The sequence below is a fragment of the Nonomuraea spiralis genome (assembly GCF_014648435.1).
In the GTDB taxonomy this organism is placed as follows: Bacteria; Actinomycetota; Actinomycetes; order Streptosporangiales; family Streptosporangiaceae; genus Nonomuraea; species Nonomuraea spiralis.
In genome coordinates this window covers 1-96,241 of sequence record NZ_BMRC01000033.1, presented here as the reverse complement: position 1 = coordinate 96,241, position 96,241 = coordinate 1, and the positions used below count along the sequence as shown (strand labels likewise).

The window sequence follows — 96,241 nt, the reverse complement described above, 5'->3', positions numbered from 1 at the left end:
AGAGTGCGATCAGAAGGGCGTCTAGGTCAGTCTTCACACACCGACCATGGACGCCCTTCGTCACGCTCGCAGCCGATCACCGAATTTCACATCAGCGATCTAGCGCGGATCCGCCGCCGAGCCTAGTGCGGGTCCACCGCCGACCAGGGCAGGGTCAGCTCGCCGAGCCGCCACCTGGCCGGGCCGCCGAGCGGCGGGTGCGCGGCCACCGGCCAGCGCGCGGCCAGCAGCCGTACGGACGCCAGCCAGCGCTGCCGCATCCCGTGCACCCCAAAGGGGGCGCTGACCGCCCACGCGTGGTCGAAGTCGCGCAGGAACGCATGGATGCGCTCACCCGGCACGTTCCGGTGGATGAGGGTCTTCGGCAGGCGGTCGGCCAGGTCGGAAGGCCGCTCGAAGTCGCCGAAACGGGCGGAGAACGTGAGCGTGCGCGGGCCGCCGGGGGACAGGCCCACCCAGACCGCCCGCCGTCCGGTCTCGGAGGAGGTGCCCTCGACCAGCACGCCTCCCGGGGCCAGCTTGCCGCACAACACGTCCCAGTAGTGCCAGGCATCCTCCTCGCCGTACTGGCGCAGCACGTTGAAGGCGCGGACCAGCGTCGGCGGGCGCGGGACGGGCAGCTCGAAGCCGCCGAGTACGAAGCTCAGCCCCTCCCGCTCGTACGGCTTGGCCAGCGCCACCCTGGCCGGGTCGATCTCGATGCCCACGACCTCGACGCCGGGCGCGACCGCGCGCAGCCGTTCGAACAGCTCCAGCGTGGTCGTGTGCGAGGCGCCGTAGCCGAGGTCGACGACGAGGGGACGGACGGCTGCGCGCAACGCCGGGCCGTGCACGGCGGCCGTCCAGCGGTCGACCCGGCGCAGCCGGTTGTGCCAGGTCGTGCCGCGCGTGATCGCGCCGACCGGTTTGGCCATCCGGCTCAGCCTCCGCTGACGCGGTGCACCTTGTGCTGGGCGGCCTGGGCGCGCGGCCTGATCACCAGGCGGTCGATGTTCACGTGGGACGGGCGCGTCACGCTCCAGGCGATCGCGTCGGCCACGTCCTCGGAGGTCAGCGGGTCGGGCACGCCTTCGTACACGCGGGCGGCGGCCGACTCGTCCCCGCGGAAGCGGGTGACCGCGAAGCCCTCGCTGCGGACCATGCCCGGCGCGATCTCGACGATCCGGACCGGCTGCCCGACCAGCTCCAGGCGGAGCGTCTCGGCCATCGAGGACTGGGCGTGCTTGGCCGCGCAGTAGCCGGCGCCGCCCTCGTACGAGACGAAGGCCGCGGTCGAGGTCAGCATGACCAGGACGCCGTCGCCGGACTCCACGAGTTTGGGGATCAGCGCCTGGGACATGCGTAGGGAGCCGAGCACGTTGGTGTCGTACATCTGCTGCCAGTCGTCCAGAAGGCCGTCCGCGACCGATTCCACGCCGAGCGCGCCACCGGCGTTGTTGACCAGCACGTCACAACGGTCGAGCGTGCTCACCAGCGCGTCAACCGACTCCTGAGAGGTCACGTCGAGCGTCACCGGCCTGATCGAGGGCACCTGCTCGGCCAGCTCGTCCAGCCGGTCGCGGCGCCGGGCGCCCGCCACCACCGCGTAACCTTCGGCGGCGAGCCGCCGCGCGGTCGCCTCACCGATCCCGCCGCTCGCCCCGGTCACCACTGCCGTTCTCTGCATGGCCCTCATCCTGCCAGGGCCCCGCACTGTGACCTGCGACCGGGAATGTCGAAAAAATCTGGATCGTTGTACTCCGCTTGGAGGTGGTGTCGAGTGAGGCGACGACGGGTCAGCCGGGTCGCGACCATCAGCATGCACACATCGCCACTGGACCAGCCCGGTACGGGCGACGCCGGTGGCATGAACGTGTACATCGTCGAGTCCGCCAGGAGACTGGCCCAACTCGGCGTGGAGGTGGAGATCTTCACCAGGGCCACCGCCCGCGACCAGCCGCCCGTGGCCGAACTCGCCCCCGGCGTCCTGGTGCGTCACCTGACGGCCGGGCCGTACGAGGAGATGGACCGCGCCGACCTGCCGGGGCAGATGTGCGCCTTCCTGTCCGAGGTGCTGCGCACCGAGGCCATGTACGACGCCGGCCGCTACGACGTCATCCACTCCCACTACTGGCTGTCCGGGCAGGTCGGCTGGCTGGCCAAGGAACGCTGGGGTGTGCCGCTCGTGCACACCATGCACACCATGGCCAAGGTCAAGAACCTGCTGCTGGCCCAGGACGACAAGCCGGAGCCCCAGGCCCGCGTGGTGGGCGAGGAGCAGGTCGTGGAGATCGCCGACCGCCTCGTGGCCAACACCGCCGACGAGGCCCGCGAGCTCATCGACCTGTACGGCGCCGCCGAGCAGCGCGTCGCGGTCGTGAACCCCGGCGTCAACCTCACCGTCTTCCAGCCCAGCTCACAGGGCGCCGCCCGGCATCGGCTGGGCCTGCCGCAGGACGCGCACGTCCTGCTGTTCGTGGGCCGCATCCAGCCGCTCAAGGCCCCCGACGTGCTGCTGCGCGCCGCCTCCCGCATGCTGATCGACGATCCGTCGCTGCGCGGCCGGCTGGTCGTGGCCTGCGTCGGCGGTCCGTCGGGCAACGGGCTCGCCCGGCCGTCCATCCTCACGGAACTGGCCGCCGAACTGGGCATCTCCGACGTCGTCCGGCTCGTGCCGCCGGCTCCGCAGGAGGAACTGGCAGACTGGTACCGGGCGGCGGACGTGACCGTCGTGCCCTCGTACAGCGAATCGTTCGGTCTCGTCGCCCTGGAGTCCCAGGCGTGTGGCACACCCGTCGCCGCCGCGGCGGTCGGCGGGTTGCGCACCGCCGTCCGCGACGGCGTCTCCGGCGTGCTGGTGGACGGCCACGATCCCGCCGACTGGGCCCGCGTCCTGCGCCGCTTCGTCACCGCTCCCGGCTGGCGCGACGGGTTGTCGCGGGGCGCCCGCACCCACGCGGCCGCCTTCGGCTGGCAGGCCACCGCCGGGCATCTCATGGAGGTGTACGCAGGCGCGGTCGCGAACCTGCACAAGGTGCCCGTCGCGCTCAACTTCTGACCGGTACGTCACGCACTCCTAAGCTGGGTCCCATGCGTGATGTCGTCGAAGCCGCGCTCAAGGCCGCGGACGTCTCCTACGACGAGCCGCGGCCCGGGGCGTTCCTCGTCAAACTGCCCGGACAGCACAAGCTCGCCACCATGACCTGGCTGATCGTCGGCGAGCGGGTGCTGCACGTCGAGGCGTTCTTCTGCCGGCAGCCGGACGAGAACCACGAGGAGTTCTACCGCTGGATCCTCGGCAAGAACGGCGGCATGTACGGCGTGCACTTCTCCCTCGACCCGGTGGGCGACGTCTACCTGGTCGGCCGGGTGCCGCTGGCCGCCGTCACGGAGGAGGAGGTCGACCGCCTGCTCGGCTGCGTGCTGACGTACGCGGACGACTGGTTCGACCGGGCGCTGGAGCTGGGCTTCGCCTCCTCCATCAGGCGGGAGTGGGAGTGGCGCGCCAAACGCGGCGAATCCCTGGCAAACCTCCAGGCTTTCGCTCGTTTCGCCGACCCAGGGCAGTGACCTCCAGGCGCCCGGCACGGCGGCCATAGGATTGGCCGCATGGCGACTTTGGTGCTGCTACGGCATGGTGAGAGCGACTGGAACGCGAAGGGCCTGTTCACCGGTTGGGTGGACGTCAGCCTGTCGGCCAAGGGCGAGGACGAGGCGCGCCGCGGCGGCCGGCTCCTCCAGGAGGCCGGGGTGCGCCCCGACGTCCTGCACACCAGCCTCATGACCCGGGCGATCCAGACGGCCCAGCTCGCCCTGGGCGAGGCCGACCTGCTCTGGCTCCCGGTCCGGCGGAGCTGGCGGCTCAACGAACGCCACTACGGCGCCCTCCAGGGCAAGAACAAGGCCCAGACGCGCGAGGAGTTCGGCGACGAGCAGTTCATGCTCTGGCGCCGCTCGTACGACGTGCCGCCGCCGCCCATCGCGGACGACGACGAATACTCCCAGGTCGGCGACCCCCGCTACGCCCTGCTCCCGCCGGAGCTCATGCCGCGCACGGAGTGCCTGAAGGACGTCGTCGAGCGCATGCTGCCCTACTGGTACGACGAGATCGTCCCCGACCTGGCCGCGGGCCGCACGGTCCTGGTGACCGCCCACGGCAACTCCCTGAGGGCCCTGGTCAAGCACCTCGACGGCATCGGCGACGAGGACATCGCCGGCCTGAACATCCCGACGGGCATCCCGCTGGTGTACGACCTGGACGCCGACTTCAGGCCGCGGGTGCGGGGCGGCCGCTATCTCGACCCGGAAGCCGCCAAGGCCGCCATCGAGGCAGTCGCCAACCAGGGCCGCTGAAGCCGTAGGGGCTTCGCCCGCCGGTGCGGGGGGACTCCCGGTCCCCTCGCCTCCCTTTTCGCCGGGCAGCGTTTACCGATACCGGACACCGCAATATGTGGGCCGTTCTGGGCTGTGATGCCTATGCTGCATGGAATGTGAGCACATCTGCCGGGACTGAGCGCTCCTGCCCCTTCCTTTCGCCGGCAAAGCTGGAACTCCAGGTGAACTGCACCGCCCTGCCTTCATGGGAGCCCCACGTCCCGCGCGGGCTCCTGCGCGTGGTCGAGGCGTCCTGCTGCGAGGAGTACGTCCTGTGCTTCGAAGCGGCGCAGTTCTTCGTACGGCGCGTCACCGGGCAAGGGGCCTACGAGGAGACCGCCAGGGGGCCGTACGCCCGTGCCGCCGCTGTCTGGGGCGAATTAGCGGGGCGGCACGTGTGCCGGAACCAGACGGGCGATCTCGGGACGTAACCGGCCGGGACACGCCGTCATTCGGACGTCGGGCGCAGGATCATGGTGACGAACCCGAAGACGTCCCGGTAGACGCGCAGCCACTCGACGCGATGGGTGTGGGCCGTCGTGAGCGCAGTGCAATGGTCTGGATCGTCGGGGTTGTCCAGAGCCCACGAGGCCAGTGACCCCGTCCAGGCCCATTCGTAGTCGTCGAGCTCCTGGCGGGTGCTGATGTGCCCGTACACCGGCGTCCAGCCGTCGGCGGTGACGCGGTCCATCATGGCCGGCAGGTCGGTCAGCTCGCCGAGCATCTCCACCGCCTCGGGTGACGGCTTCTGGGCCCAGAAACCGTCGCCGACCAGGACACGCCCGCCGGGAGCCAGGTGCTCGCGCGCGGCCGCGAGCGTGGGCAGCAGGCCGCCGAACGCGTGCGTCGCCCCGACACTCATCACCAGGTCGAACGCGTGCGGCGAGGTGAACTCCGCGGCGTCCTCGCCGTGGAGGACGAGGCGGTCGCCGACGCCGCGCGCCGCCGCGCTCTCGCGAGCCCGCGCCAGCGCGCCCTCGGCGACGTCCACCCCTTCGGCCCGCAGTTTCGGGTACGCGCCCAGCGCCCGCAGCAGCCATTCCCCGCCGCCGCAGCCGAGGTCGAGCACGCGCGAGTCACCTTGGGGGAGCCCGCGTTCCAGAAGGCGGCGCACCGATTCGTCGTCGAGCGGGGCCGCGATCGGATGATCCGCATGGGCGAGCCTGGAGATCTGTTCACGATTCACCGGCGGAGCCTGCCACAGGCGGAGACCGGACCGCATCCGCTTTTGGCCAGGAGACGGGACGCTGTGCAGGCGTCTGTAGGGCATTGCTGGGGTTCGTCCAGCCGAATTGCCTCGCCTGCCGGGCATTCTGGGGCACCAGGAACGTCCGGAGGAGGTAGTGGCGCGGGCCGTCCCGGGATGGGAGAGCCCGCGTCCGAGAGGCGGAGTGTGTGCCGGTGTCCGTACGGGACCGTCAGCTGGGGCGGGTGCCCGTCACCAGGTAGACGACGTCCCCCGCGACCCGTACCGCGTGGTCGGCGTACCGCTCGTAGTAGCGCCCGATCAGGGTGATGTCGATCGCCGGCTCCACGCCGTGCTGCCAGTCCTTGGCCAGGATGTTGCGGAACAGCCGCCGGTGCAGCCGGTCCATGGCGTCGTCGTCCTGCTCCAGCTCAAGCGCCGACTCCACGTCCCTGGAGGCCACGCAGCTGCCGGCCTTGGTGACCAGGTTCTCGGCGATCTGCCCCATTTCGACGATGGTCGAGCGCGTCTCCGGGGGAATCGCCGAGTCGGGGTGCCGCAGCCGGGCCACCTTGGCCACGTGGACGGCGAGGTCGCCCATGCGTTCAAGGTCGGTGCCCATGCGCAGCGCCGTGATGACCATTCGCAGGTCCACCGCGACCGGCTGCTGCCTGGCCATCAGCTCGAAGATCGACGACTCGATGTCGGCGAACGTGGCGTTCACTTCCTGGTCGCGCGAGATGACGCTCTCGGCGAGCTGGAGGTCGGCGTCGAGGAGGGCCGTGGTGGCACGGGAGATGGCCGAGCGGACAAGCCTCGTCATCTCGACGAGCTTGCCGGTCAGGAGATCAAGTTCTTCATGGTACGCGTCGCGCATGTCGTCACCGTACGTGCCGCTTGATGAACGAACCTCTACTGCGAGATGAACTTTCCAGGAAAGGGCCGTTCATCCGCAGGTGAGAGGTCTGTCCCTTGGACTTCGCCACCTAACATCGAAGGCATGAGTGAGATGGCCATGAGCTTCGCGGCCCTGGCCGGGTTCGTCGTGGGAGCCCTGGCGGTCCTGTTCTACAGGAATCAGATCGAGGCTCCGAAGAGGACCGATCCAGCCGACGGCGTCGAGACCGGAGCGGCGCTGCCCCAGGGCGTGGCCTCCGTGCTCGCCGTGCTCCCCTCGTCCGCCGTCGTGCTCGACGCGCACGACCGCGTGCTGCGCGCCAGCTCGGCCGCACGCGCGTTCGGGCTGGTCAAGGGCGACAGGCTGATGGCCGCTGAGCTGCTCGCACTGGCAAGACAGGTACGCCGCGACGGCGAGATCCGCGAGAGCGAGATCGACGTCGCCGGTCACAAGTTCGGCCAGGAGACGACGAACTTCGCCGTCCGCGTGGCCCCCCTCGGCTCCTACGGCCAGGTGCTGGTGCTGGCCGAGGACCAGACAGAACGACGCCGGGTCGAGGCCGTACGCCGCGACTTCGTCGCCAACGTCAGCCACGAGCTGAAGACCCCGGTGGGCGCGCTGAGCCTGCTCGCCGAGACCATCCAGGACGCCGCCGACGACCCCGACGCGGTCACCCGCTTCGCCGGGCGCATGCAGCACGAGGCGGCCCGGCTCACCTACCTCGTCCAGGACTTGATCACGCTGAGCAGGATCCAGGGCGCCGAGCCCATACCCACCCCGGGCCAGGTGGCCATCGACGAGGCCGTCCACGACGCCATCGACCACTGCAACACCAAGGCGGTGGCCAAGGACATCACGCTGGTCACCGGCGGCACCGAGGGGCTGCGCATCTGGGGCGACGACGAGCTGCTCGTCACCGCCCTGCGCAACCTCATCGACAACGCCGTCGCCTACAGCCCCGAGCACACGCGGGTCGTGGTCAGCGTCAGACCGGCCGGCGACTCCGTCGAGATCAGCGTCAGCGACCAGGGCATCGGCATCCCCGAGGAGTCTCTGGAGCGCATCTTCGAACGCTTCTTCCGCGTCGACGCGGCCAGGTCACGGGCGACCGGAGGCACCGGGCTCGGCCTGGCCATCGTCAAGCACGTCGCCGCGGCCCACGCGGGCGAGGTGTCCGTCTGGAGCAAGGAAGGCTCCGGCTCCACCTTCACCCTCCGTCTGCCCGCCTTCGGCGGGACGGCGGTGGCAGTACCACCCTCGATTCCCCTGGAGGCCGCAAAATGACCAGAGTTCTAGTGGTTGAGGATGAGGAGTCCTTCTCCGACGCCTTGTCCTACATGCTGCGCAAGGAGGGCTTCGAGGTGTCGGTCGCGGCGACCGGGCCCGAGGCGCTCGACACGTTCGACCGCAACGGCGCCGACCTCGTACTGCTCGACCTGATGCTGCCCGGTCTGCCGGGCACCGAGGTGTGCCGCTCGCTGCGGCAGCGCTCGAAGGTGCCGGTCATCATGCTGACCGCCAAGGACAGCGAGATCGACAAGGTCGTGGGCCTGGAGCTGGGCGCCGACGACTACGTGACCAAGCCGTTCTCCTCGCGGGAGCTGGTGGCGCGCATCCGCGCGGTGCTGCGCCGTCAGGGCGACGTGGTGGAGGAGCTGGAGACGGCGATCCTGGCCGTCGGCCCGGTGCGCATGGACGTCGACCGGCACGTCGTCGCGGTGCGCGGCGAGCAGGTGCAGCTGCCGCTGAAGGAGTTCGAGCTCCTGGAGGTGCTGCTGCGCAACGCCGGCCGGGTGCTGACCCGCGGCCAGCTCATCGACCGCGTCTGGGGCGCCGACTACGTGGGCGACACCAAGACCCTCGACGTGCACGTCAAGCGGCTGCGCGCGAAGATCGAGGCCGACCCGTCCAACCCGCGCTGCATCCTCACCGTACGGGGCCTGGGCTACAAGTTCGACGCCGCCGAGGAGTGACCAACCCTTGTTCTGGTACGTGGGTTCGTACCAGAACAAGGGTTTTTCATGTCGTCAGTGGGTCTCTTCGGTGGCCTCGGACGTGGCGGTCGCCGAGGGTGTGGGAGCCGGGGTGGCGTTAGGGGCCGGGGGGTAGTCCTTGAACTCACGGCTGCGCGTGACCACAGGCACGTTCAGGGACACTGTCCCGGCGTTGGCGAACTGGAGGTCCAGCCGGATGCTCTCGCCGCCTCTGAGGCTTGTGGAGATGCTCTCAAGCATCAGCTGCGGCTGCGGCTTGCCGGTGTTCACGAGCTGGTTCGGGGGAAGCTGGATCGGCGCGGTCACCTTCACGGACGCGACCGAGCCCGCGGAGACGGCCTGGAGGGTGTCCGGCGCGCCCGCGGTGTTGAGGATGTTGAGGTAGATCGGGGCCGAGCCACGCCAGGCGAGCTGGGCGCCGGAGTCGGGTCCGAGGATGAACGCCTGCGGGATGTGAATGCCGCGCGTGCCATAAGCACCCTGGTCGATGAGCGCGACCGCCTCGTTCGGTGCGTACGGCTTGTTGGTGTTGGCGTCGATTCCCGCCCCGCAGCCCGCCAGCACGGGGGCTGCCAAGAACGCGGCGGCTACGACAATCCAGCGACGGCTGGTCACGTGCGGGTTCTCCTTGGTCTTGCGCGGGTATGGCGCATGGGTGTTGGGCAGCGCCTACCATATCCACCTGAATCCATGGTCATATCCGCACCCCCGCAGGTCATTCGCTATGTCCGGAAATGCGATTCATACTGTCCACAGCTTGTCAAGCCCCAATATGCGGCTTTGACCTGCAGTTATGAGGATTTCACTGTTCCGGGAGGCTGTGGATGCGTGGTACCCTGGAGTACAGCGGAAGGGGTACTTGTCACATGACTTTCCAGGTCGGCGACACTGTCGTCTACCCCCACCATGGGGCTGCTCGGATCGAAGCAATCACGACGCGATCCATCAAGGGTGAGGAAAAGACCTACCTGGTGCTCAAGGTCGACAAGGGCGACCTTACCGTCCAGGTGCCAGCAGAAAACGCGGAACTCGTCGGGGTGCGCGACGTCGTCGGCCAGGAAGGCCTTGAGCGGGTTTTCGATGTTCTTCGGATGCCGCACACGGAAGAGCCGACCAACTGGTCGCGCCGTTACAAGGCCAATCTGGAGAAGCTCGCGTCCGGCGATGTGAACAAGGTTGCGGAGGTGGTCCGCGACCTGTGGCGTCGCGACCGCGAGCGCGGCCTGTCGGCGGGTGAGAAGCGCATGCTCGCCAAGGCTCGTCAGATCCTCGTGAGCGAGCTCGCCCTCGCCGAGAAGACCAATGAGGACAAGGCTGAGGCCCTGCTCGACGAGGTTCTCAACTCCTGAACACGAATCTTCCACGGGTGGGCGTCGGAGTCGACGTCCACCCGTTCGCTTCGGCTGGTTCAGGGCGTGAGCTCAGCCTCGCCGGCCTGCGCTGGCCTGACGAGACGGGGCTCGACGGCCATTCCGACGGCGACGTCGCCGCCCACGCGGCCTGCGACGCGTTGTTGTCCGCGGCCGGCCTGGGCGATCTGGGCGGGCTGTTCGGTACGTCCGACCCGCGTTGGGCGGGTGCTTCCGGGGCCACACTGCTGGAGGAGACCGCCCGCCAGGTGCGCGCGGCGGGCTTCGAGATCGGCAACGTGGCCGTCCAGGTGATCGGTAACCGTCCCAAGATGGCTCCTCGGCGCGCCGAGGCCGAACTGGCGCTCAGCGGCGCCGTGGGGGCGCCTGTGAGCGTCTCCGCCACCACCACGGACGGGCTCGGGCTCACCGGGCGCGGCGAGGGGATCGCCGCCGTCGCCACGGCCGTCGTGGTCAACCTTTCCTAGGCATTACGCGTCATATGTATGGGATGCGTGAGGGTGTCCCGGCGGGTCGTCGCCGAACCCGCCAGCTGTGGGGGGCGGCGGTTCGTCACTGGCGCGGTACGGATCGCCGCCTTCAGGGGGTAGTTTCCCGAGGTGTCGGGTATGTCCCCTCCTGAGACATGTGAACGTCTTCGGGGGGAGCTACACATGATCGGCGCGATTGTGTCTGCAGTGGTCATCGGCGCCATCGTCGGTGCGCTGGCCCGGCTGATAGTGCCTGGCAGGCAGAACATGTCCATCGGCCTGACCCTCATCGTCGGCATCGTGGCCGCGTTGATCGGAACGCTGATCGCGCAGGCGTTCGGATGGGCCGACACCAAGGGCATCGACTGGCTGGAACACATACTTCAGCTCGTGCTGGCCGTGGTCGGCGTGCTCCTTGTGACGAAGTGGGGCGCGGGACGCGGCGGACGCGGTGGAGACGCCCGGCGAACCACGACCTGACCTGGTCATTCGAAACACCGGCGCATAATCGTCGGCGATCGGGTAGCGAAGCTCCCCGTGAGAGTGAACGGCTCACCCTCACGGGGAGGTTTCGTGTCATGACCATTCAGTCCATCCTTGGCGCCATTGTGATTGGCGCCGTCATCGGCGCAATCGGTCGCCTGCTGCTTCCCGGCAGGCAGGCCATCGGGTGGATCCTCACCATCGTCGTCGGCATCGTTGCCGCTCTGCTGGGCACGGTCATCGCGCAGGTGCTCGGCGTCGAGACGACCCCCGGTATCGACTGGATCGAGCTGGTGATGCAGGTCGTCCTGGCCGTCGTAGGTGTCGGCCTGGTCGCCGGCCTGCGCCGCGGTTCCAGGGTCTAGACGGGATTACACGAAACGGCCCGTCCGGGATGTCCCGGACGGGCCTCTCGTGTGCTCATCGCGTGTGGTGGTGGCTCATTCCTCGGGCTCCGGCGGGCGCGGAGTGCTGCGCAGACGGCCGGACGGGGCCGGAGCCTCCTCGTGGATCACCGGGTGGGGCACGGTGTCCTCAGAGACACGTTCGTGCGCCCGAGGCTCGTCAGCCTTGTAAGGCTCGTCGTCGGCCGCTTCGGGGCCGTGGGCGGGGTCGGGACGGGCGACGCGTACGTCCTCGACGACCGGGACGGGCTGGGTGTCGACGTCGCGTGTGTCGATGCGGGGGTGCACCAGGACGTCGGTCGGCTTGACCCGGTCACCCCATCGGACCGGCCGCCTCAGCGGCACGGGTTCGGGTTCCGGTTCCGGTTCGGGGGCCGGTTCGGGCTCGGGTTCCGGCTCCGGCTGGGGTTCGGGCTCAGGCTCGGGTTCTGGCTCGGGTTCGGCGGCGGGGGCTAACGCGCGTGTCGGGGCCGCGTCGGGCTCCTGTCGTACGGCCCACTCGGACACCCCGGTCGAGACCGGCGGCGTCTCCGGGGCGGCCGTGGGCCCGACCAGCGGCGTGGGCTCCAGTACGGGCGTGGGCGCCTCCGTCACGAGCGGAGGCGGCGTGCCGGCCGCCCGGCCCGGGTGGAAGGGCACGATGTCGTCGTCCTCCTCCTCCCGCGCCGCACCCCGGTGAGCCTGTACGTGCTTGATCAGCAGCAGCCAGAGCCACAGGGCCACGGCCAGCATGACCCAGGGCGCCAGAGCCACGCCCACGGCCACCTGGCGCGCGTCGAAGGTGAACCGCAGCGCCGTCGCCACGTTCGCCGCCGCGGCGGCCACGATGAGCAGGACCAGCACGGTCGCCGCCTGCGCCCGCACCAGGCGCCGGGCGGGGCGCAGCAGCAGCACGCCGAGCAGCGCGACCACGAGCAGCGCGTCGAACGCGGCCGGGTAGAGGAAGGCGAGATCCTGGCGGGCCTCGCCGGTGATGGCCAGCGCACGCAGATCGTCGAAGGACAGCGCGCAGGCGGCTCCGGTCAGAGCGGCCACCGCGAGCCCCGCCAGGGCGATGCCCAGGCGACGGAGCGTAGAGGGGGGAGTCACGTCCATGGCGCCTTCGAGCCTACAGAAGAATGGCAATCAAGACCGATCAAGGGAGACACATGCCCGAGCTGCCGGAAGAAGCACGCAGACTCCTGGACGCCCCGAACTATGCGACGGTGACCAGTATCAACCCCGACGGCAGCCCGCAGTCGACCGTCGTGTGGGTGCGCACGGACGGCGACGAGGTGCTGTTCTCGACCGTCAGGGGCCGCGTGAAGCCGCGCAACTTCGACCGCGACCCGCGTACGAGTCTGCTGGTCATCGACCCGGACAACCCCTACCGCTATGTCGAGGTACGCGGCCGGGTGGAGGTCGAGGAGGACCCGGAGGGCGAGCTGATCGAGGAACTGTCCCAGAAGTACCGGGGCCAGCCGTGGCAGGACAAGCCGGGCACCGAGCGCCTGATCATCCGAATTCGTCCGGACAAGGTCACGGTACGAGGCTGAGTAATCGGCCTACGAGGGCCTCCGAGGCGTTAGCCTTGCCTTCGTGAGCCTGCACATCTACGACACCAGCACGCGCGCCATCCGTGAATTCGTTCCGGTCGAAGCCGGCCGGGCGTCGATTTACCTGTGTGGGGCGACCGTGCAGGCTCCTCCGCACATCGGGCACATCCGCTCGGGCGTGAACTTCGACGTGCTCAGGCGCTGGCTCGCGCGTTCCGGATACGACGTGACGTTCTGCCGCAACGTCACCGACATCGACGACAAGATCATCCGGGTGTCGGCCGAGGAGGCCGTGTCCTGGTTCGTGATCGCCGAGCGCAACCAGCGGGCCTTTACCTGGGCGTACGACACGCTCGGCTGCCTGCCGCCCACCGTCGAGCCGAGGGCGACCGGCCACGTGCCCGAGATGATCACGCTCATGGAGCGGCTGATCGAGCGCGGCCATGCCTACGCCTCGGGCGGCGACGTCTACTTCAGCGTCCAGTCCTACGCCGACCACTACGGCAAGCTCTCCAACCAGAAGCTGGAGAACATGCGGGCCGCGGCCGACACCGACGACGAGACGTGCAAGCGCGACCCGCGCGACTTCGCGCTGTGGAAGGGCGCCAAGCCGGGCGAGCCCACCTGGCCCACGCCGTGGGGGCTCGGCCGTCCCGGCTGGCACCTGGAGTGCTCGGCGATGGCCACGAAGTACCTCGGGCCGACGTTCGACATCCACGGCGGCGGCATCGACCTGATCTTCCCGCACCACGAGAACGAGATCGCCCAGTCGCAGGCGGCCGGCGACGGCTTCGCGCGCTACTGGATGCACAACGGCATGCTCAAGATCGGCGCCGAGAAGATGAGCAAGTCGCTCGGCAACTCGCTGCTGATCCCCGACATGGTGCAGAAGGTCCGGCCGGTGGAGCTGCGCTACTACCTGGCCGCGCCGCACTACCGTTCCTCGATCGACTACTCCGAGGAGGCGCTGCTGGAGGCGGCGGCGGCCTACCAGCGCATCGAGGGCTTCGTCACCCGCGCCGCCGAGGTGATCCACGACGTCGACGCCGACGCGCCCCTTCCGCAGGCGTTCGCCGACGCGCTCGACGACGACCTCGGCACCCCGCAGGCGCTCGCCGTCGTGCACGAGGTGGTGCGCGAGGGCAACGTGGCGCTGGCGCGGGGCGACAAGGAGGCCATCGCGCGCCTCCTGGCCGAGACCCAGAACATGCTCGACGTGCTCGGCCTCGACCCCCGTTCGCCGCAGTGGCGTGGAGCCGGCTCCGACCTGTCGCCGGTGGTCGACGCGCTGGTGGCGGTGGCTCTGGAGCAGCGCAAGGCCGCGCGGGCCCGTAAGGACTACGCGGCGGCCGACGCGATCCGCGACCAGCTCACGGAGGCGGGCATCACGGTCGAGGACACGCCCCACGGGGCACGCTGGGAGCTGTCCCGCTGATCATCGCCGCCGGTTCCGACGGCGGGCCGCTTCCGCGCCCGCCGTCGTTCCGGTCCGGCTGGCGGCGCAGGGCCCTGACAGCGTCGTCGCCCGCCTCGATCACGATCGTGTGGTAGCCGTCGATGCGCGAGACGATGCCCTCGCGCGGGCCCCGCAACCATTCCGCGCTGCCGTAGAACGCGTCCTCCTGCTCGTCGCGGGCCTCCCTGGAGGGGAAGGCCCGGATGAGGTACGCCTCCTCGTGGCCGTCCTCGTCCACGAGGGAGGCGCCGTGGGCCACCACGTCGATGCCGGCCTTGGCCAGCAGCGGAAGAGACTCCTCACGCATGATCCGGACGAAGTCCTCGCGGGTGCCCGGCTTGAGGCGGTAGGTGCGGATTTCCAGGATCACGTGACTGCTCCTTCGGCGTGCGCGTGGCAGGAGGACGGCTGGCACGCTACCCGCGATCGCTGACATCCACTGTCAGTGGGACGGCCCCGGTTTCCCTCAGGCGTGGGGCCTGTGGGCCAGGAAGAAGGCCTGAGGGCCTGAGCGGGGCCTCTCGCTCTCGTCGGGCTCGCGGATGAGCTGGGCGTCCAGGACGAGTCCGGCCTTGCTCAGGAGGTCGGCGACGTGCTCGGGGGGCGTCCAGTAGACGTCGAGCGAGAGCTCGTGGCCGTAACCCTGGCTGAGGTGGCGGCGTTCGTCGCCGACCTTGAACGCGATCAGCAGATGGCCGCCCGGGGCGAGCACCCGGTGGATCTCGGCGAACACCGTCGGCAACAGCTCCGGCGGGGTGTGCACGGTCGAGTACCAGGCGACGGCGCCGGACAGCGAGCCGTCCGCCAGGTCGAGAGCGGTCATCGAACCCTCCTCGAACCGCAGGTCCGGGTGGGTCTCGCGGGCCACCTCGACCATCTTCGGGGACAGGTCGACGCCGAAGACGTTCACCCCGAGGGAACGCAGATGGGCGGTGATGCGCCCCGGACCGCAGCCGAGATCGGCCACCTCTCCGGCGTCCGGCCCCTGCACGTGCTCGGCGAAGGCCGCCAGCATGGCGCGGTCGAACGGCTTGGTGTCCAGTTCGTGCCTGAGCAGTTCGGCGTAGTCGGCGGCGACGGTGTCGTAGGCCGTCCGGGTGGCGTGGAGGTAGGCGGACTCAGTCATGGCCCAGGACGATAGCTCCCCTCGCCGGTGGCCAAGGGAGATTTCCGGCCTTTGCCGCGGGACGCGCGTCGCGGTGAGCCGTTCCCGCGGGATCGGGTGGGTCGGCGGGCCGATACCCTTGATGGCATGGCAGCAGGCGGTAGGGCATCGGGCAGGCCCGCGAAGAAGAAGGGCCCGGCCAAGGGCACCGGGGGCCAGAAGCGCCGGTCGCTCGAGGGCAGGGGCGCGACGCCGCCTGCCGAGATGCGCCACTGGTACAAGGACAAGGCCAGGACCGAGCGCATCGCCAGGGAGGATCGCGGCGGCACGCGCCGTCCGGCCGCGGGCGCGGCCAGGCAGAAGCGTTCCGAGGACGCCCCCGAATACATCGGCGGCCGTAACCCGGTGCTGGAGGCGTTGCAGGCCGGCGTGCCCGCCAACGCCCTCTATGTCGCCCAGCGCGTCGAGAACGACGACCGCGTACGCGACTCCATCAAGATCGCGGCCGAGCGCGGCATCGCGCTGCTCGAAGTCACCCGCGAGAAGCTCGACCGGATGACCGAGGGCGTCGTCCACCAGGGCATCGCGCTCCAGATCCCGGCCTATGACTACGCTCACCCGTCCGAGCTGGTGGAGCTGGCCCAGGACGCGGCCGAGGTGCCGCTGATCGTGGCGCTCGACTCGGTCACCGACCCGCGCAACCTGGGCGCCATCGCCCGTTCCGCCACGGCCTTCGGCGCCCACGGCCTGCTCATCCCGTCCCGCCGTTCGGCCGGGGTGACCGGCGGTGCGTGGAAGACCTCGGCCGGCACCCTCGCCACACTCCGCGTCGCCCGCGCCTCCAACCTGACGGCCGCCCTCCGTGAATACCGCGAAGCCGGACTTTTCATCGTCGGCCTGGACGGCGCCGGAAAGATCGACATCGGTGACGCCGACCTCCTCGCCGAGCCGCTCGTGATCGTGGTCGGCTCCGAGGGGAAGGGACTCGGGCGGCTGGTGCGGGAACAGTGCGACCTGGTCGTCCGCATCCCGATGCAGGCGGCGGCGGAGTCGCTCAACGCGGGAGTGGCGGCTGGTGTGGCGTTGTACGAGGTCGCTCGTCACAGGCGGCTCTAGCGTCTACACTGGTAGGCCGTGCCGACGTAGCTCAATCGGCAGAGCATCTGTCTTGTAAACAGAAGGTCAGGGGTTCGATTCCCCTCGTCGGCTCTGCAACAGGAAGCCCCTGAACAGGCGTTATGCCGTCAGGGGCTTCCTTGTTTGTCAGGACAATGTCGCGATCTTGCTAACACTCTTGCTAACAGGAGATCTCATGGCTCTGGAAGAGCACCCGGGGACATGGACCTACGACCCTGAGGCCGGAGCCGCGTACGTCTACCTGCGAGGTCCTATCGCTCAGGGTGGGGTTGCGAGGACGGTCACGATGGATGAAGCGATGGTCAACTTGGATCTCGATTCCGATGGGCGTGTGATCGGCATCGAGATCCTTGCTGAATGGCCCGAACCATAGAAAGAGGGCCCTCCCGAAGATGGAGAGCCATCTCTGTACGTGACATCAGGCCGTGCTTCTGAGTGCTTCGGCGAAGACGTCTGCGGCGGTCGCCGCTTGCTCGGTGATGACGTGCGCGTAAACCCGGAGCGTGATGGCGGGATCAGCGTGGCCAAGGCGGGCCGCCACGACGTGGACGGGGACGCCGGCCAGGAGCAGGGTCGTGGCGTGGATGTGGCGGAGATCGTGCAGACGGGCGTGCGGGAGTTGGGCTTTCGGGTTCTGTACGTTGTGGGTCTTGATGAGCTTGGGCATCAAGGAGCTGGGTGTGTCAGGGAACAGCGGATCTCCCCAGCCGGTGGTGAAGACGTATGCGCCGCCGCCCTTCCAGGATTCGCCGAGGCGGAGGCGTTCCTCGTCCTGGCGGGCGCGGTGGGCCTTGAGGACCTTGACTGTGCCGAGGTCGAGGGACACCACGCGGGAACGTCCGCTCTTGGTGGTGCCTTCGACCCGCTGGCGGTCGATCACTGCCGCCGTGCCGGTGATGTGGATCTGCGGCTTGTCCAGGTCGACGTCTGTCCAACGGAGGTTGAGCAGCTCCCCGCGTCGCGCGCCGGTGTAGGCGGCCAGGTGGAAGAAGGCGTACAGGCGATGCTCTTGTGTGGTGCCGAGGAAGGCGCGGAGCTGGGCAGGGGTCCAGATCATGCCCGGTTCCGTGGCCTGGACGCGCGGGAGCTTGGCGCGTTCGGCGGGGTTGTTGGGAAGTAGTTCGTCCACGAGTACGGCGTCCGTGAGGGCCTTACGGAGCACCGTGTGGACGTGCTTGACGGTGTTCGCCGCCAGTGGGCCGCCCTTCTTGCCCCCGCTCGTCAGCAGGTCCCGGTAGAACTTGGTGATCGCTGAGGGGCGTAGTGCTTGCAAGCGGACCGTGCCGATTCGAGGTGTGATGTAGAGGCGGATCATGTCGCGGTAGCCCTTGAGGGTGTGCGGCTTGATCTCGACGGCGTGCCCTTCGATCCATTCGGCGAGGTATGCGGCGACCGTGATCGCGTTCCGATCGATGTACTCGCCGCGCCGTGCCCTCACCCTGGCTTCGTCGCGAGCGGCCTTGGCGTCGTCCTCAGTGGCGAAGCCGCTCACCCAGCGCGGCTTGCTCTCGCCGGTCTCAGGGTCCTTGACGCGGATGACGTACGACCAGGTGTTGCCGCGCTTCATGACGCCGTCGCGCAGTCTGGGTGCCTTCCTTTTGCGCGGCTGCTCGTCCGGCGTGCCGATGAGGGTCTTGGTCATACGGCGACCTCCTTCCTGGTCAGGCGGGTGATGTAGTCGGTAAGGGCAGATAGGGACTGTCTAGATAACGGCTCTGGCCCACTTTCGGTGGTGACGGAAAGTGGTTAGCCGAGCAGGATGCGATGGCGAAGGAGCGCGAAGCTGGCTCGCCCGTACATCTGCCTCTTGATCATTTTCGTTTTGGTGTTGACGCCTTCGGTGCCGCCGTTGTGGAACGGGAGGGTGAGGGCGGCGTTGACGGCGGCCCGGTCGTAGTCCAGCCCGCGGGTGAAGGCGTGCAGGTGAGGCAGGTCGACCTGCCGCGCTTGTCCGATCCAGGCGGTCAGTCGCTGGTCGTTGCCCTGCTTGGGATCGAGGAGAGCGGCGAAGTCCCGGACGAATGTCGCGAGCATGGTCATCTCGTGGCAGGCGTTGATGGTGGCATCCAGTCGCTCGGCGTGGTGGCCGATGAGCTTGCTCGGTTCGGTGAGAAGAAGGCCGGCCAGACGCTTGGGTGAGATCGCGGGCCGGTCGCATTCGACGCGGCCTTGGTTGATGTAGCGGTAGAGCAGGTTCTGGCTGCCGATATAGCCGAGTTTCTTGATCTCGGCGAGGAGTTGCTGGACCGGGACGGCGGGATCGTCGGCCCGGCGTTCACGCAGATGGTCGCGGAACGGGTCGACGAGCGTGGGCCGGTATTTCGGCACGCGTACCAGCCGTTCGGGTTGGCTGACCCGGGCGTAGCGCTTGACGGTGTTGAGCGCCAGGCCGAGACGGCGGGCGCATTCCAGCAGACCGACACCCTGATTGAGCAGGGCATGAACCTGCTGCCAGCGCTCGCGTGTGGTGGCGGACCGTACCCCTTCTTTCGGCGGCGGGCCGGTCTTGCCCCAGCAGATCGAGTGCGCGGCGACCTCCTTGACCACGGCTTCGGCCAGGTTGTGCCAGATATGCCAGCGATCACCGATCTGCACTGCGTTCGGCAGGGCGCGACGGATCGCCTCGGCATAGGCGCCGCTGCTGTCCCGGCACACCATCCGCACCCCGGGGTGGGCACGCAGCCACGCCTGCAAGGTGTCGGCCTGACGATCGGCGAGCACATCGATCCGTTCCCGCGTCATCGCGTCGATGATCACGGTGGCGTAGCGGTGTCGTTTACGGAGCGCGAAGTCGTCCACCCCGATCACCTCCGGCGCCGGACGAGCCGGCAGGGGCAGGCGCAGCAACGAACGGACGGCGCTCTGCCGCGACATCCTGACTCCCAGCATGGCCAGCAGGCGCGATCCCGCCCGCCCGGCCAGTTCCCGCACCACTGCCCCCACCTGCGTGGTCAAGGCGATCGTGCGGCGCTGATACGGCTCGGCCAGCCCGGGCAGCGGCTCTCGGAACGTCTGCCGCTCACACCCGACCGTCGGGCACCTCAGCCGCCGCAACCGCAGCCGCACCAGCACTCGCTGCCCGCCAACCGGAAGGTCAGCCAGCTGACGATCCACATAGCCGTGCACCCGCCCGGCCGCCCCACAGCCGGGACACGCCACCGGCGCGTCCCTGGAGGCAACATGCACCACGATCGCCCTTGCTCTGAGTTGAACACTGCCGATGGCCAGGCCGGCCAGTTGAGGGAACACCAGCCTCGCAAGATCTTCTACGTCACACCTGCGTCACGCTGACACAGCACTCCGAGACAGCCATGGACCGACACGAACCCTCACACTCCGTCACCACCGAAAGTGGACCAGAGCCGTTGTTTTTACAGTCCCGCGCTGCGGCTCTTCGGCCGGTCGCGGCCCGCGACCACCCACGCGCTCGTGATCACCAGGCGGCAGGCCGCGAGACAAGAAGGCTCCTTGCCGGGGTCGTCGCAGTGACGGCCGTGACGATCGCTCACTTCGGCACTGGTCGTAGTCGGTTGGGGCGATCGGCTGCCGCGGCCCTCCTTCGTCGGGCCTTGCCACCGGATAACGCAGGGTAGATCGGAGTTGTCGTTTTGCGCGTTTTGGCCGGGGCGTGGCGGGTTAGAGTCGTTCATGGCGAGGGGTGCTATGGGCACACTGCCAGGGGTCGTCGTTTCTCCTGGGGAGAGGCTGGACGGGTATGAGCGGGGATCTGGTGAGCGTGGCCCAGGAACTGTCGCCGTATGTCACGGCGGCGGTCGGCGCCTACGGCGGCGCGGTGCTGGCCAAAGCCAATGAACAGGCCGCCGACGCCACAGTCGGGTGGGGACGCACAATTCTGCAGCGCATCTTCGGCGTGACCGCCGCTGAGGAGGAGGTGCCCGAGGCGGTGGCGGAGTTGGCCGCCGACCCGGACAACACCGATCTGCAGGCGGTGTTGCGGGTGCAGATCGGCAGACTCCTGACGGCCGATCCGGAGCTGGCCGCACAGGTGCGGACCCTGCTGGAGCAGGCTGAGGCCGCCACCGGCCGCACCGGCACCACCACGGTCACCGCCTCGGGACAGGGAGCGGTAGCGGCCGGGCGGGACATCACTGGCCCGGTCACCACGGGTGATCACTCTCCCATCACCCAGGCCTGATATGCCCGACACCCCACCACAACCGGAACCGGAAACTGCGGTTTCCGCTGCAGGGCAGCGGGCAGTGGCGGCCGGGCGGGACATCACAGCACCGGTCAGCACCGGAGACCACTCGCCGATCTACGCGCCCCGTCTGGAGCCGGGCAGTCTGCTGGCCGCCCGGCAGGTGCAAGTTCAGCCGCAGGAGCCGGTGCGCCGTCTGGAGGCGCCGCGGGCCTGGCAGTTCGTCGGTCGTGACCAGGAACTGGAGCGGCTGCGGGCTCTGCTGACCGGCGAGGGTGCTCCGGTGGTGGTGCGCCAGGTGCTGTACGGCATGGGCGGGGTGGGCAAGTCCGAGCTGGTCCGCCAGTACGCCCACACCTACCGGGACCGGTACCCGGTGGCGTGGTGGATCACGGCTGATTCCCCGCAGAACCTGCAGCAGGGCTTGGCCGCCCTGGCGGCGGCGATCCACCCCCCAGTCGGATTGGTGGGTGACGTCGAGCAGGCGGCCGTCTGGGCGTTGGATTGGCTGCAGGCCCATCCTGGCTGGCTGGTGGTGCTGGACAACGTCGAAGATCCCGACGACGTGCGGGTGTGCCTGGATCGGTTGTCGGCCGGGCATCTGGTGGTCACCACCCGGCGGGACGTCTACTGGCCGGGGCTGGCCCCCCTGGCCCTGCCGGTGCTGGATAGTGCACCCGCGCTGGATCTGATGCGCGCGATCATCGGGCAGTCCCAGCCGCTCGGCGCCGGCCAGATGGCCGACCTGGAGGCCATCGCGGCCGAGCTGGGGTATCTGCCGCTGGCTCTGGAGCAGGCGTCGGCCTACATGCGTCAGCAACGCTGCAGCCCCGCCCGCTACCTACGGCAGTTGCGTGAGGAACCCGCGCGGACGCACGCGCGGTTCCCGCAGGGCGGTGACGCCGAGCGAATCATGGCCAGGCTGTGGCACCACCATTTGAGAGCATTGCAAGATCACGACCGCCGCCACGGCCTGGCCAGTGAACACCTGCTGCGGGTGCTGACCTGCTACGCCCCCGACGACGTCCCACGCCTCCTGCTCGGCGAACTCTCGCCCGACGATTACGAGGCTGAGGGCCAGGAGAGTGATGAGGAGGGGTGGGACGAGGCGTTGGGGGTGCTGGCCTCCTACAGCATGATCACTCGGTCCGGGGTGGACGACACCGAGACGATCAGCATGCACCGGCTGTTCCAATCCGTGATCCGTCATGGCCTGGACTACGACGACCCCCGTCAGCACGCCGCCCGCCACACCGCCCTCACCTGGATACGGCAGGCGCTACCGCCCGATCCGGACTCCAACGTCAGCGGCTGGCCTGTCTGGCGCGATCTGATGCCCCACATCGGCGCATTGACCTCCTGCCACCTGCATGGGACCGAGCCCCCAGAACTCGGCAGCATCCTCAACCAGGCCACCGTTTTTACCGCGACGCAGGGCCAGCATCAGCGAGCCTATGACCTCGCCAACCGGGCGCTGGCTATCACTGAGGCCGCCTACGGCCCCGACCACCCCACCGTCGCCACCTTGCTGGGCAACCTCGCCAACAGCTTCCGCGCTTTGGGGCGTCCGGGCGAGGCGGTGCCGTTGGAACAGCGAGCGCTGGCTATCACTGAGGCCGCCTACGGCCCTGACCACCCCACCATCGCCACCTTGCTTGGCAACCTCGCCAGCGGCCTCCACGCTTTGGGGCGTCCGGGCGAGGCGGTGCCGTTGGAACAGCGAGCGCTGGCTATCACTGAGGCCGCCTACGGTCCCGATCACCCCGACCTCGCCATCCGGCTGGGCAACCTCGCCAACAGCCTCCACGCTTTGGGACGCCCGGGCGAGGCAGTGCCACTGTTTGAACGAGCAGTGGCTATCACTGAGGCCGCCTACGGTCCCGATCACCCCGACCTCGCCATCGGGCTGGGCAACCTCGCCAACGGCCTCCACGTTTTGGGGCTTCCGGGCGAGGCGGTGCCGTTGGAACAGCGAGCGCTGGCTATCACTGAGGCCGCCTACGGCCCTGACCACCCCAGCGTCGCCATCCGGCTGGGCAACCTCGCCAGCAGCTTCCACGCTTTGGGGCGTCTGAGCGAGGCGGTGCCGTTAAAACAACGAGCGCTGGCCATCACTGAGGCCGCCTACGGCCCTGACCACCCCAGCGTCGCCATCCGGCTGGGCAACCTCGCCAACAGCCTCCACGCTTTGGGGCGTCTGAGCGAGGCGGTGCCGTTGGAACAGCGAGCGCTGGCTATCACTGAGGCCGCCTACGGCCCTGACCACCCCGACCTCGCCATCCGGCTGGGCAACCTCGCCAGCAGCTTCTATGCTTTGGGGCGCCGGAGCGAGGCAGTGCCCTTGTTTGAACGAGCGCTGGCCATCGCTGAGGCGGCCTACGGCCCCGACCACCCCAGCGTCGCCATCGGGCTGGGCAACCTCGCCAACGGCCTCGGTGCTTTGGGGCGCCGGAGCGAGGCAGTGCCACTGTTTGAACGAGCGCTGGCCATCACTGAAGCCGCCTACGGCCCCGACCACCCCGACATCGCCGCGTTGCGAAGTGATCTGTCCTACGTATTGAAGATCTGAGCATGCCAGGTAGCAGGTCAAAACGACAGCATCATTAGATGCGCGATCGCTATCCTAAGGCGGGTGCTTCATGCCGCCACGCGGCTTCCGGTCGACCTCGCCTGCTCGGGCCTGGTGACCCTGCGGTCCGGGTCCACTGGGCAGCGGGATCGCGACTGATCCCCGTTGGGACGCATGATGACTGCCGATCTCCTCGCTAACGCCGCTGCTAGCAACAGCCCTGGACGACCGTGGACGGGGATGGGGTCCCGGAGGCGACGACGTCCCTCCTGAACAGGCGCCCCTGTCGTCCGTGGACGGTTGTGGACGAGGCGATTACTCCTTGTAATGAAGTGTTCGGCTGAGGCCGTGACGATTGCTGACTCCGGCATTCCCCGTATGGGCCGGGGCGATCGGCTGCCGCGGACCGACTCCGTCGGTCCTTGCCATCGGGCACCGGTGGGATCCGTGACGGCAACGCTGACGGCAACGTCGGCCACCAAGCCCACACGAAAGGCACCCCGGACGGTCGGCTGGCTCCTGGTAGCAGAGGGGGAACAGGGTGATAGCCACACCTGAAAAGCGGAAGGTCGGCATTGGCCTATCTTCGCCGGAACCCAGCCCACCGGGGGTTCCGCTGCTGCCGTCGAACGGTTTGAACCCAACAGGCAAGTGCCGCTTTTCATCGCCCTTGTCGTGTGCGAATCTCCGGTCACGGGCGAGAGGCGAGATCATGGGCGATGGCCGGTGGCGGGAACGTCGGGTAGTAGTCGCTGTGCTGGTCTCGGCGGTCATGGGGACAGCATCAGTGGTCCTCGTGGCCTTTAAGGTGGCAAATCCGTGGCTGCTTGGCACGGCGGCTGCGGTGGGCGCCGTCGCGGTGGCGGTATCTGGTGTCTGGCAGGACCGCCACAAGCGGATTGCGACTCGCCGCGACGAGGCCGAGTTCATGCTTCAAGATGGTTGTCTGGTGCTGCCCAGTGGCCGGCTGCCTAGGGTGTCGCAGATCGATGAGCCAATCAAGCTCGGTGTTCATCCGGCGATCGTGCTCGGTGATAGTGCCGCTCAGAACGCGCAGGCACCTGCGTACGTGCCCCGTGATGTCGACGTCGAGCTATGCCAGCGGCTCGCCTCGGGTGGGTTCGTCCTGCTGGTTGGGGACTCCGCCGCAGGCAAGTCCCGAACCGCTTTCGAGGCCATGCGGGCGTCTCTTCCTGATCACCTCTTGATCGCACCGCATGACCGGACTGCACTGCCGGCCGCCATCGAACGCACGCTACGAGTCAAACAAGCCGTGCTATGGCTATCGGACCTTGAACACTATCTCGGTACCGGCGGGTTGACTCGTGAGCACATCGCACGGATCAGCGGCGGAAGCGGCCATCACCGTGTCATCCTCGCGACCCTACGCAGTGCTGAACAGGTCCGGCTGACAAGCGCGTCCTCCGATGGTGAGGATGCCACTCGGCTGATCGGGCGGGAGATACGAGAGGCTTTGGAGCAGGCCGACGAGTTCCGGCTTGCCCGCATGTTCACCCTGACAGAGTTGGCGCGTGGACTTGCCCGATGCTCAGACCCGCGGATCTCATCGGCATTGGAGCACGCTGAAGAGTTCGGTGTCGCGGAGTACCTTGCGTCTGGACCGGAGCTGAAGCGGGACTACGACAACGCTTGGGACGTGGGCGTCAACCCGAGAGGTGCTGCCCTGGTCGCTGCGGCCATCGACTGCCGCCGTGCGGGATATACCAGTCCTCTACCTCGGAAATTACTCGAAGAGCTGCACGGCATCTATCTCGATGCCAGAGGCGGCCATCGACTCCGTCCTGAACTCGACGCCGACGCGTGGGAATGGGCCACCCGTCCCCGACGGGCCACAACAGCCTTGCTCTCGCCTTCACCCGATACCGACGGTGCTGTGACGGTCTTCGACTATCTCGTCGACGCCGTGCAGCAGGGCGAGGGGCCTCTGGCGCAAGTCTCCGAACCTGTTGTTCGAACCGCTCTCAACCGCGCCCAACTCGTGGTCGACGTTGAAGGGATTGCCTCGACTGCCAGCCGCCAAGGTCGTTACCTGCTTGCCGAAGCGGCATGGCGGAAAGCTCTTACGTGGCGCACTGCGATGCTCGGTGCGGAACATCCGGATACCTTGACGAGCCGTGACAGCCTGGCACTTGTCCTTTGGGGGTTGGGGCGGTTGAAGGAGGCTGAGGCCGAACACCGGACGGTGCTGGAGGCGCGCCGCCGGCTCCTGGGTGACCAGCACCCCGACACTTTGGCCAGCCGTGACAGCCTGGCACTTGTCCTTTGGGGGTTGGGGCGATTGGAGGAGGCCGAGGCCGTGAACCGGACGGTGCTGGAGGCGCGCCGCCAGTTCCTGGGTAACCAGCACCTCGACACGTTGATCAGTCGGAACAACCTGACACTTGTACTGCGGGGGCTGGGCAGGTTGGAGGAGGCTGAGGCCGAGAACCGGACCGTGCTGGAGGCCCGTCGCCAGCTTCTTGGTGACCAGCACCCCGACACGTTGATCAGTTGGAACAACCTGGCCCGTGTGTTGGCCGATCTCGGGCGGTTGGAGGAGGCCGAGGCTGAACAGCGCACGGTGCTGGAGGCGCGCCGCCGGCTCCTGGGTGACCAGCACCCGGATACGTTGATCAGTCGGAACAATCTGGGCCGTGTGCTGGCCGATCTCGGGCGGTTGGAGGAGGCCGAGGCCGAACACCGTGCCGTGCTGGAGGCACGCCGCCGCGTACTGGATGAGGACAATCCGCGCACGTTGACCAGCCGGAACAACCTGGCTCGCGTGTTGGCCGATCTCGGGCGGTTGGAGGAGGCCGAGGCCGAACACCGTGCCGTGCTGGAGGCACGCCGTCGCGTACTGGGCGATCAACACCCCGACGTCCAGCACAGTCGGACCAATCTGGGCTGTGTGCTGGCCGATCTCGGGCGGTTGGAGGAGGCCGAGGCTGAACACCGGGCGGCGCTGGAGGCACGCCGCCGACTCTTGGGCGACCAGCACCCGGATACGTTGGTCAGCCGAAACAACTTGGCCTGTGTGCTGATGGATCTAGGGAGGCTTGAGGCAGGCGAAGCGCCAGAGTGACAGCGGGGCTGACAACAACGTCCCGCACAGGGACACGCTTCGGCTGCCGTCCACGTGTGCCTGATGGCCTCGCTCGGCTGGGCAGGCGCTGGCCGAATGAAAACGGACAGTCCCATTTATCTATTTAGGTTCGGAAGTCGATCGTCTGGAATTCGAGCCTAGCTAGTCGGCGGAGTGGTGTTTAAGGAGATTTGTGCCATATATGCATTTGGCAATGTGGCCAGAGTGGCGCAGTGGGAGTCGTTTTTGCATCGATCCTAACGAGATAAGGCGTTGATCTTCCAAATGGCCTAGCCTGCCTTGTCCCTACTAGATGCGCAGGTGGATGCCATGAGCGAGCAGGCCGCACAGGCGATCGTCGGTAACGAGCAGAGCGAGGTCTCCAGGGAAGCCGTAAGCTCCCCAGCGAGGAAGCCGGTGGGGGCGCGAGCAGTTCCGAAGTGGGAGGCAGAAGCGCGGGACCGCGTTCGAGCAGCGATACGGCGCTACTCCAAGCCGCTAACCGATCTTATAGCGCGTGATGCCAACGAGGGGGACACGCGTCTGCTTATCACCGACTTCCTGTGCGCAGGACTCGGCTACGACAAATATGACGATCTCACTACGGAGTACCAGGTCAAGGGTGAATTCGCTGACTACGGTATCCGCATCGACAAGCAGCTGATCGCCTTCATAGAGGTGAAACGTTGCAGCCAGAAGCTCAACGTCAAGCACCTCCGGCAGGTGCAGATGTACGCCGTGAACGAGGGCGTTGAATGGATGGTCCTGTCCAACGGGCAAGTGTGGCAGGCGTACCACATGACCGCCGGCCTCCCCGTGGTGATCGACCTAGCTCTCGAAGTGGACCTGCTCAGTGACGCCAGCTTGAGCGTCAAGACGGACGCACTCTTTTACTTGACCAAGGAGGCGTTCAAGCGCCGCTTGATCGATGATCTGTGGAGGGCTCGCGCGGCAACGTCCCCGAAGTCCCTGGCTCAGGTGCTTCTCTCCGACGTGGTGACAGACGCCGTACGCAAGGAACTGCGACGTCAGACGAACCATAATGCCGATGTCGGCGAGATCCATCGCATCCTGCGCAGTGAGGTACTTCGGCCGGAGACCTTGCTTTGACGCGTGATCTGATGGCGCGGCGCGGAGGTTGATGATCGTGCTAACGCGGATGCTAACAACCGCTCTGGACAACCCCGGATACTTCTGGACTGGGAACGCTCCAGGAAGGGCTCTGAGCAGGTGTCCGTGACGGCGGCGGACGCCTGTGGACATTCTCGAAGTCCCTTGTAAACAGAAGGTCAGGGGTTCGATTCCCCTTGTCGGCTCCGTAACCATGACCGTCGAAGTCGAACACGACCCGGCCGCACCCGGCCAAGGCAGCGGAGCCATCTGGACGGGAACCAGCACCACCGCCGTCCCCTCCGGTAACTACACCGGCGTCGCCATCCCCTCGGGCAAGCTAACCAACGGCTGGAAAGTCCGCTGGCGCGCCCGCGCCACCGCAGCTGGCGTCAACGGCGCCTGGACCACCTGGCACGCCCTGACCATCGCCGTCTCCAGCGTCGCTCCGGCCGCCGTGCGAACCGGAGTGGCCCTGACCTCGGACCCGAACACCAGCGGCCCGTTCGACTACCAGCGCATGAGCCCCGCGGACTGCAACGCGGAGCGGCGCAAGTCACCGCGCCCCTGGCATGGATTCGGATGGACTGTCCTGCGGCCCTACACCGGTTGCTACAGCCGGATCGCCGGATGGGGCGACTGGGAAGTCGACCAGCTCACCGGGATCCCGACGTCAGAGTGCCCGAAGTCCGAAGGCGTCAGGATGACGGTCAACGTCATCATGTACACCAACCTCGGCACCAAGAAGGGCGAGCCGGTCGTCCACGGGGAGAATGACCGCGAACTGCAGGCCTGGGACATCAGCATCTGGATCGACATCACTGAGCTCATCGTCATGGACTCCAACTGCAACCAGACGAACATGCTCGACGGGCGCAACATCACAGTCAGAGTGGAGGCCGTGGGCTCCGACAACGCCGACTGCAACCAGATCAAGGGCCCTGCAGGCGGGAAGCGGGTCGCTCCCATCGGGGACTTCAAGCGAAGCGGCAACGGCCGGACCGCCTGGATCTTCCGATCCGAGGGCACCAGGTGGGGCAACTGCACCCTGCGACCCAAGCTCTACCCCGGCGTGAGCGTCGACTTCCTCGATCCGGAGCCGTTCAAGCTCTGGCACCACCTCGGAACCGAGCAGATCCCCACCCGCCCGAAGGGCGACTTCCCGTTCGTCGCCCGCTGCGACAGCATCCGCCTCTCCTATCCGGTGCCCAAGGCCAATGGGCAGCCCGGAAACGACTGGATCGGCTACTCCGGCGGGTGTCGAATTCTGGGTGCGGACCGCGTCTACACCATGTACGCGGACGACCCGTTCCGTAGTGAGGTAGCAAGGCACATCAGGGACGCCTTCCAAAACCCGCAGGCGACCGATCCAAAGCTGGACCGGAACGGCAATCCGATCACCAAGAGCTTCCCCGGCAACTATGACGTGATACCCAGACCGCCCCTGACCAGACGGGCGAGAAACGGGCGCGCACCCGACGGCCCTCTCCTCAACTCGAAGAACCGCACGCAGATGACCTGGTACTGCCCGAACCTCCCCGGGGCTGGCCCGGGCAAGCAGTGCGACGAGTGTCCGTTCGCCTCCACCAACCAGGCGATCGGTGTCGAAGGCCAGCTCATCAACAACGTCTGGACGCCCACCTTCAACGCCTCACTTCGTCAGGTGAGCACCGACCACAACCAAGCCGCAGGACGCGACCTGGCGGCTTTCTACGCCCGCTACCGCGTCTTCACCTCTGGCCAGCTCGAAGGCGGCGCGGGCAACTGGCCGTCCAATGCCTTCTGGGTCAGAATCCGCAACGGCGCACCACCGTCATAACGTCATAGCCGGGAGAGGGCCTCGCCCTCTCCCGGCTCCTCCACCATCAGAAGGTGAGCATGCAGTCGCCGACGCACCTGCACGATCTCCTAATCTCAACCATCTTCACCGAGGGACTCGATGACGAGATGGACCTCTGGACGCTGGGATTCAGCGCCCTCTGGGTCAAAGGAATGGATCGCGACGCCGTCGCCGAGGCATTCTCCCTGGACCTCGTCACCAGCACGCCGAGCCACCTGAACGAATTGCTCGACAACAGTGAGGAAGGCGGGCCCACCTGGGTGGGCGAGGCCGGAGAGTGGACCTGCATCATTCCGGGGCCGACCGACGACGACTTCCTGCTGCCGTTGACCGCGGGCGGGCGGGAGGCGCTCTGCTTCAGCATGGATATGGGCGGCCATGACCATTTCAAGTATCTGAAGGACGGGGAGGTGGTTGTCGCCTTCCAGCCCACCTGGCCCGACCCCGTGCACGGGAGCGATCCGCACGCGCTCGACCACCTCATGGAAGGGCTGCGCTTCCAGACCAGCGGCGGCGACGTCATCGAGGATCGCGTGGACGAGGGCGAGAGCATCAGCTCCGTCCTGACGCTGATCGGCCGGATCACGGGGACGGACATCGCCGCTGACTGGCTTGAGGCGACGCACTCGCTCGTCTACCCTCGCTAGTGCGTTGACCACGATGGTTCAGTCTGGGCAGCGGCTTCCTTCGGAACTGGACCTTGCGGAGCAGTACGGCATAGCCAGAATGACCGTTCGCCGTGCGATGAAGGAGCTACGCGAGCGCGGCCTGATCCGGAGCGTTCATGGCAAGGGCACCTACGTTCAGCAGCCCGCCCCTCCTGAAGACGCCGACGGGTGACGGTTGCTGTACAGCAACCCGTACAGCAACGCCGACTTACCTGATCACATGAAGACGGACTGACCCTGCTGCTCGGATACCCCTGAGCGTGATCCACCAGGCGCTTGCCCTGCCCTTGTAAACAGAAGGTCAGGGGTTCGATTCCCCTCGTCGGCTCTGCAAGCGAAAGGCCCCTGAGCAGGCATTACGCCGTCAGGGGCCTTCTGCTTTCCGACCTTCAACCGGTGTCTTCGGTGCCTTTGGGAGCCACCGGGGTCTGTTCGCCCAGGAGAGCGCTGGAGATGGCTTCCGTGGTCGCGCGCCGGTCGTCCTCCAGCAGGTGGCCGTAGACGTCCTTAGGCACGCCGCTGCACGTCGTGTCCGAAGTTCTCGGCCACGCCAGCATCTCGATCACATGGGCCAACATGCCCTGCCACAGGGTCCCCATTTTGGGCCACGGTGAGCTTGTAACCTGTCGTCGGCCAGCGTCGCGATCACGCTCCCGGCCGCAGGAGTGCGCATGAGTGCCGTGAACGAAACTCCAATAGCGATCGGGGATTTCTGCACAATAGGTACACATCAGCCCGGCGGAATCGCCACCAGCGAAAGTTAAGATCGCGCGGTGGACACAACCAGCGATCTTCCTGATGCGTCTCGCCAGCGTGCTCCCACGAACGTCGGCGGCGGGGACTGGGCGACGTTCGCCGTATTGCTGGGGCTCGGAACGATTTATGCGACGAGTGTTCCCGGGTGGCATTTCATGTGGCTCATGCTCGTCGGTGTCGGTTGGCTGTTGTTTGGCGTCACCTGGTTGATCGTGCTCGGTGTCGCCCTTGTCAGGCGGGCAAGGCTAGTCGCATTGCGTCGTAACTGGATGTTCTGGGCCGTGCCGCCCCTGGTCGTGGCGTTGGTCGGCTCTCTGGTCTACGTCGGTGCGCCGTTCAGGATGCGTTTCGAGTTGTCACGCAGCAGCCTCGACCACTTCGCGAAGACGGTGTCGGAGGGGACGCCGCCGGGGAAGCGAAATTGGATCGGCCTGTATCCCGTCGAGTACCTTGAAGGATCCCGCCGGGCCTTCGGCTTCATGATCGAGGACACGGGTTTCTTCGGAAGTTACGGCTTCGCCTGGAGTCCGAATGGCGAGCCGGACATCGACGCGCCAGGCTACTACCGCCACTTCGACGGCCAGTGGTACCTCTGGATCGACGATTGACAGACGATTCGTCCGTCTCGGGCACCCAGGTGCTCGCCAAGGCATGGCCGGGTCGGCGAGGTGGTTTCTTGGCCTTGCTGGGAGCCACCTTGGGAGCCATCCGAATGGACGATCATAAACTGGACTGACAGATCTGAACGGCCAGGCCCTTGGCGACCAGCAGAACGGACGATTCTGAAGATCGTTTGGGGGCCTTGTAATCAGGAGGTCAGGGGTTCGTTCTCATCGTCGGCTCTGCAGCTCAAAGGCCCTTCGGGATGATCTCGGAGGGGCTTTCTGATCTCTGTGCGGCAGGGTTGTGCAGCAACGTGATCTTTCGACGACGGGAGTCCCGGTGGCAGCGACTCGGATGCTCACGTTCGCCATGTGGCGTGACGGCCGTTGCTTGGGTCTCCAAGGGTTGCTCATGTCTCTTGGGCCCCTGATCGAGACCTACGAGTGGCGACTGACGATCGACTGGATGATTCCCGAGATCGAGATACCCGGAGACGTGTGGCTGGCGACGGACCAGGTTCTCCAGCTGTTCGAGTCTGAGCCACAGCTTGTGGATGGAGAGGCGGAGGGGCGCAGGGCCGGCTCATTGACAGCTGATGTTCGCCTTCGAGCCTTCGACAGCGGTTCGTGGGATGTCCAGACGGCGAGGCCGGACGTTGCGGGGAGGATCGGTGAGATCTACCCGGATGCGGTTGAACTCGACAACTGGTGAAGCCCGCCTCCGCCGCGCCGCCCCGGTGAAGGCGTACAGGCGATGCTCTTGTAGGAGCGCGCGGACTTGAGTCGGGGGCCAGGTCATGCCTGGCAGCAGCATGTTGTGCCAGTGACCGGCGACCGCTTGACCAGGTGGACGATCGCAGGGCCTTATGACTGGCTTCCCCCTGCAAGTGGTGGGATCAGAGTCCGAGGGGGTGTGTGGAGAGCCAGTCGGTGTGCGCGGTCTTCAGGGCGTCTCGTTCTTGTGGGCTGGCCAGGATGACGTCGGCGCCGCCGTCGTAGGGGTGGTAGAGGCGTCGCAGGTCGATGTCCATGATGATGACGCCGGCACACTCGTCGTCGGCGACCGCCAGCAGCAGGGGATCCACGCTTCCTGGCTTCCAGCGTCGCTCGCTGACGTGTAGGTGCATGGTCCCGCCGGGATCGTCGTCGTCGTCCTCGCGGAGCCTGGTCCATGGGCGTGAGCCAGGGTTGAGGGCGTGCGGATCGGTGGGGGAGAACACCTCGACGCCTTCATCGGGGACGAAGCTCATGGTCACGATGTGGACGAGGTGGTCGGCGAACAGCTCCGTGAGCACGGTGTTGTGGCGGCCGAGCAGGATCTGGTACTCGGCGGCGGTGTCGGCGTACCGCTTGGATTCCGGCAGGCTGTGAAAGCGCACCCAGCGGTCCCGATCGCAGTGAAGCTGGTGAGCGATCGGGGGGCTGTCCGGCCAGCGCGACCACCACAATGCCGACAGCTCGGGTAAGTCAGGGTTCGGGAGCTCTCGGAAAGGCACTCGCCCAGGGTAGAGGCTGACAACCTCACGGCACGATCTTGTTGTCGCCGGTGCCGACAGCTGTTCTGGACGGTCATGGATGGCTGTCACCGCCGGTCCCCTCTCGGGATTCGGAAGAGGCCTTTTGGACCTCTGTGTGGCGGTGAGGTCTCGGGTGTCCCTGGGGCTGGCGCCTAACGCGGTGGCGGAGGTGGACGACTTGTGCGTTGAAGGTGCGGGACTCGGCCAGTTCGAGATTCACCCGGCGTTCGTGATGGGGGAAGAACGGCATGCCGCCGCCGACCAGTACCGGGTAGATCCTGGTCACGTACTCGTCGATCAGATCTGATGCGGCTGCCTCGACGGCGAGGGGCGCGCCGCCGATCGCGATGTTGCCGTTCGCCGGCTCGGCACGCAGCCGCTTGATCTCCTCCGCCAGGCCGCCGGAGGCCAGGCGGGCGTTGCCCTGCACCGCCGACAGGGCGGTGGAGAAGACCACCTTGGGGAGGCGCGTCCAGAGTGCGGCCCACTCGAGCCTCGCGTCGTTGAGCGATGGATCCTGGTCGGCGGTCTCCCAGTACAACATCGTCTCGTACAGGCGTCGTCCCAGCAGGTAGACGCCGACCTTCCGGATCTCGTCGATGTGGGAGCGGAAGACCTCCTCGTCGGGCTCCGTCCAGTTGAAGTCGCCGTCCGGGCCGGCGATGTGGCCGTCGAGTGAGATGTTCATCGAATAGGTCACGCTGCGCATCGGGAGTCATCCTTGGTGGCGGGTTCGACAGTACGACTGCCGGACGCCGCAGAAATCATCGTGGCTCACAGACGATGGTTCGCCTGGCGTGCGTTCGATGCTCGGCTGCGTGGCTCGGGCGAGGGACGCCGACTACTGAATCCAGTTCGCTGATCAGGGCGGCCTCCAGCATGCGTCCCAAGTAAGGCCGTTTGGGTGCCCAGAATTCTGGGCCTGAACGCGAAGGGAGTCGCTTCGTGATTCGAGGGGCTGTTCTGTCACTTGTGGGTGACGACTCCGACAGGTGTCTCGTTAGAGTGTTAGCCCTGAGTCGCTCTCCCCGTTGTGAGGACATGCATGGCGGACGAACCCGCTAGACCCCGACGGCTGACTGTCTACGCCGAGGCCGCTGCTGTCCTGGCCCTCGTCGTCGCGATTGTCGGCGTGGTGGTCGCCGTCCTCGCCCTTCAGCACGACAAGGATGTCGCCTCCGGGAATTCGACGGCGACTCCCGCGGTGACGGTCACTCAGTATGTTCGGAATACGCCCGGCCAGGACCCGGACGAGGCCGGCTCGTCCTCATCGGGTTTCTGGGGTGTGACCGGGATCGTGGTGCTGACCATATTGAGTGGTCTCGTCGCCGGAGTGTTCGTTTTCATGTCCTGGGAAAATCTCGTCTCGGACGTCGGATCCTTCCTTGCCACGGCGGTGGTCGTAGGAGGTCACGCCTTCGTACTCTCCCTCCTCGGCCTTACGGTGGTCTGGGCGGTGATCGTGGCCGTGGTGTTCGGGGCGATCGGATTCTTGGCCAACGTGTTCGCCGCCTAGCGAGAGCCTCGGGGCGACATGCCGATGCCGTACGCGGACTCCTACGCGGCGCGGCCGTGGGGTCAGGCGCCTGCGGCGGGTGGGCGGTCGAGGGTTACGCCGAAGTGTTCGCGGTACGCCTGCAGCAGTTCGTTCTCGTTCAGGATGCGTTCGGCGCGTTCGCCCTGGCGGGTGACGATCAGTTTGCGCCCGCTGATCGTCGTACGCCCCTCCGCCGTACGGATCGAGCACACCGGCGACCGGGTGAAGTGGGAGTCCGGCGAGGTGGACTGCCACCAGCAGGTCGGTACGAAGTCGGCCAGCTCGTACGGCCTCGCGGTCAGCCGGTACCCGGGCTCCCCGTTGTACAGCACGTCGAGGTCGCCCTGGTCACCGGGAGCGGGGACGATCCGGAACACGCCCACCGGGTCCTTCTGCTCGCCGCGCTCCCTGAGCCGCAGCGGTTCGTCGGCGAAGTCGCCGAAGCCGACGTCCACCAGCCACGGCTCGTCGAGGTCGACGCGGAGCGCGAGGTGGTCGAACAGCGGCCCTGGCCGGCCGCCCCCGAACACGCGGGCCGCCAGCAGCGTCACCCGGTAGCCGAGGGCGGTCAGCAGCGCGGCGAACAGGCCGTTCTGCTCGTAACAGAAGCCGCCGCGGCGGCGGGTGACCAGCTTGTCGAACAGCGCGTCCGGTTCGAGGGAGATCGGCTCGCCGAGGTGGATGCTCAGGTTCTCGAACGGCACCGCCTTCAGGTGCGCGAGCTGCAGGTTTCGGAGACCGTGGACATCCGGCGGCACCGGCCGGGACGCTCCGAATCTGTCCAAGTAGCGCACGACTTGCGACTCGTCCATGACGTACAGGAAACCATGTCTCGCCTGCGCGCGCCCGGCAGATGGCGCGGGCTCAGCCCCGTACGGCGCACAGCAGCCGGTTGTTCCCCCGCTGCCACAACGTGCCGATCTCGCCGAATCCGGCCTTGGTCAGCGCGCCGACGTGGTGCTCGACCAGGTGGGACTCGGAACCGTTGTGGGACGCGCCGGCCGTGGTGCGCTCCTCGTTGAGGTCGGCGAAGGCGGGGTCGGCGGCGATGGCCTCCCACCAGGCGCGCCAGTCCTCGGGGCGGCGGTCGGCGAAGACCCGGTCGGTCTCGCGCTGGTGCACCGCGTGCTCCAGCCGGGCCAGGGCGGGGGAGGAGGAGTCCATGTGGTCGCCGTTGAGCAGCACCCCGCCGGGGCGCAGCACGCCGGCAAGCTCCGCGTACGTCTCCTGAAGCTCCTCCGGTGAGATCCAGTGCAGCGCGGTCGTGCTGACGGCGGCGTCGGCGGGACGGTCGAGGCCGAGCGCCCGCGTCCACCCGCCGGTGCGCAGGTCGGCGGAGACGAATCGCAGCCCGGGGTAGGCCGCGCGCCCGAGCGCCAGCAGCAGCGGGTCGGCGTCGACGGCGATCACCGTGGCGCCGGGAAGGCGTTCGAGCAGCCGGGCGGACAGCGACCCGGGCCCGCACCCCAGGTCGATGACCACGGGATCGGGACGCCCCAGGGCCTCGACAGCGTCGATCAGCGCGGTGAAACGGGCCTCCCGGTCGGGGAGGTAACCCTCCTGCTGGCGGTCCCAACGATCGATCCATTCCAGCGCGATTTCGTGAGTGAGCACCACGATCTCCCTGTAACTGTCATCTATGATTTGGGCAGTCACAACATAGAGCGCGAAGGTGTAACTGGTCAAGTGGATTACAACAGTCACACGGATTTGATCGTCCGGGTCGCGGTGGCGCTGGTCAACGCGCTCACGCCGGGCGAGCGGCGGGGACGCGAGTTCCCCGTTCCGGCCGACCTCGTCGCGGCCGCCTCGGAGGCGCTGGACAGCGTCTACCCCAACCATCGCGACCTCGCCGAGCAGGAAGCCGCCGAGCTGGCCGAGGTGGCGGCCCGGCTGCGCGAGGTGTTCCGCGGGGTGGCCGACGGCGACGCCGACGCCGCCGCGCTGGCGACCAACGCGCTGCTGGAGGAGAGCAGGGCCAGGCCGATGCTCGAACGCCACGACGGCGAGCCGTGGCACCTGCACTTCCACGGCCCCGGCGGCTCGCTGGCGGCCGACTGGGCGGCGAGCTGCTCGACCGGGCTCGCGATCGTGCTCGGCAGCGAGTTCGCCGACCGCCTCGGCGTCTGCACTGCCCCTCACTGCGACCGCGTCTACGTGGACGTCTCCCGCAACGGCACCCGCCGGTTCTGCTCCACGGCCTGCCAGAACCGCGTCAAGACCGCGGCCTTCCGCGCCAGGACGCGAACGGAGTGAGTCAGGTCAGCACCCGGATCGGCGTGCCGTCGAGGTAGGCGTCGATGTCCTGCACGGCGTCCCGGAAGTACGTCTCGTAGTTGCCGCCGGTGACGTACCCGAGATGAGGGGTGGCCAGCACGTTGGGCAGCCTGCGCAGCTCGTGCCCGGCGGGCAGGGGCTCGGTCTCGAACACGTCGAGCCCGGCTCCGGCGATCAGCCCCTCGCGCAGCGCCGCCGCCAGGGCGTCCTGGTCGACGATGGCCGCCCGCGAGGTGTTGACCAGGTAGGCGCTGGGCCGCATCAACGACAACTCGCGCCGGCCGACCAGCCCGCGGGTACGCTCGCCCAGCACCAGGTGGACGGAGACGACGTCGGACTCGGCGAACAACTCCTCCTTGGTGGCCAGCCGCACGCCCAGCTCGTCGGTACGGGCCCGGGTGAGGTGCCGGCTCCAGGCGATCACGTTCATGCCGAACGCCTGCCCGATGCGGGCCATCTGCGACCCGATCTTGCCGAGGCCGAGCAGCCCGAGCGTGCTGCCGTGCAGGTCCATGCCGACCGTGCTCTGCCACGGGCCGTCGGAGCGCATCGCCGCGGCCTCGGGCAGCAGGTGGCGGGCCAGGCCGAGGATGAGCGCCCAGGTCAGCTCGGCCGGCGGGGTCGAGGCGCTGCCCGTGCCGCACACCGTGACGCCGCGGGCGCGGGCGGCGTCGAGGTCGACGGAGGCGTTGCGCATGCCCGTGGTGATCAGCAGGCGCAGCCGGGGCAGCCGCTCGAACACCTCCGCCGTGAACGGCGTGCGCTCCCGCATGACAACCACGATCTCGAAGTCGGCGAGGGCCGCCACCAGCTCGTCGTGGCCGGTGAAGTGGGCGCGGAAGCTCGTGGCACGGACCCGCGACCAGTCGGCCAGCCCGAGGGCCACACCCTGGTAGTCGTCGAGGACGGCGCAGCGCAGCATGATCCGAGATCCTACGCCGCGGTCCCCCTGCTCCAGCTCCCCGGCGGGGCCGGGGAGCTGGAGCCCGTTCATTCGGCGGCGGGCTGTCGCGCCGCTTCGCGTGGAGCGGCCAGCCGTTCTGCCTCGTGGTGCAGCGCCAGGACCAGGATCAGCTCCAGGTCGAGCTCCTCCAGGTCCGGCGCCGCCAGACCGTCAAGGACGCGCATGGTGGGCCTCCCTGAACAAGTGACGTCTCAGATGTCACAGAGGTTCACATCCATCTGAAACGTTCTCAGGGCCGGCCCCGCGGACCGGGATGGCCAAACGCCATTCCGGCCCGGAAGTACGGAATTATCCCAGACAAATCATCAGGCAACTCCCGGCAATCCGGAATTGCGGTTCAACTCCATCTCCATCTGCATCGCCAGAATCTCCTGCCGCTCCTCGTTGATCCTTCGGCAAAGCGTGACATATGCGGTCAGAACCTTCGAGTACGAGGCTCGGGCCTCCTCCAGTTGGCCGCGCAGCCGTTCGATGCGGTCGGGGTCGGCGATCTCCGCGGACTCCGCCTCGACCAGCAGCGAACGTGCCTCGTCGACGATCTCCTCCGCCCGCATCCGCGTACGTCGCAGCATCGCCGAGCACTGGAAGAGCTCCGCCAGACGTACTGAGGAACGAGTGAACTCGGACTTGCTCATGGCCGTGCCGCCCGCCCAGTGCCAGCGAAGATTCGATCCCATTCCCGCCACCTTCCCGGTCAAGGTTGCCTAACTGTAGACGTCTGTACCTCGCCGGAGGATCACGTCAAGGCCCGGCGGAGTAGGTCCCTGCTCCCGGCGGAGAGTTTTCTTCCTCTGGCGGGTCGAAGATTTTCCACTGAAACTCATTCGGTCCCTGCTGAATGTGCTGATTGCAGCCGTGTGCGCGGCCTATCCGAGGAATGCAACGAATCGCCTGGGTCGAGAATTGGATGCCGACGAAGACCGCCGATCGGCCCCCACGGCGGCGCGCGTTCGTCACATACTGAAACCGGATGGCGGCGCAACGTGACTCTGAGGTGACGACAGTGGTGGCGATGTCGGTGGCGGGGAACAGCGGCGAGACGGTCGACGTCAGCGTCGTCATCCCGGTGCACAACTGCCGTCCCTATCTGGACAGGTGCCTCACCTCGGCGCTCGTGCAGCGGGTGAAGAAGGAGATCATCGTCGTGGACGACGGCTCCACCGACGGCGGCTCCGAACTCCTCGACCTGTACGCCGCCTACCACCCGTCCACCGTCAGGGTGATCCACATCGCCGGCTCCGGCGGCGCCGGCCGCCCGCGCAACGTCGGCCTCGACCACGCCACCGGCCGGTACGTCTTCTTCTGCGACGCCGACGACCACCTCGGCCCAGAGGCGCTGGCCCGCATGGTCGCCATGGCCGACAGGAACGGCTCCGACATCGTGCTGGGCAAGATCGTCGGCCACGGCCGCCGGGCCCCCGCCTCGATGTTCCAGCACAACGCCGAACGTCTGACCCTCGCCGACAGCAACGTCTACAACAGCCTGAGCTGCTTCAAGCTGTTCCGGCGGGACATGGTCGAGCGGCACGGCATCCGTTTCGCCGAGGACATGCTCGTCGGCGAGGACATCATGTTCACCGCGCACGCCTACTGCCACGCCGGCGTGATCTCCGTGGTCGCCGACTACGACTGCTACCACCTGGTCTCCAGACCCGACGGCAGCAGCATCATGCAGCAGGATGGCAGCAGGGACCCGGTCGCCTGGCTGTCCATGATCCGGCGGCCCATCCGCCTCATGGCCCGGCACGTCGAGCCCGGCCCGCTGCGCGACCACCTGCTGCGCCGGCACTTCAGGCTCGACGCCTTCACCCAGCTCGGCACGGTGCTCCTGGAGAGCGACGAGGTGCGCCGCAAGGAGATCGCGCAGGAGGTCGCGGACCTGTGCGACGAGTGGCTGACCCCCGGCGTGCTGGCCCGGCTCAACACCATCGACAAGCAGCGGGTGGCCTCGCTCGGCGACGTCGAACGCCTGGTCCGGCTGGCCCGTATCGAGGGCGCCACCGTACGGCGGCGGCTGACCGCGCTGCGCTGGGACGGCGACCACCTGGTCGTGACCGGCACGGCCGGGCTGGAGGGCATCAGGCGGGACGACGGCGTGGCCCTGGTGCTGCGCGCCCGCAACGACCCGCGCAGCGAGCTGATCCTGCCTGCCGAGCGGCACGGCGCGGAGTTCACCGCGCGCGTGGACGCCGCCTCGCTCGCCTCCGGGGTGTGGGACCTGCGGGTCGCGGTCGAGCTGGAGGGCGTCATCCGCCACGGCAGGCTGGGCGCCGACCGCGAGAACGGCGTCACCAGGCCGCTGCCCCGCCTGATCGGCGGCGTCGTGACGTTGCCGTACTTCACCAGGGACAACGGCAACCTGAGCATCGACGTCGGCGGGCACCTCGTCGCCGTGCCGGGCACGGTCCGGCTGATCAGGACCCGGTGGTCGCTCGGCTACCGGTTCCTCGTGGACGGCGAGGTCAGCGTGGTCGGGACGGTTCCCGAGTGCGAGGCGGTCCGGCGGATCGTCTGGCGCGAGCGGGAGACGGGCCGCGAGCGCGCCGAGCGTGTGTCGCCGCTGCCCGGGGGCGGGTTCGCCGCCAGGCTGCCGCTGGGCCGGTTCCCGCCGGGCACCTGGGACGCCTATCTGGAGCTCGACCTGGGCGGGCCGCCGGTGCGGTTGAGGATCGAGACCGACCCGGAGACGGTCGCCGGGCCGCTCAAGTGGATGGGCGCGGCGCTGCTGCGCAGTGTGCGGCCGTACGCGACCTCGGGCAAGGGGCGGCTGAGCACGGTCGTGCAGCGGCTGACGCCGCGGTCGATCGTTAAGAGGATTCTGGCGTAATTGCCATCTATGTGCAGGTGCAAGACGATGCCTTAAAGTGAGGAGGGTTTGTCCGTCCTTCTGGAGGCGCTTGCCGTGCACGTACCCGATGGCTTCTTCAACGCAGCTACATCCGTCTCCGCCGGGGCGGTGGCGGCCGCCGGCGTCGCGGTCTGCCTGAGGGGCGCCCGGCGCGAGCTGGACGACCGGACCGCGCCCATGGCGGGGCTCGTGGCGGCCTTCATCTTCGCGGTCCAGATGCTGAACTTCCCCGTCGCGGCGGGGACCAGCGGCCACCTGCTGGGCGGCGCGCTGGCGGCGATACTCGTCGGCCCCTACACAGGGGTGCTCTGCATGGCCGTGGTGCTCCTGGTGCAGGCGGTGTTCTTCGCCGACGGCGGACTGACCGCGCTGGGCGTCAACATCACGATCATGGGCATCGTCACCGTGCTGGTCGGCTGGGGGGTCTTCCGGCTGGTCAGCGCGCTGGTCAAGGGCAAGGGCGGGGTGACGCTCGGGGCGTTCCTGGGGGCGCTGATCTCGGTGCCGGCCTCGGCGCTGGTGTTCTCGCTGTTGTTCTGGGTCGGCGGCACCGCGCCGATCGAGGTCTCGGCGGTGGCCGCGGCCATGGGCGGCGTGCACGTGCTGATCGGCATCGGCGAGGCGCTGATCACCGCCACCACCGTCGCCGCAGTCCTGGCCGTACGTCCCGACCTGGTGTACGGCGCCCGCGGGCTGGCCAAGCCGCTGGTGCTCAAGGGAGCCGGGGGCGACACCACGACCGTGGGCGAGGAGGCGCCGGTCGCCAGGCCGCGCGCGCTCAAGCCGTTCCTGCTGGGCGGGGTCGGGCTGACGCTGGTGCTGGCCGGGATCGTGTCCTTCTTCGCCGCCTCCGACCCCGACGGGCTGGAGGCCGTGGCCGAGAACAAGGGCTTCAGCGGCCAGGCGGCCGACCACGCGTTCGGGTCGTGGGCGCTGGCCGACTACGGTGATGTGGGCGGAATCCCGGTCGGCGTGGCCGGGATCGTCGGCGTCGGGCTCGTGCTGCTCATCGCCGGGGGCGTGGCGTTCGCCGCGCGGAGCCGTACGAGCGTGCAGGTCTGATCAGTGAAGGACGGTGAGTGAAGGTGGGCGCGGGGCATCGGCACGATCTCTACCTGCCGGGCGACTCTCCGGTCCACCGGCTGCCGCCGCAGTGCAAGCTGCTCGCCGTCTTCGCCTTCGCCGTCGTCGTGGTGGCCACGCCGCGGGAGCGTTTCTGGGCGTTCGCGGTCTACGCGGTGCTGCTCGGGGGCGTCGCGGTGGCCGCGCGGGTGCCGTTCGGGCACGTGCTTCGGCGGATGGTGATCGAGTTGCCGTTCGTGTTGTTCGCGTTCCTGATCCCGGTGATCGGGATGGGGGAGCGCACGACGGTGCTGGGGGTCTCGCTGAGCGTTCAGGGCCTTTGGGCGGCCTGGAACATCCTGGTCAAGGCCACGCTCGGCGTGATCGCCTCGATCCTGCTCGCGGCCACCACAGAGCCGCGGGTCATCCTCGCCGGGGCGCAGCGGCTGCGGCTGCCCAGCCTGCTGGTGCAGATCGCCATGTTCATGCTCAGGTACATGGACGTGATCGTGGGGGAGATGCGGCGGATGCGGGTGGCGCGGGAGTCGCGCGGGTTCGAGGCGCGCAACTTCCGGCAGATCCCGGTGATCGCACGTTCGGCCGGGGCGCTGTTCATCCGTTCGTACGAGCGGGGTGAGCGGGTGCATCTGGCGATGTTGAGCCGCGGATACTCCGGACGGATGCCGATGATTCAAGATATTTCGGCATCTGTCGGGCAGTGGGGGGCCGCGCTCGCCCTGCCCGTCGTGGCACTCGCGGTATTGGGACTCTCATGGTGAACTCTCTGGAGGTCAGCGAGCTGGCCTACGCCTACCCCGACGGCACGCAGGCCTTGTTCGGCGTGAACCTGTCGATCGGCCGCGGCGAGCGGGTGGCCCTGCTCGGCCCCAACGGCGCCGGCAAGACCACCCTCGTCATGCACCTCAACGGCATCCTGACCGCCGGGCACGGCAGCGTGGCCGTGGGCGGCGTCCCGGTGCGCAAGGACACCCTCAAAGAGGTCCGGCAGCGTGTCGGCCTGGTCTTCCAGGACCCCGACGACCAGCTCTTCATGCCCACGGTCAGGGACGACGTGGCCTTCGGCCCGGCCAACGCGGGGCTCGGGGGCGAGGAGCTGGACCGCGTGGTCCGGACCGCGCTCGACCGGGTCGGCATGCTGGAGGCCGCCGACCGGCCGCCGCACCACCTGTCGTTCGGGCAGCGGCGCAGGGTGGCGGTGGCCACGGTGCTGGCGATGGAGCCGGAGATCCTGGTGCTCGACGAGCCCTCCTCCAACCTCGACCCGGCCGCCCGCAGGGAGCTGGCCGAGATCCTGCGTTCGCTGGACGTGACGGTGCTCATGGTCACCCACGACCTGCCGTACGCGCTGGAGTTGTGCGAGCGTTCGCTGATCCTTTCGGGAGGCGTGATCGCCGCCGACGGCCCCACACGAGACCTGCTGACCGACACGGACCTGCTGGCCAGACACCGCCTGGAACTCCCGTACGGCTTCGCCGTCCCCACCGGGTGATGCGATTAGTCCGGTCTGGTCCACATGCATCCGGCTCTTCGTAGTTTGTGCATGCCCGCTATCCGGGGATGTCGAAGTACAGTGGCTCATCGAGGAGGGGCCAAATGAAGCTGCGGCTTGCGCGACACGCCCTGGGTGACGCCGTGGTGGTGGCCGTTGAGGGGGAGCTCGATCTGTTCACCGCACCGTTCCTCCGCGACGAGGTACGCGACGCCATCAAACAGGACAGCGCCAGGCTCGTGCTCGACCTGCAGCAGCTGTCGTTCATGGACTCCAGCGGTCTTTCAGTGCTGATCGAGGCCTGGCGGCTGGCCACCGGAGAGGGCGGTGGGGTGTCCCTGGCCGCGCCCCAGGCGCCCGTGGCGCGCATCCTGCGGACCACGGGGCTCGACCGGCGGATCAAGGTGTACTCCGACGTCGACAGCGCTGTGGGGGAGATTTAACCCGCCCCGAGTAGAACTTCATTCGGTTGGCGCGTTAGGGTCCGGGATATGGACGTCAACGGATCTGCAGCAATCATCTCCGGCGGTGCCAGCGGCCTCGGTGAGGCCACGGCCCGTGAGCTCGCCCGAGCGGGCGCCACCGTGGTCATCGCCGACCTCAACGAGGAGCGCGGCAAGGCCGTCGCCGACGAGCTCGGCGGCGTGTTCGTCAAGACGGACGTGTCGGACGACGATCAGGTGCAGGCGGCCGTCGACGCGGCCGTGGCCACGGGCAAGCCGCTGCGCGTCGTGGTCAACAGCGCGGGCATCGGCTGGGCCGAACGTACGGTCAACCGGGAGGGCAAGCCGCACAACCCGGCCACGTACCGCAAGGTGATCGAGGTCAACCTGATCGGCACGTTCAACCTCATGCGCATCGCCGCCGCCGCCATCGCCGCGACCGAGCCGGTCGACGCCGACGGCCAGCGCGGCGTCGTGATCAACACCGCCTCCGTGGCCGCCCTGGAGGGCCAGACCGGCCAGCTCGCCTACTCGGCCTCCAAGGGCGGCATCGTGGGCATGACGGTGCCCGCGGCCCGCGACCTGGCCGCGATCGGCGTACGCGTGAACACGATCTGCCCGGGCATCATCGACACCCCCATCTACGGCTTCTCCGGCAACGCCGAGGAGTTCAAGGCCAAGCTCGTGGCCCCGGTGGTCTTCCCCAAGCGCATGGGCCGGGCCGACGAGTTCGCCCACCTGGTCCACTCGCTCGTCCAGAACGACTACATGAACGCCGAGGTCGTGCGCTTCGACGGCGGCATCCGCTTCCAGCCCAAGTGAGGTCTCGTGTCTGACGAAGTGCTCGTCGAGGAGTCCGGAAACGTCGCGATCATCACGATCAACCGGCCGAAGGCGCGCAACGCGATCAACGGGGCGGTGGCCCGGGGGATCGCGGAGGCGCTGGACACCTTCGACGCCCGCGCCGAGATCTCGGCGTACGTGCTGACCGGCGCCGGGGGCACGTTCTGCGCGGGCATGGACCTCAAGGGGTTCCTGTCCGGCGACTTTCCCGTGGTCGAGGGGCGCGGTTTCGGCGGCATCGCCGAGGCGCCGCCCAAGAAGCCGCTGGTGGCCGCCGTCGAGGGGTACGCGCTGGCGGGCGGCTTCGAGCTGGCCCTGTCCTGTGACGTCATCGTGGCCTCGTCGGAGTCCACGTTCGGGCTGCCCGAGCCCAAGCGCGGGCTGGTGGCGGGCGCGGGCGGGATCATGCGGCTGCCGCGGCGGATCCCGTACCACGTGGCCATGGAGATCGCCCTGACCGGCGACCACTACCCGGCCGCCCGCCTGTACGAGCTGGGCCTGGTCAACCGGATCACCGAGCCGGGGGCGGCCTTGGAGGGCGCGCTGGAGCTGGCTCGCAAGATCGCCGCCAACGCCCCCCTGGCGCTCGCCGCGACCAAGAAAGTGATCATCGAGTCGCAGGACTGGCCCCTGGAGGAGATGTTCAAGCGGCAGGGCGCGATCATCAACCCGGTGTTCGGCTCCAAGGACGCGATGGAGGGCGCGGCGGCCTTCGCCGAGAAGCGCGCCCCCCAGTGGAAGGGCGAGTAGCGCCCTCCCACGCTCCGGCCCCTTCCGGACGTCCGGGAGGGGCCCCGTCAACGCGCGTGCGCGACCTTTCCTGCGTACGGTAAAAAGAGGAGACGACCACCAGGAGAGCGCATGAGCGACCAATCCGGTTCCAGGTTCGAGTCGGCCAAGCGCGGCGCCGGCACCTTCCTGTCGAGCGCGATCAAGGCGATCGTCATCCTGGGATCCATGCTCGCCCTGATGTGGGTGCTGGAAGGCGTCGACTACGTGATGGACGGCGCGCTCGACTCGTACGGCATCGCGGGCTGGGACCCCGACGGCCTGGTGGGCATCTTCTTCGCGCCGTTCCTGCACGGCGGCTTCGGCCACCTCATGGCCAACTCGCTGCCGCTGCTGGTGCTCGGTTTCCTGGCGGCGGTGCGCGACATCCGCAAGTTCCTCTGGGCCACCCTGCTGATCGTCGTGATCGGCGGCGTCGGCACGTGGGTGTCCAGTCCCGGCGTGATCACGATCGGCGCGAGCGGCCTGGTCTTCGGCTACTTCGGCTTCGTACTGGCCCGGGGGCTGTTCGACCGCCGCCTGGTGGACATCCTGATCGGCATCGGCGTCGGCGTGGCCTACTACTCGATCCTGTGGGGCCTGCTGCCCAACCAGCAGGGCATCTCCTGGCAGGGCCACCTGTTCGGGCTCCTGGGCGGCGTGGTGGCCGCGTGGGTGCTGCGGCGCAGGAAAGAGCTGCCCGTACGGTTCTGAGCCCTACAGGTGCGGCTTGGTGTGCTCGGCCGGCGAGCCGGAGAGCATGCGGTCGATGAGCGCCAGGCCGATCGCCGAGGCCACGAACGCCAGATGGATGATCGTCTGCCACATGATCTTGTCGTTGGGCACGTCACGGGCCCGGATGAACGTCTGCAGCAGGTGCACCGACGAGATGCCCACGATGGCCGTGGCCAGCTTGACCTTCAGCACGTTCGCGTTGACGTGCGAGAGCCACTCCGGCTCGTCCGGATGGCCGTTGAGGTTGATGCGCGAGACGAACGTCTCGTAGCCGCCGATGATCACCATGATCAGCAGGTTGGAGATCATCACGACGTCGATCAGCGCCAGGACCGTGAGCATGACCACGACCTCGGCCGACGTCCCGCTGCTCGCCGACGGGTTGAGGACGGCGCTGTCGATCAGGTGCCACAACTCGGTCATGAACTGCCAGACGTACACCGCCTGGGCCACGATGAGGCCCAGATAGAGCGGGACCTGCAGCCAGCGGCTGGCGAACATGAGGTAGCCGAGGCTCCGGGGCAGCGTCCGCCCCTGGCCGATCTGGGGCTGTTCAGGCAAGAATGTTTCCTACTGTTCGAGCCGAAGGACTGGTGAGTTGGCGAACCTGGGATCCCTGGAACGCGCGATCATGAACGTGTTGTGGGATGCCGGCAGGGCCATGCGCGTCAGGGAGCTTCTGGAAAGGCTCAACGAGGAGCGCGACCTCGCCTACACGACCGTGCAGACCGTCGCCGAGCGGCTGGTCAAGAAGGGCCTGCTCGTGCGTACGCCCTCGCGCAACGCCTTCCGCTACGCCGCCGCCCGCTCCCGGGCGGAACATGTCACCCACCTCATGCTGGAGGCGCTCGCCGTCAGCACCGACAGGCTGCCGGTGCTGACGAGGTTCGCGCAGAGCGTCGAGGAGGAGGACGCGCTGGCCCTCCTGGACGAGCTGACGCGCCGGACGGGCCGGCGCGGAGGGCGCTAGAGGCGCTCGACCACGTGGTCGACGCAGATGGTCAGCGCCTCGACGTCGGACGGCTCGATGGCCGGGAACATCGCGACGCGGAGCTGGTTGCGGCCCAGCTTGCGGTAGGGCTCGGTGTCGACGATGCCGTTGGCGCGCAGCACCTTGGCCACCTCGGCGGCGTCGACGTCGTCGTTGAAGTCGATCGTGCCGACCACCTGCGAACGGAACTGCGGGGCGGCGAACGGCGTGGCGTAGGAGGACTTCTCGGCCCAGGTGTACAGGCGCTGGCTGGACTCGGCCGTGCGGGCGGTGGTCCAGGCCAGGCCGCCGTTGCCGTTCATCCAGTCGAGCTGGTCGGCCAGCAGGAACAGCGTGGCCACGGCCGGCGTGTTGTAGGTCTGGTCCTTGCCGGAGTTGTCGACCGCGATCGGCAGGCTGAAGAACTCGGGCACGTACCGGCCGGAGGCGGCGATCTCCTCGACCCTGGCCAGGGCGCGCGGCGACATGATCGCGATCCACAGGCCGCCGTCGGAGGCGAAGCTCTTCTGCGGGGCGAAGTAGTAGACGTCGGTCTCGGCGATGTCGACCGGCAGGCCGCCCGCGCCGGAGGTGGCGTCGACCAGCACCAGCGCGTCGTCGCCGCCCACGCGGGAGATCGGCATGGCGACGCCGGTCGAGGTCTCGTTGTGGGTGAGCGCGTAGACGTCTACGCCGTCCTCGGCGACCGCGACGGGGTGGGTGCCGACGTCGGACTTGATCACGCTCGGGTCGCCCAGCCAGGGCGCCTTCTTGGCGACGGCGGCGAACTTCGAGGAGAACTCGCCGAACGACAGGTGCTGGGACTTCTCCCTGATCAGCCCGAAGGCGGCGATGTCCCAGAACGCGGTGGTGCCGCCGTTGCCCAGCACGACCTGGTAGCCCTCGGGCAGCGAGAACAGGTCGGCGAGCCCGGAACGCACGCGGCCGACGAGGTTCTTGACCGGCTTCTGGCGGTGGGAGGTGCCCATGAGGCTCGCTCCGGAGGCGGCCAGCGCGGCCAGTTGCTCGGTGCGCACCTTCGAGGGCCCGCAGCCGAAGCGGCCGTCGGCGGGCTTGATGTCAGCGGGAATCACGATGTCAGCCACGTGCCCAGCGTACTGAGGCCGTCCGGGTGACGTCGCGCGGGTCCGCCGAATGAGACGCAGAACGGCCCGCCCGTGGACGGGCGGGCCGTGCGTAACACGGTCAAAACGTGTCAGATGGTGCCGACGACCTCGGAGGCGCCGGGGACGTCGCTGAGTGGGCGCGACGTCGGGCCGATGTAGTTGGCGCTCGGCCGCACCAGCCTTCCCGTGAGCTTCTGCTCCAGGATGTGCGCGGCCCATCCGGCCGTACGGGCGCAGGTGAACATCGAGGTGAACATGTGCGAGGGCACCTCGGCGAAGTCCAGCACCACGGCCGCCCAGTACTCGACGTTCGTGGCGAGCACCCGGTCGGGCTTGCGGGCGTGCAGTTCCTCAAGGGCGGCCTGCTCCAGCGCCGCCGCGACCTCGTAGCGAGGCGCGTCGAGCTCCTTGGCGGTACGGCGCAGCACCCGGGCACGCGGGTCCTCCGCGCGGTAGACGCGGTGACCGAAGCCCATGAGCCTGTTGCCCTTGTCGAGCTCGCTCTGCACGTACTTCTTCGCGTCGCCGAGCTGCTCCACGCCTTCGATCATGTGGAGCACCCGGGCGGGGGCGCCGCCGTGCAGCGGACCCGACATCGCGCCGACGGCGCCGGAGAGCGCCGCGGCCACGTCGGCGCCGGTGGAGGCGATGACGCGGGCGGTGAACGTGGACGCGTTCATGCCGTGCTCGGCGGCGGAGGTCCAGTAAGCGTCGATGGCCTTGACATGCTTGGGGTCAGGCTCACCGCGCCAGCGGACCATGAAGCGTTCGACGATGGTCTTCGCCTCGTCGACCCGGCTCTGCGGCACCATCGGCAGGCCGAGGCCGCGCGCGGACTGCGCGACGAAGGAGAGGGCCATCACGGAGGCACGCGCGAGCTGGTCGCGAGCCTCCTCGTCACTGATGTCGAGCAGGGGCTTGAAGCCATAGGCCGGAGCCAGCATGGCCAGCGCGCTCTGCACGTCTACACGGATGTCACCGGAGTGGACAGGGATGGGGTACGGCTCCGCCGGGGGCAGGCCCGGCTGGAACTTGTTGTCGACCAGCAGGCCCCAAACGTGCCCGAACGGGACACGGCCGACCAGCTCTTCGATGTCGACGCCCCGGTATCGAAGGGCGCCCCCTTCTTTGTCCGGTTCCGCGATCTCGGTCTCGAAAGCCACGACGCCTTCGAGGCCGGGTTTGAAGTCGGACATGCTCGGCCGCCTCCCTTTCTTGCCATGTAACGGCAATGCCTTGATGTCGAGATACCGGCGGGTCAATTTAACCCCCTCCCAGCTCATGGTCGGTCTCGGGACCCGCCGAAACGCCAAACCCGCTGGTAGGGAGCCTTCTGTGGGATCTGCCACATGAGCGCGCAAGAATACCTTCTCGTGGATGCCACCCCGCGCCCGCCCCTGCTGGCGGGGCTACGCCGAACGTACGAGGGCGAGCCGTTGCTCGAAACCGACCTCGCGTCCGACCCCATCGCGCAGTTCACCGTCTGGTTCCAGGAGGCGCTCGAATCCGGCCTGCCCGAACCCAACGCCATGGTGCTCGCCACGGCCTCCGCCGGAGGCCGCCCGAGCGCCAGGACCGTCCTGCTCAAGGGGTACGACGAACGCGGCTTCGTCTTCTACACCAACTACGAGTCCCGCAAGGGCCGCGACCTGGCCGAGAACGCCCGAGCCTCGCTGCTGTTCCCCTGGCACGCCATCCGCCGCCAGATCCGCATCGAGGGCACGGTCGCGCGCATCTCCCACGAGGAGTCGGCCGAGTACTACGAATCCCGCCCGTACGGCTCCCGCATCGGCGCCTGGGCCTCGCGCCAGTCGGCGGTCGTACGCTCGCGGGAGGAACTGGACGACCGCTACGAGGAACTGGCCGCCCGCTGGCCGGAAGATCCGCCGGTGCCCGACTTCTGGGGAGGCTTCCGGGTCACCCCGGTCGAGGTGGAGTTCTGGCAGGGACAACTTGACCGGATGCACGACAGGCTGCGTTATCGGCGCACCCGACCCGGTTGGGCCTTGGAGAGACTTGCCCCTTAAATTGCCTTAGGTGGCATTCGGGGACCTGGTCAAACGTCATCTTGTGGACACCCGGCCGCTGGCCGTGCCCGCGTACCGGCGGATCTGGTCCGGCCAGGCCGTCTCCAACGTCGGCGTCGCCGTCACCGTCGTCGCGGTCGGCCAGCAGGTCTACGACCTGACCCACTCCTCGCTCTGGGTCGGCCTGCTCGGCATGGCCAACCTGATCCCGCTGCTGGTCTTCGGGCTCTGGGGCGGGGCCGTCGCCGACGCCGTCGACCGGCGCCGGCTCCTCGTTGCGGGCTCGCTCGTCGCCTGGGCGTCCACCCTGTTCATCCTGGCGCAGGCCCTGCTCGGGCTGGACAACGTGTACCTGATCTTCGTGGCGACCGCGGTCAACGCCACCGGGTTCGCGATCACCGGTCCGACCAGGGGCGCGATCATCCCCCGCCTCCTGGACCCCGAGCTGGTGCCCGCGGCCAACGCGCTCAACTCGCTGGTCTACAGCCTCGGCGCGGTCGCCGGCCCGATGATCGGCGGCGTCCTGCTGGCCTCCGGCGGGGGCGCCCCCAACTACGCCGCCGCGTACGCGGTGGACGCCCTGCTGTTCACGGGCGGCCTCTACGCGGCGCTCAGACTGCCCGCCCTGCCCCCGCTGGGCGAGGTGGCCCGTCCAGGTGCCCGGATGGTCTGGGAGGGCCTCAGCTTCATCGCCAGGAGCCCGGTGCTGCTGATGTCGTTCGTCGTGGACATCATCGCGATGGTGTTCGCCATGCCGCGCGCCCTCTTTCCCGAGCTGGCAGCCGACCGGTTCGGCGGCTCGATGACCGCGCTCGGCTGGGCGACCTCCGCCATGGCCATCGGCTCGGTGGCCGGAGCCCTGTTCTCCGGCTGGGTGGGCCGGATCTCGCGGCAGGGCGTGGCGCTCGTACTGGCCATCGCCGGGTGGGGGCTGGCCGTTGCGGCGGCGGGGCTCGTGCACGAGTTGTGGCTGGTCGTGGTGTTCATGGCGGTCGGCGGCGTGGCCGACGTGATCTCCTCGGTGTGGCGGCAGTCGATCCTCCAGCTCTACGCGCCCGACGAGATGCGCGGGCGGATGCAGGGCGTGTTCATGGTGGTCGTGGCGGGCGGGCCGCGGCTCGGCGACCTGCGCGCCGGGGCGACCGCGACCGCGTTCGGGCTGACCGGCGCATGGGTGGGCGGCGGCCTGGCGTGCGCGGTCACCGTGCTGATCGTCGGCCTGTCGGTGGCCGGCTTCCGCAACTACCGCTCCGACACCCGCGTGGCCGCCTTGAGGTCGGAGACGAAGCCCGCGTAGGCCGCGTCGCTGTCGGGCGCGCGCAGCACGGCCGAGGGATGGATCGTGGCCACCGCGAGCGCGTCGCCGAGCGGCACCGGCTCGCCCCTGTGCCGCGTCAGCCGGAACTCCCGCCCCAGCAGCGACCTGGCCGCCGTCGCGCCGAGCACCACGACGACCTTGGGCCGCACCAGCGCCAGCTCGGCGCCGAGCCACGGCCGGCACGCCTCGATCTCGGCGACCGTCGGCCTCTGGTGAATTCGCCTCTTCCCCCGGGGAATGAACGAGAAGTGTTTGACAGCGTTTGTCAAATAAACCGCGTCCCGTTCGATACCCGCCTCCTCCAGCCCCCGATCCAGTACGCGCCCCGCCGGTCCGACGAACGGATGCCCTTCGCGGTCCTCCCGGTCACCGGGCTGCTCGCCCACCAACATGAATCGAGCCTGCTCCGGCCCCTCGCCGAACACCGTCTGGGTGGCGGCGGCGTAGAGGTCGCAGCCCTCGCAGCGGGCCGCCGCGCTCCGCGGCGAGCCGAGGTCGCGCCGGTCGGGAAGGAACTCGGCCGCACCGTTGTTGCCGTCCTTAACCATCGTCGGTCGTTCTCCCAATAGGGTTCCTGTGACTTCTGTGCCCGGAGCACACGGGCTCAGTCCCCGCCGCGACCGGCGTAGCATTTCAGTTGGGAGGAGCCTTGACCGCACACGGCCTGATCGACACGACGGAGATGTATCTCCGCACGATTTACGAGCTCGAAGAGGAGGGCATCGTCCCCCTTCGCGCCCGCATCGCGGAGCGCCTCCAGCAGAGCGGCCCCACCGTGAGCCAGACCGTCGCCCGCATGGAACGCGACGGCCTCGTCCGCGTCGAGGGCGACCGGCATCTGTCGATGACCGACCTGGGCCGTACGCTGGCCACGCGCGTGATGCGCAAGCACCGCCTGGCCGAATGCCTGCTCACCCAGGTCATCGGCCTTCCCTGGGAAGAGGTGCACATCGAGGCGTGCCGGTGGGAGCACGTCATGTCCGAGTCGGTGGAGTCGCGCCTGGTGACGCTGCTCGACAACCCCACGGTCTGCCCCCACGGCAACCCCATCCCCGGGCTGGCCGAGCTGGGGGCGCAGGAGGCGGCCGAGGGCGCGTCCAACGTCCTGACCTCGATGTCGGAGGCCGCCGGGCCGCGGGACATTCCGGTCGTCGTGCGCCGGATCAGCGAACAAGTGCAAAGCGATCCTGCTGTGATGCTTAAACTCAAGCAAGTTGGGATACAACCCGGACGCGAGGTGACGCTCGCGGCGAGCGACGACGGTGTGCGGGTGACAGGTGACGGTGACGCGAACGACACTCCCGCGGAGCTTCCGCGTGACGTTGCCGCGCACGTATTTGTCTCCAAGCGCTGACGCGCGCGCAGCTACTTGGTTGAATCCCTCTTGGGAGGCCCTCCACTCTCCCCTGGCCAAGACTGTTGCAGGAGCGCCCGTGGTCTGCTGTGCGCACAAGCCACCCCAAGGAGTGGTCTCCGGATGAAGCGATGGGGGGATCTGTCACAAGAAACGGCTGATCACCTTGGTGCCGGGTCCGTTTTGGACCATGCCGAAATGGCAGTGGTCGTGACAGACCGCTTCAGCAATCTCCTCTACTGGAATCCCTTCGCCGAGCAGCTGTTCGGCCGTCCCGGCAAGTCGCCGGCGCGTGAGGCGTCCGTCCTGTCCCTCGGGATCATGGACAAGGATCACCCGCAGGCGGTCGAGCTGGCCAAACACGTGCTCAAGGGCGGCGTGTGGGAGGGCACGTTCGACGTCAGGCGCGGCGACGGCACGATCGTCTACGTCCGCGCCCAGGCCGTGCCGCTGCGACACCCGTCAGGCTCGGTCACCGGCATCGTCATCCTGGCCCGCGAGGCCCTGCGCAGCAACGAGCGCGAGAAGGACCGCTTCGGCCTGCTCGAACGCATCGGCGAGCGGCTGGCCGGCTCCCTCTACGTCGAGGAGACGCTCAAGAGGGTGGCCGAGATGCTCGTGCCGCAGTTCGCCGACCACTGCTTCATCGAGCTCATGGAGGGCGACCGGCTGGTCCGCCGGGTCTCGGAGCACGTACAGGGGTGGACCCCGCCGGCGGGCACGTGGAAGCCGGTGGGCGCGGAGATCCGCTATCCCTCCGGCCACTACGCCGACACCGCGCTGCGCCGCCAGGAGACCATCCTCGTCGAGGACTTCTCCACCACCAGCTACCCGATGCCCCACGAGGGCAGCGCCCGCCTGGCCAGCGAGATCGGCATGACCTCGGCCATCGTCGCCCCCCTGCTGGTACGCGGCGAGACGCTGGGCCTGATGTACCTCGGCCTGTCCAACCTGACCGACCGGCGCAGCCCCCACTACGACGCCTTCGACCGCGACTTCGTGGGCGCCATCGCCACCCGCGTGGCCCTCGCGATCGACAACGCGCTGCTGTTCGAGGAGGAGCGTCACACGGCCGAGTCGTTCCAGAAGCACCTGCTGCCGAGGGCGCTGCCCCAGCTCGACGGCCTCGACATCGCGGTGCGCTACTACCCGGCGGCCCCCCTTGCCTCCCACGGCCAGGGCATCCAGACCCAGGTGGGCGGCGACTGGTACGACGTGATCCCGCTGTCGGCCGGCCGGGTCGGCATCGTGATCGGCGACGTCGAGGGCAGGGGCGCCAAGGCCGCGGCCATCATGGGCCAGCTCAGGGCCGCGCTGCGCGCGTTCGCGCAGGACGACAAGTCGCCCGCCGACATCCTGGCCAGGCTCGACGAGTGGACCAGGATCATCGCCACCCCCGAGCAGGACGACAACGGCGCCGACGTCAGCATCCCGCCCATCGTCACCTGCCAGTACCTCGTCTACGACGCCTGGTCCCGCCAGCTCTCCTTCGCCAACGCCGGGCACGCGCCGCCGCTGCTGGTGGTCGACGGCCAGTGCCTGGAGATGGACATCGAGGAGGTCGGCCAGCCGCTCGGCGTACGGGCCAAGGGCCTGCACGCCGACCTGGTCTACAAGGAGGAGACCCGCACGCTCCCGCCGGGCGCGGCGCTGCTGCTCTACACCGACGGCCTGGTCGACCGCCGTCCGGGCCGCGACGGGCAGATGCCGAGCGAGGAGGAGACGCTCGGCGTGTTGTGCGAGAAGCTCGCCAAGATGGCCGACGCCGACGTCGAGCGCATAGCCGACGCCGCCACGGTGGCGGTGCCCGGCGAGATCGACGACGACATGGCGATCCTGGTCGTCCGTTCCAGCGACGTCGACCTCGACGTCGAGGAGCGCACCTTCCCGGCCCAGCCGATCATGGTGGGGGAGGCGCGCCGCATGGCCTCCGAGGCGTTCTCCGGCTGGAACGTCCCTGAGGAGCGGGCCGAGCTGGCCTGTCTGCTCGTCTCCGAGGTCGTCACCAACGTGGTGCTCCACGCCTCCACCGCCAACTCCCCGCGCAGGGAGCTGGTCGTCGAGGGGCCGCCGCTGCCGTTCGAGGACTCCTGGGACATGCCGGGCTTCGAGGAGGAGCCGGTCGGCGACAAGGAGTTCACGCTGCGGCTGCGCCGGGGCGAGGAGTCGGTCTGGGTCGAGGTGTTCGACCAGGACCTGCGCCTGCCCCGCATCCGCAGCGCGGGGGAGAACGACGAGGGCGGGCGCGGCCTCTACCTGGTCGACCAGCTCGCCAAGCGCTGGGGATCGCGTCCCACCAGGGAAGGCAAAGCGGTCTGGTTCGAGATTCCCACCCGGAGCAGGTGAGTGGTTCACTGGGCCGCATGGAGCTGGCCTTCGAACGCCGGGGCACCGGCGAGCCGCTGATCCTCATCCACGGCATCGGACACCACTGGCAGGCATGGTTGCCGGTGATGGACCGCCTGGCCGCCGAGCACACGGTGATCGCGGTTGATCTGCCCGGGTTCGGCGTGTCGCCGAGGTTGCCCGCAGGCATCCCGTACACCGCCGAGTCGCTGGCGGACGCGGTCGAGTCGTTCTGCGCGCTGCTGGGCATCCGCGAGCCGCACGTCGCGGGCAACTCGCTCGGCGGTTACATCGCGCTCGAACTCGCCTCGCGCGGCATGGTCCGTACGGCCACCGCGTTGTCGCCGGCCGGCTTCTGGTCGCGTTCCGAGCTGCTCTACTGCCAGTCGATGCTGAAGGCGCTGCGGGGCTCGGCGCGGGCGATGTCGCCCGAGCAGGCGGCCTGGGCGGCCGAGAGCCCGTTCATGCGCGCGGTGTCCAGCGGGATCCTGGTCGCCCGTCCGGGGCGGCTCGACCCCGCCGGGCTCGTCGCGGCCACTCAGGCGCTGGCGGGGGCGGCCGGCTTCGACGAGACGCTGGAGTCGTTCGGCGGGCTGATGCCGCCCGCGCCGCCGAAGGCGCCGATCACGATCGCGTGGGGCGAGCGCGACCGGCTGCTGCCGGTCCGCCAGGCCGTACGCGCGGCGCGGTGGTCGGGTCAGCGGGTCAAACTGCTCAAGGGGTGCGGGCACGTGCCGATGAGCGACGATCCCGAGCTGGTGGCCCGGGTCGTCCTGGAGGCGAGCCGGCGGGCCTAGCGTTCGGCGTTGGCCGCCATGCGGCGCAGCACGTCGACGGTGGCCAGGTACTCCTGCGGGCTCACGCCCTCGGTGATCCGCCGTCTGAAGTGCATGACGTGCTCGGAGACGGCGGCGTGGGCGGCCCGGCCCTCGTCGGTCAGCCGCCCGTCCGCGAGCCATCCCTTCGACGTCAAGCTCTGTACGGCCTCCTCCACGCCGTCGAAGGGCGCCAGCATGGCGGCGCTCCCGTCGCGGGCCGCGGCGCTCAGCAACTGCCAGTCCCGCCGCGAGGTGCCGTACGCGGCCAGGGCCTGACCCATGGCGTCATCCAGCAGGTTGTCGAGGTGCTTCACCCAATATCCGATAGGTCTGTCCATGCATGTATAATAACAACTATATGTATGAAGACAAGGAAATTGCCGCGATCGAGCGGGCGATGGTCGCCATCAGGCGCAGGCAGAGCAGGCGGGCGCTGGCCCGGCAGCAGGGCGCGACGGGCCCCGAGTACGAGGTGCTCGACGTGATCGAGGGCGCCGGCGGGCAGGTCACCGTGTCGGCGGTGGCCGAGGCGTTGAGCGTCGACCAGCCGCGGGCCAGCCGGCTCGTGGCGGCCGCCGTGACGGCGGGCCTGGTGCGACGTGAGGCCGACCAGGCCGACGGCCGGCGGGCGTGGCTGGTGCTGACTGAGGACGGCGTCGCGGCGCTCGCGCAGGCCCGTCAGGCCAGGCAGGCGGCCTTCGCGACGGCGACGGCCGGCTGGTCGGCGGCCGAGCGGGCCGAGTTCGCGCGGCTGCTGACCAGGTTCGTACAGGAGATGCCGGGATGAGCCGGCAGCTGGGGCGTCAGCGCATCGTCTGACCCCAGACGAGCAGCATGGCGATGACGAACACGATCATCACGCCCGCGTAGCCGACCGGGCCGAGCCGGAACGCCCTGCGCACACGGTTGAGCAACCAGGCGAACAACAACGCCAGGAAAACGAGCAGGATCAGGCCGCCGTCCATGCTGACAGTATGCGGCGCGGCCCGGCCGGGCGCGCGGCTCGCGTCAGAAATCGAAGGACCGGCCGATGATCTCCTTCATGATCTCGGTGGTGCCGCCGTAGATCGTCTGTACGCGGCCGTCCAGCCACGCCTTCGCGACCGGGTACTCCATCATGTAGCCGTAGCCGCCGTGGAGCTGGAGGCAGCGGTCGATGACCTTGTTCTGCAGCTCGGTGGTCCACCATTTGGCCTTGGCCGCGTCCACGACGGTGAGTTGCCGCGCGTTGAGTGCCAGGATGCACTTGTCCACGTAGTGGCGGGCGATCTCGGTCTCGGTGGCCAGCTCCGCCAGGACGAACCGGGTGTTCTGGAACGAGCCGAGGTTGCGGCCGAACGCCTGGCGGGTCCTGCAGTACTCGATGGTCTGCTCCAGCACCGCCTCCGCCGCGGCCACTGCCGCCACGGCGATCGACAGGCGTTCCTGGGGCAGGTTGTTCATGAGCTGGTAGAAGCCCTCGCCCTCGTTCGGGCCGAGGCGGTTGGCCGCGGGCACGCGGACGTTCTCGAAGAACAGCTCGGCTGTGTCCTGGGCCTTCATGCCGACCTTGTCCAGGTTCCGGCCGCGGTTGAAGCCTTCCATGCCGCGTTCGACCACGATGAGCGTCGTGCCCCTGGCGCCCGCGTCGGGATCGGTCTTGGCCACCACGACCACGAGGTCGGCGTTGATGCCGTTGGTGATGAACGTCTTCTGGCCGTTGACGACGTAGTGGTCGCCCTCGCGTACGGCGGTGGTCCGGACGCCCTGGAGGTCGCTGCCGGCGCCGGGCTCGGTCATCGCGATGGCGGTGATGATCTCGCCGCTCGCGAAGCCGGGCAGCCAGCGCTGCTTCTGCTCCTCGTCGGTGAGCTCCACGACGTACGGGGCCATGACGTCGTTGTGCAGGGAGAATCCCAGGCCGGAGGCGCCGCTCCTGGTGATCTCCTCGACGATCACCGCGTTGTAGCGGAAGTCGGTGATGCCGGCGCCGCCGTACTCCTCGGGGACGCCGAAGCCGAACATGCCGAGCTCGCCGGCCTTCTTCCAGACCTCGCGGGGGACGATGCCGTCCTTCTCCCACTGGCCGTGATGCGGCACGACCTCGCGGGCCATGAACTCGCGCACGGTTTCCCGGAAGAGCAGGTGCTCCTCGTCGAAGAGGTCTCGCTGCATCGTTCGCCTCCAAGCAGGTGTCGTGCACGACAGAATACGATTCTGTTACCCGGAGGTATACCCGCATTCCCGGTGGAGGAGGCGGCGGGGGACACGGCTTCATCACAAGTGCTGGAAGTTGAGGGTTTCCGCCTGCGTTGCGGGTGTTTTCGACTCTAAGATCTACCCTCGGTCTATTTGTGATGATCGGAGTGTCCCGTGAGTCGGTGGCGCAAGTCCTTGCTCGCCGCGTCGATCGCATCGGTGGCGGCCATCGGGGTGGTGGCATTGCCCGCTGTCCCGGCCTCGGCGGCGCCGGCCGACCTGGACGTGCAGTACGAATGCGTACCGTCCGGGACGGACAGCATCGTCAGGCACGGGCCGGTACGTCTGAGCACCCATCTCACCTTCGCCACCGACCTGGTGGTCGGCGACCCGCTCAACTTCACCTGGAAGCTGGACTACGCCGACGACGGACGGCTCCAGTCGCCCGGCTACTTCGCCCCGGGCGCCAACGTGCACGCCACCGGCAACGTCGAGCTGACCAGCAGCTGGCAGGGCATCCTGCAGCCGAAGGGCTCCGTCGAGCAGGCGGGCAAGCTCCGCCCGGACGACTACCTGTCGCTCCCCGAGTCGCTGAACGACCCCGGCCTGATCGACAAGGTCGGGACCATCACGGTCAAGCCGAAGGACATCGACCTCGACTTCACCCCGCCGGACGGCACGGTCGTGGCCAACGACGGCAACGAGACCGACAACCCGACCGACATGAAGATCAACTACGGTCCGGGCTGGGCCTCGATCGACGACCGTCCCGGCTCCGAGAACCACGTGCACAACGACCTGCACGAGACCAATGACCTCGGCGCCTGGGCCGAGCTGAGCTTCACGGGCACGGGCGTGGAGTACATCGGGCCGCACGACAAGGACGCCGGTCCCGTTGACGTCTACATCGACGGCAGCAAGCGGGCCACGGTGGACCCCTCGCGCTCCGACGACGACCTGCCCGTCAACGACGACCTCGACGGCGGTTACACGCTCTGGAAGTCGCCGGAACTCAAGTACGGCAAGCACACGATCAGGATCGTGAACGCCACGTCCAAGCCGGCCTGGCTGGACGCGTTCAAGGTGTCCACGAACACCTCCAAGATCCCGACCGGGTACCACGGCGCGAAGTGCAAGCTGGTCGGCGGGCCGGTCTCGGTGACGGTGACCGTACGGGACAAGTCGGGACCGACGACCACGCAGACCCCCACCAACACGCCGACGAACACGCCGACCAACACGCCGACCAACACGCCGACGAACACCCCCACCAACACGTCCACGGCGACCAGCACCCCCACGCGCAACCACAACCGCCCCACCCCGTCCAGCGGACTCGGGCACGTGATCGTCGTACCGGCGGTCACCGGGACGAGCACCAGCACGAGCACGCCCACCGCGACCGGCCCGACGGCGACCACGTACGCCAGGGCGCAGGTGGCCAAGGTGCCCAAGGGCGGGGTGGACACCGGTGAGGCGCCGGATGCGCCGGACCAGCCGTACGGGCTGATGGCCAGTGGGGTGATGCTGCTCATGGGCAGTGCGGGCGGCGGGCTCGCGCTGCGCCGGCGCAGGGCCGCGCACGCGGGAGGAACGAAGTGATGGCCGAGCAGAAGACTCCGATGCAGCGGGCGACGCCCGGGTTGCTGATCGCCGGCTCGCTGGCCGGCGTCGGCGCGATCATGGTGGGCCTGCTCTCCGTGGCCCCCAAGGTGGACGACGGCTCCGGCACGCTGGCCGCCGCCGACCAGCCGACGACCGTGCAGATCGAGAACGCCGGCGCGTTCGTGCTGCCCGCGACCGTCGGGCCGGGCGGCAAGGGCGCGACGCTGACCCCGGCCCGGCCGGACGCGCCCGCGCCGCTGGCCGCCGCGCCGACCGTGCCGCCGATCCCCAAGGCCAAGACCAAGGCCGCCAAGGCCAAGGCCAGGCCGAGCCGGATCAAGATCCCCAAGATCAAGGTGAACGCCCCCATCGGCGCGGTCACCGTGGACATCAAGGGCAACCTGGGCACCCCGCCGCTTACCCGGCCGAACCAGACCGGCTGGTACCGCTTCTCGCCGGTGCCGGGCGAGCTCGGGCCCGCGGTCATCAACGGCCACGTGAGCACCCGTAAGGGCCCGGCCGTCTTCGACCGCCTGCGCGAGCTGGCGAAGGGCGACCAGATCTACGTGTACCGGTCGGACGGGAAGGTCACCCGGTTCACGGTGAGCGGGATCGAGCAGGTCAGCAAGTCGTCGTTCCCGACGTCCCGGGTGTACGGCAACACCAAGGACTCCCAGCTCAGGCTCATCACGTGTGGCGGCGTCTTCAACAAGGAGGCGCACAGTTACACCGACAACATCGTGGTGTACGCGACGTTGTCGAAGAAGAAGGGCTGATGGGGTTTCTGAGGCAGATTTTGCGTTTTACGGGAAGTTGACAGGGACAGTTCGTAGGATCTACACCGAACCGTGACCATTGGCTGGAATTCTGGCACGACTGTTGACACTGCGCTGAAACGGAGATGGACCCGTGCTTACGTCCCAGGCGTGGCGCCGCCTCGCCCAGAAGACATCCGCCTTGGGATTGACAGGCACGCTCGCCGTCTTCGCCGGCTCGATGGTCGGTCTGGCCGCGCCCGCGCATGCGGCGATGGTGGATCCCCTCAAGATCACCTACAACTGCACGGGCGGCGCTCTGCAGAACGGCCCGGTGATCGTGACGATCACGCCTCCGGCGTCGGTGGAACCGGCCAAGTCGACGACGATCGAGTGGACGTTCCCGGCGATCCAGGTGAACAGGGCTCTGACCGCCGGTGAGGCCGTCACCACCAGCGGCGGCGACCTCACGGTGACCGGGGGGACGCCCACCCCGCTCAAGGGCACCGGCACGGGAACCACCACGGTGGTCTCGGCCAACACGACGTACACGCCTCCGAAGATGTCGGCGTCCGTCAGCGTCACCGCGACGACGGGCGGCAACCTCGTCCTGACGCCGCTCGCGACGGCGACCGGGACGACGCCGTTGCTGAGCATCAAGATCGGACAGGACACGACGACCTGCACCTACGGGTCGACCACCCCCGCCAGCATCTCGATCCCGGTCCAGACCGGCGGCGGCGGTGGTACCGGGACCGACGTGGTCTCCTACAACTGCAAGCTGCCCAGCGGGACAGACTCCCTGTACCCCGCCACTGTCGACATCAAAGTCGCGATGACGACGCCCACCAATGCCAAGGCCAATGAGGATGCCTCCATCACCTGGACAGGCATCATCGAGAATACGAACGACCCGCTCACCGCGCCCACTGGGTTCCCCGTGAGCAGCAAGCTCTTCGCCACCATCAAGGCGACCGGCGGAGGCACGCCCGCCACCGCCACAGGCGAAATGGCCCTCACCGGCGCTGTAGCCGGTCAGGACATCACGACGCTTCCTAGCGTCACCATCAAGATCAAGCCCACGGTCGCGGGCAACGTGCAACTGACGGCGGGGGATCTGGCTCTAGGCACCTCCTCGAGCGCCCCTGCGATCAAGTGCGAGGCGCCCACGACCGGGCTCAAGACCTTCAGCTTCACCGTGGCGGCCGGTACGGGGACGACCCCCACGCCCACGCCCACCCCGACGCCGACCCCCACGCCGACGCCCACCCCCAAGCCGACCAAGACCAGCACCGCCACCGTGACCGTCACGCCGCCCAACAAGTCCAAGACTCCCAAGGCGGGCGCTGACACCGGTCTGGGAGGTGACGCGGGGCCCGACGGGCGGCTGTTCATCCTCACCGGTACGGCCCTGATCGCGGCCGCCGCGGCGGGTGGGCTGGTGCTGCGCCGGCGTACCGCGACCAGGGGCTGAGCGGCGTGGCCGGGCAGTATCCCTACGGCGGGCCGCCACCGGCGGACAAGGGGAGCACCGCGCTCAGGACCGTCCTGATCGGCGCGGCCATCGCCGGGGTCGTGACGGTCGTGGCCGGCATGCTGATCGTGCTCCAGTCGCCCGAGGAGTACGGCATGGACAGGGACGCCCTGCCCGTGGCGGTCCAGACGCAGGCGTCGGGGCAGCCGCAGCAGGCGTTGTTCCAGGCCCCGCCCGACCAGCCGCCGCCGCTGCCGCAGATCACGCCGGCGCCGGCGATGTTGCCTTCGACGCCTGTGCGGATCCTGGTCAAGCGGCTCGGGATCAACGCGCCGATCAAGTCCGTGGGACTGGCCAAGGACGGGACGATCGAGGTGCCGCCGTCCGACAATCCCAACCTGGCCGGGTGGTACCGCAACATGTCCACCCCGGGCGAGGCGGGCCCCGCGGTGCTGCTCGGGCACAAGGACACCCGGACGCGCAGCGCCGTGTTCAGCCGCCTCGGCGAGCTCAAGAACGGCGACACCATCGAGGTCAGGCGCCAGGACAAGACGACCGCCGTGTTCACGGTCGGCGGCGTGGAGCAGGCCAGCAAGAAGACGTTCCCGACCGAGCGCGTCTACGGAAGCCGGGAGAACGCCCAGCTCCACCTCATCACCTGCGGTGGGGCCTATGACCGCACCATCGGGCACTACAACGACAACATCATCGTCTACGCGACGATGACGAGCTCCTATCGAAGCTGATTTTCCGGAGGCGGGCATGGGCTGGATGGCGAAGCGGAGACTGCGTACTGGCCCGACGGCGGCATTGCCCGCCAAACCGGAGGCCGCCGAGCTGTTGCGGATCGTCCGGCTGGCCGATCCCGACGCCCGGCGGGAGGGCGACGACATCGTGGCGACCGACGTGCGGGTGTACGCGCCGGTCGAGGCCGAGGCCGAGCTGACCGGCGGGGTACTGGAGAAGGCGTGGGCCTGCCGGGTCACCGCCGAGGGCCCGCTGCCGTTCGACTTCTTCGACCGCTACCTGGCCGAGGGGCTGGCCTTCCGGCTCAAGGGGCTCGCGGTGTGCCGGGGCGAGGTGAGCGATCCCGCCGACGACGAGGAGGGTGGTCCCGCCGTCATCCTCCCGGTACGCCCGTCCGCCGAGGACCTGGCGCCCCTGCTGGAGCCGGGGGAGGACGAGTTCACGTACACGTCGGGCGACATCCGGGCCGCGCTGGTCCCGCAGAAGGGGCAGCCGCCGGCGGTACGGGAGCTGCTGCCGTTCGCCACCGAGCTGACCGCGATCGAACTGCGCGGGGACGAGCCCGTCAAGCTGGGAACGCTGGCGCTGGAGCTGGCAGAATCGCTGAACGGCCTGGTCGTGGACCAGTGGCGGTTCAGGGTGGACGCCGCGCAGGAGCTTCTGCCGCCCGAGTGACGAGCCGCAGAACGTCATTCTGTTGTAGTCTCTTCCCAATAACCGAATAATGCTCGGTTTCCAGGAGGCACTGTGGCAGAGGCGTACATCGTCGGAGCGGTCCGTACCCCGGTCGGCAAGAAGAAGGGCGGGCTTTGCACCGTCCATCCCACCGACCTGGCCGCCCACACGCTGAAGGCGCTCATCGACCGTACCGGCGTCGACCCGGTGGCGGTCGAGGACGTCATCATGGGCTGCGTCATGCAGTTCGGCCCCCAGAGCATGGACATCGCGCGGAACGCCTGGTTGTCGGCGGGCCTGCCCGAGACGACGGCCGGTGTCACGATCGACCGGCAGTGCGGCTCATCCCAGCAGTCCATCCACTTCGCCGCCCAGGGCGTGTTGTCGGGCACCCAGGACCTGGTTGTGGCCGCGGGTGTGGAGTCGATGAGCATCGTCCCGATGGGCGCGTCGATCACCGCCGCGCTGGAGAAGGGCATGCCGTTCCCGTTCGGCGACATGTGGGTCGAGCGCTACGGCAAGCAGGAGATCTCGCAGTTCCGCGGCGCGGAGCTGATGTGCGAGAAGTGGGATCTCCAGCGTGACGTGCTGGAGCAGTTCGCCTACGAGTCCCACCAGCGGGCCGCCAAGGCCGTCGCCAACGGCTACTTCAAGGACCAGATCGCCCCGGTCAACGGCGTCGAGGACGACGAGGGCCCGCGCCCCGACACGACGCTGGAGAAGATGGCCGGCCTCAAGACCCTGAAGGAGGGCGGCCGGATCACCGCGGCCACCTCCTCGCAGATCTCCGACGGCTCCGGCGCCGTGCTGATCGCCTCCGAGCAGGCCGTACGCGACCACGGGCTGACCCCGCGGGCCCGCATCCACCAGCTCGCGCTCATGGGCGACGACCCGGTCTACATGCTGACCGCGCCGATCCCGGCGACGCGGCGGGCGCTGAAGAAGGCCGGGATGTCGATCGACGAGATCGACGTCGTGGAGATCAACGAGGCGTTCGCCCCGGTGCCGCTGGCCTGGATCAAGGAGCTGGACGCCGACCCGGCCAAGGTCAACCCCAACGGCGGCGCCATCGCGCTCGGCCACCCGCTGGGCGGCACGGGAGCGATCCTGATGACCAAGCTCCTGCACGAGCTGGAGCGCACCGGCGGCCGCTACGGCCTCCAGACGATGTGCGAGGGCGGCGGCCAGGCCAACGTCACCATCATCGAGCGGCTCTAGGAGCCGGAAAGGGTGAGCGCCGCCTCCCGGGCGTAAGAGGGGAGGCGGCGCTCGCTAACTACCATCCCGGTAGTTGTCTAGCGGCCCTTGGGCGGGATGATCCGCCGGGGCGACACGACCGGCCGCTGCGGCATCTTGGGCAGTTGCCGGGGTGGTACGGGCGTGGTCTTCTTCTTGGCTGAGCGAACTCGCATGCGAAGCTCCTTTACACAAGCTCAGGACGCGGCTCCCGAAGGGCCGGGCGTCGACGAGCACAGCGCTGCCGCGTCTGTCGGACGATGGGCTGAAGTGGCTGCTGTCACAGGTAAAGGCGCATGTGCATCAAGCTACGGCCTGCCCTCGATGCCGGGCAACCGAATTAATCCGCCGTCGCGAGCTGCCGTTCGAACCCCGACACCATGGCCCCCAGACCCGCCTCGAACCACTGGTCGTAGAAGCGCAGGGCGTCCTGGTCGTGGGTCTCGGCGGTGGAGCCGACCTGGGCCAGGGTGTGGCCGAGCACGTAGACGGCCACGGACTGCACCGCGTTGACGGTGTCTGCGGCGGGCACTCCGGCCGCCTCGAAGCGGGCGAGGAGGCCGGTGAGCAGTTCCGTGCCCAGCCGTACGTCGACGGGGTGGGTGGCCAGCAGCGGGACGGCGCGCGGGTGGGCGAGCAGGAAGCGGCGGTAGGCCGTGGCGAACCCGGCCAGCGCGCGCGGCCAGTCGGCCTGCGGTGTGTAGCCGGCCATGGCCTCGGCGAACAGGTGGTCGACGACCTTGGCCACGAGCGCGTCCCGGTTGGGCACGTGGCGGTAGAGCGACATGGCCGCGACCCCGAGGTCGGCGCCCAGGCGGCGCATGGTCAGCGCGTCGGGCCCCTCGGCGTCGAGGATGCCGACGGCCGCGGCCACGATGCGCTCGACGGTGAGCACGGGAGGCCGCCCCGCCCGCCTGGGTGCCTGAGTCATGCGGTCAGCGTAACGACGATCGTGGCCGCCAGCATGAGCAGGGACAGCACCCCCACCACCATGTGCTGGACGTCGATGACCACGCCGCGGCCCGCGGTCGGCAGGACCTTCCAGGTACGGCTGTACTCGCGCAGGTAGAGCTCGCGCTGCTCCGGCGTGGCGGGGCCGAAGTAGGGCAGCCACCAGCTCCGGACGTGCCCGGCGACGACCAGGACGCACAGGACGGTCGCGGCCACGAGCGACCACGTCCGGTGCACCGCGACGCCACCCGCGATCAGCAGCGGGAACGGATAGTTGATCGCGGCGGCCAGGAGGCGGCCCTTGGCGTTCCCGCTGTGGAGGTCGTTGAGCGGGAACAGCGGCACCCAGTCGACGACGGCGAGCCACGCGAGCCAGACGAGCGGAACGATGATCGCGACGGTGGTCATGCGCCTCTCCCCGAATTTGTGTACCTTGTAAGCTTACACAGTACACAAATTCGGGTGGCCGCCGTCAAGACCCCGGCGAGCGCCGCGACCAGGAGGGTGATCGACAGTGGCGCGGCGAAGTAGGTGAGCTGGTCCCACGTCACGGCCCGGCCGTTCATCAGGAAGGAGACCCAGTCCGGATAGAACACGAACAGCAGGGCGGGCAGCAGCACCGGCGTCACGCGCAACGCGATCCGCCACCACGGCCGTCCCGAACGCCGGGATGCCCACCGCCGGGCACGCAGCACGCCCATCACTCCGAGGCCCGCTGCCGCCAGCGCGATCAGGCCCAGCACAAGCTCGTAGAGCTGCCGGTCGCCGCCCGGGACCTCCGGCGTCCGGCCCTCGCTCATCGCGACCAGGCCCCGCATGATGTCGTAGGTGGGCTCGTAGAGCGCGGCGCCGTTCGTGACGACGGCGAAGCCGTAACCGGTCTTCGGGGACAGGGCCTCGACGGCGTTGTAGGTGAACAGGTTGCCCGAGTGCACGAGCAGGCCGGACTCGCGTTCCAGGCCCCAGCCCATGCCGTAGTCGTTGGCGCCGACCGGCGCGTGCATGGTCTCCAGGCTGCGCGGCTTGACCAGGGGAGGACCGCCGCCGTTCTGGGCGATCAGCCATTTGCCCAGGTCGGCGGCCGAGGTGATGACCCCGCCCGAGCCGCTGCCGTCCAGGAATCCGGACGCCTCCGGCCGGGGCCGCCACATGCCGTAGACCGAGACGTATCCGTCCGCGGGCCTGACGGTCTGGGCGCTCAGGGCGCTGGTCGTCATGCCGAGCGGGCCGAAGACGCGCTCCTTCATGTAGACCTCGAAGGGCTTGCCGCTCGCGGTCTCGACCAGCCTGGCGGCCAGGTTGTAGTTGACGTTGCAGTACGCGTACCGGGTGCCCTGGTCGGCGGCCAGCCGGCCGGTGGCCAGCCGGGCGGTGTAGTCGGCGAGGGAGGTGGCCGACTGCACCACGCCCATGTCGAGCGAGGAGTCGGCCAGGCCGGAGGTCTGGTTCAGCAACTGGCGGACGGTGATCGCGGCGTGGCGCGGGTCGGCCATCCTGAAGCCGGGAAGCTGCCGGGCAACCGGCTCGTCCAGCGCGATCTTGCCCTGCTCCACCAGGGTCATGACGGCCATCGCGGTGAACGACTTGCTCACCGAGGCCACCCGCATCGGCGTGGTCGCGGTGATCGCGCGTCCTTCGGAGTCGTGGCCGTACCCGGCGGCGTGCACGACCTTGTCGCCCTTGGTCACCACGACGGACAGACCGGGCACGCCGGTCGCCTCCAGCGCCGCGCGCAGGTAGGCGTCGACAGCTGCGGGGGTCGGTCCGGTCGGGGTCGAGGCGAGGGCCGGGGCCGGGGTGAGGGTCAGTGCCGTGGCCAGGCCCGCAAGGGCGATCTTCAAGCTCATGACGGCAAACCTACGGAGACCGGCCCCGCCGCCGGATCTGCCGACCGTCCAGAACCGCCCCTGACGAAAGTCAGGTGTCCGACGGGGACGGCAGGCGTTCCGGCACGGCGTCGTGCACCTGCTGGAAGATCACCGAGGTGCGGAAGCCGACGATCTCCTTGCGTTTGCTGAGCCGGTCGAGCAGGAAGGAGTGGAGGTGGTCGAGGTCCTGGACGGCCACGTGCAGCAGGAAGTCGTCGCCACCGGCCAGTACGAACACGCTCAGCACCTCGGGCAGCTCGGCGGCCGACTGCTTGAAGGCGTTGATCACGGCCCGGCTGAGCGGGCGGACCTGGACCGAGACCATCGCCTGCGTGCCACGGTTGAGCGCGGCGGGGTCGATGTCGGCGTGGTAGCCGCGGATGACGCCGCGCCGGGTGAGCGCCCTGACCCGTTCCAGGCAGGTCGAGGGGGCGATGCCGAGCCGGCGGGCCAGCTCCCGGTTGGACTGCCGCGCGTCCGTCTGGAGAAGGCGGACGATCGCCGCGTCAAGCTCGTCCATGGTACGGACCTCCTGCTCTTGGCCGGTCGACTGTTCGGGAGGACCAGGTTAGAGCCGAACGAACGGGCTGTCCGGCCGGCCATGACGGAACAATCGCGCGGCGATGGCCCCGCATTGCCGCCGGGTGCCGCGCTCGGGGTGCTGAAGGCCGTCAGGCGGGCAGTACTCACAACACATTGACGGCGCACCGTCGGGAGGTGCCATGAGCGAGCAGACCAAGTACGCCGAGCAGACCAAGTACGCGGAGAGCAGGCAGGTCGGCGAGCAGGCCAGGGAGCGGGAATGGACGCGCCCGAGCTTCGCCAAGCAGTTGTTCCTCGGCGATCTCCGCCTGGACCTGGTGCATCCCGCGCCCACACTGCCGGCCGAGGCCGTCGAGCGGGGCGAGGAGTTCGTCCGCGCGGTGCGGCACTACCTGGAGTCCCACGTCGACCCCGCCCTGATCGAGCGCACCGCCCAGGTGCCCGACGAGGTGGTCAAGGGGCTGGCGGGCCTCGGGGCGTTCGGCATCACGATCGGCACGGAGTACGGCGGCCTCGGCCTGCCCTACCTGTACTACTGCCGCACCCTCGCCCTGGTCGGCTCCTACTGCCCGGCGCTGGCCACGCTGCTGTCGGCCCACCAGTCGATCGGCGTGCCGCAGCCGCTCAAGCAGTTCGGCACCGAGGAGCAGAAACGGGAGTTCCTGCCCCGGTGCGCGGCCGGTGAGATCTCGGCCTTCCTGCTCACCGAGCCCGACGTCGGGTCCGACCCCGCGCGGCTGTCCACGACCGCCGTACGCGACGGCGACGACTACGTGCTGGACGGCGTCAAGCTGTGGACGACGAACGGCGTCGTCGCCGACCTGCTCGTGGTCATGGCCAGGACCGGCAAGAAGATCAGCGCGTTCGTGGTCGAGGGAGACAGTCCGGGCATCACGGTCAGGCGGCGCAACAGCTTCATGGGCCTGCGCGGCATCGAGAACGGCGTCACCGAGTTCTCCCAGGTCAGAGTGCCCGCCAGGAACCTGATCGGCAAGGAGGGACAAGGGCTGCGGATCGCGCTCACCACGCTCAACACCGGCCGCCTGTCCCTCCCGGCCACCTGCGCGGGCAACGCCAAGTGGGCCGTGAAGATCGCTCGCGAGTGGGGCAACGCGCGTGAGCAGTGGGGGCGCAAGGTGGGCCGGCACGAGGCCGTGGCCACGAAGATCGCCTTCATCGCGGCCTCGGCGTACGCGCTGGAGGCGGTCAGCGAGCTCACCGCCCGCCTGGCCGACGACCAGCGCAACGACATCAGGATCGAGGCCGCGCTCGCCAAGCTGTACGCCACCGAGCTGTCCTACAAAGTGCTCGACGAACTGGTCCAGATGAGGGGCGGCCGCGGCTACGAGACCGCGGAGTCGCTGGCCGCCCGCGGTGAGCGCGGCGTGCCCGCCGAGCAGATGTTGCGCGACTCCCGGATCAACCGCATCTTCGAGGGCTCCTCGGAGATCATGCACCTGATGATCACCCGCGAGGCCGTGGACGCGCACCTGGCCGCGGCCGGCGAGCTGATCAACCCCGACGCCTCCCGCCAGGAACGCGCCCACGCGCTCGGACGGGCGAGCCGCTTCTACGCCAAGTGGCTGCCGACCCTGGTGGCCGGTACGGGCAACCTGCCCGGCGGCTACACCGCCTTCGGCCCGCTGGCCCAGCACCTGCGCTTCGTGGAGCGGACCAGCAGGAAGCTGGCCAGGTCCACCTTCTACGGCATGTCCCGCTGGCAGGGGAGGCTGGAGCACAAGCAGTCCTTCCTCGGCCGCGTCGTCGACATCGGGGCCGAGCTGTTCGCCATGACGGCCGTCTGCCTGAAGGCCGAGGAGGACGCCGACGACCTCGGGCGCAGGCCGTACGAGGTGGCCGACACCTTCTGCCACCAGGCCCGCCGCCGCATCCGGACGCTGTTCGACGAGCTCTGGGACAACAGCGACGAAGAGGACGTCCGCCTGGCCCGGTACGTGCTCGACGGCCGCTACGACTTCCTGGAGGAGGGCATCCTCGACCCGTCCATCGAGGGTCCGTGGATCGGAACACCGGACGGCGACGAGAACGTGCGGAGAAAGATCCTGTGACGCCCGGTCTAGACCGGTTGTGAGCTTTTTCTGCCCTGAGTGTTTTCAAACCGATACCCACCGGTATAGACCGGCTGCTGAACGCAGGCTTACTCTGGCGCAAACGCGTTGAGCTCCGGCTCTCGCACCCCTCATCCCTTGGACGGGGTCAGGTGGCTGGTACGGACCAGCGGCCCGTCCGACGAGAAGGCGGTATCACCAGTGAACATGAAGCTTGCGGGCGGCGCCGCTCTCGGCCTTGCCACGATGCTGGTCCTGTCCAGCTGCGGCTCCGACGGCGGCTCGGGTGGCGGTGGGAACAACACCCAGGCCTCGGGCGGGGGCCAGGTCACCCTCAAGATGGTCGCCGCCGACTACGGCGACGGCCCCGGCAAGCCGAACTCTGGCGAGACGTTCTGGAAGGGCGTCGTGGACGAGTTCCAGGCCGCCAACCCCAACATCAAGGTCGACGTCCAGGTCATCAACTGGAACGACATCGACAAGCAGGTCGCCACCATGGTCCAGAACGGCCAGGTGCCCGACATCCTGCAGACCGGTGACTACTCCGGCTTCGTCAAGGACGGCCTGCTCTACAAGACCGACGAGGTCCTGTCCCCGAACGTGTCCGGCGACATGCTGCAGAAGTTCGCCGACTTCGGCAAGGTGGACGGCACCGCGTACGGCATCCCGTTCGTCTCCTCCGCCCGCGCGCTGTTCTACAACAAGGACCTGTTCGCCAAGGCCGGCATCGCCGAGCCGCCCAAGACCTGGGACGAGCTCAAGGCCGACGCCGAGAAGCTGAAGAAGGCCGGCGTGAGCCAGCCGTTCGGCCTGCCGCTGGGCCAGGAAGAGGCGCAGGGCGAGTCGTTCCTGTGGATGCTGGGCAACGGCGGCGGCTACAAGGACGCCTCCGGCAAGTGGGCGATCAACTCTCCGCAGAACGTCGAGACCTTCACGTACATGAAGGGCCTGGTCGACGCCGGTCTCACCACCCCCAACCCGGGCACCAAGGACCGCAAGACGGTCTGGGAGGACTTCGGCGCGGGCAAGGTCGGCATGGTCAACGGCGGACCCATGTCCATCCCGATCTTCGACGCGGCCGGCCTGAAGAACTACGGCGTCGCGGCGATCCCCGGCAAGTCCGCCCCGCTCGACACCACGCTCGGCGTCATGGACTGGATCATGGCGTTCAACAAGAACGGCCACGCCGCCGAGATCAAGAAGTTCTTCGACTTCTTCTACACCGGCAACGCCGCGCAGAAGATCTCCGACACCTACAAGCTGCTGCCCGTCACCAACGGCGGCATCCAGAAGCTGTCCGGTGACGAGAAGCTCAAGCCGTTCCTCGACGGGCTGCCCAACGCCAGCTTCTACCCGTTCCAGGACCCGAAGTGGGCCGAGGTGAACCCGGCGATCAAGCAGACCATCGGCGGCGCCGTCAAGGACGACCCGGCCAAGGTCCTCGGCGAGCTGCAGAAGACCGCCGAAGCCAGCTGATCCAGCGGGTGTCTGTGGAGCCGGCGCGCGGGTCGCGCCCCCGCGCCGGCTCCACCGTCATGGAAGGTTCCTCATGAGAAGGTTGCGCGTCTTCGAACCACTGGCCTGGATCGGGCCGGCCGTGGTGCTGATCGCGCTGGTCGTGCTCTGGCCCGTGATCGAGATGATCCGGTCGTCGTTCCTCAAGATCAGCCGGTTCGGAGTGGTCCAGGGCAACAACTTCCCGGACAACTACACGAAGCTGTTCGGCGAGAAGGACTTCGCCGACATCATGGTCCGCAGCGTGATCTGGGTGGTCGCGGTCGTCGCGCTCACCGTGCTGATCTCGCTGGCCCTCGCCCAACTGTTCAACCAGCGCTTCCCCGGCCGCAAGATCGCCCGGTGGGCACTGATCGCGCCCTGGGCGGCCTCGGTCCTGATGACGGCGATCATCTTCAAGTGGATGCTCGACCCCGAGGTCGGCGTGATCAACCAGATCAGGCTGAAGCTGGGGTTCATCGACGCGATGGGCGGCGCCTCGGCCGACCAGCTCGGGGACGCCTCCAGCGCGATGCCGTGGCTGGTGTTCGTGGCGGTCTTCGTCTCGGTGCCGTTCACCACGTACGCGCTGCTGGCCGGGCTCGCGACCATCCCCGCCGACGTGTACGAGGCGGCCAAGATGGACGGCGCCACCAAGTTCCGGACGTACTGGTCGATCACGCTGCCGCTGCTGCGCCCCGCGCTCACCGTCGCCGCCCTGATCAACGTGATGAACGTCTTCAACAGCTTCCCGATCATCTGGGCGATGACCCACGGCCAGCCGGGCTACTCGACGGCCACCTCGACCATCCTCATGTTCATCCTCAAGGGCTCGAACATCGGTGAGTCGGCCGCCATGTCCGTCGTCAACTTCGGCATGGTGATCGTGCTGACCGCGATCTTCCTCAAGGTGTCGCGCTGGAACAAGGAGGTGGCGTGATGGCCGTGCAGACCATGTCCAAGGCAGGGCCGCGCCACCACGCCGGCCACCGGGGGCGCCCGCCGCGCCGTATGCCCAAGATCAAGACCGTGATCGTGGCGGGCGCCGCGTACATCGTCGCGTTCGTCTTCCTGTTCCCCTACCTGGTCATGCTGCTGACCTCACTGCGGTCGCAGGAGTCGCTGCGCGAGGTGTCGTTCTGGCCCGACGAGTGGGTGTGGTCGAACCTCGGCAACTTCTGGACCAGCGGACTGGCCGGGAACCTGTGGGTGACGCTCAAGGTCGCGGGCGGCTCGACGATCCTGGTGCTGCTCGTGGCCCTGCCCGCCGCGTACTACTCGGCCCGGCACAACTTCCGGGGGCGTACGGCGTTCCTGATCCTGGTGCTGATCACCCAGATGTTCCAGCCCACGGCCATGCTCGTCGGCATCTACCGCGAGTTCTTCCAGTTCGGGCTGGTGGACTCGACCTGGTCGCTGATCCTGGTCAACGGCGGGTTCAACCTGGCCTTCGCGGTGTGGATCCTGAACGCGTACTTCGCCTCGATCCCGCGTGAGCTGGAGGAGGCCGCCTTCATCGACGGCAACGGCCGCTTCGGCGCGTTGTTCCGGATCACGCTGCCGCTGGCCATGCCGGGCGTGATCACCGCACTGATCTTCACCTTCATCGCGGCGTGGAACGAGTTCGTGGTCGCCCTGACGCTGACCACGACCCCGGCCAACCAGCCGCTCACCGTCGCGCTGAACTCGTTCATCGGCCAGTACCAGGTGGACTGGCAGAACCTCTTCGCGGGCTCGGTGATCGCCACCATCCCGGTGATCGTCCTGTTCGCGCTGATCGAGCGGAAGGTCGTCGGCGGACTGACCGCCGGCTCGATCAAGTAGAAAACGTCCGGCCGCCACCAACCCACCGGGTGGCGGCCGGGCTCATTTCTGCGGGCTCACTTCTGCGGCACGCGGGCGACGCAGAACACCGTCTGGCCGAACGGCGGACGGATGAACCGCTCGATCAGCCGCGTGGCGGGCACCACCGTGCGGTCGTAGATCTTGACCAGGCGCGGGTCGGGGTAGCCCACGCCGCCCCGCCGGACCGCCGCCCACCAGGCGATGCCGCCCAGGAAGTTGATCGGCTTGAGCACGTCGACGTCGAGCCCCGCCTTGGCCACCGTGGCGCGCAGGGTCTTGGGCGTGTAGCGCTGGACGTGGCCGACCTTGCGGTCGAAGTCTCCATAAAGCTGCATGTAGCCGGGCACCCAGATGATGATCCGGCCGCCGGGCAGCGTGACGCGGGCCAGCGAGCGCAGCGCCTCGGCGTCGTCCTCGATGTGCTCCAGCACGTTCATCATGACGACGGTGTCGACCTTGTCCTTCAGCGGGATGTCGGTCGGCAGGCCGAACTGCAGGACGTCGATGTCGTCGCGGCCCTCGAAGCGCTTGCCGAGCTGCTCGACGCAGTAGGGGTCGAAGTCGCTGACGACCAGGCGGTCGAGCCGCGGCAGGAACTGCTCGGCGAAGTGGCCCAGCCCGGAGCCGATCTCCAGCATCGAACGGCCGACGTGCGGGGCGACCATGTCGAACTCGTACTGCCGATAGTTCTTGGCCTCGTCCCCACCCAGGTGGTTCTCCAGGGCCTCGTCACCGGCCGCCGGTTGCACTACACGGTCATACCCAGAAGACATAGTCCCGTTCCTTTGAGGGGCAGACGGATTGCACGAGTCTAATGCCCCTCAGGATGACCTGATGCGTGAAACGCCCTTCCCCGCGCCCGCCCGGATGCGATGGAATCTGTCACACCATGGACGACGACGAGGCGATCGCCCGCTCGCTCGACGGCGATCTGGGTGCCTATGAGGTCCTGGTCGCCAGGTACAGCGTGCTCGCCCACCGCACCGCCGCCATGCTCGGCGCGGGCGACGAGGCCGAGGACGTGGTGCAGGAGGCGTTCGTCAAGGCTTTCCGCCATCTGTCCGGGTTCCGCAGGGGCGCGCCTTTCCGTCCGTGGTTGTTGCGGATCGTGGCCAACGAGACACACAACCTGACCCGGGCCCGCGGGCGCAGGTCCGACCTGGCCGTACGCCTCACCGCCGCCCCCGACACCAGGCCCCCCGACGACCCGGAGGGCGCGGCCGTGGCCACCGACCGGCGCGCCCGCCTGCTGGAGGCCGTACGCGGCCTGCCCGAACGGGAACGCCAGGCGGTCGTCTGCCGGTACTTCCTGCAACTGTCGGAAGCGGAGACGGCCGAGGTGCTCGGCCGGCCGGTCGGTACCGTCAAGTCCAGCACCCACCGGGGGCTGGCCCGGCTGAGGGAGGAGGTGGGCGGTGAGCTCGCATGACCCCTTCGACGACCTGGAGACCGAACTGACCGCCCTCGGCGGCCTGCTCGACCTGCCGTCACCGCCCCCGGCCGACGTCGCCGCCGCCGTACGCGCCCGCCTGGAGACGCCGTCCCCGGAGGACGAGAACGTCATCCGCCTCCCGGCGCCCGGGCGGCGCAAGGACGTGCGGCGTGCCCGGCGGGCCAGGTGGAAGATCGTGGCGGCCGTCGTGATCGCGGTCGTCGCCGTCACCGCCGCCACCCCCCAGGGCCGCGTCGCCGTCGCCCGCGTACTCCGCTTCGCCGGGATCGAACTGGAACTCGGCGAGAGTTCCCCCACCCCGGTACGGACCACCGCGAACCTCCCAGGCGAGCACACCGTGGCCCCCGGCGACCTGCCCTCCCTGGTGAGGTTCAAGGTCGGCACGCCGGCCGAGCTGGGCGCCCCCGACCACGCCACCGTCGCCGACCAGGGTCGCGTCGTGTCGCTGTTCTGGCCCGGCGGCGTCCGGCTCGACCAGTTCCAGGGCGGCGTCGACCCCTTCTTCTTCAAGAAGCTCGGCCCGCCCTGGCCCGAGTACGTCCAGGTGAACCAGGCCCAGGGCTGGTGGATCCCCGGCGCGCACCCGCTCGGCTACATCCAGCGCACGGACGGCAGCCCGATCCCCCTGCGCCAGGCGGCCCCCACCCTCATCTGGCAGCGCGACACGATCACCTACCGCCTCGAAGGCGCCGGCACCAAGGAACGCGCCATCCAGATCGCCGAGTCACTCCGCTGAGCCGGTCAGCCAGTCGTCCACGCCCTTGAGCAGCTCCTTGCGCGCCGGATCGGACGCCGTGGAGGAGCGGATCGACTGCCGGGCCAGCTCGGCGATCTCGGCGTCGGAGAAGCCGTAGACCTCCCTGGCCAGCTCGTACTGGCGCAGCAGCCGCGTGCCGAACAGCAGCGGGTCGTCGGCGCCCAGCGCGATCGGCACCCCGGCGTCGAACAGCCGCCGCAGCGGCACGTCCGCCGCCCGCTCGGCCACGCCCAGGCCCACGTTGGACGTCGGGCACACCTCGCAGCAGATCTGCCGGTCGGCCAGCCGCTGCATCAGCCACGGGTCCTCGGCCGCGCGTACGCCGTGGCCGACCCGGTCGGCGTCCAGGTCGTCGATGCACTGCGCCACGCTGCGCGGCCCGAGCAGCTCACCGCCGTGGGGCACGGCCAGCAGCCCGCCGCGTTTGGCGATGCGGAAGGCCCGCTCGAAGTCGCGTGCCTCGCCGCGCCGTTCGTCGTTGGACAGGCCGAAGCCCACCACGCCCTTGCCGGCGTACTGGGTGGCGAGCCTGGCCAGGGTGTTCGCGTCGAGCGGATGCCGGGTCCTGTTGGCCGCCACGATCACCGGCATCTCCACCCCGGCGTGCTCGGCGGCCTGCCGCGCCGCGTCGAGCATCAGCTCCAGCGTGGCCGTGAGCCCTCCGAACCGCGAGGCGAACCCCGACGGGTCCACCTGGATCTCCAGCCACCGGGAACCGGCCGCCGCCTCGTCCTCGGCCGTCTCGCGCAACAACCGGTAGACGTGCTCGGGACGGCTCAGCACGGACCTGGCGATGTCGTAGAGCCGCTGGAACCTGAACCACCCGCGCTCGTCGGTGGCCCGCAATCGCGGCGGCCAGTCCTGCTCCAGCGCGTCGGGCAGGTGCAGCCCCTGCTCCCTGGCCAGCTCGATCAGTGTTGAGTGTCGCATGGAGCCGGTGAAGTGCAGGTGGAGATGGGCCTTGGGAAGCGTGTGCAGGGGCCGGTGCATTTCCATATTTTGCCACTCGCCGCAGGTCCGGGGTCGCGTGTCGGGGGAAGGCGGACGGAGGCGTCGAAGGCACGGTAGAGATCGGGCCGATCGGGGGATCAACCGTCCATGATCCTTGAGGGACGCGCCGAACGGCAGGGCTGGCGCGCGCTGCTCGCCGGACTGGCGTTCGCGGTGACCGCTCTCGCCATTTACACCCTGTTCCAGTCGGGTTTCGGGCGTCCACACCCGCCTTCGGCTGGTTCGTCGTACGTGCCGGCGCCGCCCCTGAAGGTGACGCCCGGTACGAGCCGCCCGGCCGCGGCGGCCGCCGCGCCACCCGAGCCCCTGCTCGCGGTCGTCTCCGACGACTTCTGGCTCACCTACCTGCCGCGCGGCCTCGAACGCAGCGGCGGGGGAGCGGTCGCGCCGGAAACCGGCGTCGAGGGCGGCTGGGCCAGGTACGGCACCTCCGGCCGATACGTCGAGGTAGAGGTCGAACACGGTACGGTGGCCGCGGACTGGGACGCCTACCGCGCGCGGATCACCGTGCTGGACGCCCGCGAGACCACCGTGCGCGGCAGGCCCGCGGTCGTCGGCCGGCATCCGCGCGGCGGCAAGGTGATCGCCTGGCTGGAACGCCCGGGAACGGGCGCGTGGGTCCGGGTGAGCGATTCGCTCGGCGGCGAACTGCTGGCTATTGCCGCCTCGGCCCGCGCTCCTGTAGGAGACTAAGAGCCTTTTCTCTGGTTGATCCCACGAGTCATGGGGGGACGATGCGGCGCCCGGCAGCGGTGTTCCTCACGTTCGCGCTGGCCGCGGGCGTGGGCGGGTGCGGCGACGACACCCCTGCGCCCGCGGTCACCCCGCCCCCGCCGCGCGAACGAGTGACGGCGGCGCCGGTCACCCTGGCCTGCGGATCGTCCAGGCTGAAGATCCCCGCCCCGCCACCGCCCCTGGCCCGCTCGGGCACCTTCGGCCGCCTCGGCTCGCTCGCCAGACGGCTCACGGTGAAGGGCGTGACCTGGCACGACGACGACGGCGAGCAACTGCGGGCGGGCGTGGTGTGCGGGGTGCGGACGGCCGAGCAGTTCGCCACGCTGGTGGCCAGGTCGACCCTGACCGCCTACCGCGGCAAACCCGCGCTGCGCTGGACGACCCGCGGCGGCCTGCGCAACTTCATGTGGCTGGAGAGCCCCGGCACGGCCGTCTACCTCGCCGCCACGCCCGGCCTGACCGCCCAGCTCCGCCAGACGGCCGCCGCGATCAGACAGGGCGCCTCCTGAGGGCAGGCCGCCCGCCGTTCAGTGGGCCTCGGACAGCAGCTTGGCCAAGCGGCTGACGCCCTCGACCAGGTCGTCGTCCCCGAGGGCGTAGGACAGCCGGAAGTAGCCCGGCGTGCCGAACGCCTCGCCCGGCACGACCGCCACCTCGGCCTCCTCCAGGATCAGCTCGGCCAGCTCGGCCGACGACCCCGGACGCCGCCCGCGCAGCTCCTTGCCCACCAGCTCCTTGACCGACGGATACGCGTAGAACGCCCCCTTCGGCTCCGGGCAGAACACGCCCGGGATCTCGTTGAGCATCCGGACCATGGTCTGGCGGCGCCGGTCGAAGGCCGTACGCATCTCGGCCACGGCCGACAGGTCGCCGGAGACGGCGGCCAGCGCAGCGATCTGGGACACGTTGGCCACGTTGGAGGTGGCGTGCGACTGCAGGTTGGTCGCCGCCTTGACCACGTCGGACGGCCCGATCAGCCAGCCCACCCGCCAGCCGGTCATCGCGTACGTCTTGGCCACGCCGTTGAGGATCACGACCCGGTCGCCGAGCTCGGGCACGGCCGTGGCGATGCTGGTGAACTCGGTGCCGCCGTAGACCAGGTGCTCATAGATCTCGTCGGTGACGACCCACAGGCCGTGCTCGGCCGCCCACCGGCCGATCGCCACGGTCTCCTCACGCGAGTAGACCGCGCCCGTCGGGTTGGACGGCGAGACGAACAGCAGCACCTTCGTACGCTCGGTGCGGGCCGCCTCAAGCTGCTCGACGCTCGCCAGGTAGCCCGTGGACTCGTCGGTCACGACGTCGACCTGCACGCCCCCGGCCAGCTTGATCGCCTCGGGGTACGTCGTCCAGTAGGGGGCGACGACCAGCACCTCGTCGCCCGGGTCGAGCAGCGTCGCGAACGCCTCGTAGACGGCCTGCTTGCCGCCGTTGGTGACGAGCACCTGGGACGGCTCTACCGAGTAGCCGGAGTCGCGCCGCGTCTTGGCGGCGATGGCCTGCTTGAGCTCGGGGAGCCCGCCCGCCGGCGTGTACTTGTGGTTGCGCGGGTCGCGCGCCGCCTCGACCGCGGCCTCGACGATGTAGCCGGGCGTCGGGAAGTCGGGCTCACCCGCGCCGAAGCCGATGACGGGCCGACCGGCCGCCTTCATCGCCTTCGCCTTGGCGTCCACCGCGAGCGTGGCGGACTCGGAAATCGCGGAGATTCTTGCGGAGATACGGGGTCGCGTGGACATGCTCACCATGCTCCCACGCGCGCGTGACCTGGGCGATCAGGTTTGGGTTCGACGTACCGGGCAATCCCCCGTATGCTTTCGCCTGGTCCTTCCGCCGCATGTCGGCGAGCGGTTCGGTCCAGGCAGTGAGTCAATCAGGGTAGTGTGGTTGACGACATAGGGCACTGGCGCAATTGGTAGCGCACCGGTCTCCAAAACCGGCGGTTGGGGGTTCGAGTCCCTCGTGCCCTGCGAGTGCGGTCCGCGCAAATGGCGTGTAAGCGCGCCGCAGAACTGCGTTGGATACGACAGATTCAGGTGAGGACTGTGGCGATCGACACGCGCGGCGAGACCGCAGGCAAGCCCAGTGGCGAGAAGAAGACGCGCACTTCACCTGCCCTTTTCTATCGGCAGGTCGTCAACGAGCTTCGCAAGGTCATCTGGCCGACACGCAAGGATCTCATCACCTACACCACGGTCGTTCTGGTATTCGTTCTGATCATGGTGGCGATCGTGTATGGGCTCGACGCCGCTCTCGGCTGGGCCGTCCTCCGCGTCTTCGGCGGGGAGTGAGCCCGCCAAGCTCGACGCCGTGTGGTGTCGGCTGACGGCGACGCCATTCGATTCGAGGAAAGAGGAAAGGTCACGTGTCCGAGTCTTCTGTTCCGGCTGAGGAGCACCGCGACGAGCGGGGCGACGACGAGCTGGGAGAGACCACCGACGAATTGGGCGACGAGCTGGGTGAGGCTCGCGACGAAGGCGTCGAGGCGGCTCTCCAGGAGGCCGACGAGACCGACGAGGTCGAAGAAGGTGAGGAGGCTCCCGCCGAGGCGGAAGCCGAGATCCTGCCCGACGTCGACCCGGTCGAGGAGTTCAAGAGCTCGCTGCGCGGGCTCCCTGGCGAGTGGTATGTGATCCACTCCTACGCCGGCTACGAGAACCGCGTGAAGTCCAACATCGAGAGCCGCAACGTGTCGCTCAACATGGAGGACTACATCTACCAGGTCGAGGTGCCCACGCACACCGTCCAGGAGTTCAAGAGCGGCAAGAAGGTCCCGGTCAAGGAGCGCGTGCTGCCCGGCTACGTCCTGGTGCGCATGGAGCTGACGGACGAGTCCTGGGCCGCCGTGCGTAACACGCCCGGCGTGACCGGTTTCGTCGGCCTGTCCAACAAGCCGAGCCCGCTCAGCCTCGACGAGGTCGCCAAGCTGCTGGCACCCGAGCCGACCGAGGAGGCCAAGAAGGCCACCACCAAGGCGGCCAGCGGTCCCACGGTCGAGTTCGAGATCGGCGAGTCCGTCACGGTCATGGACGGTCCCTTCGCCACCCTGCCCGCCTCGGTCAGCGAGATCAGCCCCGAGTCGCAGAAGCTCAAGGTGCTCGTCTCGATCTTCGGTCGTGAGACCCCGGTCGAGCTCTCGTTCAACCAGGTCTCGAAGATCTAAGACGATCACCTACACTTAGACGTTCGGTCGGCCGCCTTTCGCGAAGGGTGGCCTTCCGACATGTCCGGGCGCATCCGCGTCCGGACGGCATCACGATCAGGACCCGGAGAAGGACTCATGCCTCCGAAGAAGAAGATCGCGGCGCTCGTCAAGGTCCAGCTCCCCGCTGGCCAGGCCACGCCCGCTCCGCCGGTCGGTACCGCCCTCGGTCCCCACGGCGTCAACATCATGGACTTCGTCAAGCAGTACAACGCTGCGACGGAGTCCCAGCGGGGCAACATCATCCCCGTTGAGATCACCATTTTCGAAGACCGCAGCTTCACCTTCATCACGAAGACGCCCCCGGCGCCCGAGCTGATCAAGAAGGCCCTGGGTCTCGACAAGGGCAGCGCCGTCCCCCACAAGGACAAGGTCGGCAGGCTGACGCGCGAGCAGCTGCGCAGCATCGCCGAGACCAAGATGCCCGACCTCAACGCCAACGACGTCGAGGCTGCAGAGAAGATCATCGCCGGCACCGCCCGGTCGATGGGCATCACGATCGCCGACTAAGACTTTTCCCAAGATCCGTGGGAGGGCCGGGTCCCGGCCCGCGTACCACAAGGAGACAGACATGAAGCGCAGCAAGGCGCACAAGGACGCGGCCGGCAAGGTCGACCGCGACAAGCTCTACACGCCCGCCGACGCCGCCAAGCTGGCCAAGGAGACGTCGACCACCAAGTTCGACGCCACCGTGGAAGTGGCGCTGCGGCTGGGCGTCGACCCTCGCAAGGCCGACCAGATCGTGCGCGGCACGGTCAACCTCCCGCACGGCACCGGTAAGACCGCCCGGGTCCTGGTCTTCGCGACCGGTGACCGTGCCGAGGCAGCCCGCGAGGCGGGCGCCGACATCGTCGGCGCCGACGAGCTGATCGACGAGATCGCCAAGGGCAACCGGCTCAACGAGTTCGACGCCGTGGTCGCCACCCCTGACCTCATGGGCAAGGTCGGCCGCCTGGGCCGCGTGCTCGGCCCGCGTGGCCTCATGCCCAACCCCAAGACCGGCACCGTGACGCCCGACGTCGCCAAGGCCGTGACCGAGATCAAGGGCGGCAAGATCGAGTTCCGCACCGACCGGCAGGCCAACCTGCACTTCATCATCGGCAAGACGTCGTTCCCCGAGCGTCAGCTCATCGAGAACTACGCCGCCGCCCTTGACGAGGTGCTGCGTCTCAAGCCGTCGGCGGCCAAGGGCCGTTACCTGAAGAAGGTCACCTTCTCCACCACCATGGGCCCCGGCGTCCCCGTCGACCCCAACCTCACCCGTGGCCTGACCGCCGAGCTCGACGCGTAGCGGTTCCCGGGTTTTCGAAGGTCCCGTCTGTTCTCAGGCGGGGCCTTCGTGCTTTTCCGGCCCGTCTGACCACTCGGCCAGGGGGCAGGGGTTGTGGAGAAAACGTGCACGCCCTGTGGGGGAGAACCCTGGGTTTTCCCCTAATTGTGCGGGGAAGTCGCCACGATGGGACAAGCCAAACGTAGGGTCATAACATGCTGAAGCGCAGGAATAGTCTCGCCACCGCCGCGGCCGGAGCTGCTCTCATCGCGGCCGCGGTCGCCGGGTGTGGTACGAACGCGCAGCCCATCCAGGTCAACCTGGCCGCCTCAGAGGTGCTCGCGCAGGCCGCGCAGAAGACCGCAGAGGTCACCAGCTACACAGTGGACGCAGTCGCGAACGTGACGCACCCCCAAGAGGGCAACGGCAAGGTGCAGGGACGCATGCTCTACCAGAGCAAGCCCCAGCTCGCCGTGGACCTGACCCTCGACACCGTGGACATGGGCGGCCGTAACCTGCCGGGTGGCGTACGCGCCATCCTCCAGGACGACACCGTGTACGTGAAGGTTGAGGCGCTCAAGGAGCTCCTCGGCGCCACCAAGCCGTGGATCAAGGTCCCGCTCGCCGAGGTGGGCAACCAGGGCCAGGTCAACCAGTACCTCGGCCAGATCCAGCAGTTCGACCTGGCCAGCGTGACCAAGCTGGTCACCGCGTCGAAGGACGTGAAGCAGGCCGGCACCGAGAGCGTCAACGGCGAGGACACCACCCACTACAGCGGCACGTTCCCCGTGGACGCGGCCGTCACCCAGCTCCCCGCCGACAAGCAGGAGCAGGCCCGTACGAACCTGGCCGAGCTCAAGGACGTCAAGTTCGACGTCTGGGTGGCCGGCGACAGCCTGCCCCGCAAGCTCACCCTGAACGGCTCCAAGGAGGGCGCGACGCTGGACGCCACGCTGCTCTTCAAGAACTTCAACGAGCCCGTGAACGTCGAGGTCCCGCCCGCCGACCAGGTCGGGGAGCTGCCCAAGTCGACCGTCAACTGAGAACCGATTTGGAAACTCGGCGGCCAGCACGTACGCTGGTCGTTGCCGAAGACCGCCGGTCGTCGTCAGGTGCATCAGTCCTGGCGACCGAAGGATCCACGTTCTGTGGACGGCCCGCGCAGGTGTGATGCGAGTTTCCCATATGGTGCAGTTCCATATGTGAGCCCCGTGCGCCCCTGCGCCCGGGGCTGTTCTCATTTCCAGGGGCCTTCGCCGGCGGCACACCTGGAAGGAGGCCCATGGCGAGGGCGGATAAGGCGACAGCCGTTGCCGAGCTCAAGAGCGAGTTCGAAGGCAGCAGCGCCGCCGTTCTGACCGAGTACCGCGGTCTCACCGTCGCTCAGCTCAAGCAGCTGCGCGTTGCTCTTGGTGAGAATGCGAAGTTCGCCGTGGCGAAGAACACCCTGACCAAGATTGCGGCCAACGAAGCCGGTCTGTCGTTCCCCGACGACCTGCTCACGGGCCCGACCGCGATCGCCTTCGTCAACGGCGACGTTGTCGAGGCGGCCAAGGGTCTGCGTGACTTCGCCAAGGCCAATCCCCTTCTGGTGATCAAGGGTGGTGTGCTCGACGGTAAGACGCTCGACGCCACCGAGATCACCAAGCTCGCCGACCTCGAGTCCCGCGAGGTCCTCCTCGCGAAGCTCGCCGGTGCTCTCAAGGCGAAGCAGAGCGCTGCCGCCGCGGTTTTCGCCGCGCTGCCCACGCAGATGGCTCAGCTGGCCGACGCCCTTCGTGTCAAGCGCGAAGAAGCGGGCGAGTAACACGGGGGTTGCCGCAACTTCCGCGGTCCCGTTCCTAGTTTTCTGCAAGTCCTAAACGTAAGGAAAAGCATCATGGCGAAGCTCAGCACCGACGAGCTGCTCGACGCGTTCAAGGAGATGACCCTCCTCGAGCTGTCCGAGTTCGTGAAGAACTTCGAAGAGGTCTTCGACGTCAAGGCCGCCGCCCCCGTCGCGGTCGCCGCCGCCCCCGCCGCCGGTGGCGGTGGCGAGGCCGCCGCCGTTGAGGAGCAGGACGAGTTCGACGTCATCCTCGAGGCCGCCGGCGACAAGAAGATCCAGGTCATCAAGGAGATCCGCGCCCTCACGTCCCTGGGCCTCAAGGAGGCCAAGGACCTGGTGGACGGCGCTCCCAAGCCGGTCTTCGACGGCAAGGTCAACAAGGAGCAGGCGGAGAAGGCCAAGGCTGCCCTCGAGGGCGCCGGCGCCACCGTGACCGTGAAGTAACTTCCCACTTCACACACAGCTCTTCGAAAGAGGCGGACACACCCTGGTGCCGGGTGTGACCGCCTCTTTTCGCATGTCCGGGGACGCCTCACCGGATTCTCATCCGCGTCTCATCGCCCGGCCAAAGGGCGTGCCTAGCGTGCGGGTGTGGTGAGCGAAACGAAATCCCGTGCGGCGTTGGCCGCGCTGCTCGTCGGCGCCGGAGTCCTCTACGTGTGGGGGCTCGGGGCGTCGGGGTGGGCCAACTCCTTCTATTCGGCGGCCGTACAGGCCGGGAGCCAGAGCTGGAAGGCGTTCTTCTTCGGGTCGTCCGACGCCGCCAACGCGATCACCGTCGACAAGACCCCCGCCTCGCTCTGGCCCATGGAGCTCAGCGTACGGATCTTCGGCCTGAACTCCTGGGCCGTCCTCGTGCCCCAGGCGCTCATGGGCGTCGGCGCGGTGGCCATGGTGTACGCGACCGTCCGCCGGCTGTTCCCCGTCTGGGCGGCGCTGCTGGCCGGGGCGGCGATGGCGGTCACGCCGGTCGCGGTGCTGATGTTCCGCTTCAACAACCCCGACGCCCTGCTGGTGTTGTCGCTGACCGTCGCCGGGTACTGCGTGACGCGGGCCCGGGAACGCGGTTCGACGCGCTGGCTCATGGGGGCGGGGGCGGTGATCGGGTTCGCGTTCCTGGTCAAGATGATGCAGGCGTTCCTGGTGGTTCCGGGGTTCGTGCTGGTCTACCTGGTGACCGCGCCGGGTGCTTTGTGGCGTCGGGTGTGGCAGCTCGCGCTGGCGGGGACGGCGATGGTGGTGGCCGCCGGGTGGTGGTTGATGGCGGTGGCGTTGGTGCCCGCGTCCGAACGGCCCTACATCGGCGGCTCGCAGACCGACAGCGTGCTGGAGCTGGCGCTCGGCTACAACGGCCTCGGGCGGCTGAACGGGGACGACTACGGCGGTCTCGGGAACCTGAACCAGCAGGCCGGATGGTTGCGCCTGTTCGACACCGAGGCGGGCGGGCAGATCTCCTGGCTGCTGCCCGCGGCGCTGGCGCTGCTCGTCGCCGTCACCTGGCTCACCCGGCGGGCGCCGCGGACCGATCCGGTGCGGGCCGCGGTGTGGGTGTGGGGGAGCTGGCTGGTCGTGACCGGGCTGGTGTTCAGCCTGATGCAGGGGATCTTCCACGCCTACTACACCGTCGCCCTGGCTCCGGCCGTCGCCGTGCTGGTGGGGATGGGGGCGGCCGTGGCCTGGGAGCGGGGGGCGCATCGGCTGCTCGCCATGGTCGTGGCGGTGACGGTGGTGTGGGCGTACGTGTTGTTGTCGCGTACCGCGGACTGGAACGGGTGGCTGGGGACGGTCGTCCTGGTCGCGGGGCTGGGCGCGGTGCTGGGGATGTTGTTCACGCGCCGGGTCCTCGTGGGGGTGGTCGCCGTGGCGGCGTGCCTGGCGGGGCCGGCGGCGTACGCGGTGGAGACCGCCGCGACCCCGCACACCGGGGCGATCCCGACGGCGGGTCCCGCCACTGGCGGCGGTTTCGGCGGACCGCCCGGCGGTGGGCCGGGCCGAGCCGGGCGACCCGGCGGCGACGGCGGCCGGGCCGCCTTCCGGCCGCCCGGCGGTCGCGGCGGGGCGGGCGGCCTGCTCGATGCGCGAACGCCGCCCGCCGAGTTGACCACCCTGCTCAGGAACGGCTCCTCCACGTGGGCCGCGGCGACCGTCGGCTCGAACAACGCGGCCGGCTACCAGCTCGCCACCGGCCTGCCGGTGATGGCCGTCGGCGGCTTCAACGGCACGGACCCCGCGCCCACGCTGGAGCAGTTCAAGCAGTACGTGGCCGGGAAGAGCATCCACTACTTCATCGGCACCGGCATGGACGGCTTCGGCGGCCGGGGCGGCGGCAGCGGCGAGGCCGCCCGGATCGCGGCCTGGGTGCGGGAGACCTTCACCGCTACGACGGTCGGCGGCGTCACCGTCTTCGACCTCACCCGGAGCTGAGCCCGGAGCCGAGCCCGGAGCTGAGTGCGGCTTCCCGGACCTTGGCGATGGCGCTGGAGTCCATGAAGTCCTTGCAGTGGACGATCCTGCCGTCCCTGATCCGCAACATCAGCAGGCCGGGGACGGTGATCGGCCGATCGCCCACCTGGACGTGCGCGTTCTGCTCCACGACCACGACCTCGGGATCGTCCGTACGGTGCAGCGCGACCCGTTCCACCTCCCGCGGCACGGCGGGGGAGGCACCCCAGGCCGCCCGGTACCCCGCGCGGACCGCCTCCCGCCCCTCGTACGGCGGCAGCCCGCCGAACGGGAACTCGTGCAGCCCGTCCTCGGCGTACAGGTCGGCCAGTTCGTCGGCCGACTTGTGCAACATCGCGCCCTGGAAGGCGCCCACGATCTCCTCGACGGTCATGATGACGGCCTCGCATTCACTCAACGGTTGTTGACTCAACGAGCGTAGAGCGAACTGGGACGAACGGTCAACACGGGTAGAGTCGGTGCGTGAGCGAGCGAGTGCTTCCCCGTGCCGAGCGGCGGCGCAGGACCGAGGGGAGGATCCTCGACGCGGCCAGGGCCCTGTTCGCGGAAGTGGGCTACGAGCGCGCGACCATCAGGGCCGTCGCCAGGGCCGCCGAGGTCGATCCCGCCCTCGTCATGCAGTACTTCGGCAGCAAGCAGGAGCTCTTCCGGCACGCCGTACGCGCGGTCCCCGCCCTCGACGCCGTCGTGAGCGCCGAGGAGCTGGTCGAGCACCTGCTCGACACGCTCAACGTGAAGATGGGCGAGCTGCCCCAGGGCTCGCTGGCGATGATGCGTTCGATGCTCACCCACCCCGAGGCGGGCGCGTCGGCCCGCGAGGCGCTGGGCCGCCAGATCGACGGGCTCGCCGCGTCGATCCCCGGCGACGACGCCCGCCTGCGCGCGGCCCTGATGACCGCGATCATGCTCGGCGTGACGGTCGGCCACCAGCTGCTCGACCTGCCCGAGCTGCGCGACGTGCCGCCGGAGGAGATCGCCCGGGTGCTGCGCCCGAGCCTGCGCGCCCTTACTGGACCCGAAGTCTCATAACCGGCGGGTAACAAGTTATTGGAACGGGTTCCAATTCCCCGGATCGCCGCTACCGTGAGGGCGTTCTGGAAGTAAAGTGTGCGGCACGTTATCCCCTGAGTACTCCCTGTGATCGGGAATGTGATCGGGAAGGTGGCCAGTGGGCGTCGAGGTCGTGGTCGACGGGTTGACCAAGTCGTTCGGTCGGCAGGTCGTCTGGGAGGATGTCTCGCTCACGCTGCCCGCGGGCGAGATCTCGGTGCTGCTCGGCCCCTCGGGCACCGGCAAGTCGGTCTTCCTCAAGACGCTGGTCGGCCTGCTGCGGCCCGACCGCGGCCACATCTGGATCGACGGCCACGACCTGGCCCACTGCGGCGAGCGCAAGCTCTACGAACTGCGGCGGCTGTTCGGCGTGCTGTTCCAGGACGGCGCCCTGTTCGGCTCGCTCAACCTCTACGACAACATCGCCTTCCCGCTGCGCGAGCACACCAAGAAGACCGAGGCCGAGATCCGCCGGATCGTGATGGCGAAGATCGACCTGGTCGGCCTGGTCGGCGCCGAGGGCAAGCTGCCCGGAGAGATCTCCGGCGGCATGCGCAAGCGCGCCGGGCTGGCCAGGGCGCTGGTGCTCGATCCCGAGATCATCCTGTTCGACGAGCCCGACTCCGGCCTCGACCCGGTCCGCACCGCCTTCCTCAACCAGACGATCGTCGACATCAACGCCGACATCGAGGCCACGTTCCTGATCGTCACCCACGACATCAACACCGCCCGCACGGTCCCGGACAACATCGGGCTGCTGTTCCGCCGCGAGCTGGTCATGTTCGGGCCGCGCGAGATGTTGTTGTCCAGCGACGAGCCGGTGGTGCGGCAGTTCCTCAACGCCCGGCGCCACGGCCCGATCGGCATGTCGGAGGAGAAGGACGTCTCCGAGCTGGAGGCCGAGGCGCAGATGGGCCACGACCCCGGCGGGCTGCCGCCGATCCCGCCGCAGCTCATGCCGAGCGGCAACACGATCCGCCGGTCCCAGCAGCCGCCCGGCCGGTGGCTGGCCGCCAACGGGGTGATCCCGCCGCAGGGCTCGTTCGTGGACGAACTCGGCCGCGACTGGCTGGAGGAGTATCCCCGGCTGATCGACGCCCACCTGAACGGCGCCAAATAGATCATGAATCCCACCGGGAAGTCCTTCTTTGCGGTCATCGACCGTCGCTCTCCGCAGTTGAGTGCACTCTCATGGTGATCGCGGAGATCGGGCGGTTCGTCGCCATGTCGCTCGACACCGCGAGAGCGGCCGGGCGGCGGCCCTTCCAGGTGCGGGAGCTGGTCCGGCAGGCGTGGTTCATCGTCAGCGTCAGCGCGCTGCCGACCGCTCTGGTCGCCATCCCTTTCGGCGCCGTGCTCGCCATGCAGACCGGCAACCTCATCCGCCAGTTCGGCGCCCAGTCCTTCACCGGGGCCACCGCCGTGCTCGGCATCGTGCGCGAGGCGGGCCCGGTGGTGACGGCCCTGATGATCGCGGGCGCGGCGGGCAGCGCGATCTGCGCCGACCTCGGCGCCCGCCGGATCAGGGACGAGATCGACGCCATGGAGGTGCTCGCGATCGACCCCCTCCACCGGCTCGTCGTGCCCAGGGTCGCCGCGTGCGCGCTGGTCGCGCCGCTGCTCAACGGCCTGGTCACCACGGTCGGCCTGATCGCCGGCTACCTGTTCAACGTGGTCGCCCAGGGCGGGTCGCCCGGGGCGTACCTGCAGTCGTTCAACGCCCTGGCCGAGGTCTCCGATTTGTGGGTGTCGGAGGGCAAGGCGCTGGTGTTCGGGGCGACGACGGGGTTGATCGCCGCGTACAAGGGGCTGAGCGCGGCGGGCGGGCCCAAGGGCGTGGGGGAGGCGGTCAACCAGACCGTGGTGTTCGCGGCCATGGTGCTGTTCGCCGAGAACTTCCTGATCAGTGCGGTCTACAACGAGCTGGTGTTGTCATGAGGACGCTCAACCGGCAGGGCGAGTTCTACGCCCGTGCGATCAGGGCCGTACCGGCCGCCGCGCGCTACCGCCGGGAGGTGTTCAGGCTGCTGGCCGAGGTCGGGCTGGGCAGCGGCGGCCTGGCGGTGATCGGCGGCACGATGACGATCGTCGCCTTCATGACCTTCTTCACCGGCACCGAGGTCGGCCTGCAGGGCTACACCGGGCTCGACCAGATCGGCGGCTCGGCCTTCACCGGCTTCCTGTCCAGCTATGTCAACACCCGCGAGATCGCGCCGCTGGTGGCCGCGATCGGCCTGTCGGCCACCGTCGGCGCCGGGTTCACCGCGCAGCTCGGCGCGATGCGGATCAGCGAGGAGGTCGACGCGCTGGAGGTCATGGCGGTCCCGTCGGTGCCGTTCCTGGTCGGCACGCGGCTGATCGCCGGCTTCGCCGCCGTCATGCCCCTCTACGTGCTCGGCCTGCTCGCCTCCTACGTCGCCACCCGCCTGATCGTCACCGTGCTCCACGACCAGTCCACGGGCACCTACGACCACTACTTCGACCTGTTCCTGTCGCCCTACGACGTGTTGTGGTCGTTCGGCAAGGCGATGGTCTTCGCCGTCCTGGTGATCCTCATCCACTGCTACTACGGCTTCCACGCCACCGGCGGGCCTGCCGGGGTCGGGGTGGCGGTCGGGCGGGCCGTACGCGCGGTGCTGGTCACGGTCAACCTCGCGAACGTGCTGCTCGGCCTGGCCATCTGGGGCACCACGACGACGGTGAGGCTGGCCGGATGAGACACGGCGTCGCGCTGCTGGCGATCATCACCGCGTTCACGGCCCTGACGCTGGCCGTCTACACGAAGGCGTTCTCCACCGCCCGGCACGTCACGCTGCTGCTGCCGGCCGCCGGGCTCCAGCTCGACCGCCGGGCCGACGTCAAGGTCAACGGCGTCGTGGTCGGCGAGGTGGCCGACCTGGCGCCCGCCGAGCGCGGCGCCCGCGTCACCCTGGCCCTCGACCAGGACGTGGACCGCGCCTCCACCGTCGAGCTGCGGGCCAAGACGTTGTTCGGCGAGAAGTACGTCGCCCTGATCCCGCCCAGGTCGCCACGCGGCCCGCTGCGCGACGGCGACGTGCTCAGGTCGTCGGCCACGGCCGTCGAGATCACCCAGATCCTCGACCGCCTGCTGACCCACCTGCGCGCCGTCCATCCCGAACGCCTGAACGCCGCCCTGAACGCCCTGGCCACCGCCCTGGACGGCCGTGGGGCCCGCCTCGGCAGAACTCTGGACAGAACCGACGCCTACCTCAAACGCCTCCAGCCCTACCTTCCGACGATAAAGCGGGACATCGCCAAGCTTGCCGACGTCGCCGACCAGTATGGCCAGGCCGCCCCCGACCTCTTGCGCACCCTCGCGAACACCGCCGCGATCAGCCGCACCCTCACCGCCGTCCCCCCGGCCCCGGCCGCCGACGCCGTCACCGGGGCCGCCACCGCCGCCGACCGCCTGCTCACCGCGAACGAGCCCGGCCTCGTCGGCCTCCAGCACGTCATCCGGCCCGTCCTCGACGTCACCGCGTACCACGCGCCGGTCATCCCGTGCGTCCTGCGCGGGCTCGTACGCCTGCGTCCGATCCTCGACGACACCTTCGGCCACGGGAGCGCGAAGGCGGTGCTGGAGATCGTCCGACCGGCGCGTCCGTACGAACCGGGCAAGGACACCCCGCGGTACGCCGACCGCAGAGGCCCGGCCTGCTACGGCCTGCCCGACCACCCGCCCGTGCCCTTCCCGGGGGTGCGCTTCGACGACGGCACCACGGACCTGGCGAGGCTGATGCTGCGATGACCACGCTCGGGCCGGCGCTCAAGCTGGCCGCCTTCGCCCTCGTCACCACCCTGTGCGTGGCCACCCTCGCGATCACGATCTCGGGCGCCCGGTTCACCGCCGCCGTCGTCTACCACGCCCTGTTCGCCGACGCCTCGGGGCTGCGCGAGGGCGACGAGGTCCGCATCGCCGGGGTGCAGGTGGGCCGCGTCGAGACCGTGACGCTGGCGGGCACGCAGGCGGAGGTCGCCTTCTCCGTACGGCGGACCACCGCCCTGCCCCGCGCGGTCGTGGCCGCGATCCGCTGGCGCAACCTCATGGGTGACCGCTACCTGACCCTCTCCACCGGCCCGGGCGGCCCCGGCCTGCTCCCACCCGGCGCCCGCATCACCGCCACCCGCCCGGCGCTCGACGTCACGGCCCTGTTCAACGGCTTCAGGCCGCTGCTCAACGCCATCCGCCCCCAAGACGTCAACAGGCTGAGCTGGCAGATCGTCCAGGTGCTCCAGGGCGAGGGCGGCACGGTCGAGGCCCTGCTCGGCCACATCGCCTCGCTCACCGGCACGCTCGCCGACCGCGACGCCGTGATCGGCCGGGTGATCACGAACCTCGGCGCGGTGCTCGGCGAGATCGCCGGCCGCGAGCACGACTACGACCGCCTGCTGATCGACCTGCGCGCCCTGATCGGCGGCCTGGCCGGCGACCGCGAGGCCATCGGCGACTCCCTGGCCACGCTCGACCGCCTCACCGCCGTCACCGGCGACCTCCTCGGCCAGGCCAGACCCGACCTGCGCGCGAGCGTCCGGCACGCCGGCGGCCTGCTCAAGGCGCTCGACGCCAGGAGCGCCCTGGTCGAGGACACCCTCAAGCGCGCCCCCGGCCGCCTCGGGCAGCTCGTCCGGGTCACCTCCTACGGGTCCTGGTTCAACTTCTACCTCTGCTCCCTCACGGTCAGGAGCGGCGGCGTACGCACCCCGAAGATCGTCAACGGGAGCCCGCGATGCCACTGACCCCCTTCAGGAGACGCGACCCCGTGCCGCTGGGCATCGGCGGCGTCATCGTGGCCCTGGCGCTGGTCGTGGCGGCCCTGGGCGTCGCGAGCCTGCCACGCGGGGGCACGTACTCGGCCGCGTTCGCCGACTCGGCGGGCCTGCGCGAGCACGACGACGTGATGATCGCCGGGGTCAAGGTCGGGGAGGTCGTCGGCGTCGACCTCGAAGGCGATCACGTACGGGTCGGCCTGCGGGTGGCCGACGACGTCCGGCTCGGCTCGCTGACCAGGGCGGACATCCGGATCAAGACCCTGCTCGGCGCCCACGTCGTGATGCTCGTCCCCGACGGCCCAGGCCGGCTCCAGGGCCAGATCCCGCTGTCGCGCACGAGCGTCCCCTACGAGGTCGCCCCCGCCGTCGCCGACCTGGGCAAGGCCGCGGGCAGCGTCGACGAGCGGGCCCTGGCCCAGGCCATGACCGTGTTGTCGCAGACGATGGAGGGCTCCTCGGCGGAGATCAAGGCGTCCCTGCGCGGCCTCGGCAGGCTCTCGCGTACCGTCGCCGCCCGCGACGACCGCCTCCACGACCTGGTCGGCCACGCCCGTACCGTCACCGGCCTGCTCGCCCGCAGGAACGCCGACCTGCACGGCCTGATCACCGACGGCGACCTGCTGCTGCGCGAGGTCTCCGCCCGCCGCGCGGTCGTCCACGGCCTGCTGGTCAACACGGTCGTGCTGGCCGGGGAGATCGACGGCCTGGTCGCCGACAACCGGACCACGCTGAGGCCCACCCTCGAACGGCTGCGCTCCTTCGTGGCCGTGCTGCGGCGGCAGGAGGAGAGCCTCGACCGGTCGCTGGCCCTGCTCGGGCCGTTCGCCCGGCAGCTCGCCGACGTGACCGGCAACGGCCGCTGGTTCGACACGATCATCCAGAACCTGGTTCCGCTGCCCGTCTCGATCCGGCCGCCGGACCCCCTGCCCGAAGGACCCGCCCGATGAGACGTCCGCTCGTCCTGGTGCTCGTGCTGCTGACCGCGGCCGGCTGCGGCTTCGAGGGGGTGGCCTCGCTGCCGCTGCCCGGCGGCGCCGACCTGGGCGATCGGCCCTACCCGGTGACCATCCAGTTCGCCGACGCGCTCGACCTCGTGCCGCGCTCGGCGTGCAAGGTCGACGACGTCACCGTGGGCGAGGTCACCGGCGTGGAGCTGGGCCGCGACTGGCGGGCCGACGTGGTCTGCCAGGTGCGCGGCGACGTCGCCCTGCCCGACCGTACGACGGCGGCGATCTCGCAGACGAGCCTGCTGGGGGAGAAGTTCGTCAGGCTGGTGCCCGCCGGGCGCGGGCGGTTGAGCGGGCCGATCCCGGTGGCCCGTACCAGCACGACCGCCGAGGTCGAGGAGGTGTTGTCGGCCGCCTCGCTGCTGGTGGACGGCGGCGGCCTCGACCAGGTCGCCACGCTCAACCACGAACTCGGCGACGTGCTGGACGGCCGCTCGGCCCGGCTGAAGGACCTGCTGCGCAGGCTCGGCGCGTTCGCCGCCGGGCTCGACGGCTCGAAGAGGCAGATCGTCCGGCTGATCGACGAACTGGACGACCTCACCGCCACCCTCGCCGCCCAGCGTGCCACGATCAGGACCACCGCCACCGAGATCGGCCCGGCCGTCACCCTGCTCAAGGGCCAGCGCACGGACCTGACCGCCATGCTCGCCGCCCTCGACCGCCTCGGCCGCACCGCCACCCGGGTCGTCGAACGCTCCCACGCCGACACCCTCGCCAACCTCCGCCACCTGCGCGAGCTCCTGCTCAACCTCGACCGGGCACGCGACAGCGTCGCGGACGGCCTGGCGACGGCGATCACGTTCCCGTTCCCCGGGTCGGCCTCGACCATGCTGCGCGGCGACTACGGCAACACCGACCTGACCGTCGACGCCTCGCCCTCCACCGCGCTGCGCAACCTGCTGGGCGGTGCGCGATGACCGCCCGGCTGCTGGCGTTCGTGCTGATCGGGGTGGTGGCGGTGGCGTACACGCTGGTCAGGTACGCGCGTGTGGGCGCCGACCTGTTCGACCCCGCCTACCGGGTCACGGTCGAGCTGGCCGACGCGGGCGGGCTGTTCGACGGCTCCGAGGTGACCTACCGGGGGGTGCCGATCGGGCGGGTGGAGTCGCTGGCCGTGGCGGGCGACGGCGCGCGGGCGGTGCTCAGGCTCGGGGCGGGCACCCCGGTCCAGGCCCGCGGGCTGCTGGCCGTGGTGGCCAACCGGTCGGGGGTGGGGGAGCAGTACCTCGACCTGCGGCCCGCCGGGGGCGCGCGGCCGTACCTGCGGGAGGGGGACGTGATCGGGCGCGGGCAGACCCGGCTGCCGGTCGCGACGACCCAGTTCCTCGGTGACACCGACCGGCTGCTGTCCTCGGTCGACCCGCGTGACCTGGAGACGGTGGTGACCGAGCTGGGGAAGGGGCTCGGGGGCAACGGCCCGTACCTGCGGCGGCTGGCCGACGCGGGCGAGCGGCTGCTCGGACAGGCCGAGAGCGTGCTTCCCGAGACCGTCGCGGTGTTGCGCGACGGGGAGACCGTGCTCGACGCTCAGCGGGCCTCTGGGGGCCATCTGAGGGCATTCGCGGGAGATTTGGCGAGCCTGACCGATTCGCTCAAGAGGGGGCGCGGCGACCTCGCGCACGTCATCGGCCGTACGCCACGCGCGGCTGGGTCCGTCGAACGCCTGCTGAACGGCGTCGCGCCCGACCTGCGTCCACTGCTGACCCACCTCGTGATCGGCGGCCGGACGGCCGGCTCCAGGGTCACCGCCCTGCGCCAGCTCCTGATCGGCTACCCGGCCGCCGTGGCGGGCGCGTTCTCGGTGGTGGACCGCGACGGCGTGCACTTCGGCCTCGACCTCGACCTCAACGTGCCGAGGCCGTGCACCCGCGGCTACGAGCGCGTACGCAGGCGCGACCCCCACGACGTCAGCCCGCGGCCGGTCGATCCCGGGGCGTTCTGCAAGGAACCGCGCGGCAGCGCGACCGGGGTGCGCGGCGCGCGCAACGCACCGGCTCCCCAACCGCCTCCGTCGATTCCGGGGCTCGGGGAGTGGCTGGCGGGTTATGATCCGGCGACCGGCCGGAAGGGGTGAGCACAGGTGGGGGGACTTCCCGCGCGGCCGGCCCGCATCCTCGTCGCCGCGCTCAGCGTGGCGCTGGCGGTGCTCGTCGCCACGGGTGTGTGGATCTCGTTCCAGGCCCGTGACGCGCAGGCCGCGGCCGACGACAGGCAGGCCGCGCTGCTCGCGGCCGGCACCCACGCCAAGAACCTGGTCTCGCTCGACTACAAGACCGTCGACGCCGACGTGCGCCGCATCCTCGACACCTGTACGGCCGGGGCCAGGACCGGTTACGAGGCCATCGCGGGCAAGCTCAAGAGCACCACGGTCGCCAACAAGGTCGTCCAGCACGGCGTGCTGCGCGCCACCGGCCTGGTGTCGATGTCCGGCGGCACGGCGAAGGTGCTGGTGGTGGCCGACGCCGAGATCCGCTGGGACGGCTCCAAGAGCCCGCCCCAGGAGCGCTTCTACCGCTGGACGATGGACGTGACCAAGGTCGGCGGCGTCTGGCTGGTGTCGAAGGTGGTGCAGGTGGTGTGAGAACCGTCACGGTCGTCCTGCTCGGCGTCCTCGTGGTCGTCGCGGGCGTGCTGGTGCCCACGATGTGGTTCGACCTGCGCGAGCTCAAGGGGGCCGACGGCGCCGCGGCCGAGGCCATGGCGACGGCCAGGCAGGTCGCCCCCGACATGTTCTCCTACGACTACCGCTCGGTCGAGGCCGACCTGGCCAGGGCGGGGGCGTACACGACGGGTGAGCTGACCAGGCACTACAAGGAGCTCACGACGTCGCTGGTGTCCAAGGCCAAGGCCGAGAAGACCGTCCGTACGGCGGCCGTGGTGGACGCCGGCGTCGAGCGCGCCACGCCCGACAAGGTCGAGGTCCTGTTGTTCGTGAACATGGTTACGGTAAAAGTAGTGCCGAACCAGGACAGGCCCCAGCAACAGGTCACCCAGAACCGCGCCCGGTTCGTCATGGTCCGGCAAGACGGGCGCTGGCTGGTGGCGGGGCTGTCCACGCTGCTGGGAACGGCCTGAGCCGCCGGGCGCGCCGCTTCCTTCAATTGTTACCAAAAATCGGGTTTGGTGCAGCCCTTGATAGGGGTACTCCAGTCACAGCTACACCGGTCGTCGGCATGGGTTCGACCCCCGGGGTGACGGAGCGTTAACCGCCCACGATCGCGGGTATCGTCTTGGGCCTGGCGGTAGGCGTCCGATCACACAGGGGAGAAAACCCAGCGTCCGGGCCCCTAGTCGGCTAAAAGTCGGGCTTGCGGGCTTGACGTTTCCGCCTGAACGGGCGATGCTGCGACCAACGTGGAGCATGCAGCGAGAGTGAAGTGGACAGGCGTGTGCCGTTCGGCTACACTGCCCCTTTGCGCTGCCCTTTGACGACCCGTGATGCTTGCTCACGTTGCGAGGTTGTCTGGCGTGCGTGTAGTCAGTCCGCCGCGAGCCCTCGGAAGGACATCTGTTGGCAGCCTCGCGCAACGCCTCCGCCGTACCCGCTGGTCCCCGTCGCGTTTCTTTCGCGCGTATCCAGGAGCCCCTCGAAGTTC

The 96,241-nt window shown here is 68.9% G+C and carries 106 protein-coding genes and 2 tRNA genes; 75 read left to right on the top strand and 33 right to left on the bottom strand.

Translation table 11 applies throughout. The features are described from left to right. Positions 1-122 precede the first annotated feature (122 nt). Complete coding sequence (locus IEZ27_RS45700; RefSeq protein ID WP_189652962.1) at positions 123-914, bottom strand: class I SAM-dependent methyltransferase; 792 nt, start codon at positions 912-914, stop codon at positions 123-125. A gap of 5 nt (positions 915-919) precedes the next feature. After that, on the bottom strand, positions 920-1,666 hold the full coding sequence (locus tag IEZ27_RS45695; protein WP_125643127.1) for an SDR family NAD(P)-dependent oxidoreductase: 747 nt from the start codon (positions 1,664-1,666) through the stop codon (positions 920-922). Between the two features lie 45 nt (positions 1,667-1,711). Here IEZ27_RS45695 and mshA point away from each other — a divergent pair, with 45 nt between their 5' ends. From mshA to IEZ27_RS45675, 4 genes are all read left to right on the top strand, one after another. Beyond that, positions 1,712-3,037, top strand: coding sequence for a D-inositol-3-phosphate glycosyltransferase (mshA, locus tag IEZ27_RS45690; RefSeq protein ID WP_189652961.1), 1,326 nt, complete (start codon positions 1,712-1,714; stop codon positions 3,035-3,037). A gap of 32 nt (positions 3,038-3,069) precedes the next feature. Beyond that, a complete protein-coding gene (locus IEZ27_RS45685) occupies positions 3,070-3,549 on the top strand; it encodes a type III secretion system chaperone family protein (protein WP_189652960.1) in 480 nt (159 codons plus the stop codon). A gap of 39 nt (positions 3,550-3,588) precedes the next feature. Continuing rightward, positions 3,589-4,332, top strand: a complete 744-nt coding sequence (locus IEZ27_RS45680) for a phosphoglyceromutase (RefSeq protein ID WP_189652959.1) — start codon at positions 3,589-3,591, stop codon at positions 4,330-4,332. A 203-nt stretch (positions 4,333-4,535) separates the two neighbouring features. Beyond that, positions 4,536-4,784, top strand: a complete 249-nt coding sequence (locus IEZ27_RS45675) for a hypothetical protein (RefSeq protein WP_125643118.1) — start codon at positions 4,536-4,538, stop codon at positions 4,782-4,784. Between the two features lie 17 nt (positions 4,785-4,801). On the opposite strand, the gene IEZ27_RS45670 is transcribed toward IEZ27_RS45675, so the two are convergent. Both IEZ27_RS45670 and phoU read right to left on the bottom strand, forming a co-directional pair. Further along, positions 4,802-5,539 (bottom strand): SAM-dependent methyltransferase, encoded by a 738-nt coding sequence (locus tag IEZ27_RS45670; protein WP_189652958.1) that lies wholly within the window; start codon positions 5,537-5,539, stop codon positions 4,802-4,804. Positions 5,540-5,771: 232 nt separating this feature from the next. Further along, positions 5,772-6,416 carry a phosphate signaling complex protein PhoU gene (gene phoU, locus IEZ27_RS45665; protein WP_189652957.1) on the bottom strand — a complete coding sequence of 215 codons (645 nt, stop codon included), beginning with the start codon at positions 6,414-6,416 and terminating at the stop codon, positions 5,772-5,774. Positions 6,417-6,548: 132 nt separating this feature from the next. Here phoU and IEZ27_RS45660 point away from each other — a divergent pair, with 132 nt between their 5' ends. Both IEZ27_RS45660 and IEZ27_RS45655 read left to right on the top strand, forming a co-directional pair. After that, complete coding sequence (locus IEZ27_RS45660) at positions 6,549-7,721, top strand: sensor histidine kinase (protein ID WP_189652974.1); 1,173 nt, start codon at positions 6,549-6,551, stop codon at positions 7,719-7,721. Continuing rightward, positions 7,718-8,410, top strand: coding sequence for a response regulator transcription factor (locus IEZ27_RS45655; protein ID WP_189652956.1), 693 nt, complete (start codon positions 7,718-7,720; stop codon positions 8,408-8,410). Before IEZ27_RS45660 ends, IEZ27_RS45655 begins: the two co-directional genes overlap by 4 nt. A gap of 54 nt (positions 8,411-8,464) precedes the next feature. On the opposite strand, the gene IEZ27_RS45650 is transcribed toward IEZ27_RS45655, so the two are convergent. Next, positions 8,465-9,046: a copper chaperone PCu(A)C gene (locus tag IEZ27_RS45650; RefSeq protein ID WP_229824933.1), complete on the bottom strand. Its 582-nt coding sequence runs from the start codon at positions 9,044-9,046 to the stop codon at positions 8,465-8,467. 251 nt (positions 9,047-9,297) lie between these two features. On the opposite strand from IEZ27_RS45650, the gene IEZ27_RS45645 reads away from it, so the two are divergent. The 4 genes from IEZ27_RS45645 (at position 9,298) to IEZ27_RS45630 (ending at position 11,119) form a co-directional block, all read left to right on the top strand. After that, positions 9,298-9,780 (top strand): CarD family transcriptional regulator, encoded by a 483-nt coding sequence (locus IEZ27_RS45645; protein WP_020544658.1) that lies wholly within the window; start codon positions 9,298-9,300, stop codon positions 9,778-9,780. A gap of 17 nt (positions 9,781-9,797) precedes the next feature. Beyond that, on the top strand, positions 9,798-10,268 hold the full coding sequence (gene ispF, locus IEZ27_RS45640) for a 2-C-methyl-D-erythritol 2,4-cyclodiphosphate synthase (RefSeq protein WP_125643106.1): 471 nt from the start codon (positions 9,798-9,800) through the stop codon (positions 10,266-10,268). Between the two features lie 186 nt (positions 10,269-10,454). Beyond that, entirely contained in the window at positions 10,455-10,751 is a 297-nt protein-coding gene (locus IEZ27_RS45635; protein WP_125643104.1) for a GlsB/YeaQ/YmgE family stress response membrane protein, read from the top strand. Between the two features lie 98 nt (positions 10,752-10,849). Continuing rightward, on the top strand, positions 10,850-11,119 hold the full coding sequence (locus IEZ27_RS45630; RefSeq protein WP_125643102.1) for a GlsB/YeaQ/YmgE family stress response membrane protein: 270 nt from the start codon (positions 10,850-10,852) through the stop codon (positions 11,117-11,119). A gap of 75 nt (positions 11,120-11,194) precedes the next feature. On the opposite strand, the gene IEZ27_RS45625 is transcribed toward IEZ27_RS45630, so the two are convergent. After that, positions 11,195-12,247, bottom strand: a complete 1,053-nt coding sequence (locus tag IEZ27_RS45625) for a DUF2637 domain-containing protein (RefSeq protein WP_189652955.1) — start codon at positions 12,245-12,247, stop codon at positions 11,195-11,197. Positions 12,248-12,276: 29 nt separating this feature from the next. On the opposite strand from IEZ27_RS45625, the gene IEZ27_RS45620 reads away from it, so the two are divergent. Then, positions 12,277-12,693, top strand: coding sequence for a PPOX class F420-dependent oxidoreductase (locus IEZ27_RS45620; RefSeq protein ID WP_308427358.1), 417 nt, complete (start codon positions 12,277-12,279; stop codon positions 12,691-12,693). 43 nt (positions 12,694-12,736) lie between these two features. Continuing rightward, positions 12,737-14,128 carry a cysteine--tRNA ligase gene (gene cysS, locus IEZ27_RS45615; protein ID WP_125643093.1) on the top strand — a complete coding sequence of 464 codons (1,392 nt, stop codon included), beginning with the start codon at positions 12,737-12,739 and terminating at the stop codon, positions 14,126-14,128. Here cysS and IEZ27_RS45610 read toward each other — a convergent pair. After that, positions 14,079-14,519, bottom strand: a complete 441-nt coding sequence (locus IEZ27_RS45610) for an NIPSNAP family protein (protein ID WP_189652953.1) — start codon at positions 14,517-14,519, stop codon at positions 14,079-14,081. The genes cysS and IEZ27_RS45610 overlap by 50 nt on opposite strands. Before the next feature lie 96 nt (positions 14,520-14,615). Next, the gene (locus IEZ27_RS45605) at positions 14,616-15,275 is read right to left on the bottom strand and encodes a class I SAM-dependent DNA methyltransferase (protein WP_189652952.1); all 660 of its coding nucleotides are present in this window, start codon (positions 15,273-15,275) and stop codon (positions 14,616-14,618) included. Between the two features lie 126 nt (positions 15,276-15,401). Between IEZ27_RS45605 and rlmB the strand changes: the two genes are divergently transcribed. The 3 genes from rlmB to IEZ27_RS45590 all read left to right on the top strand — a co-directional run bounded on the left by rlmB (position 15,402) and on the right by IEZ27_RS45590 (position 16,764). Next, a complete protein-coding gene (gene rlmB / locus IEZ27_RS45600; protein ID WP_189652951.1) occupies positions 15,402-16,370 on the top strand; it encodes a 23S rRNA (guanosine(2251)-2'-O)-methyltransferase RlmB in 969 nt (322 codons plus the stop codon). Positions 16,371-16,390: 20 nt separating this feature from the next. After that, a tRNA-Thr gene (locus IEZ27_RS45595) sits at positions 16,391-16,463 on the top strand. 103 nt (positions 16,464-16,566) lie between these two features. Further along, on the top strand, positions 16,567-16,764 hold the full coding sequence (locus IEZ27_RS45590) for a DUF2283 domain-containing protein (RefSeq protein WP_189652950.1): 198 nt from the start codon (positions 16,567-16,569) through the stop codon (positions 16,762-16,764). Between the two features lie 45 nt (positions 16,765-16,809). Here IEZ27_RS45590 and IEZ27_RS45585 read toward each other — a convergent pair whose 3' ends face one another. Both IEZ27_RS45585 and IEZ27_RS45580 read right to left on the bottom strand, forming a co-directional pair. Beyond that, the gene (locus IEZ27_RS45585) at positions 16,810-18,033 is read right to left on the bottom strand and encodes a site-specific integrase (RefSeq protein WP_229824931.1); all 1,224 of its coding nucleotides are present in this window, start codon (positions 18,031-18,033) and stop codon (positions 16,810-16,812) included. A 104-nt stretch (positions 18,034-18,137) separates the two neighbouring features. After that, a complete protein-coding gene (locus IEZ27_RS45580) occupies positions 18,138-19,640 on the bottom strand; it encodes an ISL3 family transposase (protein ID WP_308427357.1) in 1,503 nt (500 codons plus the stop codon). 466 nt (positions 19,641-20,106) lie between these two features. Here IEZ27_RS45580 and IEZ27_RS45575 point away from each other — a divergent pair, with 466 nt between their 5' ends. The 7 genes from IEZ27_RS45575 to IEZ27_RS45545 all read left to right on the top strand — a co-directional run bounded on the left by IEZ27_RS45575 (position 20,107) and on the right by IEZ27_RS45545 (position 29,991). After that, positions 20,107-20,547, top strand: coding sequence for a hypothetical protein (locus IEZ27_RS45575; RefSeq protein WP_189652949.1), 441 nt, complete (start codon positions 20,107-20,109; stop codon positions 20,545-20,547). Between the two features lies 1 nt (position 20,548). Then, on the top strand, positions 20,549-23,119 hold the full coding sequence (gene fxsT / locus IEZ27_RS45570) for an FxSxx-COOH system tetratricopeptide repeat protein (RefSeq protein WP_189652948.1): 2,571 nt from the start codon (positions 20,549-20,551) through the stop codon (positions 23,117-23,119). Between the two features lie 754 nt (positions 23,120-23,873). Next, entirely contained in the window at positions 23,874-26,201 is a 2,328-nt protein-coding gene (locus IEZ27_RS45565) for a tetratricopeptide repeat protein (protein ID WP_189652947.1), read from the top strand. A gap of 330 nt (positions 26,202-26,531) precedes the next feature. After that, a complete protein-coding gene (locus IEZ27_RS45560; RefSeq protein WP_189652946.1) occupies positions 26,532-27,311 on the top strand; it encodes a type I restriction enzyme HsdR N-terminal domain-containing protein in 780 nt (259 codons plus the stop codon). Positions 27,312-27,525: 214 nt separating this feature from the next. Then, on the top strand, positions 27,526-29,130 hold the full coding sequence (locus tag IEZ27_RS45555; RefSeq protein WP_189652945.1) for a NucA/NucB deoxyribonuclease domain-containing protein: 1,605 nt from the start codon (positions 27,526-27,528) through the stop codon (positions 29,128-29,130). A gap of 59 nt (positions 29,131-29,189) precedes the next feature. Beyond that, positions 29,190-29,798 carry a DUF6461 domain-containing protein gene (locus IEZ27_RS45550; RefSeq protein WP_229824938.1) on the top strand — a complete coding sequence of 203 codons (609 nt, stop codon included), beginning with the start codon at positions 29,190-29,192 and terminating at the stop codon, positions 29,796-29,798. Positions 29,799-29,811: 13 nt separating this feature from the next. Then, positions 29,812-29,991, top strand: coding sequence for a GntR family transcriptional regulator (locus IEZ27_RS45545; protein WP_189652971.1), 180 nt, complete (start codon positions 29,812-29,814; stop codon positions 29,989-29,991). 217 nt (positions 29,992-30,208) lie between these two features. Here IEZ27_RS45545 and IEZ27_RS45540 read toward each other — a convergent pair whose 3' ends face one another. Further along, positions 30,209-30,385: a hypothetical protein gene (locus tag IEZ27_RS45540; protein WP_189652943.1), complete on the bottom strand. Its 177-nt coding sequence runs from the start codon at positions 30,383-30,385 to the stop codon at positions 30,209-30,211. Positions 30,386-30,592: 207 nt separating this feature from the next. Between IEZ27_RS45540 and IEZ27_RS45535 the strand changes: the two genes are divergently transcribed. After that, entirely contained in the window at positions 30,593-31,183 is a 591-nt protein-coding gene (locus IEZ27_RS45535) for a hypothetical protein (protein ID WP_189652942.1), read from the top strand. Between the two features lie 406 nt (positions 31,184-31,589). Continuing rightward, positions 31,590-31,889: a hypothetical protein gene (locus IEZ27_RS45530; protein ID WP_189652941.1), complete on the top strand. Its 300-nt coding sequence runs from the start codon at positions 31,590-31,592 to the stop codon at positions 31,887-31,889. Positions 31,890-32,073: 184 nt separating this feature from the next. Here IEZ27_RS45530 and IEZ27_RS45525 read toward each other — a convergent pair whose 3' ends face one another. Continuing rightward, a complete protein-coding gene (locus IEZ27_RS45525) occupies positions 32,074-32,556 on the bottom strand; it encodes a DUF3885 domain-containing protein (protein WP_229824930.1) in 483 nt (160 codons plus the stop codon). A gap of 190 nt (positions 32,557-32,746) precedes the next feature. Next, positions 32,747-33,403 carry a dihydrofolate reductase family protein gene (locus tag IEZ27_RS45520; protein WP_189652940.1) on the bottom strand — a complete coding sequence of 219 codons (657 nt, stop codon included), beginning with the start codon at positions 33,401-33,403 and terminating at the stop codon, positions 32,747-32,749. A 336-nt stretch (positions 33,404-33,739) separates the two neighbouring features. Here IEZ27_RS45520 and IEZ27_RS45515 point away from each other — a divergent pair, with 336 nt between their 5' ends. Beyond that, positions 33,740-34,210 carry a hypothetical protein gene (locus IEZ27_RS45515; RefSeq protein ID WP_189652939.1) on the top strand — a complete coding sequence of 157 codons (471 nt, stop codon included), beginning with the start codon at positions 33,740-33,742 and terminating at the stop codon, positions 34,208-34,210. Between the two features lie 62 nt (positions 34,211-34,272). On the opposite strand, the gene IEZ27_RS45510 is transcribed toward IEZ27_RS45515, so the two are convergent. Together IEZ27_RS45510 and IEZ27_RS45505 are read right to left on the bottom strand one after the other, a co-directional pair. Beyond that, positions 34,273-35,043 (bottom strand): arylamine N-acetyltransferase family protein, encoded by a 771-nt coding sequence (locus IEZ27_RS45510; protein WP_189652938.1) that lies wholly within the window; start codon positions 35,041-35,043, stop codon positions 34,273-34,275. Between the two features lie 52 nt (positions 35,044-35,095). Continuing rightward, on the bottom strand, positions 35,096-35,845 hold the full coding sequence (locus IEZ27_RS45505; RefSeq protein ID WP_189652937.1) for a class I SAM-dependent methyltransferase: 750 nt from the start codon (positions 35,843-35,845) through the stop codon (positions 35,096-35,098). 72 nt (positions 35,846-35,917) lie between these two features. Here IEZ27_RS45505 and IEZ27_RS45500 point away from each other — a divergent pair, with 72 nt between their 5' ends. Then, positions 35,918-36,487, top strand: a complete 570-nt coding sequence (locus IEZ27_RS45500) for a CGNR zinc finger domain-containing protein (protein WP_189652936.1) — start codon at positions 35,918-35,920, stop codon at positions 36,485-36,487. Between the two features lies 1 nt (position 36,488). Here IEZ27_RS45500 and IEZ27_RS45495 read toward each other — a convergent pair whose 3' ends face one another. The 3 genes from IEZ27_RS45495 to IEZ27_RS45485 all read right to left on the bottom strand — a co-directional run bounded on the left by IEZ27_RS45495 (position 36,489) and on the right by IEZ27_RS45485 (position 38,149). Beyond that, positions 36,489-37,502: a D-2-hydroxyacid dehydrogenase family protein gene (locus IEZ27_RS45495; protein ID WP_229824929.1), complete on the bottom strand. Its 1,014-nt coding sequence runs from the start codon at positions 37,500-37,502 to the stop codon at positions 36,489-36,491. Then, a complete protein-coding gene (locus tag IEZ27_RS45490) occupies positions 37,499-37,636 on the bottom strand; it encodes a hypothetical protein (RefSeq protein WP_189652935.1) in 138 nt (45 codons plus the stop codon). The genes IEZ27_RS45495 and IEZ27_RS45490 overlap by 4 nt, the downstream gene beginning before the upstream one ends. 141 nt (positions 37,637-37,777) lie before the next feature. Continuing rightward, a complete protein-coding gene (locus IEZ27_RS45485) occupies positions 37,778-38,149 on the bottom strand; it encodes a hypothetical protein (protein ID WP_189652934.1) in 372 nt (123 codons plus the stop codon). A 317-nt stretch (positions 38,150-38,466) separates the two neighbouring features. Here IEZ27_RS45485 and IEZ27_RS45480 point away from each other — a divergent pair, with 317 nt between their 5' ends. The 8 genes from IEZ27_RS45480 (at position 38,467) to IEZ27_RS45445 (ending at position 45,660) form a co-directional block, all read left to right on the top strand. Further along, positions 38,467-40,299 carry a glycosyltransferase family 2 protein gene (locus tag IEZ27_RS45480; RefSeq protein ID WP_189652933.1) on the top strand — a complete coding sequence of 611 codons (1,833 nt, stop codon included), beginning with the start codon at positions 38,467-38,469 and terminating at the stop codon, positions 40,297-40,299. A 75-nt stretch (positions 40,300-40,374) separates the two neighbouring features. After that, positions 40,375-41,382, top strand: a complete 1,008-nt coding sequence (locus IEZ27_RS45475) for an energy-coupling factor ABC transporter permease (protein ID WP_189652932.1) — start codon at positions 40,375-40,377, stop codon at positions 41,380-41,382. A 17-nt stretch (positions 41,383-41,399) separates the two neighbouring features. Continuing rightward, positions 41,400-42,161 (top strand): cobalt ECF transporter T component CbiQ, encoded by a 762-nt coding sequence (gene cbiQ / locus IEZ27_RS45470; RefSeq protein ID WP_308427356.1) that lies wholly within the window; start codon positions 41,400-41,402, stop codon positions 42,159-42,161. Then, a complete protein-coding gene (locus tag IEZ27_RS45465; protein WP_125643040.1) occupies positions 42,155-42,892 on the top strand; it encodes an energy-coupling factor ABC transporter ATP-binding protein in 738 nt (245 codons plus the stop codon). Before cbiQ ends, IEZ27_RS45465 begins: the two co-directional genes overlap by 7 nt. Positions 42,893-42,996: 104 nt before the next feature. Then, the gene (locus IEZ27_RS45460) at positions 42,997-43,335 is read left to right on the top strand and encodes an STAS domain-containing protein (protein WP_101785558.1); all 339 of its coding nucleotides are present in this window, start codon (positions 42,997-42,999) and stop codon (positions 43,333-43,335) included. A gap of 48 nt (positions 43,336-43,383) precedes the next feature. Then, positions 43,384-44,157, top strand: a complete 774-nt coding sequence (locus IEZ27_RS45455) for an SDR family NAD(P)-dependent oxidoreductase (protein WP_189652931.1) — start codon at positions 43,384-43,386, stop codon at positions 44,155-44,157. Between the two features lie 6 nt (positions 44,158-44,163). Further along, positions 44,164-44,928, top strand: coding sequence for a crotonase/enoyl-CoA hydratase family protein (locus tag IEZ27_RS45450; RefSeq protein WP_189652930.1), 765 nt, complete (start codon positions 44,164-44,166; stop codon positions 44,926-44,928). 111 nt (positions 44,929-45,039) lie between these two features. Beyond that, on the top strand, positions 45,040-45,660 hold the full coding sequence (locus IEZ27_RS45445; protein WP_189652929.1) for a rhomboid family intramembrane serine protease: 621 nt from the start codon (positions 45,040-45,042) through the stop codon (positions 45,658-45,660). 3 nt (positions 45,661-45,663) lie between these two features. Here the strand turns inward: IEZ27_RS45445 and IEZ27_RS45440 are convergent, their stop codons facing one another. Continuing rightward, on the bottom strand, positions 45,664-46,242 hold the full coding sequence (locus tag IEZ27_RS45440) for a TIGR00645 family protein (protein WP_229824928.1): 579 nt from the start codon (positions 46,240-46,242) through the stop codon (positions 45,664-45,666). A gap of 37 nt (positions 46,243-46,279) precedes the next feature. Here IEZ27_RS45440 and IEZ27_RS45435 point away from each other — a divergent pair, with 37 nt between their 5' ends. After that, entirely contained in the window at positions 46,280-46,651 is a 372-nt protein-coding gene (locus IEZ27_RS45435) for a BlaI/MecI/CopY family transcriptional regulator (protein ID WP_125643028.1), read from the top strand. Here IEZ27_RS45435 and serC read toward each other — a convergent pair. Then, positions 46,648-47,757, bottom strand: coding sequence for a phosphoserine transaminase (serC, locus tag IEZ27_RS45430; protein ID WP_189652928.1), 1,110 nt, complete (start codon positions 47,755-47,757; stop codon positions 46,648-46,650). The two genes, IEZ27_RS45435 and serC, sit on opposite strands and share 4 nt — an antisense overlap. Before the next feature lie 110 nt (positions 47,758-47,867). After that, the gene (locus IEZ27_RS45425; protein ID WP_125643023.1) at positions 47,868-48,974 is read right to left on the bottom strand and encodes a citrate synthase 2; all 1,107 of its coding nucleotides are present in this window, start codon (positions 48,972-48,974) and stop codon (positions 47,868-47,870) included. 153 nt (positions 48,975-49,127) lie between these two features. Here IEZ27_RS45425 and pdxH point away from each other — a divergent pair, with 153 nt between their 5' ends. Both pdxH and IEZ27_RS45415 read left to right on the top strand, forming a co-directional pair. Further along, entirely contained in the window at positions 49,128-49,805 is a 678-nt protein-coding gene (gene pdxH / locus IEZ27_RS45420) for a pyridoxamine 5'-phosphate oxidase (protein WP_189652927.1), read from the top strand. Between the two features lie 10 nt (positions 49,806-49,815). Then, complete coding sequence (locus IEZ27_RS45415; RefSeq protein ID WP_229824927.1) at positions 49,816-51,102, top strand: MFS transporter; 1,287 nt, start codon at positions 49,816-49,818, stop codon at positions 51,100-51,102. Here the strand turns inward: IEZ27_RS45415 and IEZ27_RS45410 are convergent. Continuing rightward, positions 51,048-51,671, bottom strand: a complete 624-nt coding sequence (locus tag IEZ27_RS45410) for a UdgX family uracil-DNA binding protein (RefSeq protein ID WP_189652926.1) — start codon at positions 51,669-51,671, stop codon at positions 51,048-51,050. The genes IEZ27_RS45415 and IEZ27_RS45410 overlap by 55 nt on opposite strands. Positions 51,672-51,772: 101 nt before the next feature. Here IEZ27_RS45410 and IEZ27_RS45405 point away from each other — a divergent pair, with 101 nt between their 5' ends. The 3 genes from IEZ27_RS45405 (at position 51,773) to IEZ27_RS45395 (ending at position 55,620) form a co-directional block, all read left to right on the top strand. Beyond that, positions 51,773-52,477 (top strand): metal-dependent transcriptional regulator, encoded by a 705-nt coding sequence (locus IEZ27_RS45405; protein WP_125643015.1) that lies wholly within the window; start codon positions 51,773-51,775, stop codon positions 52,475-52,477. A 123-nt stretch (positions 52,478-52,600) separates the two neighbouring features. Further along, on the top strand, positions 52,601-54,823 hold the full coding sequence (locus IEZ27_RS45400; protein ID WP_189652925.1) for an ATP-binding SpoIIE family protein phosphatase: 2,223 nt from the start codon (positions 52,601-52,603) through the stop codon (positions 54,821-54,823). Then, complete coding sequence (locus tag IEZ27_RS45395; protein ID WP_308427354.1) at positions 54,820-55,620, top strand: alpha/beta fold hydrolase; 801 nt, start codon at positions 54,820-54,822, stop codon at positions 55,618-55,620. Before IEZ27_RS45400 ends, IEZ27_RS45395 begins: the two co-directional genes overlap by 4 nt. On the opposite strand, the gene IEZ27_RS45390 is transcribed toward IEZ27_RS45395, so the two are convergent. Continuing rightward, positions 55,617-55,979: a MarR family winged helix-turn-helix transcriptional regulator gene (locus IEZ27_RS45390; protein ID WP_189652924.1), complete on the bottom strand. Its 363-nt coding sequence runs from the start codon at positions 55,977-55,979 to the stop codon at positions 55,617-55,619. The two genes, IEZ27_RS45395 and IEZ27_RS45390, sit on opposite strands and share 4 nt — an antisense overlap. 20 nt (positions 55,980-55,999) lie before the next feature. Here IEZ27_RS45390 and IEZ27_RS45385 point away from each other — a divergent pair, with 20 nt between their 5' ends. Next, on the top strand, positions 56,000-56,428 hold the full coding sequence (locus IEZ27_RS45385; protein WP_125643006.1) for a MarR family winged helix-turn-helix transcriptional regulator: 429 nt from the start codon (positions 56,000-56,002) through the stop codon (positions 56,426-56,428). Between the two features lie 16 nt (positions 56,429-56,444). On the opposite strand, the gene IEZ27_RS45380 is transcribed toward IEZ27_RS45385, so the two are convergent. After that, positions 56,445-56,606 carry a hypothetical protein gene (locus IEZ27_RS45380; RefSeq protein WP_185845058.1) on the bottom strand — a complete coding sequence of 54 codons (162 nt, stop codon included), beginning with the start codon at positions 56,604-56,606 and terminating at the stop codon, positions 56,445-56,447. 43 nt (positions 56,607-56,649) lie between these two features. Further along, entirely contained in the window at positions 56,650-57,795 is a 1,146-nt protein-coding gene (locus tag IEZ27_RS45375; protein ID WP_189652923.1) for an acyl-CoA dehydrogenase family protein, read from the bottom strand. Positions 57,796-57,993: 198 nt separating this feature from the next. On the opposite strand from IEZ27_RS45375, the gene IEZ27_RS45370 reads away from it, so the two are divergent. From IEZ27_RS45370 to IEZ27_RS45345, 6 genes are all read left to right on the top strand, one after another. Beyond that, positions 57,994-59,421: a hypothetical protein gene (locus IEZ27_RS45370; protein WP_189652922.1), complete on the top strand. Its 1,428-nt coding sequence runs from the start codon at positions 57,994-57,996 to the stop codon at positions 59,419-59,421. Further along, complete coding sequence (locus tag IEZ27_RS45365; RefSeq protein WP_189652921.1) at positions 59,421-60,200, top strand: class F sortase; 780 nt, start codon at positions 59,421-59,423, stop codon at positions 60,198-60,200. Before IEZ27_RS45370 ends, IEZ27_RS45365 begins: the two co-directional genes overlap by 1 nt. A 181-nt stretch (positions 60,201-60,381) precedes the next feature. Beyond that, positions 60,382-61,653, top strand: coding sequence for a hypothetical protein (locus tag IEZ27_RS45360; protein ID WP_189652920.1), 1,272 nt, complete (start codon positions 60,382-60,384; stop codon positions 61,651-61,653). A 5-nt stretch (positions 61,654-61,658) separates the two neighbouring features. Beyond that, complete coding sequence (locus IEZ27_RS45355; protein WP_189652919.1) at positions 61,659-62,399, top strand: class F sortase; 741 nt, start codon at positions 61,659-61,661, stop codon at positions 62,397-62,399. Positions 62,400-62,424: 25 nt separating this feature from the next. After that, positions 62,425-63,075, top strand: a complete 651-nt coding sequence (locus tag IEZ27_RS45350) for a hypothetical protein (RefSeq protein WP_189652918.1) — start codon at positions 62,425-62,427, stop codon at positions 63,073-63,075. A 72-nt stretch (positions 63,076-63,147) separates the two neighbouring features. Further along, positions 63,148-64,293 (top strand): acetyl-CoA C-acetyltransferase, encoded by a 1,146-nt coding sequence (locus tag IEZ27_RS45345; RefSeq protein ID WP_189652917.1) that lies wholly within the window; start codon positions 63,148-63,150, stop codon positions 64,291-64,293. A 358-nt stretch (positions 64,294-64,651) separates the two neighbouring features. Here the strand turns inward: IEZ27_RS45345 and IEZ27_RS55390 are convergent, their stop codons facing one another. The 4 genes from IEZ27_RS55390 to IEZ27_RS45325 form a co-directional block, all read right to left on the bottom strand. Next, positions 64,652-65,242: a TetR/AcrR family transcriptional regulator gene (locus tag IEZ27_RS55390; RefSeq protein ID WP_189652916.1), complete on the bottom strand. Its 591-nt coding sequence runs from the start codon at positions 65,240-65,242 to the stop codon at positions 64,652-64,654. Continuing rightward, a complete protein-coding gene (locus IEZ27_RS45335; protein WP_189652915.1) occupies positions 65,239-65,670 on the bottom strand; it encodes a hypothetical protein in 432 nt (143 codons plus the stop codon). The genes IEZ27_RS55390 and IEZ27_RS45335 overlap by 4 nt, the downstream gene beginning before the upstream one ends. Next, positions 65,667-67,109, bottom strand: a complete 1,443-nt coding sequence (locus IEZ27_RS45330; RefSeq protein ID WP_189652914.1) for a serine hydrolase domain-containing protein — start codon at positions 67,107-67,109, stop codon at positions 65,667-65,669. Before IEZ27_RS45330 ends, IEZ27_RS45335 begins: the two co-directional genes overlap by 4 nt. Before the next feature lie 70 nt (positions 67,110-67,179). After that, positions 67,180-67,650, bottom strand: coding sequence for an Lrp/AsnC family transcriptional regulator (locus IEZ27_RS45325; protein WP_189652913.1), 471 nt, complete (start codon positions 67,648-67,650; stop codon positions 67,180-67,182). A 202-nt stretch (positions 67,651-67,852) separates the two neighbouring features. Between IEZ27_RS45325 and IEZ27_RS45320 the strand changes: the two genes are divergently transcribed. The 4 genes from IEZ27_RS45320 (at position 67,853) to IEZ27_RS45305 (ending at position 73,060) form a co-directional block, all read left to right on the top strand. Next, a complete protein-coding gene (locus tag IEZ27_RS45320) occupies positions 67,853-69,742 on the top strand; it encodes an acyl-CoA dehydrogenase family protein (RefSeq protein WP_189652912.1) in 1,890 nt (629 codons plus the stop codon). Positions 69,743-69,949: 207 nt separating this feature from the next. Next, positions 69,950-71,218 (top strand): extracellular solute-binding protein, encoded by a 1,269-nt coding sequence (locus IEZ27_RS45315; protein ID WP_189652911.1) that lies wholly within the window; start codon positions 69,950-69,952, stop codon positions 71,216-71,218. A gap of 73 nt (positions 71,219-71,291) precedes the next feature. Beyond that, a complete protein-coding gene (locus IEZ27_RS45310; protein ID WP_189652910.1) occupies positions 71,292-72,176 on the top strand; it encodes a carbohydrate ABC transporter permease in 885 nt (294 codons plus the stop codon). Then, complete coding sequence (locus tag IEZ27_RS45305; RefSeq protein WP_229824926.1) at positions 72,176-73,060, top strand: carbohydrate ABC transporter permease; 885 nt, start codon at positions 72,176-72,178, stop codon at positions 73,058-73,060. Before IEZ27_RS45310 ends, IEZ27_RS45305 begins: the two co-directional genes overlap by 1 nt. 56 nt (positions 73,061-73,116) lie before the next feature. Here IEZ27_RS45305 and IEZ27_RS45300 read toward each other — a convergent pair whose 3' ends face one another. Continuing rightward, on the bottom strand, positions 73,117-73,854 hold the full coding sequence (locus IEZ27_RS45300; protein WP_125642969.1) for a class I SAM-dependent methyltransferase: 738 nt from the start codon (positions 73,852-73,854) through the stop codon (positions 73,117-73,119). 116 nt (positions 73,855-73,970) lie between these two features. Here IEZ27_RS45300 and IEZ27_RS45295 point away from each other — a divergent pair, with 116 nt between their 5' ends. Together IEZ27_RS45295 and IEZ27_RS45290 are read left to right on the top strand one after the other, a co-directional pair. Beyond that, entirely contained in the window at positions 73,971-74,510 is a 540-nt protein-coding gene (locus IEZ27_RS45295; protein ID WP_189652909.1) for an RNA polymerase sigma factor, read from the top strand. Then, on the top strand, positions 74,497-75,270 hold the full coding sequence (locus tag IEZ27_RS45290; protein WP_189652908.1) for a hypothetical protein: 774 nt from the start codon (positions 74,497-74,499) through the stop codon (positions 75,268-75,270). Before IEZ27_RS45295 ends, IEZ27_RS45290 begins: the two co-directional genes overlap by 14 nt. Here the strand turns inward: IEZ27_RS45290 and IEZ27_RS45285 are convergent. Beyond that, positions 75,259-76,281 (bottom strand): adenosine deaminase, encoded by a 1,023-nt coding sequence (locus IEZ27_RS45285; protein ID WP_189652907.1) that lies wholly within the window; start codon positions 76,279-76,281, stop codon positions 75,259-75,261. The two genes, IEZ27_RS45290 and IEZ27_RS45285, sit on opposite strands and share 12 nt — an antisense overlap. A gap of 108 nt (positions 76,282-76,389) precedes the next feature. Here IEZ27_RS45285 and IEZ27_RS45280 point away from each other — a divergent pair, with 108 nt between their 5' ends. Together IEZ27_RS45280 and IEZ27_RS45275 are read left to right on the top strand one after the other, a co-directional pair. Then, a complete protein-coding gene (locus IEZ27_RS45280) occupies positions 76,390-76,995 on the top strand; it encodes a hypothetical protein (protein ID WP_189652906.1) in 606 nt (201 codons plus the stop codon). Positions 76,996-77,036: 41 nt separating this feature from the next. Next, positions 77,037-77,546, top strand: coding sequence for a hypothetical protein (locus tag IEZ27_RS45275; RefSeq protein WP_189652905.1), 510 nt, complete (start codon positions 77,037-77,039; stop codon positions 77,544-77,546). An 18-nt stretch (positions 77,547-77,564) separates the two neighbouring features. On the opposite strand, the gene IEZ27_RS45270 is transcribed toward IEZ27_RS45275, so the two are convergent. Next, complete coding sequence (locus IEZ27_RS45270) at positions 77,565-78,773, bottom strand: pyridoxal phosphate-dependent aminotransferase (protein ID WP_125642953.1); 1,209 nt, start codon at positions 78,771-78,773, stop codon at positions 77,565-77,567. Positions 78,774-78,931: 158 nt separating this feature from the next. Here IEZ27_RS45270 and IEZ27_RS45265 point away from each other — a divergent pair. The 9 genes from IEZ27_RS45265 (at position 78,932) to IEZ27_RS45225 (ending at position 85,758) form a co-directional block, all read left to right on the top strand. Further along, positions 78,932-79,004 (top strand) — tRNA-Trp (locus tag IEZ27_RS45265). 75 nt (positions 79,005-79,079) lie between these two features. Further along, positions 79,080-79,325, top strand: a complete 246-nt coding sequence (gene secE, locus IEZ27_RS45260; RefSeq protein WP_125642950.1) for a preprotein translocase subunit SecE — start codon at positions 79,080-79,082, stop codon at positions 79,323-79,325. A gap of 74 nt (positions 79,326-79,399) precedes the next feature. Continuing rightward, complete coding sequence (gene nusG / locus IEZ27_RS45255; protein WP_229824925.1) at positions 79,400-80,197, top strand: transcription termination/antitermination protein NusG; 798 nt, start codon at positions 79,400-79,402, stop codon at positions 80,195-80,197. A 117-nt stretch (positions 80,198-80,314) separates the two neighbouring features. Continuing rightward, on the top strand, positions 80,315-80,746 hold the full coding sequence (rplK, locus tag IEZ27_RS45250; protein WP_125642947.1) for a 50S ribosomal protein L11: 432 nt from the start codon (positions 80,315-80,317) through the stop codon (positions 80,744-80,746). A 61-nt stretch (positions 80,747-80,807) separates the two neighbouring features. Further along, a complete protein-coding gene (gene rplA / locus IEZ27_RS45245) occupies positions 80,808-81,527 on the top strand; it encodes a 50S ribosomal protein L1 (protein WP_189652904.1) in 720 nt (239 codons plus the stop codon). A 194-nt stretch (positions 81,528-81,721) separates the two neighbouring features. Further along, positions 81,722-82,549, top strand: coding sequence for an LppX_LprAFG lipoprotein (locus tag IEZ27_RS45240; protein WP_229824924.1), 828 nt, complete (start codon positions 81,722-81,724; stop codon positions 82,547-82,549). Between the two features lie 239 nt (positions 82,550-82,788). Further along, positions 82,789-83,313: a 50S ribosomal protein L10 gene (gene rplJ, locus IEZ27_RS45235; RefSeq protein ID WP_189652903.1), complete on the top strand. Its 525-nt coding sequence runs from the start codon at positions 82,789-82,791 to the stop codon at positions 83,311-83,313. 72 nt (positions 83,314-83,385) lie between these two features. Beyond that, the gene (gene rplL / locus IEZ27_RS45230) at positions 83,386-83,778 is read left to right on the top strand and encodes a 50S ribosomal protein L7/L12 (protein WP_189652902.1); all 393 of its coding nucleotides are present in this window, start codon (positions 83,386-83,388) and stop codon (positions 83,776-83,778) included. Between the two features lie 150 nt (positions 83,779-83,928). Continuing rightward, positions 83,929-85,758 carry a glycosyltransferase family 39 protein gene (locus IEZ27_RS45225; protein ID WP_229824923.1) on the top strand — a complete coding sequence of 610 codons (1,830 nt, stop codon included), beginning with the start codon at positions 83,929-83,931 and terminating at the stop codon, positions 85,756-85,758. On the opposite strand, the gene IEZ27_RS45220 is transcribed toward IEZ27_RS45225, so the two are convergent. After that, entirely contained in the window at positions 85,745-86,170 is a 426-nt protein-coding gene (locus tag IEZ27_RS45220; protein WP_189652964.1) for a nuclear transport factor 2 family protein, read from the bottom strand. The two genes, IEZ27_RS45225 and IEZ27_RS45220, sit on opposite strands and share 14 nt — an antisense overlap. A gap of 89 nt (positions 86,171-86,259) precedes the next feature. Here IEZ27_RS45220 and IEZ27_RS45215 point away from each other — a divergent pair, with 89 nt between their 5' ends. The 11 genes from IEZ27_RS45215 (at position 86,260) to IEZ27_RS45165 (ending at position 95,720) form a co-directional block, all read left to right on the top strand. Further along, positions 86,260-86,826, top strand: a complete 567-nt coding sequence (locus tag IEZ27_RS45215) for a TetR/AcrR family transcriptional regulator (protein WP_189652900.1) — start codon at positions 86,260-86,262, stop codon at positions 86,824-86,826. A gap of 139 nt (positions 86,827-86,965) precedes the next feature. Further along, positions 86,966-87,967: an ABC transporter ATP-binding protein gene (locus IEZ27_RS45210; RefSeq protein ID WP_189652899.1), complete on the top strand. Its 1,002-nt coding sequence runs from the start codon at positions 86,966-86,968 to the stop codon at positions 87,965-87,967. 71 nt (positions 87,968-88,038) lie between these two features. Beyond that, entirely contained in the window at positions 88,039-88,785 is a 747-nt protein-coding gene (locus tag IEZ27_RS45205) for an MlaE family ABC transporter permease (RefSeq protein WP_189652898.1), read from the top strand. Further along, on the top strand, positions 88,782-89,564 hold the full coding sequence (locus tag IEZ27_RS45200; RefSeq protein WP_189652897.1) for an MlaE family ABC transporter permease: 783 nt from the start codon (positions 88,782-88,784) through the stop codon (positions 89,562-89,564). The genes IEZ27_RS45205 and IEZ27_RS45200 overlap by 4 nt, the downstream gene beginning before the upstream one ends. Continuing rightward, on the top strand, positions 89,561-90,616 hold the full coding sequence (locus IEZ27_RS45195; protein WP_189652896.1) for an MCE family protein: 1,056 nt from the start codon (positions 89,561-89,563) through the stop codon (positions 90,614-90,616). Before IEZ27_RS45200 ends, IEZ27_RS45195 begins: the two co-directional genes overlap by 4 nt. Further along, positions 90,613-91,605 (top strand): MCE family protein, encoded by a 993-nt coding sequence (locus IEZ27_RS45190; RefSeq protein WP_189652895.1) that lies wholly within the window; start codon positions 90,613-90,615, stop codon positions 91,603-91,605. Before IEZ27_RS45195 ends, IEZ27_RS45190 begins: the two co-directional genes overlap by 4 nt. After that, positions 91,596-92,585, top strand: coding sequence for an MCE family protein (locus IEZ27_RS45185; RefSeq protein ID WP_229824922.1), 990 nt, complete (start codon positions 91,596-91,598; stop codon positions 92,583-92,585). The genes IEZ27_RS45190 and IEZ27_RS45185 overlap by 10 nt, the downstream gene beginning before the upstream one ends. Continuing rightward, positions 92,582-93,562 carry an MCE family protein gene (locus IEZ27_RS45180; protein WP_189652894.1) on the top strand — a complete coding sequence of 327 codons (981 nt, stop codon included), beginning with the start codon at positions 92,582-92,584 and terminating at the stop codon, positions 93,560-93,562. The genes IEZ27_RS45185 and IEZ27_RS45180 overlap by 4 nt, the downstream gene beginning before the upstream one ends. Further along, positions 93,559-94,719 (top strand): MCE family protein, encoded by a 1,161-nt coding sequence (locus IEZ27_RS45175; RefSeq protein ID WP_189652893.1) that lies wholly within the window; start codon positions 93,559-93,561, stop codon positions 94,717-94,719. The genes IEZ27_RS45180 and IEZ27_RS45175 overlap by 4 nt, the downstream gene beginning before the upstream one ends. A 6-nt stretch (positions 94,720-94,725) precedes the next feature. Further along, entirely contained in the window at positions 94,726-95,226 is a 501-nt protein-coding gene (locus tag IEZ27_RS45170; RefSeq protein ID WP_125642907.1) for a nuclear transport factor 2 family protein, read from the top strand. Then, the gene (locus IEZ27_RS45165) at positions 95,223-95,720 is read left to right on the top strand and encodes a hypothetical protein (RefSeq protein WP_229824921.1); all 498 of its coding nucleotides are present in this window, start codon (positions 95,223-95,225) and stop codon (positions 95,718-95,720) included. Before IEZ27_RS45170 ends, IEZ27_RS45165 begins: the two co-directional genes overlap by 4 nt. The last annotated feature ends 521 nt before the right edge of the window (positions 95,721-96,241 follow it).

Bases quoted from the DNA above. Each gene is read 5' to 3' on its own strand.
- IEZ27_RS45410 (WP_189652926.1), bottom strand. From the start codon at position 51,671: ATGGTTAAGGACGGCAACAACGGTGCGGCCGAGTTCCTTCCCGACCGG.
- IEZ27_RS45315 (WP_189652911.1), top strand. From the start codon at position 69,950: ATGAAGCTTGCGGGCGGCGCCGCTCTCGGCCTTGCCACGATGCTGGTC.
- IEZ27_RS45240 (WP_229824924.1), top strand. From the start codon at position 81,722: ATGCTGAAGCGCAGGAATAGTCTCGCCACCGCCGCGGCCGGAGCTGCT.
- IEZ27_RS45305 (WP_229824926.1), top strand. From the start codon at position 72,176: ATGGCCGTGCAGACCATGTCCAAGGCAGGGCCGCGCCACCACGCCGGC.
- IEZ27_RS45590 (WP_189652950.1), top strand. From the start codon at position 16,567: ATGGCTCTGGAAGAGCACCCGGGGACATGGACCTACGACCCTGAGGCC.
- pdxH (WP_189652927.1), top strand. From the start codon at position 49,128: ATGAGCGCGCAAGAATACCTTCTCGTGGATGCCACCCCGCGCCCGCCC.
- rplJ (WP_189652903.1), top strand. From the start codon at position 82,789: ATGGCGAGGGCGGATAAGGCGACAGCCGTTGCCGAGCTCAAGAGCGAG.
- IEZ27_RS45655 (WP_189652956.1), top strand. From the start codon at position 7,718: ATGACCAGAGTTCTAGTGGTTGAGGATGAGGAGTCCTTCTCCGACGCC.
- IEZ27_RS45555 (WP_189652945.1), top strand. From the start codon at position 27,526: ATGACCGTCGAAGTCGAACACGACCCGGCCGCACCCGGCCAAGGCAGC.
- IEZ27_RS45185 (WP_229824922.1), top strand. From the start codon at position 91,596: ATGCCACTGACCCCCTTCAGGAGACGCGACCCCGTGCCGCTGGGCATC.
- IEZ27_RS45180 (WP_189652894.1), top strand. From the start codon at position 92,582: ATGAGACGTCCGCTCGTCCTGGTGCTCGTGCTGCTGACCGCGGCCGGC.
- IEZ27_RS45520 (WP_189652940.1), bottom strand. From the start codon at position 33,403: ATGCGCAGCGTGACCTATTCGATGAACATCTCACTCGACGGCCACATC.
- IEZ27_RS45425 (WP_125643023.1), bottom strand. From the start codon at position 48,974: ATGTCCGACTTCAAACCCGGCCTCGAAGGCGTCGTGGCTTTCGAGACC.
- IEZ27_RS45280 (WP_189652906.1), top strand. From the start codon at position 76,390: ATGATCCTTGAGGGACGCGCCGAACGGCAGGGCTGGCGCGCGCTGCTC.
- IEZ27_RS45560 (WP_189652946.1), top strand. From the start codon at position 26,532: ATGAGCGAGCAGGCCGCACAGGCGATCGTCGGTAACGAGCAGAGCGAG.
- IEZ27_RS45465 (WP_125643040.1), top strand. From the start codon at position 42,155: ATGGTGAACTCTCTGGAGGTCAGCGAGCTGGCCTACGCCTACCCCGAC.
- IEZ27_RS45605 (WP_189652952.1), bottom strand. From the start codon at position 15,275: ATGACTGAGTCCGCCTACCTCCACGCCACCCGGACGGCCTACGACACC.
- IEZ27_RS45515 (WP_189652939.1), top strand. From the start codon at position 33,740: ATGGCGGACGAACCCGCTAGACCCCGACGGCTGACTGTCTACGCCGAG.
- IEZ27_RS45205 (WP_189652898.1), top strand. From the start codon at position 88,039: ATGGTGATCGCGGAGATCGGGCGGTTCGTCGCCATGTCGCTCGACACC.
- IEZ27_RS45550 (WP_229824938.1), top strand. From the start codon at position 29,190: ATGCAGTCGCCGACGCACCTGCACGATCTCCTAATCTCAACCATCTTC.
- IEZ27_RS45530 (WP_189652941.1), top strand. From the start codon at position 31,590: ATGTCTCTTGGGCCCCTGATCGAGACCTACGAGTGGCGACTGACGATC.
- rlmB (WP_189652951.1), top strand. From the start codon at position 15,402: ATGGCAGCAGGCGGTAGGGCATCGGGCAGGCCCGCGAAGAAGAAGGGC.
- IEZ27_RS45195 (WP_189652896.1), top strand. From the start codon at position 89,561: ATGAGACACGGCGTCGCGCTGCTGGCGATCATCACCGCGTTCACGGCC.
- phoU (WP_189652957.1), bottom strand. From the start codon at position 6,416: ATGCGCGACGCGTACCATGAAGAACTTGATCTCCTGACCGGCAAGCTC.
- IEZ27_RS45585 (WP_229824931.1), bottom strand. From the start codon at position 18,033: ATGACCAAGACCCTCATCGGCACGCCGGACGAGCAGCCGCGCAAAAGG.
- IEZ27_RS45700 (WP_189652962.1), bottom strand. From the start codon at position 914: ATGGCCAAACCGGTCGGCGCGATCACGCGCGGCACGACCTGGCACAAC.
- IEZ27_RS45310 (WP_189652910.1), top strand. From the start codon at position 71,292: ATGAGAAGGTTGCGCGTCTTCGAACCACTGGCCTGGATCGGGCCGGCC.
- IEZ27_RS45175 (WP_189652893.1), top strand. From the start codon at position 93,559: ATGACCGCCCGGCTGCTGGCGTTCGTGCTGATCGGGGTGGTGGCGGTG.
- IEZ27_RS45685 (WP_189652960.1), top strand. From the start codon at position 3,070: ATGCGTGATGTCGTCGAAGCCGCGCTCAAGGCCGCGGACGTCTCCTAC.
- rplA (WP_189652904.1), top strand. From the start codon at position 80,808: ATGAAGCGCAGCAAGGCGCACAAGGACGCGGCCGGCAAGGTCGACCGC.
- rplL (WP_189652902.1), top strand. From the start codon at position 83,386: ATGGCGAAGCTCAGCACCGACGAGCTGCTCGACGCGTTCAAGGAGATG.
- IEZ27_RS45510 (WP_189652938.1), bottom strand. From the start codon at position 35,043: ATGGACGAGTCGCAAGTCGTGCGCTACTTGGACAGATTCGGAGCGTCC.
- IEZ27_RS45485 (WP_189652934.1), bottom strand. From the start codon at position 38,149: ATGGGATCGAATCTTCGCTGGCACTGGGCGGGCGGCACGGCCATGAGC.
- IEZ27_RS45325 (WP_189652913.1), bottom strand. From the start codon at position 67,650: ATGGACGAGCTTGACGCGGCGATCGTCCGCCTTCTCCAGACGGACGCG.
- mshA (WP_189652961.1), top strand. From the start codon at position 1,712: ATGTCGAAAAAATCTGGATCGTTGTACTCCGCTTGGAGGTGGTGTCGA.
- rplK (WP_125642947.1), top strand. From the start codon at position 80,315: ATGCCTCCGAAGAAGAAGATCGCGGCGCTCGTCAAGGTCCAGCTCCCC.
- IEZ27_RS45400 (WP_189652925.1), top strand. From the start codon at position 52,601: ATGAAGCGATGGGGGGATCTGTCACAAGAAACGGCTGATCACCTTGGT.
- IEZ27_RS55390 (WP_189652916.1), bottom strand. From the start codon at position 65,242: ATGACTCAGGCACCCAGGCGGGCGGGGCGGCCTCCCGTGCTCACCGTC.
- IEZ27_RS45190 (WP_189652895.1), top strand. From the start codon at position 90,613: ATGACCACGCTCGGGCCGGCGCTCAAGCTGGCCGCCTTCGCCCTCGTC.
- IEZ27_RS45460 (WP_101785558.1), top strand. From the start codon at position 42,997: ATGAAGCTGCGGCTTGCGCGACACGCCCTGGGTGACGCCGTGGTGGTG.
- IEZ27_RS45295 (WP_189652909.1), top strand. From the start codon at position 73,971: ATGGACGACGACGAGGCGATCGCCCGCTCGCTCGACGGCGATCTGGGT.
- fxsT (WP_189652948.1), top strand. From the start codon at position 20,549: ATGCCCGACACCCCACCACAACCGGAACCGGAAACTGCGGTTTCCGCT.
- IEZ27_RS45630 (WP_125643102.1), top strand. From the start codon at position 10,850: ATGACCATTCAGTCCATCCTTGGCGCCATTGTGATTGGCGCCGTCATC.
- IEZ27_RS45645 (WP_020544658.1), top strand. From the start codon at position 9,298: ATGACTTTCCAGGTCGGCGACACTGTCGTCTACCCCCACCATGGGGCT.
- IEZ27_RS45490 (WP_189652935.1), bottom strand. From the start codon at position 37,636: ATGCGCGTCCTTGACGGTCTGGCGGCGCCGGACCTGGAGGAGCTCGAC.
- IEZ27_RS45635 (WP_125643104.1), top strand. From the start codon at position 10,455: ATGATCGGCGCGATTGTGTCTGCAGTGGTCATCGGCGCCATCGTCGGT.
- IEZ27_RS45445 (WP_189652929.1), top strand. From the start codon at position 45,040: ATGAGCGACCAATCCGGTTCCAGGTTCGAGTCGGCCAAGCGCGGCGCC.
- IEZ27_RS45660 (WP_189652974.1), top strand. From the start codon at position 6,549: ATGGCCATGAGCTTCGCGGCCCTGGCCGGGTTCGTCGTGGGAGCCCTG.
- IEZ27_RS45200 (WP_189652897.1), top strand. From the start codon at position 88,782: ATGAGGACGCTCAACCGGCAGGGCGAGTTCTACGCCCGTGCGATCAGG.
- IEZ27_RS45320 (WP_189652912.1), top strand. From the start codon at position 67,853: ATGAGCGAGCAGACCAAGTACGCCGAGCAGACCAAGTACGCGGAGAGC.
- IEZ27_RS45495 (WP_229824929.1), bottom strand. From the start codon at position 37,502: ATGAACGGGCTCCAGCTCCCCGGCCCCGCCGGGGAGCTGGAGCAGGGG.
- IEZ27_RS45680 (WP_189652959.1), top strand. From the start codon at position 3,589: ATGGCGACTTTGGTGCTGCTACGGCATGGTGAGAGCGACTGGAACGCG.
- IEZ27_RS45365 (WP_189652921.1), top strand. From the start codon at position 59,421: ATGGCCGAGCAGAAGACTCCGATGCAGCGGGCGACGCCCGGGTTGCTG.
- IEZ27_RS45220 (WP_189652964.1), bottom strand. From the start codon at position 86,170: ATGACCGTCGAGGAGATCGTGGGCGCCTTCCAGGGCGCGATGTTGCAC.
- IEZ27_RS45385 (WP_125643006.1), top strand. From the start codon at position 56,000: ATGTATGAAGACAAGGAAATTGCCGCGATCGAGCGGGCGATGGTCGCC.
- IEZ27_RS45350 (WP_189652918.1), top strand. From the start codon at position 62,425: ATGGCGAAGCGGAGACTGCGTACTGGCCCGACGGCGGCATTGCCCGCC.
- IEZ27_RS45545 (WP_189652971.1), top strand. From the start codon at position 29,812: ATGGTTCAGTCTGGGCAGCGGCTTCCTTCGGAACTGGACCTTGCGGAG.
- IEZ27_RS45695 (WP_125643127.1), bottom strand. From the start codon at position 1,666: ATGCAGAGAACGGCAGTGGTGACCGGGGCGAGCGGCGGGATCGGTGAG.
- IEZ27_RS45455 (WP_189652931.1), top strand. From the start codon at position 43,384: ATGGACGTCAACGGATCTGCAGCAATCATCTCCGGCGGTGCCAGCGGC.
- IEZ27_RS45375 (WP_189652923.1), bottom strand. From the start codon at position 57,795: ATGCAGCGAGACCTCTTCGACGAGGAGCACCTGCTCTTCCGGGAAACC.
- IEZ27_RS45330 (WP_189652914.1), bottom strand. From the start codon at position 67,109: ATGAGCTTGAAGATCGCCCTTGCGGGCCTGGCCACGGCACTGACCCTC.
- IEZ27_RS45300 (WP_125642969.1), bottom strand. From the start codon at position 73,854: ATGTCTTCTGGGTATGACCGTGTAGTGCAACCGGCGGCCGGTGACGAG.
- IEZ27_RS45575 (WP_189652949.1), top strand. From the start codon at position 20,107: ATGAGCGGGGATCTGGTGAGCGTGGCCCAGGAACTGTCGCCGTATGTC.
- IEZ27_RS45270 (WP_125642953.1), bottom strand. From the start codon at position 78,773: ATGTCCACGCGACCCCGTATCTCCGCAAGAATCTCCGCGATTTCCGAG.
- IEZ27_RS45390 (WP_189652924.1), bottom strand. From the start codon at position 55,979: ATGGACAGACCTATCGGATATTGGGTGAAGCACCTCGACAACCTGCTG.
- IEZ27_RS45335 (WP_189652915.1), bottom strand. From the start codon at position 65,670: ATGACCACCGTCGCGATCATCGTTCCGCTCGTCTGGCTCGCGTGGCTC.
- IEZ27_RS45620 (WP_308427358.1), top strand. From the start codon at position 12,277: ATGGCAATCAAGACCGATCAAGGGAGACACATGCCCGAGCTGCCGGAA.
- IEZ27_RS45285 (WP_189652907.1), bottom strand. From the start codon at position 76,281: ATGCACCGGCCCCTGCACACGCTTCCCAAGGCCCATCTCCACCTGCAC.
- IEZ27_RS45275 (WP_189652905.1), top strand. From the start codon at position 77,037: ATGCGGCGCCCGGCAGCGGTGTTCCTCACGTTCGCGCTGGCCGCGGGC.
- IEZ27_RS45380 (WP_185845058.1), bottom strand. From the start codon at position 56,606: ATGGACGGCGGCCTGATCCTGCTCGTTTTCCTGGCGTTGTTGTTCGCC.